Annotated in this window: 101 protein-coding genes, 1 tRNA gene and 2 pseudogenes (1 of these 104 only partly in view); 65 read left to right on the top strand and 39 right to left on the bottom strand. The window is 72.1% G+C overall.

Annotation, left to right across the window (positions count from 1 at the left end):
* Positions 1-17, top strand: partial view of an ATP-binding SpoIIE family protein phosphatase gene (locus tag ABTX18_RS03840; RefSeq protein WP_352121116.1) — the end only. 2,428 nt of this gene lie to the left of the window's left edge; only the last 17 of its 2,445 coding nucleotides appear in the window; its start codon lies off the left edge, out of view; the stop codon is at positions 15-17.
* 112 nt (positions 18-129) lie between these two features.
* A complete protein-coding gene (locus tag ABTX18_RS03835; protein ID WP_352121115.1) occupies positions 130-852 on the top strand; it encodes a methyltransferase domain-containing protein in 723 nt (240 codons plus the stop codon).
* A 66-nt stretch (positions 853-918) separates the two neighbouring features.
* Here ABTX18_RS03835 and ABTX18_RS03830 read toward each other — a convergent pair.
* Positions 919-1,462, bottom strand: a pseudogene (locus tag ABTX18_RS03830) (acyltransferase family protein); the annotation flags it as partial.
* Positions 1,463-1,607: 145 nt separating this feature from the next.
* The gene (locus ABTX18_RS03825; RefSeq protein ID WP_352121114.1) at positions 1,608-2,498 is read right to left on the bottom strand and encodes a LysR family transcriptional regulator; all 891 of its coding nucleotides are present in this window, start codon (positions 2,496-2,498) and stop codon (positions 1,608-1,610) included.
* A 130-nt stretch (positions 2,499-2,628) separates the two neighbouring features.
* Between ABTX18_RS03825 and ABTX18_RS03820 the strand changes: the two genes are divergently transcribed.
* Positions 2,629-3,630, top strand: a complete 1,002-nt coding sequence (locus ABTX18_RS03820; RefSeq protein ID WP_352121113.1) for an aldo/keto reductase — start codon at positions 2,629-2,631, stop codon at positions 3,628-3,630.
* A 45-nt stretch (positions 3,631-3,675) separates the two neighbouring features.
* On the opposite strand, the gene ABTX18_RS03815 is transcribed toward ABTX18_RS03820, so the two are convergent.
* The gene (locus ABTX18_RS03815) at positions 3,676-4,017 is read right to left on the bottom strand and encodes an ArsR/SmtB family transcription factor (protein ID WP_352121112.1); all 342 of its coding nucleotides are present in this window, start codon (positions 4,015-4,017) and stop codon (positions 3,676-3,678) included.
* Positions 4,018-4,137: 120 nt separating this feature from the next.
* Here ABTX18_RS03815 and ABTX18_RS03810 point away from each other — a divergent pair, with 120 nt between their 5' ends.
* The 9 genes from ABTX18_RS03810 to ABTX18_RS03770 all read left to right on the top strand — a co-directional run bounded on the left by ABTX18_RS03810 (position 4,138) and on the right by ABTX18_RS03770 (position 14,419).
* Positions 4,138-5,115 carry a quinone oxidoreductase family protein gene (locus tag ABTX18_RS03810; RefSeq protein ID WP_352121111.1) on the top strand — a complete coding sequence of 326 codons (978 nt, stop codon included), beginning with the start codon at positions 4,138-4,140 and terminating at the stop codon, positions 5,113-5,115.
* Positions 5,116-5,172: 57 nt separating this feature from the next.
* Positions 5,173-6,099, top strand: coding sequence for a ketopantoate reductase family protein (locus ABTX18_RS03805; RefSeq protein ID WP_352121110.1), 927 nt, complete (start codon positions 5,173-5,175; stop codon positions 6,097-6,099).
* A gap of 107 nt (positions 6,100-6,206) precedes the next feature.
* Positions 6,207-7,040: a M55 family metallopeptidase gene (locus tag ABTX18_RS03800; RefSeq protein ID WP_352121109.1), complete on the top strand. Its 834-nt coding sequence runs from the start codon at positions 6,207-6,209 to the stop codon at positions 7,038-7,040.
* Positions 7,033-8,376 (top strand): M20/M25/M40 family metallo-hydrolase, encoded by a 1,344-nt coding sequence (locus ABTX18_RS03795; protein WP_352121108.1) that lies wholly within the window; start codon positions 7,033-7,035, stop codon positions 8,374-8,376. The genes ABTX18_RS03800 and ABTX18_RS03795 overlap by 8 nt, the downstream gene beginning before the upstream one ends.
* A gap of 20 nt (positions 8,377-8,396) precedes the next feature.
* Entirely contained in the window at positions 8,397-10,385 is a 1,989-nt protein-coding gene (locus tag ABTX18_RS03790) for a prolyl oligopeptidase family serine peptidase (RefSeq protein ID WP_352121107.1), read from the top strand.
* A gap of 11 nt (positions 10,386-10,396) precedes the next feature.
* The gene (locus tag ABTX18_RS03785; protein ID WP_352121106.1) at positions 10,397-11,341 is read left to right on the top strand and encodes a S66 peptidase family protein; all 945 of its coding nucleotides are present in this window, start codon (positions 10,397-10,399) and stop codon (positions 11,339-11,341) included.
* A 311-nt stretch (positions 11,342-11,652) separates the two neighbouring features.
* Positions 11,653-13,428, top strand: coding sequence for a CocE/NonD family hydrolase (locus ABTX18_RS03780; protein ID WP_352121161.1), 1,776 nt, complete (start codon positions 11,653-11,655; stop codon positions 13,426-13,428).
* Between the two features lie 123 nt (positions 13,429-13,551).
* Positions 13,552-13,794, top strand: coding sequence for a LapA family protein (locus tag ABTX18_RS03775; protein WP_352121105.1), 243 nt, complete (start codon positions 13,552-13,554; stop codon positions 13,792-13,794).
* 67 nt (positions 13,795-13,861) lie between these two features.
* A complete protein-coding gene (locus tag ABTX18_RS03770) occupies positions 13,862-14,419 on the top strand; it encodes a GNAT family N-acetyltransferase (RefSeq protein WP_352121104.1) in 558 nt (185 codons plus the stop codon).
* 71 nt (positions 14,420-14,490) lie between these two features.
* Here ABTX18_RS03770 and ABTX18_RS03765 read toward each other — a convergent pair whose 3' ends face one another.
* Positions 14,491-15,441: a helix-turn-helix domain-containing protein gene (locus ABTX18_RS03765; RefSeq protein ID WP_352121103.1), complete on the bottom strand. Its 951-nt coding sequence runs from the start codon at positions 15,439-15,441 to the stop codon at positions 14,491-14,493.
* Between the two features lie 97 nt (positions 15,442-15,538).
* Between ABTX18_RS03765 and ABTX18_RS03760 the strand changes: the two genes are divergently transcribed.
* From ABTX18_RS03760 to ABTX18_RS03700, 13 genes are all read left to right on the top strand, one after another.
* A complete protein-coding gene (locus ABTX18_RS03760; RefSeq protein WP_352121102.1) occupies positions 15,539-17,065 on the top strand; it encodes an alpha/beta fold hydrolase in 1,527 nt (508 codons plus the stop codon).
* Positions 17,066-17,245: 180 nt separating this feature from the next.
* A complete protein-coding gene (locus tag ABTX18_RS03755; RefSeq protein WP_352121101.1) occupies positions 17,246-17,545 on the top strand; it encodes a gas vesicle protein GvpO in 300 nt (99 codons plus the stop codon).
* Between the two features lie 59 nt (positions 17,546-17,604).
* Complete coding sequence (locus ABTX18_RS03750; protein ID WP_352121100.1) at positions 17,605-18,039, top strand: gas vesicle structural protein GvpA; 435 nt, start codon at positions 17,605-17,607, stop codon at positions 18,037-18,039.
* A 2-nt stretch (positions 18,040-18,041) separates the two neighbouring features.
* A complete protein-coding gene (locus ABTX18_RS03745) occupies positions 18,042-18,752 on the top strand; it encodes a GvpL/GvpF family gas vesicle protein (RefSeq protein WP_352121099.1) in 711 nt (236 codons plus the stop codon).
* Between the two features lie 46 nt (positions 18,753-18,798).
* A complete protein-coding gene (locus ABTX18_RS03740; protein WP_352121098.1) occupies positions 18,799-19,056 on the top strand; it encodes a gas vesicle protein GvpG in 258 nt (85 codons plus the stop codon).
* 54 nt (positions 19,057-19,110) lie between these two features.
* Entirely contained in the window at positions 19,111-19,686 is a 576-nt protein-coding gene (locus ABTX18_RS03735) for a hypothetical protein (RefSeq protein WP_352121097.1), read from the top strand.
* The gene (locus tag ABTX18_RS03730) at positions 19,679-20,863 is read left to right on the top strand and encodes an SRPBCC family protein (RefSeq protein ID WP_352121096.1); all 1,185 of its coding nucleotides are present in this window, start codon (positions 19,679-19,681) and stop codon (positions 20,861-20,863) included. The genes ABTX18_RS03735 and ABTX18_RS03730 overlap by 8 nt, the downstream gene beginning before the upstream one ends.
* A 53-nt stretch (positions 20,864-20,916) precedes the next feature.
* Positions 20,917-21,405 (top strand): gas vesicle protein, encoded by a 489-nt coding sequence (locus tag ABTX18_RS03725; protein ID WP_352121095.1) that lies wholly within the window; start codon positions 20,917-20,919, stop codon positions 21,403-21,405.
* Positions 21,402-22,250 (top strand): GvpL/GvpF family gas vesicle protein, encoded by an 849-nt coding sequence (locus tag ABTX18_RS03720; protein WP_352121094.1) that lies wholly within the window; start codon positions 21,402-21,404, stop codon positions 22,248-22,250. Before ABTX18_RS03725 ends, ABTX18_RS03720 begins: the two co-directional genes overlap by 4 nt.
* A complete protein-coding gene (locus ABTX18_RS03715) occupies positions 22,247-22,459 on the top strand; it encodes a gas vesicle protein (protein ID WP_352121093.1) in 213 nt (70 codons plus the stop codon). The genes ABTX18_RS03720 and ABTX18_RS03715 overlap by 4 nt, the downstream gene beginning before the upstream one ends.
* A 73-nt stretch (positions 22,460-22,532) precedes the next feature.
* Positions 22,533-22,940 (top strand): gas vesicle protein K, encoded by a 408-nt coding sequence (locus ABTX18_RS03710; protein WP_352121092.1) that lies wholly within the window; start codon positions 22,533-22,535, stop codon positions 22,938-22,940.
* A 50-nt stretch (positions 22,941-22,990) separates the two neighbouring features.
* Positions 22,991-23,437, top strand: coding sequence for a hypothetical protein (locus ABTX18_RS03705; protein WP_352121091.1), 447 nt, complete (start codon positions 22,991-22,993; stop codon positions 23,435-23,437).
* A gap of 138 nt (positions 23,438-23,575) precedes the next feature.
* Entirely contained in the window at positions 23,576-24,280 is a 705-nt protein-coding gene (locus ABTX18_RS03700) for a 2-phosphosulfolactate phosphatase (RefSeq protein WP_352121090.1), read from the top strand.
* Between the two features lie 44 nt (positions 24,281-24,324).
* Here ABTX18_RS03700 and ABTX18_RS03695 read toward each other — a convergent pair whose 3' ends face one another.
* Complete coding sequence (locus ABTX18_RS03695; protein ID WP_352121089.1) at positions 24,325-25,683, bottom strand: type III PLP-dependent enzyme domain-containing protein; 1,359 nt, start codon at positions 25,681-25,683, stop codon at positions 24,325-24,327.
* 147 nt (positions 25,684-25,830) lie between these two features.
* A complete protein-coding gene (locus tag ABTX18_RS03690; RefSeq protein WP_352121088.1) occupies positions 25,831-27,477 on the bottom strand; it encodes a PucR family transcriptional regulator in 1,647 nt (548 codons plus the stop codon).
* Between the two features lie 158 nt (positions 27,478-27,635).
* Between ABTX18_RS03690 and ABTX18_RS03685 the strand changes: the two genes are divergently transcribed.
* On the top strand, positions 27,636-28,601 hold the full coding sequence (locus tag ABTX18_RS03685; protein ID WP_352121087.1) for an ROK family protein: 966 nt from the start codon (positions 27,636-27,638) through the stop codon (positions 28,599-28,601).
* A 27-nt stretch (positions 28,602-28,628) separates the two neighbouring features.
* Entirely contained in the window at positions 28,629-29,813 is a 1,185-nt protein-coding gene (manA, locus tag ABTX18_RS03680) for a mannose-6-phosphate isomerase, class I (protein WP_352121086.1), read from the top strand.
* A 513-nt stretch (positions 29,814-30,326) separates the two neighbouring features.
* Here the strand turns inward: manA and ABTX18_RS03675 are convergent.
* The 3 genes from ABTX18_RS03675 to ABTX18_RS03665 all read right to left on the bottom strand — a co-directional run bounded on the left by ABTX18_RS03675 (position 30,327) and on the right by ABTX18_RS03665 (position 33,638).
* Positions 30,327-31,259 carry a carbohydrate ABC transporter permease gene (locus ABTX18_RS03675; protein WP_352121085.1) on the bottom strand — a complete coding sequence of 311 codons (933 nt, stop codon included), beginning with the start codon at positions 31,257-31,259 and terminating at the stop codon, positions 30,327-30,329.
* On the bottom strand, positions 31,256-32,227 hold the full coding sequence (locus ABTX18_RS03670) for a carbohydrate ABC transporter permease (RefSeq protein ID WP_352121084.1): 972 nt from the start codon (positions 32,225-32,227) through the stop codon (positions 31,256-31,258). Before ABTX18_RS03670 ends, ABTX18_RS03675 begins: the two co-directional genes overlap by 4 nt.
* Positions 32,228-32,318: 91 nt before the next feature.
* Positions 32,319-33,638 carry an extracellular solute-binding protein gene (locus tag ABTX18_RS03665; RefSeq protein ID WP_352121083.1) on the bottom strand — a complete coding sequence of 440 codons (1,320 nt, stop codon included), beginning with the start codon at positions 33,636-33,638 and terminating at the stop codon, positions 32,319-32,321.
* Positions 33,639-33,905: 267 nt separating this feature from the next.
* Between ABTX18_RS03665 and ABTX18_RS03660 the strand changes: the two genes are divergently transcribed.
* From ABTX18_RS03660 to ABTX18_RS03645, 4 genes are all read left to right on the top strand, one after another.
* Entirely contained in the window at positions 33,906-36,305 is a 2,400-nt protein-coding gene (locus ABTX18_RS03660; protein ID WP_352121082.1) for a glycoside hydrolase family 2 protein, read from the top strand.
* A complete protein-coding gene (locus tag ABTX18_RS03655; RefSeq protein WP_352121081.1) occupies positions 36,302-37,330 on the top strand; it encodes a LacI family DNA-binding transcriptional regulator in 1,029 nt (342 codons plus the stop codon). The genes ABTX18_RS03660 and ABTX18_RS03655 overlap by 4 nt, the downstream gene beginning before the upstream one ends.
* A 224-nt stretch (positions 37,331-37,554) precedes the next feature.
* Complete coding sequence (locus tag ABTX18_RS03650) at positions 37,555-37,902, top strand: hypothetical protein (protein ID WP_352121080.1); 348 nt, start codon at positions 37,555-37,557, stop codon at positions 37,900-37,902.
* A gap of 112 nt (positions 37,903-38,014) precedes the next feature.
* Positions 38,015-38,689, top strand: a complete 675-nt coding sequence (locus ABTX18_RS03645) for a HalD/BesD family halogenase (protein WP_352121079.1) — start codon at positions 38,015-38,017, stop codon at positions 38,687-38,689.
* A gap of 22 nt (positions 38,690-38,711) precedes the next feature.
* Here the strand turns inward: ABTX18_RS03645 and ABTX18_RS03640 are convergent.
* Positions 38,712-38,798 (bottom strand): annotated as a pseudogene (locus ABTX18_RS03640) (ArsR family transcriptional regulator); the annotation flags it as partial.
* Between the two features lie 14 nt (positions 38,799-38,812).
* Positions 38,813-39,166 carry a DUF6204 family protein gene (locus ABTX18_RS03635; protein WP_352121078.1) on the bottom strand — a complete coding sequence of 118 codons (354 nt, stop codon included), beginning with the start codon at positions 39,164-39,166 and terminating at the stop codon, positions 38,813-38,815.
* Positions 39,167-39,238: 72 nt separating this feature from the next.
* On the opposite strand from ABTX18_RS03635, the gene ABTX18_RS03630 reads away from it, so the two are divergent.
* A complete protein-coding gene (locus tag ABTX18_RS03630; protein WP_352121077.1) occupies positions 39,239-40,135 on the top strand; it encodes an arginase family protein in 897 nt (298 codons plus the stop codon).
* A 95-nt stretch (positions 40,136-40,230) separates the two neighbouring features.
* Positions 40,231-42,210 (top strand): DUF5107 domain-containing protein, encoded by a 1,980-nt coding sequence (locus ABTX18_RS03625; protein ID WP_352121076.1) that lies wholly within the window; start codon positions 40,231-40,233, stop codon positions 42,208-42,210.
* A gap of 72 nt (positions 42,211-42,282) precedes the next feature.
* Here ABTX18_RS03625 and ABTX18_RS03620 read toward each other — a convergent pair whose 3' ends face one another.
* The 3 genes from ABTX18_RS03620 to ABTX18_RS03610 all read right to left on the bottom strand — a co-directional run bounded on the left by ABTX18_RS03620 (position 42,283) and on the right by ABTX18_RS03610 (position 45,249).
* Positions 42,283-42,636: a VOC family protein gene (locus ABTX18_RS03620; RefSeq protein ID WP_352121075.1), complete on the bottom strand. Its 354-nt coding sequence runs from the start codon at positions 42,634-42,636 to the stop codon at positions 42,283-42,285.
* Between the two features lie 100 nt (positions 42,637-42,736).
* Positions 42,737-43,546, bottom strand: a complete 810-nt coding sequence (locus ABTX18_RS03615; RefSeq protein ID WP_352121074.1) for a methyltransferase domain-containing protein — start codon at positions 43,544-43,546, stop codon at positions 42,737-42,739.
* Positions 43,547-43,743: 197 nt separating this feature from the next.
* Complete coding sequence (locus ABTX18_RS03610) at positions 43,744-45,249, bottom strand: bifunctional phosphatase PAP2/diacylglycerol kinase family protein (protein WP_352121073.1); 1,506 nt, start codon at positions 45,247-45,249, stop codon at positions 43,744-43,746.
* A 259-nt stretch (positions 45,250-45,508) separates the two neighbouring features.
* On the opposite strand from ABTX18_RS03610, the gene ABTX18_RS03605 reads away from it, so the two are divergent.
* Positions 45,509-46,282 carry an IclR family transcriptional regulator gene (locus ABTX18_RS03605; protein WP_352121072.1) on the top strand — a complete coding sequence of 258 codons (774 nt, stop codon included), beginning with the start codon at positions 45,509-45,511 and terminating at the stop codon, positions 46,280-46,282.
* A complete protein-coding gene (locus tag ABTX18_RS03600) occupies positions 46,279-47,130 on the top strand; it encodes an SMP-30/gluconolactonase/LRE family protein (RefSeq protein ID WP_352121071.1) in 852 nt (283 codons plus the stop codon). The genes ABTX18_RS03605 and ABTX18_RS03600 overlap by 4 nt, the downstream gene beginning before the upstream one ends.
* 43 nt (positions 47,131-47,173) lie before the next feature.
* Here the strand turns inward: ABTX18_RS03600 and ABTX18_RS03595 are convergent, their stop codons facing one another.
* From ABTX18_RS03595 to ABTX18_RS03585, 3 genes are all read right to left on the bottom strand, one after another.
* A complete protein-coding gene (locus ABTX18_RS03595; protein WP_352121070.1) occupies positions 47,174-48,157 on the bottom strand; it encodes a hypothetical protein in 984 nt (327 codons plus the stop codon).
* Between the two features lie 110 nt (positions 48,158-48,267).
* Positions 48,268-49,296 carry a zinc-dependent alcohol dehydrogenase gene (locus tag ABTX18_RS03590; RefSeq protein ID WP_352121069.1) on the bottom strand — a complete coding sequence of 343 codons (1,029 nt, stop codon included), beginning with the start codon at positions 49,294-49,296 and terminating at the stop codon, positions 48,268-48,270.
* Complete coding sequence (locus tag ABTX18_RS03585; protein ID WP_352121068.1) at positions 49,293-50,447, bottom strand: mandelate racemase/muconate lactonizing enzyme family protein; 1,155 nt, start codon at positions 50,445-50,447, stop codon at positions 49,293-49,295. Before ABTX18_RS03585 ends, ABTX18_RS03590 begins: the two co-directional genes overlap by 4 nt.
* A gap of 317 nt (positions 50,448-50,764) precedes the next feature.
* On the opposite strand from ABTX18_RS03585, the gene ABTX18_RS03580 reads away from it, so the two are divergent.
* Together ABTX18_RS03580 and ABTX18_RS03575 are read left to right on the top strand one after the other, a co-directional pair.
* Positions 50,765-52,015, top strand: coding sequence for an aminotransferase class I/II-fold pyridoxal phosphate-dependent enzyme (locus tag ABTX18_RS03580; protein ID WP_352121067.1), 1,251 nt, complete (start codon positions 50,765-50,767; stop codon positions 52,013-52,015).
* 38 nt (positions 52,016-52,053) lie between these two features.
* Positions 52,054-53,118, top strand: a complete 1,065-nt coding sequence (locus ABTX18_RS03575; RefSeq protein WP_352121066.1) for an MBL fold metallo-hydrolase — start codon at positions 52,054-52,056, stop codon at positions 53,116-53,118.
* Positions 53,119-53,133: 15 nt separating this feature from the next.
* Here the strand turns inward: ABTX18_RS03575 and ABTX18_RS03570 are convergent, their stop codons facing one another.
* Positions 53,134-53,760, bottom strand: a complete 627-nt coding sequence (locus ABTX18_RS03570; protein WP_352121160.1) for a DedA family protein — start codon at positions 53,758-53,760, stop codon at positions 53,134-53,136.
* Entirely contained in the window at positions 53,760-54,542 is a 783-nt protein-coding gene (locus ABTX18_RS03565; protein ID WP_352121065.1) for an MBL fold metallo-hydrolase, read from the bottom strand. The genes ABTX18_RS03570 and ABTX18_RS03565 overlap by 1 nt, the downstream gene beginning before the upstream one ends.
* Before the next feature lie 200 nt (positions 54,543-54,742).
* On the opposite strand from ABTX18_RS03565, the gene ABTX18_RS03560 reads away from it, so the two are divergent.
* From ABTX18_RS03560 to secD, 6 genes are all read left to right on the top strand, one after another.
* Complete coding sequence (locus tag ABTX18_RS03560; protein WP_352121064.1) at positions 54,743-55,150, top strand: recombinase family protein; 408 nt, start codon at positions 54,743-54,745, stop codon at positions 55,148-55,150.
* A 100-nt stretch (positions 55,151-55,250) separates the two neighbouring features.
* The gene (locus ABTX18_RS03555; protein WP_352121063.1) at positions 55,251-57,362 is read left to right on the top strand and encodes a phage holin family protein; all 2,112 of its coding nucleotides are present in this window, start codon (positions 55,251-55,253) and stop codon (positions 57,360-57,362) included.
* Positions 57,363-57,430: 68 nt separating this feature from the next.
* The gene (gene ligA, locus ABTX18_RS03550) at positions 57,431-59,524 is read left to right on the top strand and encodes an NAD-dependent DNA ligase LigA (protein WP_352121062.1); all 2,094 of its coding nucleotides are present in this window, start codon (positions 57,431-57,433) and stop codon (positions 59,522-59,524) included.
* Positions 59,525-59,702: 178 nt separating this feature from the next.
* Entirely contained in the window at positions 59,703-60,533 is an 831-nt protein-coding gene (locus ABTX18_RS03545) for a rod shape-determining protein (RefSeq protein ID WP_352121061.1), read from the top strand.
* A gap of 80 nt (positions 60,534-60,613) precedes the next feature.
* Entirely contained in the window at positions 60,614-61,234 is a 621-nt protein-coding gene (locus ABTX18_RS03540; RefSeq protein ID WP_352121060.1) for a hypothetical protein, read from the top strand.
* Between the two features lie 57 nt (positions 61,235-61,291).
* The gene (secD, locus tag ABTX18_RS03535) at positions 61,292-63,565 is read left to right on the top strand and encodes a protein translocase subunit SecD (protein ID WP_352121059.1); all 2,274 of its coding nucleotides are present in this window, start codon (positions 61,292-61,294) and stop codon (positions 63,563-63,565) included.
* Positions 63,566-63,857: 292 nt separating this feature from the next.
* On the opposite strand, the gene ABTX18_RS03530 is transcribed toward secD, so the two are convergent.
* The gene (locus tag ABTX18_RS03530; RefSeq protein WP_352121058.1) at positions 63,858-64,667 is read right to left on the bottom strand and encodes a helix-turn-helix domain-containing protein; all 810 of its coding nucleotides are present in this window, start codon (positions 64,665-64,667) and stop codon (positions 63,858-63,860) included.
* Positions 64,668-64,728: 61 nt separating this feature from the next.
* On the opposite strand from ABTX18_RS03530, the gene ABTX18_RS03525 reads away from it, so the two are divergent.
* Positions 64,729-65,034, top strand: coding sequence for a 4a-hydroxytetrahydrobiopterin dehydratase (locus tag ABTX18_RS03525; protein ID WP_352121057.1), 306 nt, complete (start codon positions 64,729-64,731; stop codon positions 65,032-65,034).
* A gap of 41 nt (positions 65,035-65,075) precedes the next feature.
* Here the strand turns inward: ABTX18_RS03525 and ABTX18_RS03520 are convergent, their stop codons facing one another.
* The gene (locus ABTX18_RS03520; protein WP_352121056.1) at positions 65,076-66,038 is read right to left on the bottom strand and encodes a LysR family transcriptional regulator; all 963 of its coding nucleotides are present in this window, start codon (positions 66,036-66,038) and stop codon (positions 65,076-65,078) included.
* A gap of 87 nt (positions 66,039-66,125) precedes the next feature.
* Between ABTX18_RS03520 and ABTX18_RS03515 the strand changes: the two genes are divergently transcribed.
* Positions 66,126-66,866 carry a class I SAM-dependent methyltransferase gene (locus ABTX18_RS03515; RefSeq protein ID WP_352121055.1) on the top strand — a complete coding sequence of 247 codons (741 nt, stop codon included), beginning with the start codon at positions 66,126-66,128 and terminating at the stop codon, positions 66,864-66,866.
* Positions 66,867-66,897: 31 nt separating this feature from the next.
* On the opposite strand, the gene ABTX18_RS03510 is transcribed toward ABTX18_RS03515, so the two are convergent.
* Positions 66,898-67,770 carry a Rossmann-fold NAD(P)-binding domain-containing protein gene (locus ABTX18_RS03510; protein ID WP_352121054.1) on the bottom strand — a complete coding sequence of 291 codons (873 nt, stop codon included), beginning with the start codon at positions 67,768-67,770 and terminating at the stop codon, positions 66,898-66,900.
* 81 nt (positions 67,771-67,851) lie between these two features.
* Here ABTX18_RS03510 and ABTX18_RS03505 point away from each other — a divergent pair, with 81 nt between their 5' ends.
* Positions 67,852-68,796 (top strand): AraC family transcriptional regulator, encoded by a 945-nt coding sequence (locus ABTX18_RS03505; RefSeq protein WP_352121053.1) that lies wholly within the window; start codon positions 67,852-67,854, stop codon positions 68,794-68,796.
* A gap of 42 nt (positions 68,797-68,838) precedes the next feature.
* On the opposite strand, the gene ABTX18_RS03500 is transcribed toward ABTX18_RS03505, so the two are convergent.
* The 4 genes from ABTX18_RS03500 to ABTX18_RS03485 all read right to left on the bottom strand — a co-directional run bounded on the left by ABTX18_RS03500 (position 68,839) and on the right by ABTX18_RS03485 (position 73,515).
* A complete protein-coding gene (locus tag ABTX18_RS03500; RefSeq protein WP_352121052.1) occupies positions 68,839-69,309 on the bottom strand; it encodes an RICIN domain-containing protein in 471 nt (156 codons plus the stop codon).
* A gap of 116 nt (positions 69,310-69,425) precedes the next feature.
* Entirely contained in the window at positions 69,426-70,262 is an 837-nt protein-coding gene (locus tag ABTX18_RS03495) for an aldo/keto reductase (RefSeq protein ID WP_352121051.1), read from the bottom strand.
* A 205-nt stretch (positions 70,263-70,467) separates the two neighbouring features.
* A complete protein-coding gene (locus tag ABTX18_RS03490) occupies positions 70,468-72,267 on the bottom strand; it encodes an AMP-dependent synthetase/ligase (RefSeq protein ID WP_352121050.1) in 1,800 nt (599 codons plus the stop codon).
* 345 nt (positions 72,268-72,612) lie between these two features.
* Positions 72,613-73,515, bottom strand: coding sequence for a LysR substrate-binding domain-containing protein (locus ABTX18_RS03485; protein ID WP_352121049.1), 903 nt, complete (start codon positions 73,513-73,515; stop codon positions 72,613-72,615).
* Positions 73,516-73,630: 115 nt separating this feature from the next.
* Here ABTX18_RS03485 and ABTX18_RS03480 point away from each other — a divergent pair, with 115 nt between their 5' ends.
* A complete protein-coding gene (locus ABTX18_RS03480) occupies positions 73,631-74,653 on the top strand; it encodes a bile acid:sodium symporter family protein (RefSeq protein WP_352121048.1) in 1,023 nt (340 codons plus the stop codon).
* A 24-nt stretch (positions 74,654-74,677) separates the two neighbouring features.
* Here ABTX18_RS03480 and fdhD read toward each other — a convergent pair whose 3' ends face one another.
* On the bottom strand, positions 74,678-75,526 hold the full coding sequence (gene fdhD, locus ABTX18_RS03475; protein WP_352121047.1) for a formate dehydrogenase accessory sulfurtransferase FdhD: 849 nt from the start codon (positions 75,524-75,526) through the stop codon (positions 74,678-74,680).
* A 254-nt stretch (positions 75,527-75,780) separates the two neighbouring features.
* Between fdhD and ABTX18_RS03470 the strand changes: the two genes are divergently transcribed.
* From ABTX18_RS03470 to ABTX18_RS03395, 16 genes are all read left to right on the top strand, one after another.
* On the top strand, positions 75,781-76,731 hold the full coding sequence (locus ABTX18_RS03470) for a beta-ketoacyl-ACP synthase III (protein WP_352121046.1): 951 nt from the start codon (positions 75,781-75,783) through the stop codon (positions 76,729-76,731).
* A gap of 149 nt (positions 76,732-76,880) precedes the next feature.
* Positions 76,881-78,062 (top strand): ROK family transcriptional regulator, encoded by a 1,182-nt coding sequence (locus ABTX18_RS03465; RefSeq protein WP_352121045.1) that lies wholly within the window; start codon positions 76,881-76,883, stop codon positions 78,060-78,062.
* Between the two features lie 228 nt (positions 78,063-78,290).
* Complete coding sequence (locus tag ABTX18_RS03460) at positions 78,291-79,817, top strand: sugar ABC transporter ATP-binding protein (protein ID WP_352121044.1); 1,527 nt, start codon at positions 78,291-78,293, stop codon at positions 79,815-79,817.
* Positions 79,814-80,863: an ABC transporter permease gene (locus tag ABTX18_RS03455; protein ID WP_352121043.1), complete on the top strand. Its 1,050-nt coding sequence runs from the start codon at positions 79,814-79,816 to the stop codon at positions 80,861-80,863. Before ABTX18_RS03460 ends, ABTX18_RS03455 begins: the two co-directional genes overlap by 4 nt.
* A 67-nt stretch (positions 80,864-80,930) precedes the next feature.
* Positions 80,931-81,971, top strand: coding sequence for a substrate-binding domain-containing protein (locus ABTX18_RS03450; protein WP_352121042.1), 1,041 nt, complete (start codon positions 80,931-80,933; stop codon positions 81,969-81,971).
* 68 nt (positions 81,972-82,039) lie between these two features.
* Entirely contained in the window at positions 82,040-83,278 is a 1,239-nt protein-coding gene (locus ABTX18_RS03445; protein WP_352121041.1) for a Gfo/Idh/MocA family protein, read from the top strand.
* Between the two features lie 12 nt (positions 83,279-83,290).
* Positions 83,291-84,295 (top strand): sugar phosphate isomerase/epimerase family protein, encoded by a 1,005-nt coding sequence (locus ABTX18_RS03440; protein ID WP_352121040.1) that lies wholly within the window; start codon positions 83,291-83,293, stop codon positions 84,293-84,295.
* A 444-nt stretch (positions 84,296-84,739) separates the two neighbouring features.
* Complete coding sequence (locus ABTX18_RS03435; protein ID WP_352121039.1) at positions 84,740-88,450, top strand: ThuA domain-containing protein; 3,711 nt, start codon at positions 84,740-84,742, stop codon at positions 88,448-88,450.
* Between the two features lie 115 nt (positions 88,451-88,565).
* Complete coding sequence (locus ABTX18_RS03430) at positions 88,566-89,684, top strand: inositol-3-phosphate synthase (protein WP_352121038.1); 1,119 nt, start codon at positions 88,566-88,568, stop codon at positions 89,682-89,684.
* A complete protein-coding gene (locus ABTX18_RS03425; protein ID WP_352121037.1) occupies positions 89,681-90,553 on the top strand; it encodes an SCO3242 family prenyltransferase in 873 nt (290 codons plus the stop codon). Before ABTX18_RS03430 ends, ABTX18_RS03425 begins: the two co-directional genes overlap by 4 nt.
* A 55-nt stretch (positions 90,554-90,608) precedes the next feature.
* On the top strand, positions 90,609-91,466 hold the full coding sequence (locus tag ABTX18_RS03420; RefSeq protein WP_352121036.1) for a sugar phosphate isomerase/epimerase family protein: 858 nt from the start codon (positions 90,609-90,611) through the stop codon (positions 91,464-91,466).
* A 21-nt stretch (positions 91,467-91,487) separates the two neighbouring features.
* Positions 91,488-92,225, top strand: a complete 738-nt coding sequence (locus ABTX18_RS03415; RefSeq protein ID WP_352121035.1) for an EboA domain-containing protein — start codon at positions 91,488-91,490, stop codon at positions 92,223-92,225.
* Positions 92,225-93,073, top strand: coding sequence for a TatD family hydrolase (locus ABTX18_RS03410; RefSeq protein ID WP_352121034.1), 849 nt, complete (start codon positions 92,225-92,227; stop codon positions 93,071-93,073). The genes ABTX18_RS03415 and ABTX18_RS03410 overlap by 1 nt, the downstream gene beginning before the upstream one ends.
* Positions 93,074-93,077: 4 nt before the next feature.
* Positions 93,078-94,253, top strand: coding sequence for a metabolite traffic protein EboE (gene eboE / locus ABTX18_RS03405; protein ID WP_352121033.1), 1,176 nt, complete (start codon positions 93,078-93,080; stop codon positions 94,251-94,253).
* On the top strand, positions 94,250-95,647 hold the full coding sequence (locus ABTX18_RS03400; protein ID WP_352121032.1) for an alkaline phosphatase family protein: 1,398 nt from the start codon (positions 94,250-94,252) through the stop codon (positions 95,645-95,647). The genes eboE and ABTX18_RS03400 overlap by 4 nt, the downstream gene beginning before the upstream one ends.
* Before the next feature lie 49 nt (positions 95,648-95,696).
* A complete protein-coding gene (locus tag ABTX18_RS03395; RefSeq protein ID WP_352121031.1) occupies positions 95,697-96,848 on the top strand; it encodes a sugar phosphate isomerase/epimerase family protein in 1,152 nt (383 codons plus the stop codon).
* 50 nt (positions 96,849-96,898) lie between these two features.
* Here the strand turns inward: ABTX18_RS03395 and ABTX18_RS03390 are convergent, their stop codons facing one another.
* Positions 96,899-98,203, bottom strand: a complete 1,305-nt coding sequence (locus ABTX18_RS03390; RefSeq protein WP_352121030.1) for a DUF2254 domain-containing protein — start codon at positions 98,201-98,203, stop codon at positions 96,899-96,901.
* A 236-nt stretch (positions 98,204-98,439) separates the two neighbouring features.
* On the opposite strand from ABTX18_RS03390, the gene ABTX18_RS03385 reads away from it, so the two are divergent.
* Positions 98,440-98,527, top strand: a tRNA-Leu gene (locus ABTX18_RS03385).
* Positions 98,528-98,733: 206 nt separating this feature from the next.
* On the opposite strand, the gene ABTX18_RS03380 is transcribed toward ABTX18_RS03385, so the two are convergent.
* The 8 genes from ABTX18_RS03380 to ABTX18_RS03345 all read right to left on the bottom strand — a co-directional run bounded on the left by ABTX18_RS03380 (position 98,734) and on the right by ABTX18_RS03345 (position 108,905).
* The gene (locus ABTX18_RS03380) at positions 98,734-100,155 is read right to left on the bottom strand and encodes a PIN domain-containing protein (protein WP_352121029.1); all 1,422 of its coding nucleotides are present in this window, start codon (positions 100,153-100,155) and stop codon (positions 98,734-98,736) included.
* A gap of 60 nt (positions 100,156-100,215) precedes the next feature.
* A complete protein-coding gene (locus ABTX18_RS03375; RefSeq protein WP_352121028.1) occupies positions 100,216-101,772 on the bottom strand; it encodes a hypothetical protein in 1,557 nt (518 codons plus the stop codon).
* A 202-nt stretch (positions 101,773-101,974) separates the two neighbouring features.
* A complete protein-coding gene (locus tag ABTX18_RS03370; protein WP_352121027.1) occupies positions 101,975-103,573 on the bottom strand; it encodes an FAD-dependent monooxygenase in 1,599 nt (532 codons plus the stop codon).
* A 118-nt stretch (positions 103,574-103,691) separates the two neighbouring features.
* Complete coding sequence (gene sph, locus ABTX18_RS03365; protein WP_352121026.1) at positions 103,692-104,675, bottom strand: sphingomyelin phosphodiesterase; 984 nt, start codon at positions 104,673-104,675, stop codon at positions 103,692-103,694.
* 144 nt (positions 104,676-104,819) lie between these two features.
* The gene (locus tag ABTX18_RS03360; RefSeq protein ID WP_352121025.1) at positions 104,820-105,467 is read right to left on the bottom strand and encodes a class F sortase; all 648 of its coding nucleotides are present in this window, start codon (positions 105,465-105,467) and stop codon (positions 104,820-104,822) included.
* Between the two features lie 105 nt (positions 105,468-105,572).
* Positions 105,573-105,986, bottom strand: a complete 414-nt coding sequence (locus ABTX18_RS03355; protein WP_352121024.1) for a sortase-dependent protein — start codon at positions 105,984-105,986, stop codon at positions 105,573-105,575.
* A gap of 125 nt (positions 105,987-106,111) precedes the next feature.
* On the bottom strand, positions 106,112-108,181 hold the full coding sequence (locus tag ABTX18_RS03350; protein ID WP_503061083.1) for a sensor histidine kinase: 2,070 nt from the start codon (positions 108,179-108,181) through the stop codon (positions 106,112-106,114).
* Positions 108,168-108,905 carry a response regulator transcription factor gene (locus ABTX18_RS03345; RefSeq protein WP_352121023.1) on the bottom strand — a complete coding sequence of 246 codons (738 nt, stop codon included), beginning with the start codon at positions 108,903-108,905 and terminating at the stop codon, positions 108,168-108,170. Before ABTX18_RS03345 ends, ABTX18_RS03350 begins: the two co-directional genes overlap by 14 nt.
* A 142-nt stretch (positions 108,906-109,047) precedes the next feature.
* On the opposite strand from ABTX18_RS03345, the gene ABTX18_RS03340 reads away from it, so the two are divergent.
* Positions 109,048-109,890, top strand: a complete 843-nt coding sequence (locus tag ABTX18_RS03340) for a maleylpyruvate isomerase family mycothiol-dependent enzyme (RefSeq protein ID WP_352121022.1) — start codon at positions 109,048-109,050, stop codon at positions 109,888-109,890.
* Positions 109,891-110,020: 130 nt separating this feature from the next.
* Here ABTX18_RS03340 and ABTX18_RS03335 read toward each other — a convergent pair whose 3' ends face one another.
* The 3 genes from ABTX18_RS03335 to ABTX18_RS03325 all read right to left on the bottom strand — a co-directional run bounded on the left by ABTX18_RS03335 (position 110,021) and on the right by ABTX18_RS03325 (position 114,802).
* Entirely contained in the window at positions 110,021-111,799 is a 1,779-nt protein-coding gene (locus ABTX18_RS03335; RefSeq protein ID WP_352121021.1) for an AAA family ATPase, read from the bottom strand.
* Positions 111,800-112,018: 219 nt separating this feature from the next.
* Positions 112,019-112,498: a GtrA domain-containing protein gene (locus ABTX18_RS03330; protein ID WP_352121020.1), complete on the bottom strand. Its 480-nt coding sequence runs from the start codon at positions 112,496-112,498 to the stop codon at positions 112,019-112,021.
* Between the two features lie 162 nt (positions 112,499-112,660).
* Complete coding sequence (locus tag ABTX18_RS03325) at positions 112,661-114,802, bottom strand: UvrD-helicase domain-containing protein (protein ID WP_352121019.1); 2,142 nt, start codon at positions 114,800-114,802, stop codon at positions 112,661-112,663.
* Positions 114,803-114,822 lie beyond the last annotated feature (20 nt).

Raw genomic sequence — 114,822 nt, 5'->3', positions numbered from 1 at the left:
GGCCGATCGCCTGGTGAAGAACGCGGTCGCCAGCGCGTCGATGCGGTGCGCACCCTTGCCCCGGACGGCGGGGGACGGTAGTCCGGTGCTGAGCGAAAAGCCTCGCGACGGCCGGACTTGGGAGTGCGCATGGATGTGTCACAGCGATACCGCGAGGCATGGGAGGGGTTCTGGTCGGCGACTTCGGACGCGCCCGGCGAGGCGATCTGGGACGCCGCCCCCGCGCTGAGCGCCGTACCGCACAGCGAGCTGCTCCTGCCGTACGCCGACGCCTCGCTGCCCGTCGTCGACCTCGGCTGCGGAAACGGCACCCAGACCCGCTACCTCGCCACCCGGTTCGCCCGCGCGATCGGCGTGGACCTCTCGCACGCGGCGATAGCCCACGCCCGCCGGGCGGACCCCGAAGGCGTCGCCGAGTTCGCCCAGCTGGACCTCGTCGACGGTGACGCGGTGCGCGCCCTGCACGAGCGGACCGGCGATGTGAACGTCTACATGCGGGCGGTCATCCACCAGAGCGAACCCGAGGCCAGGCCGGCGGTCGCCGCGGCCGTGGCGACCCTGCTGGGGAAGCGGGGCCGGGCCTTCGTCGCCGAGCTGACCCCGGCCTCCAAGGTTGTGCTGCAGCAGGCGTCAGAGGTGCCGGGCGGGCCGCCCGAGAAGCTGCGGCGCGTCTTCGAGCACGGGCTGAAACCGGCGAGCGCCACCGAGGAGGAGGTGCCGGATCTGCTGCGGGCGGCCGGACTGACCACCCTGGACAGCGGTGACACGGCGCTGCCGCAGACCGAGTACCTGCCGGACGGAACCCGGATCGACCTGCCGGCGCGGTGGTTCGTCCTGGCCGCCGCCCTCTGATCCGCGACGCGCACCGGAGTCCCTCCGGGGCCGGTGCGCGTCATTTCAGGGCAGCAGTCGCGGCTTCCGTCTCGCCGCCCCGTCGCGGTGGGCGAAACCCAGCAGCCGGCAGAACAGGAAGAGCGACACATCGCTGACCGCACTCCCCAGCCGCCCGTCCGGCTCCCGGCCCGAGGCGGTCAGCGCCAGGACGGGGACGAGGGAGAGGGCCAGCACCGGGACCGGCGCGAACCGGAAGGCGCGGAGCAGGACAGGGGGACAGGAGAACGAACCAGAGGTACGTCCGCAGGTACCACAGCACCGCCCACGCCTGCTCGGCCCACGCGTCGCCCGGCGGATCGCCGACCGGCACCACCCAGTACTGGACGTCGACGCCGGGCACCCAGCCGTGCAGCAGCATCGCCACACCGAGGAGCAGACCGAACACCCACAGCGGGATCAGCAGGCGGCGCAGCCGCCCCCGGATCACCTGGGGCGCGGGCCGCTCCAGCGAACGCGCCATGAGCGGTCCGGCGAGCGCGAACATCACGCCCATCGACGGGAACACGAACCCCAGCCAGGGCCAGCCGAAGGTGCGGTAAGCGACGACACGGAATTCGCCCGCCGTCAGGGCGTCGGCGCGCTCTCCCTGTGGGCGTCTTTTCGCGACCGGCCGTGCACCGACGGGGGCACCACGAAGGCCGGCGACACCTGCAGCGGCGTCGCGCAGGAGGACGGGGCGTTCGCCGAGGCGCTGAGCGGCTCACCGCCGTGGGTCAGTGCCCGGTCCCCTCCCGTACGAGCGCCATCAGCGCCCGTGCCCCCGGGCTCATCGCCTGCGCGGCCGGAAGCACCACGACACTCTCGTAACAGGGCTGGTCGACCCCGTCGAGCGCCACCGCCACCAGCCCCATAGCCTCCGGTTTGCGGGAGAAGTGGTGCGGCACCACCGCGATGCCGAGCCCCTCGCGCACCAGCTCCAGCAGGCTGTGTACGTCGTTGACCTCCAGTGCCACCGTGCGGCGCACCCGCGCGGCCGCGAACGCCTCGTCGGCGGCACGGCGCGGACCGAAGTCCGGATGGAAGTCGATGAACGCCTCACCGCTCAGCTCCTCCCACGCCACCCGGTCCGCCGCGGCCAGGCGGTGGCCGGGTGAGCACAGCAGAACCATGGGCTCACGGGCCAGCGGGACCAGCTCGCCACGCCACTCCACGGGGGAGACCGTGGCAGCGAAGGCGATGTCGAGCCGCCCGGCGGCCACTCCGTCCACCAGGTTCGTCGTCCCCTCCTGGCGGAGCCGGATCTCCATGTGCGGGTGTGCCCGGTGGAAGGCCGCGAGCAGCCGGGGGAGACTCACCCCGGCCACGCACTGCTCCACGCCCACCGACAGGGTGCCCCGCAGCAGTCCCCGCACGGCGTCGACGGCGTCCTTCGCCGCCCGCGCGCCCGCCAGGGTGCGTTCGGCCTCGACCAGCAGGGCGCGTCCGGCCTCGGTCAGCCGCACACTGCGGGTGGTCCGGCTGAACAGAGGGGTCCGCAGCTCCTGCTCCAGGGCCCGGACGGAGGCCGACAGGCCCGACTGCGACACGGCGACGCGCTCGGCGGCCCGGGTGAAATGCTGCTCCCGGGCGACGGCGACGAAATGTTCCAGCTGGCGCAACTCCATGATTGAGAAATATAGGCGCTGAATCCCAGCGGAATCTCCTGTTGGACTGCTGGATCGTTGTGAGCGAGCCTGGACCCTGCACGTCGTACCCGCAAGAGAACCTGAACGATCTCTCCCCCTGGAGTCCCGTATGTACATCCCGTCCGCCGACCGCTACCAGGACATGCCGTACCGGCGCACCGGGCGCAGCGGTCTCAAGCTGCCCGCCCTCTCGCTCGGTCTGTGGCACAACTTCGGCGGTGACCGGACGCCGGAGTCCCAGGGGCAGATCCTCCGCCGGGCGTTCGACCTCGGCATCACCCACTTCGATCTGGCGAACAACTACGGCCCGCCGCCCGGCTCCGCCGAGACGGCGATGGGCCGCGCGCTCGCGACGGACTTCGCCCGGCACCGGGACGAGATCATCGTGTCCACCAAGGCGGGCTACCTGATGTGGGACGGCCCGTACGGGGAGTGGGGCTCGCGCAAGAACCTTCTCTCCTCCCTGGACCAGAGCCTCACCCGTCTGGGCCTCGACTACGTCGACATCTTCTACTCCCACCGGCCCGACCCCGAGACGCCGCTCGAAGAGACGATGGGCGCCCTCCACTCGGCGGTGCAGCAGGGCAAGGCGCTCTACGTGGGTGTCTCCAACTACTCGGCCGAGCAGACGAGGGAGGCCGCCCGGATCCTGAAGGACCTCGGCACGCCGCTGCTCATCCACCAGCCGCGCTACTCGATGCTGGACCGCTGGGTCGAGGACGGTCTGCTCACGGCCCTCGACGAGCTGGGCGTCGGCTCCATCGCCTACTCGCCGCTGGAACAGGGCATCCTCTCGGACCGCTACCTCCGCGGCATTCCCGAGGGCTCGCGCGCCGCGGGCAGCAGCCCGTTCCTGTCAGCCGACGCGGTCACGCCCGAGTTGGTCGGCCGCCTCGGCGAACTGAACGAACTGGCCTCCGAGCGCGGTCAGTCGCTGGCGCAGATGGCACTGGCCTGGGTACTGCGCGGCGGCCGGGTCACCTCCGCGGTGGTCGGCGCGAGCAGCGTCGCCCAGCTGGAGAACAGCGTGGAGGCGATCCGCAACCTCGACTTCAGCGACAAGGAACTCGCCAGGATCGAAAAGCTCCTGAAGGGCGCGAAGCGCCGCTGAACGGCGACGACAAGGCCGGCGCTCCCCATGTCCGGGGCGCCGGCCTCATGCGTCGTCCGCCCGCAGCAGCAGGTGCAGCAGACCGGGGAAGCGGGCCTCGAACTCCTCGCGGCGCAGACGGTTGACCCGCTTGGGGCCCAGGTCGCGCTGCTCCACCAGGCCCGCCCCCCGCAGCACCGAGAAGTGATGGCTGAGGGCGGCCTTGCCGACCGGTACGTCGAAACTGCCGCAGCTGCGTGTCCAGTCCTGCGAGCCCGCCAGTTCGCGGACCAGCTGGAGACGGACCGGGTCAGCGAGTGCGGACAGGGCTCCGAGGACGGAGACCTCCGCGGGGTCGGTGTGCACCGGAGCGGCGCGATGTCCGCTGCCCGCAGGCTTGTTGGGCATGTCCGTTCCCCTTGTCCGTGGCCGTATTCGTGGCCGTGACCCTTGCCGAGTGTTCGATGAATATCTTACACTCTGAGTGTTCGCTTTTCGTTGAACACCTTTTCCAGGGGGCGGTCTGTCATGCGTGCGATCGAGTTCAAGGAGTACGGCGGCCCCGAGGTGCTGACCGTCGTCGAGACGGCCACTCCGGAGCCCGGCCCCGGGCAGGTCACCATCGACGTCGCCTATGCCGGTGTCAACTTCGCTGATCTGAAGGCCCGTTCCGACGGGTACCGGGTGCCGGAGCTGCCCTTCGTCCCGGGCCTGGAGGTCTCGGGCCGGGTGCGAGCCGTAGGCGAGGGGGTCACGGGACTGCACCCCGGCCAGGAGGTCGCCGCGTTCCTCGACGGCGGCGGATACGCGGACGTGGTGGCCGCGCCCGCCGCCACCGTCTTCCCGCTGCCCGACGGCGTCGACCTGCGCACCGGAGCCACCCTGCCCACCGTGCTGCCGACCGCCCACGCCCTGCTGCACGAGGTCGGGCGGCTGCGGGCCGGCGAGAGCGTGCTCGTGCAGGGCGCGGCCGGCGGAGTCGGCACGGTGGCCGGTCAGCTGGCCCGGGCCGCCGGCGCCGGAGCCGTGTACGGCGTGGTGTCCTCTGCCGCGAAGGCCGCGTACGCCCTCGACCACGGCTACGACGAGGTGTTCACCGGCGACACCTTCCCCAAGGAGGTCCACCGCGCCACCGGCGGCCGGGGCGTCGACCTGGTCCTCGACCCCGTGGGCGGAGACACCCTTCGCCGTGGCGTCGACGCGCTCTCCGTCTTCGGGCGCCTGGTCTCCTTCGGCAACGCGAGCGGCGCACAGCCCTGGAGCGTCGGGCAGCCCGACCTCTACCCGGGCAGCAGGTCCGTGGCCGGCTTCTCGATCCTGGAGCTGGCGGCGAGCGACCCCGCCACCCTGCGTACCGTCGCGGAACGGGCCTTCCGCGCCGTGACCGACGGGCACGTCGACCTCCCGGTGACGGCCGAGTTCGCGCTGGCGGACGCGGCCGACGCGCACCTGCTGATGGAGGGGCGCACGTCGACCGGCAAGCTGGTCCTGCGCATCGGCGGCTGAGCGGCCCCGTCCCTCGCCCCGAACCCTGATCACGGACCCCCGGGAAGGTGCACGTACATGAAGATTCTGGTCGTAGGAGCAGGAGCCACCGGTGGCTACTTCGGTGCCCGGCTCGCACAGGCGGGCAAGGACACCACCTTCCTGGTCCGCCCTCGCCGCGCCGCCGCCCTCCGGGAGCGCGGACTGCGCATCACCGGGCTGGGCCAGGAGGAGAGGATCACGCCCCGGCTCGTCACCGCGGACGAACTCCCGGGCCCCTACGACCTGGTGCTGCTCTCGGTGAAGGCCACGGCCCTGGACGGCGCCCTCGACGACATCGCGCCGGCCGTCGGACCGGGGACCGCGATCGTGCCCCTGCTCAACGGCATGGCCCACCTGGCGCGGCTCAACGACCGGTTCGGCGAGAAGGCGGTGCTGGGCGGCGTCGCCAGGATCATCACGACGCTGAACGACGAAGGCGACATCGTGCGCCTCGCCCCCATAGCGAGCCTGACGATCGGCGAGCAGCGGGGCGGCACGTCCGAGCGGGTCGAGGCGATCGGCGCCGTCCTCGACGACGCGGGCATCGACACCCACCGGTCCAAGGACGTCATCGGGGCGGTGTGGGGCAAGTGGGTGTTCATCAGCACCCTGGCGGGGCTGACCTGCCTGATGCGCGGCACGGTCGGCGACGTCCGGGCCGTCCCCGGCGGGCCCGCCTTCGTCACCGCCCTTCTGGCCGAGTGCGCCACCGTCGCGGCAGCCGCAGGGCACCCCGTACGGGAAAAGGAACTCGACGCCGTGGCCGCGATGCTCACCGCGGAAGGATCAACCCTCACCGCCTCGCTGTACCGCGACGTCGTCCAGGGCGCCCCGACCGAGGCCGAGCAGGTCTTCGGCGACCTCACGGACCGGGCCCGGAGCCTGTCCGTCGGCACGCCGCTGCTCGACCTCGTCACGCTGAACCTGCGCGTCCACGAGCACCGCACCGCCTCTGCCGGCTGAAAATTTCCGGGCCGGGGTCCCCTGGTCCGTGGCCTTCAGAGGAATGGACCTCTGCAGGTCCGGGCAGCCCTGGCCTGCGCGTTCGGTGGCGCGTACCGTGTGGCCGCATGAAGATCCTCGTCAGCGCCGATATGGAAGGCGCCACCGGCGTGACCTGGCCGGCCGATGTGCTGCCAGGCACCCCCCAGTGGGAGCGGTGCCGCTCTCTGTTCACCTCGGACGTCAATGCGGCCGCCCTCGGCTTCTACGACGGGGGCGCCGACGAGGTGCTCATCAACGAGGCCCACTGGACCATGCGCAACCTGCTGCTGGAGCGGCTCGACGACCGGGTCCAGATGCTCACCGGCAAGCACAAGTCCCTCAGCATGGTCGAGGGCATCCAGGACGGTGACGTCGACGCCGTCGCGTTCGTCGGCTACCACACGGGCGCCGGCACGGAGGGCGTGCTGGCCCACACCTACCTGGCCAACTCCATCACCGGGGTGTGGCTGAACGGGGTCCGGGCCAGTGAGGGGCTGCTCAACGCCCACGTGGCCGCCGAGTACGGCGTGCCCGTCGTCCTCGTCACCGGCGACGACCTGACCTGCGTGGACGCGAAGGGCTACGCCCCCGACGCGCGGACGGTCGCCGTCAAGGACTATGTGTCGCGCTATGCCGCGGTCTGCCGGACCCCCGCCCGTACCGCCGCCGACATCCGTGCGGCGGCCAAGGAGGCGGTCGTGCTCGCCGGGCGGTACACACCGGTGGACGGCGGCCCGTTCACCGTGGAGCTGGAGTTCGACGCCGAACACCTGGCCGCGGCCGCCACCGTCGTGCCGGGCGTGGCGCCCGCCGGCGAGAGGCGGGTCGCCTACACGAGCGCGACGATGTACGAAGGTATCCGCACGTTCAAGGCGGTGACGACCATCGTGTCGTCCGCCGTGGAGGAACAGTATGGCTGAGGCGAGCACCCCCCAGGACGGCGTCGACGCGCTCGCGCTCGACGAATCGGTGACGTTCACCTCCGAACTGATCCGCATCGACACCACCAACCGGGGCGGCGGCGACTGCCGCGAACGCCCGGCCGCCGAGTACGTCGCCGAGCGGCTGGCCGCCGCCGGACTCGAACCGGCGATGCTGGAGCGCACCCCCGGCCGCACCAACGTGGTCGCCCGCATCCCGGGTACCGACCCGTCCGCGGACGCGCTCCTGGTCCACGGCCACCTGGACGTCGTACCCGCCGAGGCCGACGACTGGACCGTGCACCCCTTCTCCGGCGAGGTACGCGACGGAGTCGTCTGGGGCCGCGGCGCCATCGACATGAAGAACATGGACGCGATGGTCCTGGCCGTCGTCCGGTTCTGGGCCAGGGCCGGCATCCGCCCCCGCCGCGACATCGTGATCGCGTACACCGCCGACGAGGAGGCCAGCGCCGACGACGGCTCCGGCTTCCTCGCCGACCGGCACGCCGCACTCTTCGAAGGGTGTACCGAAGGCATCAGCGAGTCGGGCGCCTTCACCTTCCACGCCGGGCCGAACATGCCGCTCTACCCCATCGCCGCCGGCGAACGCGGCACCGGATGGCTCAAGCTCACCGCCCACGGCAAGGCGGGGCACGGCTCCAAGGTCAACCACGCCAACGCGGTCAGCGCACTGGCCGCGGCCGTCGCCCGTATCGGAGAACACGAATGGCCCGTGCGTCTCACGCCCACGGTCCGCGCCGCCCTCACCGAGATCGCCGCGCTGCACGGCATCCACCCCGACCTCGATGCCCCCGGCTTCGACGTGGACGAACTCCTCGGCAAGATCGGACCGTCCGCCGACCTCGTCGCGCCGACCGTCCGCAACAGCTCCAACCCGACGATGCTGGACGCCGGCTACAAGGTCAACGTGATTCCGGGCCACGCCACCGCCTACATCGACGGCCGGACGGTCCCCGGCGGCGAGGACGAGTTCCACGCCACGCTGGACCGGCTGACGGGGCCCTCGGTCGACTGGGAGTACCACCACCGCGAGGTGCCGCTCCAGGCACCGGTCGACTCGCCCACGTACGCCAAACTCCGTGCGGCCGTCGAGCGGTTCGACCCGGACGGCCACGTCGTGCCGTACTGCATGTCCGGCGGCACCGACGCCAAGCAGTTCTCCCGGCTCGGCATCACCGGCTACGGCTTCTCGCCGCTGAAGCTGCCCGTCGGCTTCGACTACCAGGCCCTCTTCCACGGCGTGGACGAGCGCGTCCCCGTCGAGGCGCTGCACTTCGGCGTCCGGGTCCTGGACCACTACCTGCGCACCGCCTGAACCACTCGGGGGAACCGATCATGAAAACGACTGGGGCCTACGGAAGCTGGCCTTCACCGATCGACGCCGCGCTGGCCGCCTCCCGCGACGGCCGCCCCGAGTACGTGGGGGCGGTCGGCGACGAGCTGTGGTGGACCGAGCCGCGCCCGGCCCAGGCCGGCCGGCGCGCCCTGGTCCGCCGGTCGGCGGACGGCACCACCACGGAGCTGCCCGCGCCGTGGAACGTACGCAGCCGCGTCATCGAGTACGGCGGAAGGCCCTGGGCCGGTGCCGAGCGCGCCGAGGGCGGCCCGCTGATCGTCTTCGTCCACTTCGACGACCAGCGGCTGTACGCCTACGCCCCCGACGAGCCCCGGGAACCATGGCCCCTGACTCCCGTCTCCACGGTCGGCGGCGGACTGCGCTGGGCCGACCCGCGGCTGCACCCCGACCGGGGTGCGGCGGGCGAAGTCTGGTGCGTCCTGGAGGAGTTCACCGGCGAGGCCCCGACCGAACTGCGCCGGGTGATCGCCGCCGTCCCGCTGGACGGCTCGGCGGCCGGAGACCGGTCCGCGGTACGCGAACTCTCCGACGGCCGGCACCGGTTCGTCACCGGCCCCGAGGTGTCGCCCGACGGACGGCGCGCGGCGTGGATCGCCTGGGACCACCCGCGGATGCCGTGGGACGGCACCGAGGTGATGCTCGCCGACATCGGCGAGGACGGCACGTTCCGCGACGCCCGCGGCTTCCTGGGCGGCCCGGAGGAATCCGTGCCGCAGGTCCGGTGGGACGCCGACGGCCGGCTGCTGTTCGCCAGTGACCGCAGCGGGTGGTGGAACCTGTACCGCGCCGACCCGGACGGCGGCGCCGTCGATGAACTCTGTCCCCGCGAGGAGGAGTTCGCGGGTCCCTTGTGGAAGATCGGGCTCAACTGGTTCCGCTCGCTGGACAACGGGCTGATCGCCGCACTCCACGGCGTCGGATCCACCACCCTCGGCATCCTCGACCCGCAGACGGGCGACCTCGTCGACATCGTCGGGCCCTGGACCGAATGGGCCGAGACCCTGGCCGTGCAGGGCAGCCGCGTCATCGGCATCGCGGCGAGCCCGCGCAGCGCGTACGAGATCGTCGAACTGGACACCGCGACCGGGCACACCCGGATCATCGGCGCCCCGCACGAGGACGCGGTCGACCCGGCGTACTACCCCGAGCCCGCCGTCCGCACCTTCACCGGCCCCGGTGGCCGCGAGATCCACGCCCAGGTCTACCCGCCGCACAGCCCCGACCGGACCGGCCCCGACGACGAACTGCCGCCCTACGTGGTGTGGGCCCACGGCGGCCCGACCGGCCACGCCGCGCTCGTACTCGACCTGGAGATCGCCTACTTCACCTCGCGCGGCATCGGCGTCGCCGAGGTGAACTACGGCGGCTCCACCGGCTACGGCCGGGCCTACCGCAACCGGCTGCGCGAGCAGTGGGGCGTCGTCGACGTGGAGGACTGCGCCGCCGTCGCCGGGGCGCTCGCCGCCGAGGGCACCGCCGACCCCCGCCGGCTCGCCGTCCGCGGCGGAAGCGCCGGGGGATGGACCGCCGCCGCCTCGCTGACCGGGACCGACGTCTACGCGTGCGGCACGATCATCTACCCCATCCTGGACCTGACCGCCTGGGGCACCGACGAGACCCACGACTTCGAATCGCAGTACCTGGAGTCGCTGGTCGGCCCGCTCGCCGAGGTTCCCGACCGCTACCGCGACAGGTCACCGATCAGCCGCACCGCCGCGCTCACGACCCCCTTCCTGATCCTTCAGGGGGAGGACGACCCCATCTGCCCCCCCGTGCAGTGCGAACGGTTCCTGGACGCCGTCCAGGGCCGCGGCATTCCGCACGCCTATCTCACCTACCCGGGCGAGGGACACGGATTCCGGCGCGCCGAGACCATGATCAGCGCGCTGGAGGCGGAACTCTCGCTGTACGTGCAGACGTTCGGTCTCGACCGGAGTGACGTGCCGCGGCTGGAGCTGAGGAAGTGACCCTCGCTCCCTTGCCACTCGCCCCCCTGACCCGGCCCGCCCGGCTGAGCGCGGGCGCCAGGGTCGCCGTCGTCTCCCCGAGTGGACCGGTGCCCGCCGACAGGCTGGAGCCGGGTCTCGACCTCCTGCGCGGCTGGGGGCTCGACCCGGTCGTGATGCCGCATGTGCTGGACGTGCACCGGGAGTTGGAGTATCTGGGCGGCAGCGACGAGATGCGGGCCCGGGACCTCCAGGACGCCTGGTGCGATCCGTCCGTCGACGCGGTGATCTGCGCCCGCGGTGGATACGGGGCACATCGCATGGTCGATCTGGTGGACTGGGCGGCGATGCGGGCCGCCGGGCCCAAGGTGTTCGTCGGCTACAGCGACATCACCGTGCTCCACGAGGCGTTCGCCCTGCGGACGGGGCTCGCCACCCTGCACGGTCCGATGGTGGGGACCGAGGCCTTCCTGAAGGACCCGCCGACCCAGGATTCGCTGCGGGCCACCCTGTTCGAGCCCGAGACGGTGATGACGCTGGGGCTCGACGACGCGAGAGCGCTGGTGCCGGGGCGGGCCCGGGGCATCACGTACGGCGGCTGTGTGAGCCTGCTCGCGGCCGACCTCGCCACCCCGCACGCCCGCACCTCGGCCCGGGGCGGCCTGCTGGTCATCGAGGACACCGCCGAGGATCCGTACAGCATCGACCGCATCCTCACCCAACTGCTGCGGGCCGGGGCGCTCGACGGCGTAGCCGGAGTGGCCTGCGGTTCCTGGGCGGGCTGCGGACCGTACGAGCGCGTCCGGGCGGTGCTCGCCGACCGGCTCGGCCCGCTGGGCGTGCCCGTCGTCGAGGAGCTCGGCTTCGGGCACGGCCCCACCGGGCTGACGATTCCCCTGGGGGTGCCGGCCGTGCTCGACGCTCCGGCGGACGGCGGTCCGGCCACGCTCACGGTCGAGGTCCCGGCACTGGTCTGAGCGGACCCGGGCCCGTATATGAACCCGACCCGTCGAAGGCCCAGGCGTCACGCCTGGGCCTTCGCGGCGCTCCGGCGTGCGCCGGGCCGGCCCGGACGGGACGGGATGCGAAGAAGCTGAGCAACCTTCAGAAAACGCCGTCCCGGGCGTTGACACGGCTATGACCTGTGTCACAGCATGAGCGCGACCCAATACTTACCGGTCGGTAAGGTGTCCTCGGTGTGGAGGTCCTCGTGTCGCGTGCTGTCTCCGGTTCCCTGTTCCGGTCCCGCCGGTCGAAGTCGTCGAAGTCGTCGAAGTGGTCGAAGCCGCTGTCCCGCACACCACTCTCCTTCGTCGCCGGGGCCGCGCTCGCCGCACCCCTCGTGCTCGCCGGCACCGCACAGGCGGACACGGTCGCCCTGTCCCAATACACCGTCACCCCACTGAAGTTCACCGTGTCCGCCGGCGGCCGCTCCTGCACTGTGGACGCCGACCTCTACCGCCCCGCCGGAGCCGACGCCCTGCACAAGGTGCCCGCCGTGCTCGCCACCAACGGCTTCGGCGGCAGCAAGTCGGACGGCTCGACCGACGGCATCGGCAAGGCGTTCGCCTCCCGCGGCTACGCCGGACTCGTCTACTCCGGCCTGGGCTTCGGCAAGTCCGGCTGCCTCATCACCCTCGACGACCCGGAGACCGACGGCAGGGCGGCGGCCGCCCTCGTCGACTTCCTCGGCGGGACACGCGCCGCCGACGACGGCACCAAGGCCGACTTCGTCACCCAGGACGGCCCCGGAGATCCCACGGTCGGCATGATCGGCGGTTCGTACGGCGGAGCCGTCCAGATGGCCACCGCGGCCGTCGACCCCCGCGTCGACGCACTCGTTCCGCTCATCACCTGGAACGACCTCGGATACGCGCTCGCCCCGAACAACACCGGCGCGGCCCACGGCGTCTCCTCCGACACCGCCGGCGTCTTCAAGTGGCAGTGGACCAACGGCTTCTACCTGATGGGAGAGGGCCAGACGATCCTCAGCCCCAGCCTCGACCCGTCCCGTTTCGGCAGCCTGGACTGCCTCCACTTCGCCGCGCAGGCCTGCGACACCATCCGGCTGCTCAACTCCGGCCGCTTTCCCGCGGACAAGACCGCCGCCATGCTCGACTACGCGCGCAGCGTCTCGCCCGTCTCGTACCTGAAGCGCGTCAAGGCGCCGACCCTCCTGATTCAGGGCCAGGCCGACAGCCTGTTCAACCTGAACGAGGCCACGGCCACGTACCGGACGCTCAAGGCGCAGGGCACCACGGCCAAGATGATCTGGCAGGCCTGGGGCCACAGCGGCGGCCAGGTGCCGGGCGAACTCGACCTGACCCAGGGCAATCTCGAGAGCAGTTACGTCGGCGGGCGCGTCCTCGCCTGGTTCGACCGCTACCTCAACCACCAGTCCACGACGGACACCGGACCGGAGTTCGCCTACTACCGCGACTGGCAGAGCGGTTACGGCACCGCGGACGCCGTCCCCGGCCCGACCCGGACCCTGTACCTCTCCGGCGACGGCAAGCTCGTCGACGACCGCGCCGAGGTCGCGCGCGGCAGCCGCCAGTACACCAACTGGCTGATCCCCACCAGCCACTCGGAGAGCTCACTCGCCGGCCTCATCGGACTGCCCGACCCGAAGCCGTACGACACCAAGGGCACCTACCTCGGCTGGACCAGCGCCCCGCTCGCCTCGGCCCTCGATGTGGTCGGGGCCCCGAAGGCCACGCTGAAGGTCGTCTCGCCGAAGACGGAGCGCGTCCAGAACAGTGGTGACGCCGCCGACAAGCTCGTCCTGTTCGCCAAGGTGTACGACGTGGCACCGGACGGGACCAGGACCCTGGTGAACCGGCTCGTCTCGCCGGTCCGGGTGCCCGACGTGACCCGCCCCTTCACCGTCCAGCTGCCCGGCATCGTCCACCGGTACGAGGCGGGACACCGGCTGGAGTTCGCGATCGCGGCCAGCGACGACGCGTACTTCGGCAACCGCGGCATCAAACCCGTCACGGTCGTCAGCGCACCCGGGGACACCGGGGTGCTGGAGCTGCCGGTGGTGGGCGGCACGGGGAAGTGACGCGGTAGCAGCGGCGTACGGCCGTCACCCGAACGGCCGCGCCCACCGCCCCCGGGCATGCGGAAGGAGCCATCCTGGTGCCCGGGGGCTGTGGCACACCGTAACGAGGGAAGGGGCCGCTTCATGAGCCCGAAGGACGTGTCGAGCGACAGCAAGCGCAGCACGGATGCGTTCACGCCGGCCCGCATCCTGGTCCTCGTCATCGCGGTCCTGTCGATCGTGTTCATCGTGGAGAACACCAAAGAGGTCGAGGTCCGCCTCATCATTCCACTGGTGACCATGCCGATGTACGTGTGGCTGATCGTGATGTTCCTGGCCGGAATGGCCTGCGGGGCGTACTTCTTCCGCAGGCGCACCCCCAAGTAGCCGTCCCCGGCCCAGCCCGGCAGGGCAGGTCGACCACGCTCGTGATCAATGCATCTAGGCTGGCTCGATGTCCGACATCCCCTACCTGGCCGAGGGCCCGCGCACGGCGATCCGCCCGTTCACGTACGCCGACGCGGACGAGTTCACCGCCCGTGCCCGGGAGAGCCGTGCACTGCAACGCCCCTGGCTGTTCCCGCCCGCCGACCCCGACACGTACGCCGCCTACGCGAGCGTGCTCATCGAGGACCCGGCACGCGCGGGATTCCTGGTGTGCGAGCGCGGCGGCGCGGCAGGCAGTGCGGCCGACGGCGCGATCGCCGGGTTCATCAACATCAACAACATCGTCATGGGCGGATTCCGCTGTGGCGCGCTCGGCTACGGGGCCTTCGCCCACGCGGCCGGGCGCGGCCTGATGAGCGAGGCGCTCGGTCTCGTACTCGGTCACGCCTTCGGTCCGCTCGGCCTGCACCGGCTCGAAGCGAACATCCAGCCCGGCAACGCCGGCTCGATCGCGCTGGTGCGCAGGGCGGGATTCCGGCTGGAGGGGCTCTCGCCGGACTTCCTGTTCATCGACGGGGCCTGGCGTGACCACGAGCGGTGGGCCATCACGGCGGAGATGCGCTGAGGCGAAGGCGCCTCGGCCGGTGCTCCGGCTGCCGCGGTGATGCGCGGAGCCACGGTGCCGCCGGCCGGCCCTCAGCCCGCCGTCGCGGCGGTCTGCGCGTCCAGCGCGGCGAACAGCCAGTCGTGCGCGGACCCCGGGGTCGGCTCCGGCGGACCGCCCGGCGCGGTGATCATGTCGGCGGTCAGCTCCCAGTACCGGTCGATCCGCGGGTCGGCGGCGAGCTGACCGGCGAGCAGCCTGCGGAAGGCCGGGGTGTCCCGGCTGCCGTAGGCGCGCGCGTACGCGTCCACGAAACTGTCCAGCGCCTCGCCCGGACGGGGTGCGCCACCCCGGCGCAGGTGGGCGCCCGCCAGCTCGTACGCCTGCGCCAGACCCGCGTACAGAACGGCGGACGCGCGGCCTCCGGAGTCCTTGTGCGCCTCGGGCTGGGGCCGCTCCCCGCCGGTGCAGGGGCGGGTCACCAGCGCGTTCAGCCGGGCGAAGGCAAGCACCTGGGCCGGGTCCGGGTCGTCGGGAGGCTGAGCCACCGCCACCTCCAGGAACGCGGTCCGCGCCCGGGCCGGCATCCGCGGCGGCAGCCAGGCGCGCCAGAACCGGGCCATGGGGTCCGTGCTCGGCGGGGCGGCCACCGCCCCGATCAGGCGCAACCGGTCGGCCCGCTCCCCGGGCGGGCACTCCAGCACCAGCCGCATCCCCGCCTCCCGCCACCGCAGGGCCGTGAGCTGTGAGCCGAGTTCCCGCAACTGCCCCGCGACGGCGTCCTCCAGGGCTCCCCGCACCCCGTCCTCCTCCTCGTCGAGTACGCGCCGCACCTCGCGCACCGGCAGCCCGAGGCCGCGCAGGGAGCGGAGCAGGCGCAGCCGGCCGAGGGCGTCGGGGCCGTAACGGCGATGACCGCCCGCGCTGCGGGAGGCCTCCGGCAGCAGACCGTTGTCGGAGTAGAAGCGGACGGCCTTGACGGTGACGCCCGCGCGCTCGGCGAGCTCGCCGATGCTGCACAGACCGTCGGGCGGCGTGAGCACTTGAACCTCCCTCTGAGGGAGCTTCTACGGTACCGGCGACGGCGGCCGGGACGATCGGGGGCCGGTGCGCCGACGACGGATCGCAGAGGAGAGGACCATGAGCGAATTCATTCTGGTGTCAGGCATGTTCACCGGCGCCCACGTGTGGGAGGACGCCGCTGCCCGCCTGGCCTCCGCGGGTGCCGGTGTGCACACGGCGGCCCTCACCGGTCTGGGCGGGCCGCGGGGCGCCGCGACGGGCGGCATCGGCCTGGAGACGCACATCCAGGACGTGCTCGCGCTGATCGACTCGGTGCGCGCGGACGCCGGCCCGGACCAGGAGATCGTGCTGGTCGGGCACGACTACGGGGTCCACCCGGTGCTGGGCGCCGCCGACCGCCGCGCGGAGCACATCGGCCGGATCGTCTGCGTGGACACGGGGCCGGGCCAGGACGGCGCGCCGGCGCTGGCCGCCGTCCCGGACCCCTCCGTGCGCGAGGAGGTGGCCGGGCGCGCCGGTGCGGAGGGCGACGGCGGGGGTCTGGCCGCCCCGGCCCGCGAGGAGTGGCAGCGCTGGGGCAGCACCGCCGGCATCCCCGAAGCGGCACTCGACCGGCTCACCGCACTCGCCTCCCCGCAGCCACTGGGCACCCTGCTCCAGCCGCTGCGGCTGACCGGCAGGGCGGCGGCGCTGCCCGTGACGGGGGTGCTGTGCACGGCCAACGGTTCGACCATCGAGATGGTCCAGCGGCGGGTGGACCTCGGCGATCCCGTCTTTCAGCCGCTGGCCGATCCTCAGGTGTCGTTCTTCGAACTGCCCACCGGCCACTGGCCGATGCTGTCCCTGCCGGCCGAGCTGGCCGACGTCCTGCTGCGGGCGGCCGCGGGCGAAGGACACCGGCTGGTTTCGCCCGGCCTCCGCGAACCGCCCGCGCACCTGCGGCCGTTTCTGCTGGACGTGCCTCAACTGCCTCGCGAGCGGACCGGGAACGTCGACCTGTACCTGCCCGACGCCGAGGACCCCCGGCCCGCGGTGGTGTTCGTGCACGGCGGCCCGGTGCCCGCCGGGGCCCTGCCGACGCCGCGGGACTGGCCGGCCCTCCAGGGATACGCGCGGTACGCGGCCATGGAGGGCGCGGTCGGCGTGACGCTCGATCACCGGCTGCACGGCATGACCGACTACCCGCGCGCCGCCGCGGACGTGGCCGCCGCGGTCGAGCTGGTCAGGGCCGATCCGCGGGTGGACGCGGACCGGATCGCGCTGTGGTTCTTCTCGGGCGGCGGCCTCCTCGCGGCGGACTGGCTGAGGCGGCCGCCGGCCTGGCTGCGCGCTCTGGCCGCCTCCTACCCGGTGCTGGCCTCGCACGCGGGCTGGGGGCTGGTCGACAGCAGGTTCCACCCGGTGAGTGCGGTGGCGAGCGCGGGCACCCTGCCCATCCTGATCACTCGGGTGGGGCGCGAAACCCCCGAGATCGCCGTCACCGTCGAGGAGTTCCTGACCGCGGCCGGCAAGTGCGCGGCGGACGTCGAGGTGGTCGACGTACCGCACGGCCGCCACGCGTTCGAGACCCTCGACCCGACGGAGGAGTCGCGCGAGGCCGTGCACCGCGCGATGCACTGGGTGCTGGGGCGCCTGTCCGTCTGAGCAGCGCATGGGGCGCGTCGGCCCGGACATACGCATGGCGCGGCGGAGCCCCGCCCGGGGAGGGAGTCACAGTCCATCTCTTCCTTTCGCGCATACGTCCGGACGGCTCGGGCAGGCGACCGGAAGCCCCGAAAGTCGGAGGCCGGTCAGTGAGCGGGCTTCCCCGGCGACAGGTGAGGGATGAGTACGGAGAAGGACAGCGAAAAGGAGCACGACGAAAAGCGCATCGACGTTCCCACCGCCATGCGAAATGCCTCAGCGCAGCTCACGGAACTGCTGCGGTGCGAGCCGGGGTCGGTTTCCGCGGTGAAGGCGACCGACGACGGCTGGTCGGCGGATGTGGAAGTGGTCGAGGTGGAAAGAGTGCCGGACACCATGAGCGTGATGGCCTCCTACCGGGTGCAACTCGACCCCCAGGGAAGGCTCATGTCCTACGAAAGGCTGCGGCGCTATGCCAGAGGTCAGATAGACCGGCGCTGAATTCCGGCGTCAGACGGAACGAAGATCACCGAACGGAAGATCACCGAAAGGAGTTCCCCATGACACTCGTGCAGCAGAGCAATGCCACGTCCGGCGGGAGCGGCTCGGGAAATCTCTACGACGTACTCGAGCTCATACTCGACCGCGGTCTGGTCATCGACGCATTCGTCCGCGTATCCCTGGTGGGCATCGAAATCCTGAAAATCGATGTCCGGGTGGTGGTCGCCAGTGTCGACACCTACCTGCGGTTCGCCGAGGCGTGCAACCGGCTCGACCTCGAGTCCGGCCGCAAGGCGCCGAGCCAGCTCACCGACCTGGTCGGCGACATGACGGAGAACGGCGCCAAGGGCAAGTCCAAGGGTGCGCTGACCGGCGCCGTCGAGGCGTTCAGCGAATCGTTGCAGGGCAAGCGCGACGAGCCCGAGGAGGAGCCCCGCAAGCGGCCGGCCCGTAAGGCCGCGGCCGGCCGTCAGACCCAGCGACGCGAGGAGTAACGGTGTCCACCTACATCTACGCCATCACCGGCGCCGACCACCCGTTGCCACTGAACGGCCTGCACGGCGTGGGCGAACCGCCCTCGGCGCTGCGCACCGTGCGCACCGGCCGGCTGGCCGCCGTGGTCAGCGACGCGCCCCCCGGGCTCCGCGCCAAGCGACGCGACGTCATGGCCCACCAGGGCGTGCTGGAGACGCTGATGGCGGGCGGCGCGACCCTGCCCATGCGCTTCGGCCTGGTGGGACCCGACGACGAGGAGGTCACCGCGGTCCTGGACCGGGAGGCCGACACGTACGCGGAGCGGCTGGCGGAACTGGACGGCCGGGTGGAGTACAACCTCAAGGCCGGCCGGGACGAGGACGACCTCCTGCGGGAGATCATGGCCGAGTCCGACGGGATACGGCAGCTCAACGAGCGGGCCCGCGCCGAGGGCCGTCACGAGGACCGGGTCGCCCTGGGAGAGGCCGTGGCCAAGGAGGTGGCCGCCCGCCACCGGAAGGAGGCCGAGGAGGTGGCCGGGCGGCTGGCGCCTGTCGTCACCGGTTGCTCCCAGGCGGAGCCGGCTCCCCAGCAGTTCCTCAACCTCTCCTTCCTCGTGCCCCGTGCGGAGACCGACGCCTTCGTGGCCGCGGTCCGGCGCGAGGCCGACCAGCGGGGCGACGCGTACGAGTTCACGCTGACCGGTCCGCTGCCCCCGTACAGCTTCGTCTGACCGCGGCCCGTGCGGCTCCCCGAGCGGAGGGAGGTGATCAGCCCCCATGGGCCTCATCACCGGCATCCTGACCCTGCCGCTGGCTCCCGTCCGGGGGACGGCCTGGGTCCTCGACCAGGTCGTCCACGCCGCCGAGGAGGAGTTCTACGACCCCGAGCCGGTACGCGCCCAGCTCGCGCAACTGGAACGGGACCTGAACAACGGCCTCATCGACGACGAGGAGTTCGACCGGCGGGAGGACGAACTGCTCGACCGCCTCGATGAGATCGAGGAGTACCGACGCAGCACACGGCACACGCCGTGACTGACCCACACTCACAACTAGACGTGACCGGGGGAGATTCGAGGTGCATCGACGATGACACAGCATGCCAAGATCGGCGCCGCTCTGGTGGGGGGATACCTGCTGGGGCGTACCAAGAAGGCCAAACTCGCCCTGGGATTCGGGATGTTCCTCATGGGTAAGAAGATCGATCTCGACCCGCGGCAGATCGGCAGAGCGCTGGCCGACTCACCGGTTCTGGGCTCTCTCAACGGCCAGGTCCGCAAGGAGCTGGTGGACGCCACCAGAACAGCCGCCACCAAGGCCGTGACCCAGCGGGCCGGCAGCCTGGCCGACTCGCTGCAGCAGCGCACCCGGGCGCTGGGGGCCGGCCCCGACGACGAGTACGAGGACGAGGACGAGGACGAGGCGGGATACGAGGACGAGGCGGACCGGAGCCAGGACGAGGGCGAGGAGCGCGAGCCCGCCCCGCGCAAGGCCGCCGCGAAGTCCGGGTCCAAGGCCGCGGCCTCGAAGAGCCGGTCCTCGTCGGGCACCGGCAGGTCCGGGAGCACGGGCAAGTCCTCCGCCCCCGCGCGCAAGCGCACCGGAGCCGCCCGTAAGACCGCGGCCTCCGGCGCCCGCAAGGCCCGGGGAGGCGACAATGCCTGAGTCCGCACGGGGCGGCATCAAGGACGCCGTGCTCGCGAACCCGGCCACCGACCGCCTCAAGGACGAGGTGCAGAACTACCTGCGGGCGCGCGCCGAACACACGGTGACCCAACTGGGCCATCGCCTGGGCGAATCCGTGTCGCGGCTCGCGGAGCCGGGCAGTGGGGGCGGCGCCCTCAAGAGCCTCGCCAAGGGCGGCAAGGCCCTCGGCGAAGGCAAGTCGCCCGCTCAGGCCGCCCTGACCGCCGGCGCCTCCCACCTCAAGGACACCGTCAAGGACAAGGTGAAGGGATTGTTCGGCAAGGGACGCAAATCCGGCGGCGGCAAGTCCAAGAGCGTCACCGTCGTCGAGGACATCGACGTCGGCGTGCCGGTCCGCGAGGCGTACGACCAGTGGACCCAGTTCCAGGAGTTCAGCACGTTCGCCAAGGGCGTCGTGAGCGTGGAGAAGGCGGACGACACCACCAGCAACTGGAAGGTGAAGGTCGCCAAGTCCACCCGCAGTTGGAAGGCGAACGTCACCGAGCAGGTGCCCGACGAGCGCATCACCTGGACCACCGAAGGCGCCAAGGGCACGGTCAAGGGCGTGGTCACCTTCCACGCCATCACCGACGATCTCACGCGCGTCCTGCTGGTCCTCGAGTACTTCCCCAAGGGCCTGTTCGAGAAGACCGGCAACATATGGCGCGCCCAGGGCCGCCGCGCCCGGCTCGACCTCAAGCTCTACCGCAAGTTCCTCATGATGCGCGGCGAGGCGACCGACGGCTGGCGCGGAGAGATCCGTGACGGAGACGTCGTCGTCAGCCACGACGAGGCGGTCGAGGAGGAAGAGGCGCGGAACGACGAGGGCGCCGGGCCCGAGGACGAGCACCCTCGGGACGAGGCGGACGAGCCGGCCGAGGACGAGCGGCCGCACGACGACACCGACGCCGCGTACGACGACGAGGAGCCTCCGGCGGACGAGTGGGAGGAGCCTGAAGAGGCCGAGGAAGAGGACCCCGCGTACGAGGACGCCGCCGACGCGGAACAGGACGACGAGGCGGCGGACGAGGACGCCCCCGACGACGAGGCGGCGGACGAGGGTGCCCCCGACGACGAGGAACAGGACGACGAGCCGGAGGAGGAGACCCGGCCGGCTCGCCGCTCCCGACGCCGTGCGGCGCACGCCGACCGGTGACACGAGCACCGCGCACGGATCCGCACCCAGACCACGGAAAGGCGTGAGACGTCGTGACCGATTCACTCGCCGGCCGGCTGCCCGCCACGCCGCGGGCCGGCGCCCCGGCGTACGGGCAGCAGGGCGGGTCGGCCAACCTCGCCGACATCCTGGAACGGGTCCTGGACAAGGGCATCGTCATCGCCGGTGACATCCAGATCAACCTGCTCGACATCGAGCTGCTCACCATCAAACTCCGCCTGCTCGTCGCCTCCGTCGACAAGGCCAAGGAAATGGGCATCGACTGGTGGGAGCACGATCCCTCCCTCTCCTCACGGGCCCGCCCGGCCCGCGAGACGGAGGAGGCACCCGCACCGCGCGAGGCCGACGCCCTGACCGGCTCGTCGGGCGACACCCGGTCCGGCTCATCGAACGACGCCCTCGCCGAGGAGAACGAGCAGCTGCGCGCCGAGCTGGCCCGTCTGCGATCGGCCGCCGGGCTCCCGGGGCCCGCGGACGCCGAAAGGCAGGCCGCTCCGGCCCACCAGGAGGAGGAACGATGAGCTCCCGACCGAACCCGCCCGCCGGTTTCACGGACCCGGACGTCGAGGACGTGACGTACGTCTACGCCGTCGGCCGTGACACCCCCGCCCTCCACGGGCTGGCCGCCCGGCTGCCGGGCGTGGACGGGCGGCCCCTGCGCCCGGTCGGCGGGGGAGGGCTGTGCGCGCTGGTCTCGGGCGTCCCGTCGGACACCTTCAGCGAGCGGGGCCTCACCGCACAGATGGAGGACCTGGACAGGCTCGAAGCGGTCGCCCGCGTCCACCACGCCGTGGTGGACGCCGCGTTCGCCGAGACGTCGGTCCTTCCGATGCGGCTGGCCACGGTCTACCTGGACGACGCCCGGGTGGCCGACATGCTGGTCCGGCAACACGGCGAGTTCCAGGAGCTGTTGGGCCGACTGGAGGGTCAGGTCGAGCTGGGGGTGAAGGTGTACGCCGATCCCCGCACGGCCGCCGCGCCGGAGCCGTCCGCCGGAGCGTCCGCGGGCGCCGGGGCGGGCCGCGCCTATCTGCGGCAGCGCCGGGCGCAGCAGCACAGCAGCCAGGACGCCTACCGGGCGGCATCCGACCTGGCCGCCCGTGCCGCGCGGGTGGCGGAGAGCCTGGCCACGGAGCGGGCGGTCCACCGTCCGCAGCAGGGGCAGCTCGCCTCCCGTCCGGGGGTGAACGTGGCCAACGAGGCCTATCTCGTCCCCCGGGAGCACATGGAGCGGCTGCGCCAGGAGCTCTCCGCGCTTGCCGACGGCGCCCCCGGGGTATCGGTCGAGGTGACCGGGCCGTGGGCGCCCTACTCGTTCGCCACCGCCGTGGCGGCGCAGGACACGGACGGCGGCGGGGCGCGATGACCACGGACCTCGCGGGCGGCGTCCTCGGCGAGGCGGGCCCCCGAAGCGGCCCGCCCGTCGCGCTGATCGACCTGCTGGACCGCCTGCTGAACGGTGGGGCGGTACTCACCGGCGACCTGGTGCTGTCCATCGCCGATGTGGATCTCGTCCACGTCAGCCTTCGCGCGGTGATCAGGTCGGTCACGGGCGAGGAGCCGGCTCCGTGGTGAGCCCACGGCCCGCTCTCGTACGGGACCGCAGCAACCCGGCCACCGCCAGCGGCACCAGGGAGAGGAGGACGCGATGACCGGCCCCGATCACGCACGAGGTGCTACGGGCACCTCCGCCGCAGCGGAAGACGTGGCGCACGCGGCGGCCCGGGCGTTCGGGCTGAGCCCCGCACCATCGGACGAGCGCTGCCCCTCCGCGGCGGCCCAGCGGCTGCACACCGACCCGGACACGGTGGAGAGGGACCTCATGAAGCTGGTGCTCACCATCGTCGAACTGCTGCGCCAGCTCATGGAACGTACCGCGATCCACCGGGTCGACCAGGGCGACCTGAGCGAAGCGCAGGAGGAGCGGATCGGCATGACGCTGATGGTCCTGCATGAACGCATGACGGAGCTGTGCGACCGCTACGACCTGACGATGGACGACCTCAATCTCGACCTGGGGCCGCTCGGCTCGCTGCTTCCGCAGAACGGCGGCTGAGCGGTTCCGGCCAAGGTTTCATCGCATCACCCGAGGCAAGGAGGAAGGCCATGACTGCTGAAAGCAAGGACACCAAGAACTCCACTCCGAGCAAGGGCAGGACCACCACCGCCCGCAAGGCGGCGGCCTCGACCCGGAAGTCGGCCGGTGCAGGCACCGCGGCTGTCGGCGAGCAGGCCGACCAGGCGCAGTCGGCGGCCGGGGGCGCCAAGAACGCGGCCTCGGACGGCATGCGGGCGACCGGGGAGTCGACCCGGCGCATCGGGCGTGCCGCGGCCACCGGCCTCGAGCACGGCCGGCACGCGGTGACGGCCAACGCCGCCAAGGCGGCGGGCGCCGCCACCACGGCCTGGACCGTCATCAAGCACCGGAGGGCAGTGGCGGCCGGAGCCGCGGCAGGCGTCGCCGGTGTCGCCGGAGCGGCCTTCGCGATCGGGCGGTCGACCGCCAAGCCGCCGACGGGCCCTCTGACCCGGCTGGCGCGCGGCAGGATCTGATCGCGGGCAAGCGAACCGCTGCCGTGTGACGTGACCGCACCGCCCACGCCGCCGCCCGCGCCGGGAGAACCGGCGCGGGCGGCAGGTCAGGGGCGGACATCGGTGCACTGCGGCCGGGCATGCGTGATCATGACCGGAATGAACACTCGTTTCCTCGGAATACCTGATCTGGCCGAAGTCCCGTCGGTGGCGGTCGTGGTCGACGTCATGCGTGCGTACACCGTCGCCGCCTGGGCGTTTGCCCGGGGCGCCGAGAAGATCGTCCTCGCCGCGTCACTGGACGAAGCCCTGGCTCTCAAGGTGCTCCACCCGGACTGGGTGGCACTCAAGGACGGCCCGCCCGCGCCCGGGTTCGACGCCGTCAACTCGCCGGGCCTGCTGCGGTCCGCCGAGCTCGGCGGTCGGACCGTGGTCCAGAAGACCACGGCCGGGACGGTCGGCGCTCTCGCGGTCAAGGAGGCCCAACTGGTGCTGTGCGCCGGCTTCGTGGTCGCGGAGGCAACGGCCCGGCTCCTGCGGGACCGCGGGAGCGACCACGTCACGTTCCTCGTCACCGGCGAGGACGGAACGGCCGACGAGGACCTGGCGTGCGCCCAGTACATCGCCGGAAGGGCCACCGGGGCGGCGACGGACGCTGCCGAGTTCCTCCGCCGCGGGGCCGCCTCCCGCGCCGCGTCCGAGCTGGCGGAGGGTGTGCGGCAAGGAGTCCACCCCGACGACGTCGCGCTCTGCCTGGAGCTCGACCGGTTCCCCTTCGCCATGGTGGCGACCTCGGAAGGCCCCCTCATGGTCCTGCGACCGCACCCGATGCCTGCGCCGACCGGCGACGATCCGGTCGGGTAGCCGGTGGGGCCGGCGCTTCCCTGCCGCGCGGTCCGGCCGCGGCCTCAAGAACCTCGGGGCCCCTCCGCGCACAGCGCGACGAGCGCGTCCGCGTGGGAGAGGCCGCTCTCCTCGACGACTTCACGCACGGTCTGGGCCTCGCGGACCAGGGCGAGGCGGATCTGCCCGGAAGCATCTGTGCGATAGCCGTACACGGCAGGTCTGGGAAGGGAGTTGTACGAGAAGTGCGAGGAGAAGTAATACGCCCCGGTGTCGTACAGCGCCACCACATCCCCCGGACTGATCGCCGGGAGTTCGCGGGCCGTCGCCGTCAGGTCTCCCGCGAAGCAGCACGGCCCCGCGATGTCCACGACCTGGAGCGGCCCCTCCTTGGGACGGCCCGTGGGGTCGAACACGCCGACGCGCAGCGGCCAGGCGTCCGGCATGAACACGGTACGGGTGGCCACCTGGGCCCCGGCGTGCGTGACGGCGATCCGTCGGCCGCCGGCCGACTTGGTGTACTCGACGATCGAGCCGATGGTGCCGCTCTTCGCCAGCAGCGAGCGGCCGAACTCGGTGACCAGGGCGTAGCGGCCGTCGAAGAGCCCGGGGGCGGCGCCGCGCAGTTCGGCGACGTAGTCGGCGTACGTGGGGCGGTCGTCCTCGCTGTCGAAGTTGACGGGCAGTCCGCCGCCGATGTCCAGGCCGGTGATCCGGGCATGCCCCAGCCGGCGGTTGATCCGCTCCGCGAGCTCGTACGCGGCGCTGACCCCCTGGGCGATGAGGGGCAGCGGGCAGCCCTGGGAGCCGACGTGCGCGTGCAGGCGGGTGAGCCAGGGGCGCCGGGCGAAGGCGTCGATCACCGCGTCGACGGCTCCGGGATCGCGGAGGGCGACGCCGAATTTGGACGTCGCGGTCGCCGTGCTCATCGCCCCGATGGCACCGGCGCCGACCTGGGGGTTCACCCGGAGACCAACGGGTCCGAAAGGCTCTCGGCCGGCCAGCAGGCGGTCGACGCGCTCCAGTTCCTGGAAGTTGTCCACATTGATCGCGACGCCGTGGTCGAGTGCGAACGCCAGTTCCTCGACCGTCTTCGCGGGGCTGTCGAAGACCAGCCGGCCAGGGCTGAAGCCCGCCGCGAGTGCCTGTTCCAGCTCGCCCGGCGAGGCCACTTCGCAGCCCATCCCCGCCTCGGAGAGCAGCCGCAGCACGGGCACCAGCCCGCAGGCCTTGGCCGCGAACGTGTGGTGGACCGTGGCCGGCCCCTCGAACGCCTCGTTGAGCGCGTTCACCGCGGCCAGCACGCCGTCGACGTCGAGGAGGCCGACCAAGGGCGAACCGGGGCCGAGCAGCCCGTCGTCGACGGCATGGGCGAGGGCCGCCTCGCGGGCGCGCTCGCGCTGAAGGGCTGAACCGTACGTCACCTGGGACCACACTCCTCGTGGATCGGGCACCCGGGCTGCGGGCCGTTGTGCCCAGCTTCGGGGTACGGGGCCCGGCATGTCTTCATCGCCCACCACCAGCAACAGTCGGTCACTTTGTCCGGTTGCACAGATAAAGGATCAAGCGGATCAGGGCCGGGCGCGCCCCAGCCGCAGTCCGATGTCCGCGAGGAGCCGCACGGCGGGGTCGGCCAGGTCCACGCCGAACAGCTCCCGGGCCCGCCGCAGCCGGTACCGCAGGGTGTTGGGGTGCACATGGAGGCGCTCCGCTGCGGCGGCCGTGTCACCGAAGGCGTCGAGGTGCGCGGCGACCGACGCGCCGTACCGCGACCCGTGAGCCCGGTCGTGCTCCAGCATCGCGTGCACCGGCCCCGACAGCGTCCCCCACAAGGGCTCCACGCAGTCGAGCAGCCGCAGGACCGCAGCCTCGGACGCCACCTCCGCGTACGACGCCACCGCCGACCCGGTCCCCGAGGCGGGCAGGTGCGCGGCCCGGTCCCGCAGCACCCGTACCACCAGCTCCGCGGCGTCACGGGAGGCGGGCAGCTCCGCCAGGTCCGTCACCACGGGGCCGGCACCGGCGAAGACCACGCCTCGCGGCACCGAACGGGCCGCGGCCAGCAGCGTGCGCGCGGGGTCCGTCTCCTCGTCCGCGGCCGGCACCAGGGCGTACAGCCGCTGCCCCGACCGTGCCGTCACGCACCCCGGACGGTAGGCGGCGGCCTGCAGCGCGAGGACGTCGAGCACCCGGTCCCCGACCTCACCCGGTGCGGGCTCCCGGCCGTCGTACGCCTCCGCCACCATCACGGCGTACGGCCGGCCCCGTACGATTCCGACGTCGTGCGCGGCCTGGACGCTGCCCGCCAGGAGCGCGTGCACCGCCCCCTCACGGGCCAGGGCCGCGGCCCGGCCCCACGTCCGGTGATGCGACAGGTGCGGGACGGCCGCGCGGCCCGCCGTCCGCAGCGCCGCCACGGCGTCCTCGGCCAGCGGCCGCCCGTCGGCGGCGGCCCAGATCGAGCCGAGCACCTCCGACCCGTGGCGCACCGCGACCGCCAGCCGCTCCGCGTAGCGCTCGTCGGCGGGGAGCCGCACCACGTCGTCGGTGTTCCACAACGCCTGGAAGAAGCCGCTCTCCCGCAGTTCGACGACCCGCCAGCGGGGCACCTCCTGCCCGAGGATCGTGAGTCTGCGCATCGGATCGGGCTCGTGCTCCATGCGCGAGTAGGCCAGCACCCGCGACTGCGGATCCTCGATCGTGATGGCGCCGCCGACGAGGTCCGCCACGGTGTTGGCCAGGCCCGGCAGATCGCCCAGCGGCAGCCCGTCCACCCCGGCCGCGCCCCCGGATCCGCCCGGAACGCTGTGCGCCAGCGCCGTACGCAACCGGCCGAGCACCTCGGTCCAGCCCTGGGCGGGCGGCCGGGTCAGCAACGCCGTACGTCCCCGCTCCGCCGCCTCCAGAAGGGCCGCCCGCGGACCCCGGGCACCGCGCCGCATCACCACGGCCGCGGCCCCGGCGCGGTCCGCCGCGCACAGCACGTCGACCGCCTCGGGCGAGGAGACCTCCACGCCGACCGCGAGCAGGATCAGCCCGGTGGCCGCCCACGCCTCTTCGTCCCTCTCCTCGCCGGGGTCGTGCAGGACCACGTCGGACACGGGCATCCCGGTGCCGCACGGGGCGGCGACGACGTCGAGCGTCCCCGTGGCGATCAGCGCGAGGAGCTGCTCAAGCGTGGGGCCGGTCGGGGGCCGTTCCGATTCGGGGATGCGCATCCGCCCATCCTCGCCGCCCGGCCGGTACACAGAAAGCCAAGGGCCCTTTGCTAAACCATTACTGTGATAAACCGGACGAGCTAGACAACGTTGTCAGATCCGGGCAGAGTATCGGCTCGGGGCGATCGGGCGCCCCTTCAGGAAAGGGCAGAACCTTGATGGTGTACGGAGCACTCGACATAGGCGGGACCAAGATCGCGGGCGCGCTCGTCGACGAGCAGGGCCGCCTCGTCGCACGGGCCCAGTGCGCGACACCGGCCACCCGGCCCGCCGCCGAACTGGCGGCGGCCGTGATGGCGGTGCTGGACGAACTGGCGGCCCACCCCGCCTGGGAGGAACTGACCTGCCTGGGCGTCGCCAGCGCCGGCCCGGTCGACACCGTTGCCGGCACGGTCAGCCCGGTGAACATTCCCGGCTGGCGGAGCTTCCCGCTCGTCGAACTCGTACGGACGCATGCGAAACTGCCGCTCGGAATCCTTCCCGTGCTGGTCGGGGACGCTGTCGCCATGACGGCCGCCGAGCACTGGCTCGGCGCCGCACGCGGAATCGACAACGCGCTCTGCATGGTGGTCTCCACCGGGGTCGGGGGCGGGCTGATCCTCGACGGAAAAGTCCACGCGGGGCGCACGGGCAACGCCGGGCACATCGGCCACATCACCGTCGACCTCGCCGGCTCCCGCTGCGCCTGCGGCGCACCGGGCTGCGTCGAGAGCCTCGCCAGCGGCACGGCCATCGCCGCCCACGCCCGCGCGCTCGGATGGACGGCCCCTTCCGGCGTCGCGCCGAACGCGGCCGCGGTCGCCGAAGCGGCCCGGTCCGGCGACGACCGCGCGCTCGCGGCCTACGACAGGGCCGCCCGGGCCCTGGCCGCCGGCATCGCGGCGACCGCCGCCCTCGTCGAGCTGGAACGCGTCGTCATCGGGGGCGGTGTCGCTCAGGCCGGTGACGTCCTCTTCGTTCCCCTCCGGCGGTGCATGGACGACTACGCCGTACTCGACTTCACACGCGGCATCTCCATCGTGCCCACAGGCCTCGCCCAGGACGCGGGACTCATCGGAGCCGCGGCCACCGCCTCCGCGCGGCTCGGCGCCCGTACCCGGCCCGAACCGGCCCTGCACTCCTGACCCGTCGCCGGCCGGAAGGAACCACCCGTGGACCAGCTCGTCAACACCATCCGCCCCTACGCCTGGGGTTCCACCACCGCACTGCCCGCCCTGACGGGGACGGAGCCCGACGGCACGCCCCGGGCGGAGCTGTGGATGGGCGCGCACCCGTCGGCCCCGTCGCGGGTCCACCGCGGCTCCGGACCCGAACCGCTCGACGCGCTCATCGAGGCGGCACCGGCCGCCGAACTGGGGGAGGCGACGCTCCGCAGGTTCGGGCCCCGCCTCCCGTTCCTCCTCAAACTCCTCGCCGCCGACTCCCCACTCTCGCTCCAGGTCCACCCGGACCTGGCCCAGGCGGCCATCGGCTTCAAGATCGAGGAAGCCCAGGGCGTCCCGCTCGTCGCCCCGCACCGCAACTACCGGGACGACAACCACAAGCCCGAGATGATCGTGGCCCTCAGCCCCTTCGACGGGCTCTGCGGCTTCCGGCCGCCCGCGCAATGCGCCGACCTGCTCGACGCCCTCGGCCTGCCCGAACTCGCCCACCACGCCGCGGCCCTCCGCGCGGAGCCCGAGGAATCCGCCCTGCGTGCGGTGTTCTCCGCCTTCCTCGCCGCCTCCCCCGACCTGATCGACGCGGTGACCACGGCGGTGGCCCGCGCGGCGCGGAGTGCGGGGCCGCACCGGTCCGCCTTCGAGGCCTACGAGGCCGTGTCCCGGGCCCATCCGGGTGACGGCGGGCTCCTGGCCGCCCTGATGCTGCATCATGTGCGGCTCGCCCCGGGCGAAGGGCTGTTCCTCGGCGCCGGCGTCCCGCACGCCTACCTGCACGGACTGGGCGTCGAACTCATGGCGGCCTCGGACAACGTCCTCAGGTGCGGCCTCACCACGAAGCACGTGGACGCGGAGGAACTCCTGCGCGTGGTGAGGTTCACCGCTGCTCCCGTACGCATCCTGCGGCCTACCGCGCGCGGGGGTGAGGAGGTCTACCCCGCCCCGGTGGACGACTTCCGCCTCTCCCGCATCCGCCGCCCTGGTGCGGACCTGGACGCGAGCGCTCCGCAGATCCTCGTCTGCACGCGGGGACGGATCCGCCTGACCAGCCCGTCCGGGACGCTCACCCTGCAGCCGGGCGACTCGGCGTACGCCCCGGCCGGGGAACGGTTGACTGTCTCCGGGGACGGCGAGGTCTTCCGCGCGACGGTCGGGCCCGAAGGGGCCCGAACTTAACCGGTTCGCTCCGCTTGCCCCTTCCGGGGCGCGGGTCTTTGTCCTCAATCTCCCCCATAGCCTTAAGGGCATGGGGGCACCCCCATGACGGGCTTGGTTGGTGCGGGTGCCTCCGCAGGGTGCGGGCGCCTTTACCCCGTGGGTGGGGGTCCGGGGCCCCTCCGGGGCGTCTCCTCGGACGACGAACGCTCCGCGGGTACGCAGCGGACCCGGGTCGATGTTCGTCGTCCTGCGGGGACTCCCCTGCACGCCCCCGGCCCCGGCCGTCTGGCGTCTGCGGCAGTCGTATCGCCGGCGTTCACACGCAAGGACGGCTGGGTGGGGGCGTGCAGGGGAGTCCCCGCAGGACATGGCGTACGACCCGGGTCCCTCTCGGACCCGGGTGAACACGCCATTTCTGAGGAGACGCCCCGGAGGGACCCCACCCCCACCCACCGGCATGGCGCACCCGCACCCCGCGAGGGGACCCGCACACAAGCCTGTCCGGCGATTGAGGACGGAACCCCCCCGCCCCTACTTCGTCGCTCCCTGGGCGAACCCGTTATAGATGTACCGCTGCAGGAACAGGAAGATGACCAGCGTCGGGACGATGACCAGCACCGCCCCCGCCGAGATGTTTTCCCAGTGCGCTCCGAACGGTCCCTTGAACCGGAACAGGGCGGTGGAGACCGTGCCGAGTTCCTGGGAGGGCATGTAGAGGAAGGGGATGTAGAAGTCGTTGTAGACGGTGATCCCCTTGATGATCACTACGGTCGCGATCGCCGGCTTGAGCAGCGGGAAGATGATCTTGCGGTAGATCGTGAAGGAGTTCGCCCCGTCCAGCCGCGCGGCTTCGTCGAGGGACACGGGGATGCCGCGGATGAACTGCAGGAAGATGTAGATCGACACGATGTCCGTGCCCATGTAGAGCAGGATCGGGGCCCACCGGGTGTCGAACAGCCCGAAGCTGTTGACGACCTGGAAGGTGGCGACCTGTGTGGTGACGCCGGGCACGAGCGTGGCGATCAGGAAGAGGGCCATGATCAGCTTCTTGGCCCGGAAGTGGAAGCGGTCGATGGCGTACGCGGTCATCGAGCCGATGATCACGGTGCCGGTGATCGAGAACAGCAGGATGAACGCGGTGTTGCCGAAGGCCGTCAGCATGTGGCCGTCGGAGAACGCGGTGGCGTAGTTGCCGAAGTTCAGCCAGTTGCCCGGCAGGGACAGCGCACCGCCGTCCGTGGCCTCCTCGGACGTCTTGAGGGAGGTGAGAAAGACGACGGCGAGCGGGAGGAGCACCACCAGCGAGGCGATGACGAGCGAGACGTAGACGAAGGTCTGACCGACGCGGCCGCGGCCGCGGACCTGTCGGGGACCGGGCACGGAGCGGCCGGGCACGGAACGGCCGGGCACGGAACGGCCGGCCGCCGGACGGGCGGGCGCGGCGGGCTGCGGGGCCGTGGTCATACGAGGTCCACCTTTTCGTCGGGCACGAGCCGGCGCTGGATCCAGGTGATCAGCAGAATGATCAGCAGCAGCACCACGGCGGCCGCCGACGCCAGACCGGTCTTGTTGAACTGGAACGCGAGCTTCACCGTCTGGATGACGAACGTCGAGGTGCCGGTCGCACCGCTGGTCATGATCCAGGGGATCTCGAAGACGGCGAGCGATCCGGAGATCGCAAGGATGATGCTCAGGCTCAGTACGGGCCTGATGCTCGGGGCGATGATGTGCCGGAACTGCTGCCACCGTGTCGCCCCGTCCAGTTGGGCCGCCTCGTAGAGCTCGCCGGGGATCGACTGGATGGCGCCGAGGAACAGGACGAAGTTCAGGCCGGTGAAGCGCCAGACGGAGACGCCGGCGAGCGAGGTGTTGGCGGATGCCGGGTCGCCCAGCCAGGCGTGGTCGGTCCCCGACCCGAACCAGGACAGCACGGAGTCCAGCGTGCCGCCGTCCTGGAAGAAGTACAGGAAGACGAATCCGATGGCCACGCCGTTGATGAGGTAGGGGAAGAAGAGCAGGCCCTTGAACAGGTTGCGGAACCGCAGATCGAAACTGAGCACCGTGGCGAAGTACAGCGCGATGACGATCTGGACCCCGGAGGCGGCCAGGTAGTAGAAGCTCACGAAGAACACCCGGAAGAGCTCGGGCCGGGTGAAGATCTGGACGTAGTTGTCCACTCCGGTGAAGTTCCGGTCCGGGCTGATTCCGTCCCAGTCCGTGAAGCTGTAATAGATCATGTTCCCCACAGGTACGTAGGTGAACGTGATCAGCAGGACCAGCGGCGCCGCCAGGAAGAGCCAGGGGGTCGCGCGGCGGAGCAGTTGTCCCCACGTCCTGCGTCCTTGCGGGCCGGCACCGCTCTGTGTGGTCTTGCGACGTGAGGGCGCTGCACGGTGCGTCTTCACGCTCGCCACCTCGGTCGTCTGGGTCATATCGGGCCTTTCGTCGTCCGCGTCGTCATCCCGTGTGCGCGGGAGGGCGGGGCCCCGGCCGGTGTCGTGCGGCCGGGGCCCCCTCACCGGGTCAGGAGCCGGCGGTCTTCGCTGCCTCGTCCCACTTCTTGTCGAGCTCGGTGAAGTAGTCCTCGAGGCTGCCCTTCTGGGCTCCGCGGGCGATGTCGATCAGCTTCTGGCGGTAGTCGGGCTTGTTGAGCCCGATCTCTGCGGCGTTGTCGATGTCGTTGACCTCGCCGGTCTTGCTCTCCGAACGCTCCACGAACGTGACATCGTTGTCAACGAATTCCTTCAGGGTGGCCGGCATGGGGGCCGACTTCAGCGTGGGGACGGCTCCCTCCTTGGCGGAGTAGCCGGACTTCTCGGTGAACCAGTCGATCCAGGCCCGGGCCGCTTCCTTGTGGTCGGAGTGCGCGTTGATGGCCTGCTGGTAGTCCGAGACCAGGGTGGCGCACTGTCCGTTCTCCCGCTGTACGGGCACGGGCATGAAGGCGATGTCGTCGGGGTTCTTCCCCGCCTTCTCGGCGGCGTCCTTCATCTGGGTGATCGACCACGAGCCGAGCATCATGGTGCCGATCTCGCCCTTGGCGAGCTTGCTCTTCGAGGCTTCCCAGTTGGTGGTGCTGGGGTCCTTCTCGGAGAGACCGTCCTTGACGATGTCGTACAGCAGGGAGTCGATCACCTGGAGCTCGCTGCCGGACTTCCACGGCGAGACCGGGCCGGCGAGCTTGTTGGAGGCCTCTTCGCTGCAGGTGACCGAGCCGACGTTGCTCGTCCACTGGACCAGCGGCCAGCCGTCCTTGAAGTTGGTGTAGTAGGGGGTCGCGCCGGTCTTCGACTTGATCGCCTTGAGGTCCGCGAGGAACTCCTCCGGCGAGGCCGGCCAGTCGGTGATGCCGGCCTTCTTCCAGAGGGCCTTGTTGTAGACGAAGCCGTTGGCGGTGCCGAACTGGGCGATGCCGTACGCCTTGCTGCCGACGGTCGTCTTGTCGGTGAAGCGGTACTTGTCCGCCATCTCGATCGACGCGCCCAGCGGGGCGAAGAACTTGGGGTAGTCGTTCTTGGAGACCGCGGCCGGGATCATGAGGACGTCGCCGTAGTCCTCGGTGTTCATCCGGATCTTGACTTCGCCCTCGTAGTCGGTCAGGCCCTCGAACTTCACCTTGACCTTGGGGTAGATCTTGTTGAACTCCGCCGCATAGGCGGCCATGGCCCCGCTCTGGACCAGGTCCGTCCGCTGGGTCAGGACCGTGATGGTGCCGGTTGCCTTGCTCGGGTCGGTGGGGGCCGCGGCCGTTTCGGTCGACGGCGCCCCTCCGCCGCTGCAGCCGGTGACGGTCAGTGTCGCGAGGGCCAGAAATGCACCTGCGAGCGTCTTGGTCTTCCCCATGTGCCCAACTCCTTCAGATGGCGGCTCAGGTCTGCGGTGGGATGTTGGCACTATGACAGGACGTGTGTGAACCGGTAAAGCTCTGATTTCCATGACGATGCCTAATCGTTACCAGGTGACGCGTTGGTGCAGGTGGAGGCCCTGGAGCATGTTCGTAGCGTTACAAGCTCGTGACTAGACCGGTTTATAGACAGTGATCGATTGAGCGGCTAAGTTGTGCGGCGTCATACAACTGCCAGCGCGCGTACCGGGCGATTGGAGCCGCACATGAAGGACGTCACCCCTCTCACCGAAGGCTGGAGCCTGCGTCACGGACAGGACCGGCTGCCGGCCCAGGTGCCCGGCTGCGTCCATACCGATCTGCTCGCCGCCGGAGTCATCCCGGACCCGTTCCTCGAACTCAACGAGACCGAGGTCGCCTGGGTCGGCCGACGCGCGTGGACCTATCGCACCGACGTCTCCCACGACAGCGGGCACGAGCGCACCGACCTCGTCTTCGAGGGCCTGGACACCGCCGCCCGGATCACCTTCGCCGGCCGGGAGGTGGGGACGACCCGGAACATGCACCGCACCTACCGGTTCGACGTCACGGGGCTGACCGGCCCGCTGGAGGTGCATTTCTCCTCCGCCTACGACGAGGCCGAGGCGGTGCGCGCGGTCACCGGTGACCGGCCCAATGTGTATCCCGAGCCCTTCCAGTACATCCGCAAGATGGCCAGTAGCTTCGGCTGGGACTGGGGCCCGACCCTCGTCACCGCCGGAATCTGGCGGCCCGTACGGCTGGAACACTGGTCGAGGGCGCGCCTCGCGTCCGTCCGTCCGCTGGTCACCGTCGATGAAACCACGGGGAACGTCGAGGTCAGGGTGCAGGTGGAGCGCACCGCCCGGGGGGCGGGCGCCGTTCTGCTGGCGCGGGCCACGGTGGCCGGCCAAGTAGCGGAGACCCGATTCGAGGGCGACGAGGCCGTACTGCGCCTGACGGTCGACCGGCCCGAGCTCTGGTGGCCGCGCGGCTACGGTGACCAGCCCCTCTACGACCTCGACGTCACCCTCCTCGACGAGGAGGGAGAGCTGGACGCCTGGCACCGGCGCATCGGTTTCCGCACCGTCGAACTGGACCGCGGCGCCGACGCGCGGGGCTCCGGGTTCACGCTCGTCGTCAACGGTGAGCGCGTGTTCGCCCGCGGCGTCAACTGGATCCCGGACGACGTGTTCCCCTCGCGCGTCACCCCGGAGCGCTACCGCACCCGGCTCGGCCAGGCGGTCGACGCCAACGTCGATCTCGTACGCATCTGGGGCGGCGGCATCTACGAGGACGAGGCGTTCTACGACGCCTGCGACGAACTCGGGCTGATGGTCTGGCAGGACTTCCTCTTCGCCTGCTCGGCCTACCCGGAGGAGCAGCCCCTGCGGGGAGAGGTCGAGGCCGAGGCCCGGGACAACGTGGTGCGGCTCATGCCGCACGCCAGCCTGGTCCTGTGGAACGGCAACAACGAGAACCTCTGGGGATTCCGCGACTGGGACTGGGAGTCCGGACTCGCCGGCGGCTCCTGGGGCGAGGGCTACTACCTCGGCCTGCTGCCCCGCCTGGTCGCCGAACTCGACCCCACCCGGCACTACGCCGCGGGGAGCCCCTGGTCCGGATCATGGGACCACCACCCCAACGACCCCGACCACGGCACGTACCACTCCTGGGAGGTGTGGAACCGCCAGGACTACGCCGAGTACCGCGCGAACGTCCCCCGGTTCGTCGCCGAGTTCGGCTGGCAGGCCCCTCCCACGATGGCCACACTCCGACGCGCCCTCCCGGGCGAGGAGCTGGCCCCCGACTCCCCGGGCATGCTGCACCACCAGAAGGCCGAGGACGGCAACGGCAAGCTGAACCGCGGAGTCGCACGCCACTTCGCGCTGCCCGAAGGCGACTTCGACCGGTGGCACTACCTGACGCAGGTCGTCCAGGCCCGTGCCGTGGCCGCCGGCATCGAGCACTGGCGCTCCCACTGGCCGGTGTGTGCCGGCACCGTGGTCTGGCAGCTCAACGACTGCTGGCCGGTCACCTCCTGGGCCGCCGTGGACGGGGACGGCCGTCTCAAGCCGCTCCACCACGAGCTGCGCCGGGTCTACGCGGACCGGCTGCTGACCCTGCAGCCCGGCGACGGGGCCCCGGTCCTCGCCGTCATCAACCAGTCCGCGACGCCATGGCGTACCGAGGTCACGCTGCACCGCCTGGAGGCCGGCGGTGCGACCGTCGGCCGGAGCACGCACGAGGTGACCGTCGCGGCGCGTTCCGTCACGAGGCTCCCCGTTCCGTCCGAGCTGGTGCCGGCCGAACGCTCCACGAAGGAGTTCCTGGTCGCCGACGCCGACGGCCTGCGGGCCACGTATTTCCCTGTGCCGGACAAGGAGTTCGCCTATGAGCGCCCGGCCTTCGACGTAGCGGTGGAACCGGTTGCGGGTAACGGCGGTAAGGTCGACGTCGTGGTCAACGCGCACACCCTCGTCAGGGACCTTTTGCTCCAGGCCGACCGGCTCGGTCCCCATGCCGCGGCCGACCGCGGCCTCACCACGCTGCTGGCCGGCGAGCAGGTCAGGATCCGGGTCGACGGCTGCGGCCAGATCACCGCGGACGACGTAAGGGCCGCCTTGTTCTGCGCGGATACCGAGTGAACAGTCCGGCACGTATCACCATCAAGGACGTCGCGGCCCGGGCGGGCGTGTCCAAGGGAGCCGTCTCCCTCGCGTTCAATCACAAGCGGGGCGTCTCGGACACCACGCGCGAACGCATCTTCGAAGCCGCCCGGGACCTGGGCTGGGCACCGAACCAGACGGCTCGCAGCCTCTCCAGCCAGCGAGTCGACATCATCGGCCTCGCCCTGTGCCGCCCGGCCCGCCTGCTGGGTCTGGAACCGTTCTACATGGACTTCATCTCCGGCATCGAAAGCGTGCTGGCCGAGCGTTCGTGCTCGCTGCTCCTGCGGCTGGTGCGCGATGTCGACGAAGAGATCGATCTGTACAAGACGTGGTGGCGCAGCCAGACGATCGCCGGCGCGGTGCTGGTGGACTTCCAGGAGAACGACCCGCGGGTCCCGGCACTGCAGGCCGTCGGGCTGCCCGCGGTGGCCGTCGGGCACCCGTCGCTCACGGGGTCCTTCCCCGCGGTGTGGACGGACGACGCCACGGCGACGGCCGAGGCCGTCCGCTATCTGGCCGCCCTCGGGCACCGGCGGCTGGCGCGGGTCGGCGGCCCGGCCGGATTCGGTCACAGCGCGATCAGGACCGCGGCCTTCGCGGCGACCGTGCGTGAACTCGGGATGGAGGAGGGGCGCCAGATAGCGACCGGCTTCGACGAGAGGGAAGGCGCGCGGGCGACCCGCTCACTGCTTCTGTCGGCGGATCGTCCCACCGCGATCATCTACGACAACGACATCATGGCGGTCGCGGGTGCCGGCGTCGCGGCGGAGATGGGTTTCGTCGTCCCGGACGATCTCTCCCTGCTCGCCTGGGACGACTCCCAGCTGTGCCGGATCACCCATCCCACCCTGTCGGCCATGAGTCACGACGTCCACCACTTCGGTGCGGAGGTCGCCCGGGCCCTGTTCTCGCTGATCGAAGGCACGCACACCGGGGCACTCCAGGTCCCGACCCCTTCGCTCACCCCGAGAGGCTCCACCGCACCGGCGCCGCAGCAGTAGCCCGGCCCGTTCGCCGTCCGGCCGAGGCCGTGCCCCCTGTCCGAGGGCACGGCCTCGGCTGCTTGCCGGTGGGGGAGGGGGCGGCGCCGAGGCCGAGGAGGCACTCGGCCGGGTGAGGAGAAAACGATTCTGCGGCCTCGGTCGCGTGGCAATCACGCCGGCACAGCGGTCGGTCGGGGCAGCGTGGTACCGCACCCGTACTTGCCTCTGGAGGATTTGCACCCATGCGTCTTCGTCACAGCGTCTCCGCCGCCCTCGGCGCGCTCACGCTCGTCGTCACCCTGCCCGCATCGGCCCACGCCGCCGAGGGCCAGTTCCGCTACACGTACGCAACCGACGAAGGGTATGAGGCCGTGGGCTTCCTCAACGACCCGCCCAGTGAGCAGTGCATCAACCTGCCCGGCGTCGGCTCCGACGACCTGGCCCCCGGCTATTCGCCGAAGAATCGGACCGACGCCACGGCGACCGTGTTTCTCAACGCCGACTGCGAAGGTGACTCCTACTTCATTCTGCGCCCGTACACCGGCGGCGGGTCGGAGCGCCTGCAAGTGCGCTCCGTGATCTTCAGCTGACCCGGCCAACCCGAAAGCGGCGTCTCGGGCGTGGACCCGCCCGAGACCAAGGGGGGCGTTGGTCCGGCGGCGGATCGGCATGTTTCCGGCTGGTCCTGGTGGTGGAAGGGCTGTGCCTGTGCTGACACTTCCCGAGAAGACCGAGCCGCTTCGTCATCGTTTCGCCGCCGAAGGCTACGTGCCGCTGACCGGGCTGGTGAGCCCGGAGGGGCTGCACCGTCTGCGGGAGGAGACCGGCCGGCTCCGAGAGACCGGGTCCCGCCGGGACTTCCACATGGACTGCATGGCCGACAGCCCCCGCCACATGACCACCCTGGGCGGCAAAGAAATCGCCGAAGGCTCCGAGACGATCAGCGCCCTCTACCGGGACACCGGTTTGGTGGGCCTGCTCACCGCTCTCCACGGTTGTGACGTCATCCCCGTGGACGACCCGGTGGAACGGCATGTCCTGAACATCCTGCACCGTCCCGGCGACACCCACGGCGCACACACCGACGACCATCCGCTGGCCCTGGTGCTGTTCATCGACGCACCACCAAAGCCGGAGAGCGGCGGACTGCTCGAATACCGACCCGGAAGTGCAGACCTGAGCGCCTTGGACGCCCCCGGCACCCGGCAGGTCCACCACCGCACCGGAGACGCCTACCTGCTGCGCAGCGACCTCACCGCCCACCGCGTCACTCCTCTCAACGAGCAGGGAGTACACCGCATCGTTCTGAACTTCGCCTACACCACCCCAGGCCATGAGTGCCCGGCTACCGACTCTGCGGACCAGCTCTACGGGTGAACACGGCTCCGATCACCGGGAATCGCCGCTCGGAGTTCAGCAGGCCCGCCTCGCGCAGCTTCTTCGGGTGGTGGGACACCGCCGGCTGGGAGACGCCGACGTCGGAGGCCGTAGCCGTGATCCTCACGCCGCCCCCGGACCCCGCCGCCCCTTGTAGTTGATCTTCATGGTGTCCATGTCCGTCGCCGTGGACCGGAGGTCGCCGTGGCCGTAACCGGCCTTCCGCAGCGCCGTTTCCGCGCGCTCCTCGGCGAGCGCGGCCGCCATCTCCTCGCCGTCCGCGGCGTCCGACACGACGACGTACCGGAAGCTGAAGTGCTTCAGTACGCGGTCGTACGTCAGCGATCCCTCCTCGCTGAACTGCATCGCGGCCAGACCGTGCTGCTCCACCTCGGCGAGCAGCCGCTCGCGGGCCTCGTCCGTCAGCCCTTTCCACGTGCCGCGCACGATCACTCGGTACGTGTGCTGCGTACTCATCCCGACCCGCCGTTCCTGTCGCTTTCCGTAAACCGTTCGACCGGCCACCCTACGGCGCGCAGGATGGAACGCATGCGGAATATCGTGGTGCTCGACGCCCCCTCCAACCTCGGCCTCCGGCCGCCCGCGCCCGGCACCGTACCCGGCTGCTACAAGCTCGCCGGCGCCCTGCGGGAACAGCGGATCCTGCAGCGGCTCGGCGCGTTGGAAGGCGGTGTCGTCGTGCCGCCCCGCTACGACATCGGCGGCTGGCAGGAGGGCGACGGCGTCTTCAACGCCGCCGCGATCGCCCGGTACACCCGCACCCTCGCCGACCGCGTCGAGCGCCACGTACGCGCCGGTGACTTCCCGCTCGTCCTGGGCGGCGACTGTTCCATCCAGCTCGGTGCCTCGCTCGCCCTGCGCCGGATCGGGCGGTACGCACTGGTGTCGGTCGACGGGTCCGCGGACTTCCGCCATGAGGGCAACAGCGACCGGATCGGCGCCGCGGCCGGCGAGGAGCTGGCCATCGCCACCGGCCGGGGGCAGGACGACCTCGCAGACCTGGAGGGGCTGCGGCCCTACCTCAGGGACGAGGACGTGCGGGTCCTCGGCATCCGCGACTACGACGAGGACCGCGCCGAACTCGCCCGGTTGAAGATCCCGGTGGCGACCGTCGGGGAGATCCGCGAGTGGGGCGCCGCAGACGTGGCGGGCGGGGTCGTGCGGAGCCTGGAGGGCCCGGCGCTCGACGGCTACTGGGTCCACCTGGACGCCGATGTGCTCGACCCCTCGGTCATGCCCGCCGTCGACAGCCCCGACGACGGCGGACTGCTCCCCGGCGAACTCGGCCCCCTGCTGCGGACACTGGTCCGCTCGCCCCGCTGCGTCGGACTGAACGTCACGGTCTACGACCCGGATCTCGACCCGGACGGCACGGCGGGCGCGCTGCTCGCCGGCCTGGTCGTCGCGGCTTTTGCCGAAGTCTGACGGCCGGTGCCCTGGTCCGGGCGGCGTCCAGCGTGTTCCATGGTCATCGGGGGCGCCCGGACCTGCGGCAGCCCGCGCGAGGGATTGAGGTTGCCTTGGCCACCACCGTACGACGCACCGTCCTGACCCTGCCCGCGGCGGCGACGGGACCGGAGAATCCGCTGCCCGCTCTGCGGCCCCTCGACGAGATGCATGTCATCGACGACCGGGACCGGGCCGGACTGCCCCGCGACATGGCCCGTCAGATCGGCCACGCACCGCTCGCCACCGTCCTTCCCGTACGGATCCTCGACGGCTACGGACGCGAGCGCACCCCCACGGACCTCGACGCGATCGTCATCGAGAACGACCGGCTGCGGGCCACCGTGCTCCCCGGGCTCGGCGGGCGCGTCCACTCCCTGTTCCACAAGCCGACGGGCCGCGACCTCGTCTACACCAACCCCGTCCTGCAGCCCGCCGACTTCGCGCTCAACGGCGCCTGGTTCTCCGGCGGCATCGAGTGGAACATCGGCGCGACCGGGCACACCACGCTGTCCTGCGCCCCGGTGCACGCCGCCCGCGTCCCGGCGCCCGACGGCGGCGAGATGGTCCGGCTGTGGGAATGGGAGCGGCTGCGCGACCTGCCGTTCCAGGTCGATCTGTGGCTGCCCGAGAACTCCGACTTCCTCCATGTAGGCGTACGGATACGCAACCCGCACGACCACCCCGCACCCGTGTACTGGTGGTCCAACATCGCCGTCCCGGAGGGCGAACGCACCCGGGTGCTGGCGCCCGCCGACGAGGCCTGGCACTTCGGCTACGAACGGACACTGACCCGGGTCCCGGTCCCCCAGAGCGGTGGCGTCGACCGGACGTACCCGCTGCGCGGCGACTTCCCCGCCGACTACTTCTACGAGGTGCCCGACGGCGCCCGCCGCTGGATCGCCTCCCTCGACGAGGACGGCCGGGGACTCGTCCAGACCTCCACCGACCTGCTGCGCGGCCGCAAGCTCTTCCTCTGGGGCAGCGGGCCGGGCGGCCGCCGCTGGCAGGAATGGCTCACCGAACCCGGCACGGCCGGCTATGCCGAGATCCAGGCCGGGCTCGCCCGCACCCAGCTGGAGCACGTGCCGCTGGAGCCCGGCGGCGAGTTCAGCTGGCTGGAGTCGTACGGGCCGCTGGCCGCGGACCCCGCGACGGTGCACGGCGGCGACTGGGCCGCGGCTCGCGCCGAGACCGAGCAGCGGCTCGCCCGGGCGCTGCCGCGCGCCGATGTGGACGCCGCCTACGAGGCGTGGAGGCGCTGCGCCGACACCGAGCCGGGCGAGATCCTCGCCACCGGCTCGGGCTGGGGCGCCCTGGAGGTACGGCGCGCCGGGTACAAGCTGCCCGGCACCCCGTTCGCGGACTCCACGCTCGGTGAACAGCAGGCCCCCTGGCTCGCGCTGCTGGAGCAGGGCTCCTTCCCCGAACCGCGCCGCGCCGCCCCGCCCGGACCCAGCCTCGTCTCCCCGCACTGGCGCGACATGCTGGAGACGGCCTCCGCCGAACCGCTCACCGAGTACCACCTCGGCGTCGCCCAGTGGCATGCCGGCGACCGCGCCCAGGCGGTCCGCAGCTGGGAGCGCGGGCTGGTTCTCGCCCCGTCCCGCTGGCCGCTGCTGCGCTGCCTCGCCGTCGCCGCCCAGGACAGCGGCCAGCGGGACAGGGCGGCCGGCCATTACGCGGAGGCGTTCGACGACCTGTGCGCGGAGCGCCGCGACGACGGCGAGGCATGGACGGCGGCCACGGCGGCCCTCGGCCGGGAGGCGATCGAGGCCCTGCTCGCGGCCGGCCGCACCGACGCTGCCCGCACGGTGTGGACCGGCGTGCTTCCGGAAATCCGGCTCCGGGGCCGCTTCCGGCTCCTGGAGGCGCGCCTCCTGCTCGCGGAGGGCGACCGGGCGGCCGCCCGTGCCGTGTTCGACGAGGGCTTCGAGGTCGCCGATCTGCGCGAGGGTGCGGAGATCCTGGACGAGGTGTGGGCCGAACTCACGGGGCCGGGCGGCGAACCGCTGCCGGACGCGTACAACTACCGGATGCGGCCCCGGGGATAGGACGGGCGGGCGTCCCGGTTGCGCCGGGGGCGGCAGGATCAGAAGGCCCGGTTGCGGCCGGAGGAGGCGGGCTCAGACGGCCCGGTTGCGGTCGACGTACTCGAAGACCGAGCCGTCCGGGTGTACGGCGATCAGGTTACGGCCGACCGGGGTGGGCACCGGACCCGCGATGACGCGGGCGCCCACCCGGGTCAGGGAGGCGTGGGCCTCGTCGACGTCCTTCACCGCGATCGTCGCCGTCACCCGCCGCAGGATCTCCAGCTCGGACTCGGGGCCGCTCATCAGCAGAAAGCAGCTGATGGCGGCGACGGACACCCCGCCGCGTTCGAAACGCAGCGCCGGGGTCGCCGTGAGGTCCTCGTAGAAGGCCACCGCGGCCTCCAGGTCGTCGACGCAGATACGCAGCGTGGTTCCCAGGATTTCCATGCCGAACAGGGTAGTTGGCCGGTCAGCCGTGTGTGATCGATTCGGCGGAGGGGGCGGAGACCCGGGGGCCGGCGGATCCGGCAGGCCCCCGGGCGGTGGCTCATGCCCGGCAGAGGATCTCGCCGTGCGGGACCATGAACCAGCCGTCGCCCTGCTCGCCCCAGGTGTGCCAGGCATCGGAGATCGCGGTGAGCTCTTCGGGCGTCGCATGGCCGCCGTCGACCGCCAGCTTCGCGTAGACCGAGCCGACGGTGCGGTCCGCCCACAGGCTGCTCCACCACTCCCGGCTCTCCGGGGTGGCGAAGCACCAGGAGGCGGCCGTCGGCGTGATGTCGGTGAAGCCCGCCTCGCGCGCCCAGGAGAGCAGCCGGCGGCCCGCGTCAGGTTCGCCGCCGTTGGCCCGCGCCACCCGGTCGTACAGCTGCTGCCAGGCGTCCATGACCGGTGACTCGGGGAACCAGCTCATGGCCGCGTAGTCGCTGTCGCGGGCCGCGACGATGCCGCCGGGACGGCAGACCCGCCGCATCTCGCGCAGCGCCTGCACCGGGTCGCCGACGTGCTGGAGGACCTGGTGGGCGTGGACCACGTCGAACGAGTCGTCGGGGAATTCCAGGGCGTGTACGTCGGCGACGGCGAACTCGACGTTGTCCAGGCCGCGTTCCGACGCGGTGTCGGCGGCCTGGCCGAGGATCTCGCGAGTGGTGTCGACGGCCGTCACCCGGCCGGGGGCGACCAGCGCCGCCAGGTCGGCGGTGATGGTACCGGGCCCGCATCCGACGTCCAGCACGCTCAGTCCCGGGCGGAGTTCGCCGATGAGGTAGGCCGCCGAATTGGCGGCGGTGCGCCAGCGGTGCGAGCGCAGCACCGACTCGTGGTGGCCGTGGGTGTAGACGGCTGTCTCCTTCGGCATGACCGTTCGTCCTCTCTCGGGCGCGCCCCGCGAAACGCGGGCCGCCGGCGGTGATCCGTACCTCCACCGTAGGCCCTCGTGCCGAATAATGAGATAGCTATCTTGCGATGTGGACAACCGGCTTCTTGGTGCCGGCTCATGCGAAAGGGCGGCCGAACTCCGCGTCGGCCGCCCTTGGTTCGCTGGTTCCAGCAGTCTCAGACCGGCCTCGGGCAGTAGACCGTCAGCGCCTCCGGCAGCTTGTCGATCATCAAGTCGCCCTGGCTGTGCGCCACTTCACCGTCGTACGCGTACGGGGTGCCGGGTTTCAGTCCGGAGATGCGGATGCGCCGGCGCCGTTCCGCCGCGTGGATGGGGGAGCGGGTCAGGGGGCCGGCGATGGCGGCCGCCAGCAGCCTCAGGCCGGGGGTCCTGCCCCCGTGGATCACGCGGACGTCCAGCAGTCCGTCCGCGAGGTTGTGGCGTCGGCCGGGCGCCGGGCCGACCCGCTGGAAGAGTCCGTTGCCGACGAACAGCAGCCACAAGGGCCTTCTCCTGCCCTGCAGTTCGGCTTCCAGGGGGCGCCGTCCGCGCAGTGCCTCGCAGGCCGCGAGGACACCGGCCGGCCAGCCGCCGATCCGCGGGGCCCAGCGTTCACGGGTCCGTACCAGTTCCGGGTAGACGCCCAGGCTGAAGGCGTTGAGGAAGTAGCCGTGGGCGCCCCCGGGGCCTTCCGGCCCGGGCCGGAAACGGCCGAGGTCCGCCCGGACCGCGCTTCCCGAAGCGAGGGCGGCGCAGACGTCCGGCACGGACTCTATGCCCAGGTCGTACGCGAAGTGGTTCAGCGTCCCGCCGGGGAACACGGCGAGCGGCATACCGTGCACGGCGGCCACCGCCGCCGCCCGGTTGACGGTGCCGTCGCCTCCGCACACCCCCAGCGCCCGGCCGCGGCCCGCGGCCTTCTCCAGCTCCGCCGCGAGCTCGGCCGGCGGGCACTCCACCACCTCCGCGTTCAGCAGGGCGTCCCGGACCAGCGACGCCGTGGCCGTCGCCGTACCCGACTCCTGGTTGACGACGACGACCAGGCCCTGGCCGTCGGGCAGGGCGGGCGCGTCGGCCGGTGGCCTGCCCGGCGCGGGCAGCTGTCCCCGGGTCGGCACGACGCCGCGCAGGGCGAACGCCGCCCCTATGCCGAGGGCGGCGCCGGCCAGCACATCACTCGGGTAGTGCACGCCGGTGTAGACGCGTGAGGCGGCCACCGAGAGGGCGAGGGGTGCGACGACGGCTCCCCAGCCCTTCGATTCGAGCGCCACACCGGTGGCGAAGGCGGCGGCCGAAGCGGCGTGCCCCGAAGGGAAGGACGTGGTGACCGGCTGCCGCTTCAGCTGCCGTATCACCGGCACGGCGTCCAGGACCGGCCGCTCCCGCCGGACCGCGCCCTTGCCGACCGTGTTGATCGCCGCCGAGGCGACGGCCAGCGACGCGATGCCGCGCAGCGCGGCCCGCCGGGCCCGGGCGCTGCCGCCGAACGCGGCGATGCCCGCCGCGGCGCCGAACCACAGCAGCCCGTGATTCGCGCTGCGGCTGAGGCGGGGCAGCACGGGCCCGGCGGCAGGCCAGTGCCGCTCGGCCAGACTCTGGAACACGGCCAGGTCGCCGCGGTGCAGAAGGCTCCGCAGCCCGGTGGGTCTCGGCAGGTGTGAAGGGATGCTCGGTGAGGACATGGAACTGCGCATACCCGCCTCGAACCCGCCGAACCGGCCGACGTGCCCAGGCCGGGCGCGTGGGCGTGGGAGTGGAGGGCCCGGCGACCGCGACGCCTCTACCATTTCCCCATATACCAGAACAAATCCCCGCGGTCATCGCCGGGGAGGGTGCCGCACATCACCCCCGTCATTGCCCCACAAGTACGCCACGCTTAGCCTGTGTTCGTGATGCCGGTCACTGGCCGGAATGTCGAACACGAGAGGGTGGTGCACGACCATGGGGCGACTCGTCCCTGCGGTGACCCGGGCGCTGGACGTACTCGAACTCTTCCTCGACGGCGACGGTACGCTCTCCGCGCCCGAGGTGACCCGCAGGCTCCAGCTCCCGCGCACCACCGTCCACGAGCTGCTGACCACGCTCGCCGCCCGCTCGTACCTGGTCACCGTCCCCGGTCAGCCCGGCCGCTACCGCCTCGGCGTCCGCACCTATCAGCTCGGCAGCCGCTACGCCGAGCAGCTCGACCTCGCGGCCGAGGGCCAGCAGGTGGCCCGGCAGGTCGCGGAGACCTGCGGGGAGACCGTCCACGTGGCGATCCTGGAAGGGACCGACGTCATCTACATCGCCAAGGTGGATTCCACCCACGCGGTACGGATGGTGTCGGCGGCCGGCCGCAAGCTGCCCGCCCACTGCACGTCGGTGGGCAAGATGCTGCTCGCGGCCCTTCCCGAACGGGAACTCGACGCGCGCCTCGCCGGACTCGAACTGACCGGGATGACACCCAACAGCATCACCGACGAAGGGGAGTTGCGGGCGGCGCTCACCTCCGTACGCGAACGCGGCATCGCGCTGGAACACCGGGAGTCCAACCCGGACGTGAGCTGCGTCGCCGCGCCCGTCCGGGACCGGTCCGGCCAGGTCGTCGCCGCGCTCTCCGTCTCCGTCCCCATGATCCGCTGGAGTCAGGAGCGCGAGGCGGAACTGGCCACCCTCGCCGTCGAAGGCGCCGAGGCGCTCTCCGGCCGTCTCGGACACCACCGGAGGCAGCGGTGAGCCACCCCCGCCTCGATGTCGCCGTCCGGGAACACGCCGCACTGGGGGAGGGCCCGACCTGGGACGCGGCCGCCGAACGGCTGATCTGGGTCGACATCCTCTCCGCCCGGATCCACACGTACGACCCCGCCGACGGCCGGCGGACCGTCATGGCCACCGAACAGCACGTCGGCGCGGCCAAGCCACGGGCCGGCGGCGGCCTCGTCGTCAATCTCCGTGACGGCATCGGGCTCTACGACGCGGACGGCGCCTTCCGCTGGCTCGTCCACGACGCCGAGCCGGGACGGCGCGGGAACGACGCCGCGGTGGCACCGGACGGTGCGCTCTGGGCCGGCACCATGCGCTACGACGAGTCGGAGACCGGCGGCAGCCTCACCCGTATCGCCCCCGACGGCACGGCCACCCGGGTGCTGCCACTGGTGACCTGCAGCAACGGCACCGGATGGAGCCCGGACGGCCGGCTGATGTACTACATCGACACCCCGACCCGCCGGATCGACGTCTTCGACGTGGACGGCGAACACATCACCCGCCGCCGCCCGTTCGCGACCGTGGAGGAGGGCGCGGGCTACCCCGACGGGCTGACGGTCGACGCGGAGGGCGCCGTCTGGACCGCCCTGTGGGACGGATCCGCGCTGCGCCGCTACACGGCCGACGGCAGGCTGGACCGCGTCGTCGAGCTGCCGGTGCGACGGCCCACGGCCTGCGCCTTCGGCGGCCGGGACCTGCGTGACCTCTACATCTGCACCGCCCGCACCGGCCTTGACGCACCGCACCCGCTCTCGGGCTCGCTGCTGGTCCTGTCGGACGCCGGCCAGGGCTTGCCGGGAACGGCCTTCGCGGGCTGACGGGTCGAGGGGTGCCGGCAGGGGCGCGCCGCCCGCCGGCGCCTCACTCCGCCGGGAAGCGCCGCAGCGTGCCCGGCAGCCGGGAGCCGAGCGGCGACATGTTCCCGTCCGCCCCGTGCCGGGCCAGCAGATTCAGGACCAGCCGGCCGCGCCGGACCCGCTCGCGGGCCGTCTCCAGGGCGACCTCGCGCAGGTGGGCGCCGTACGGGTAGATGCCGGGCGCCTTGGACAGGCCGAATTTGAGGTACAGCGGCGCGCCGCGCCGGATCAGCTCGGCCGCCTCGTACATCCGCACATATCCGCCGAGGTCGTCCGGCGCCTCGATGTACAGGTCCATCGGAGCGGCCGACGCCCGCCGGATCTCAGTGAAGTGAGCGAGCGTCAGGTCGGAGGGGATGTTGACGGAGTCGGCCCCGAGCTGTTCGTACACGGCGAAGGAGGCGGGGTTCACCGGGCCGACGAGGGCTGACACCTTGAACGTCGTGTCGGCGGGCAGCACGCCCTGTACGCGGAGCCGGTGCAGGGTCCAGAGCACCCCTTCGTCCGCCACCAGCAGGCACTTCACGCCCAGCGCGGAGGCCCGCAGGGCGTCCTCGACGCAGCCGGCCAGGGCGTCGTGGCCACGGGCCCGCAGCCCGGCTCCGCCCGAATCGGTGCGGAAGGAGGCCCCGGTGTCCCAGCTGCCGCGCGGACCGGTGAACAGGCAGAGCTCGATGCCGCGTTCGGCGCAGCCCTCGGCCATGTCGGTGATCTCGGTGTCGCTGAGCATCCAGACCCCGCTGCCCTGGCTGATCCGGTGGACGGGGACATCGAGCCGCGCGCTCTCCTTCAGTACGACGGACAGCGCTTCGGGGCCCTCAACGGACGGGATCTCGGTCCGCCAGGTGCCGCCGTCGGGAAAGGTGTACGCGGACGCGTCGGCCGGCTCTGCGGCGGGAGCGCCCAGTCCGAGCACGGTGAGCGCGGGCTCGCCCGGACGCCGGACGCCGGTGCGCGGTCCGGACGAGGCGGGGGATGCGGAGGTCATGGGCGGCCTTTCGTGTTCGGTGGGTCGGACGGGGTTCGGGTGGATGGGGGACGCGCGGGGCGGGGCCACCTTCGGACGAAGGGCCAGGACGGAGGGCCCTCGCGAAGGCCCTAGGGGCGCATCAGGACCTTGCCCGTTCCCGCACCGCCGCCCCCGACAAGCGCCACCGCCTCCGCGAACCGCTCCAGCGGGAACTCGTGCGTGATCAGTGCCGCCGGGTCGAGCAGCCCCGCGGTGAACGCCCGTACCGCGTGCGACCAGGACGCGGAGGACGCCCCGAAGACGCTGCGCACGGTGAGTCGGCTCAGCGACAGGTGCAGGGGGTCGATGCCGACGGCCCCCGGCGCGAACATCCCCGTGAGCACGGCCCGGCCGCCGGGCCGCGCGAGCAGGCAGGCGTCGGCCGCGGTGGTCGGGGCCCCGGCCGTCTCCACCACCAGGTCGTACCGGCCGTGCGCCTCCGCCGCCTCCTCGGGTGTCAGTGCCTCGCTCGCCCCGAAGCGCAGGGCCTGGCGGGCCCGTTCGCCGCGCGGATCGATCACCGTCAGCTCCGCCGGGGACAGGGCGGCGAGCAGCTGGACCGCGAGCAGGCCGAGCGTTCCCGCGCCCACGACCGCGATCCGCTCGCCCGGCTCCGGCGACCCGGCCCGCACCGCCGATGCGGCCACGGCCGCGGGCTCCAGGAGCGCGGCGGCGCGCAGGTCCGCGTCGTCGGCCAGCGGGTGCAACAGCCGTGCGGGCACCACGACATGGTCGGCGAACGCCCCCGGCCGGGTGAAGCCCGTCTCGTCGTACCCCGCGGTGCACAGCGAGGTCTCACCACTGCGGCACCGCGCACAGGTTCCGCAGGAGCGGAACCCCTCGGCGACCGTGCACCGGCCGGCCAGGGCGGGGTCGACGCCCGCGCCCACCGCCTCGACGGTGCCCGACCACTCGTGACCGGGCACCACCGGGAAGCGCACGTACTGCGGGTCGCGGCGGCCGTCGTACAGCTCGCGGTCGCTCATGCAGATCCCGGCCGCGGCCACGCGCACCCGGACCTCGCCCGGGCCGGGCTCCACGACCGGCCCGGTGATCAGGCGGTGTTCGCCCGGCCGGTCGACCCTGATGGCCCGTGAGCGCGCGGCTGTCTCGCTCACTTGGGCTTCCTCTTCTCCCAGCCGTCGGCCCACAGGTCGAACCGGGCCTGCTGCTGCGGGAATTCGGCGGCGGCGTCCACATCGAGCTCCACGCCGAGGCCCGGGGCGTCCGAGAGCTCGAAGCAGCCGGTCGCGGGGTCGACCTGCGGGGCGCCCCGGACGACCTTCTTGATGTCGGCGTCCGCGAAGTCGTTGAAGTGCTCGAGGATCTTGAAGTTGGGCGTGCAGCCGGCGACCTGGAGGCTGGCCGCGGTCAGGACCGAGCCGCCGACATTGTGCGGGGCGATCAGCGTGTAGTGGGTCTCGGCCGTGGCGGCGAGCTTGCGCGTCTCCAGGATGCCGCCGATGTGGCCGACGTCCGGCTGGATGATGTCGGCGGCCTGCGACTCGAAGAGCTCGCGGAACTCGATCCGGTCGTGGATGCGCTCACCCGTCGCGATCGGCATGTCGACCTTGGCCGCCACCTTGGCGAGTGCCTTCAGGTTCTCCGGCGGCACCGGCTCCTCCAGCCAGGCCGGCCGGAACTGAGCCATCTCGTGCGCGATCCGCACCGCCGTCGAGGGGCTGAAGCGGCCGTGCATCTCCAGCATCAGTTCGGTGTCCGGGCCGATGGCGTCCCGGACGGCCTCGATGAGGGACACGGAGTACCGGGTCTCCTCCTGGCCCAGCTCGAAGTGGCCGGTCCCGAAGGGGTCGATCTTCAGCGCCCGGTAGCCGCGCGCGACGACCGCGGAGGCGGCCTTGTGGTAGGCGTCCGGGGTCCGCTCGGTGGTGTACCAGCCGTTGGCGTACGCCTTCACGCGGTCGGTGACCTTGCCGCCCAGCAGCTGCCAGACCGGGACGCCGAGCGCCTTGCCCTTGATGTCCCAGCAGGCCATCTCGACGACCGCGATGCCGGACATCACGATCTCGCCGGCCCGCCCGTAGTCTCCGTACTTCATCCGGCGTACCAGGTCCTCGACGGCGAACGGGTCGGAACCGGCGACGTGGTTGGCCTCCGCCTCGCGCAGATAGCCGACGAGCGCATCGGTGCGGCCGAGCATCCGGGTCTCGCCCACACCGGTGAGGCCCTCGTCGGTGTGGACCTGCACATAGGTGAGATTGCGCCAGGGTGTTCCCACCACGTGTGTGCTGATTCCGGTGATACGCACGGGAGTTGCCCCTCGCTGTGTTCGATATTTCGTCACTCGTTCGAAATCTTGACGTGACCGTAATGACGCGGCGGGGCGAGTGTCAATGGGGACGCCGCGCCGCGGTGCGCTCCCGTGCCCCGGGCGCCCCCGCCCGAGCGGTGCTGCCACCGCCGCCCGGACGGGTTCGCGGTAGCGCGGGCGCGCCGCCCCATTCCCTCGTATAAAGGGCCGGAGAGCCCATGAAGGGCCGACGGTCAGGGAACGGCCGAAGAGCCCATGAAGGGCCGAGGGCCGAGGAACGGCCGGAGGGCGAAGCGGCGGCGAAGGAGGCCCGGATGGGCCGGGAGCGGACCGGACGTCAGGGGCGCGGCACGCCCGGGATCCGGGAGGACCACGGGCCCGTACGGTACGGACCGCCCGCGCCGGGCCCCGCGCTGCCCGTCCTGCCCGAGCTGGCCGAGGTCCTGGCCGCCGCTGCACCCCGCGGCGAACCCGAACCGGCCGGCGGCTCGGCGGCCCTGCGCGAGGCGGCCCGCGCCTACTGGGACCGGCGGGGACTGCACGGCGGCGCCGAGCACATCGCCGCCGCGCCCGGCACCTCCCCGCTGATCCTCGCCCTGATCGCCGCGCACGGGGGCGACGTACTCATGCCGCGCCCCTGCCCCGCCGCCTGGATCCCCCAGGCCCGGCTGCTGGGCCGGCCCGCCTACCACGTGCCCACTCCGGCCGAGTGCGGCGGCGTGCCCGATCCGTACGCCCTGCTGGAGACCGTGCGCCGGGTACGTGCCGAGGGCGGCAGGCCGCGGCTGCTGCTGATGTCGGTGGCCGACGACCCCACGGCCACGGTCGCCCCGCCGGAACTGGTGCGTGAGGCGTGCGAGGCGGCCGTCGCCGAGGGGCTCCACATCGTCAGCGACGAGACGTGGCGCGACACCCTGCACCGGCCGCACGACACGGTGCTGCTCAGCCCGGCCGAGATGTGCCCGGACGACGTGACGGTCGTCTCCGACCTGGTGGGCGCGCTGACCCCGTCGGCCTGGCCGGTCGCCGTCGCCCGGTTCCCCGACACCGAGCGTTCGGCGGTGCGCCACGCCCGTACCCTCGACATCCTCACCGCACTCGGCGCCCTGGTCGCTGGACCGGTCGCGGCGGCCGCCGCCCACGCCCTGCGCGAACCGGACGCCGTGACGAGACGGGTCCGCCGGGCCGCGTTCCTCCAGGCCAGGGTCGCCGCGGAGGCCCACCGGGCGGTCCTCGCCGCCGGTGCCCTGGCCAGACCCCCGCAGGCGGGCCGGCACCTGTACGCGGACCTCGGCCCGCTGCGCTCCCCACTCGCCGCGCGCGGGGTCACGGACTCGCTGGAACTGGAGGAGTACCTGACGCAGCGGCTGGGCGCCCCCGCCCCGGGCGGCCACCGCTTCGGCGACGAACTGGGCGCGCTGCGGGTGCGGCTGGGCACCGGATCGCTGCTCGGGTCGACAGCGCGGCAGCAGGAGGAGTCGCTCACCGCTGCGGAGCCCCTCGAATTGCCGCATGTCGCGGCAGCGCTGAGCATGTTCCGAGCAGCCCTCGACGAACTCCGCTGACACGCTGCGCCGACGCTCTCCGAGACGGGAGGCCCTCGATGACGGACCGGACCGAGCACTCCGTGGCCCGCGACCCGAGCCGTGTGCCCCGCGGCGAGGTCGTCACCCCGCGCCCCCTGGGAGAGGTGCGGTCCTGGCCCGGCAGCTTCGCCGACCGGCTCACCGCGCCCCTGCCCGGAGTCATGGGCATGTCCCGACTGGCCCGCGAGCACGCCATCCGGCCCAACGCCGAGGGACTGCGCGGCGTCCACCGGCTGCCGTACGCCCCCGAGCCGCTTCCCGTCACCCCGGCCGGGACCAGCTGCGTCACCTGGGCCGGGCACGCCAGCTGGATCATCCGCACCGGCGGACTGACCGTGCTCGCCGACCCCGTCTGGTCCCGCCGCATCCTCGGCATCCCGCCCCGGATCACCCCCGTCGGCATCCGCTGGGAGGACCTGCCGACGGTCGACGCGGTCGTCATCAGCCACAACCACTACGACCACCTCGACGCACCCACCCTGCGCAGGCTGCCCCGGCACACCCCGCTGTTCGTCCCCGCCGGGCTGGGCCGCTGGTGCCGCCGCCGCGGCTTCGGCTGCGTCACCGAACTCGACTGGTGGGAATCGGCGGAACTGGACGGCGTGCGCTTCGACTTCGTGCCCTCGCACCACTGGTCCAAGCGCACCCTCACCGACACCTGCCGCTCGCTGTGGGGCGGCTGGGTCATCGAGGACACCACCGGGCCGGTCCGGGGACCGCGCATCTACTTCGCCGGGGACACCGGATACGGCCACTGGTTCACGGAGATCGGCCGCCGCCACCCCGGGATCGACCTGGCCCTGCTGCCGATCGGGGCGTACGAGCCGCGCTGGTGGCTCGCCGATGTGCACACCGACCCGGAGGAGGCCGTGCAGGCGTACGAGGATCTCGGCGCCCACGCCATGGCGCCCATGCACTGGGCGACGTTCCTGATGTCCGCGGAGCCCGTACTCGAACCCCTCACCCGGCTGCGCACCGCCTGGCGGCGGGCCGGCCACCCGCGCGAGCGGCTCTGGGACCTGCCGATCGGCGGCTCGCGCCTCCTCGGCACCCCGAGCCGGCCGCGTACGGTCAGCGGCTGAGCCGGACCAACCAGGTCAGCGGCCGGACCGGCCACGCAGCCGGTGCCACACCGCCGGCGCCCCGCTGATCAGCAGCGTCAGGCCCACCGCCGCCACGACGCCCTGCCACGGCTCCGGGAACAGCGAGCCGCCGAGGATCCCGATCAGCTGATATGTCGCCGCCCAGGCCAGACACGCCGGCACATCGCCCCGGGCGAACCGCCTCAGCGGCATCCGCCCCAGCAGACACGCCAGCATCACCGGAATCCGTCCCGCCGGCACCAGCCTCGACAGCACCAGCACCGTCGCCCCGTGCTCGTCCAGCTTCCGCTGCGCCTGCGCGAGCCGCTCCGGCGCGGCCCGGTCGCTGATCGCCCGCAGCCACTTGGAACCGTTCTTCGACCGCACCCCGCGCTGCCCCAGCCAGTACAGGCAGACGTCCCCGAGGAACGCGGCGGCAGACGCCACCGCGAACACGATCAGCAGCGAGAACGGCGACGACTGATGGAACGCCACCACGGCCGCCGAGCTCACCAGCGCACCCGTCGGCACCACCGGCACCAGGGCTCCCACGGCCACCAGCAGGAACAGCGAGGGGTAGCCGACCGCCTGCTGCGTCGACTCCGGGGGCAACTGCGTCGTCTGCCTGAGGAACTCGTGTATCACCCGGTGGCCCCCGGCCGCACGCGCGCGCCGTGCTCCAGCAGGTGCACCGCGACCTGGGGCGCCCGCAGCGCCGCCTGACGGACGAACTCGTCGCCCGGCGAGTGGAACTCGTGGGGCCGGATGCCGTCCATCCCGATCGGCCAGTACGTGCCGTAGTGCACCGGCACCGCCGCGCGCGGCGCGAGCCGGACCAGCGCCTCGGCCGCACGGGTCGCATCGAGATGACTGTGCCCCAGGTACGGCCCCCAGCCGCCGACCGGCAGCAGCGCCACGTCCACCGGACCGACCGCTTTCGCCATGTCGTCGAAGAGCCCGGTGTCCCCGGCGAAGTACGTGCGCGCCTCGCCCTCCACCACGTACCCGAGCGCGGGGGAGCGGTGCGGGCCGACCGGCAGGCGCCGCCCATCGTGCAGCGCCGGCACGGCCCTGACGCGCACCTCGCCCACACGCACCTCGTCGCCCGCCGCCACCTCGGTGATCCGCAGCCCGCGCATCCTGCGCAGCACCCGCAGCCCCGGCACCGCCCGCACCGCCCCCCACGGGACGATCAGCCGGGCGCCGGGGGCGATGCGGGCCAGGGACGGCAGATGCAGATGATCGGAGTGCAGATGCGAGATGAGCACGACGTCGGCGACCGTGGCCGCCGGACCGGGCAGCGCACCGCGGCGGCGCCGCAGATGCGCGAAGCGCCGTACGAGAAGGGGATCCGTCAGGACCCGCACCCCGGAGTCCTCGATCGTGCAGGTGGCATGACCCCACCAGGTGATCTCCACCGGCACGTGCCACCTCCTGTTCTGCGGACCTGTCGGCTCCGCCGCCCCCGGACCTGCCACCGAGCCTACGGGGCGGACGGCACGCCCAGGGGCTCCCCGGCGCGCCCGCCCGGCCTCGCGCGCCCCTTCCCGCCCTGACGTGCGCCTTCTTGTACGGGCATCCGGCCGATAGGGTCGCAGAACGCCTAGCACGGGGACGGACGGTCATGGTGGGGGATGTACGGGTGGCGGCCATCGCCAGCCTCACACCGCTGGAGGAGCTCGACAGCGATCCGTTCCTCGTGGACACGCGCAGCCAGCACGCCATGTGCGCCCGCTGGGCCGCCGGCCAGGGCTACGTCGTCACCCGGCAGCTGCGTCTCTACGGACTGCGCCCCGACCACCAGGCCCTCTGGGCCGACGTCGAGGAGGGCGAGGTGGAACTCTTCGTCGCCCCCACCGACCGGGTGCTCGCCCGGGCCGTCGCCTCGGTGCCGCAGTTCGCCGCGGAGTGCGAGCGCCGCGGCGTGCGCCTGGAGATCGCCGGTCTCGACGAACCGCGGTACAGCGCCCGTACGAAAGCCAGCGTGCACCGCAGACTCTCCATGCCTACGGCCGGCTACGACGGCTGCTGAACGCGCCCTCAGGGCTCAGGGCCCGGCGGCGCGCCGGGCCCGCTGTGAAAGGCTGGGGCGGGGTCCGGAACGGCGGGGCCCGGACGTGAGGTGGCACGGCGTGGGTGACGGGCGATGGCGGACAGCCGGAAGCGCCCTGATGCGGGTGATCGTGGTGTGGGCGGTCTCGACGCTCACCATGCTGGTGCTCGCCGGGATTCTGCCGGACTTCCAGCTCCAGTCGGACGACGGCGACAGCGTGACCAGGACCGCGTTCACGGCGGCGTGGGGCGCGGGCGCGTTCGGTCTGCTCTCGGCGCTGGTCTGGCCGGTGCTCGTACGGGCCCTGCTCATCGTGCCGGCCCTCGTCCTCGGCATGCTGGTCTTCTTCCTCAACGGCTCGCTGCTCCTGATCGCGCTGCGGCTCATCCCGGACGGGCGGGGCGCCGCCGCCCCGGAGACGGCCGTCGTCGTCGCGGCCGTCATGTCCGCCGTCGCCTCAGCGACCTCCACGGCACTCGCCGTCCGTGACGACAACGCCTACCGCCGCAGGCTCTCGCGCCTGGCCGAGCGGCGCCGCCGCCGCAGCGGCACGGCCGGCGCGGACGGCGAGCAGCCGCCCGGCACCGTCTTCATCCAGCTCGACGGCGTCGGCCACGACGTCCTCGCCGAGGCCGCCGCCGACGGAGTCATGCCGACCGTCGCCCACTGGCTGGCCGACGCCGAGGGCCACCGGCTCACCCCGTGGCGCACGGACTGGTCCAGCCAGACCGGCGCCAGCCAGCTCGGCATCCTGCACGGCAGCAACCACGATGTCCCCGCCTTCCGCTGGTACGAGAAGGAGTCCGGCGACATCATGGTCTCCAGCAGACCGGCGAGCGCCCTCGAGCTCCAGCGCCGTGCCATCGGGCGCACCCGCGACGGCGGACTCCTGACCGTCGACGGCGCCAGCCGCGGCAACCTCTTCAGCGGCGGCGCCGCCCAGCTCGCCCTCGTCCTGTCGATGGCCGCCCGGCGGGGCAAGGGCCGGCGGTCGAGGGCCGGATACTTCGCCTACTTCTCCGACCCCGCCAACGCCGTCCGCACCGCCCTCTCCTTCGTCGCCGAGACCGGGCGCGAGATAGGGCAGTCGACCCGGGCCCGGATCCGCAAGGAGTCGCCCCGGATCAAGCGCGGCGGGCTCTACCCCTTCATCCGGGCCTTCGCGACCGTCGTCGAACGGGACGTGGTGGTCGCCGCCGTCATAGGGGACATGTTCGCCGGACGGACCGTCGTCTACGCCGACCTCGTCGCCTACGACGAGGTGGCCCACCACTCGGGGCCGCGCAGCCGGGACGCCGAGAAGGTCCTCGCCCGGCTGGACCGCTCCCTCGCTTTGATCGTCAAGGTCGCCGAACACACCCCGCGCTCCTACCGCGTCGTCCTCCTGTCCGATCACGGGCAGAGCCCGGGGGAGACCTTCGCCGGGGCGTACGGGCTGACGCTCAAGGACCTCGTGCGGGCGGGATGCGGCCTGCCGGTGCCCCGCAGGGCGCAGCGGAGCAAGAGCGGCTCCGAGGCGCGCGACGCGGTCCGGACGGCGCTCCACCGGCCGGTCGCCGAGGGCGAGGAGAAGCAGGTCGCGATTGCCTCGGACCCGGTCGTCCTCGCCTCCGGCAACCTCGGCCTGATCTCCTTCCCCGAGATCGGGGGCCGCGCCTCGCAGGAGCAGCTCGACCGCCGCCATCCCGCCCTGCTCAGCACGCTCGCCAACCACCCCGGCATCGGCTTTCTGCTCGTGCGCAGCGAGAGGGACGGATCGGTGGTGCTGGGGCGCGACCAGACGCGCGTCCCGGTGGCGGAACTGAAGGACGGGCAGGGCCCGCTGGCCCCCTTCGGCCCTGGCGCGGCCGACGCGGTCCGGCGCACGGACACGTTCCCGCACGTCGCCGATGTGATGGTCAACTCGATGTACGACCCCGCGACCGGCCGGGTGCACGCCTTCGAGGAACAGATCGGCTCGCACGGCGGCCTGGGCGGCGAGCAGTCCCGGCCGTTCCTGCTGTCACCGCGCGGCATGACGGACCCGCTGGACGCGGCCGCCGCCGAAAGCGGGGAGGTGGCGCAAGGCGGCGAACGGCCGGCCGAACTGGTCGGCGCCGAGGCCGTGCACCGGGTCCTGAGGTACTGGCTGCGCGAGGTCTCGGGGCCGCAGGTGCCGGTGCGGACCGACGGTCGGAGCGGCGCTCCCTGACCGCACCCGAGCGGGGGTCCACGGCTGCCGACCAGGGCGTTGTCAGTGGTGGACGGCAGGATAGGGGCATGACGAACTCAGCTGTTGTGCTCGCCGATACCGCCGCCTACGCCGCCGCGGTCGAAGAAGCGTCGCAGGCCGCCGCCGCGTATTACGCCACGGGCGAGAGCGCGCTCGACGACGATGCGTACGACCGGCTGGCGCGCGGGATCGCCGCGTACGAGCAGGACCACCCGCAGGACGTGCTGGCCGAGTCGCCGACCGGCAAGGTGGCCGGTGGCGTGGCGGTCGGGGACGTACCGCACACGGTTCCGATGCTCTCCCTGGACAACGTCTTCTCGGCCGAGCAGTTCGCCACCTGGACCGCCTCCTTGGAGCGCCGGATAGGGCGGCCGGTCACCGCCTGGAGCGTCGAACCGAAGCTCGACGGCCTCGCCGTCGCGGCCCGCTACCGCGCCGGCCGGCTGGAGCAGCTGATCACCCGCGGCGACGGCATCGCGGGCGAGGACGTGTCACACGCGATCGGCACCGTCGTCGGACTGCCCCGGCAGCTCGCCGAGCCGGTCACGATCGAGATGCGCGGCGAGATCCTGATGACGGCAGAACAGTTCGAGCAGGCAAACACGCTGCGCACCGAACACGGCGGCGCGCCCTTCGCCAACGCGCGCAACGGCGCGGCGGGCACCCTGCGCGCCAAGGACCGTTCCTACACGGTGGAGATGACGTTCTTTGCATACGGCGCGCTGGCGCTGCCCGACTCGGGGGAGCTCACCGCCACGCTCGCCGAGCTGCCCCACAGCGAAACGCTTCGCTACGTGGCGGGCCTCGGCGTCCACACCGCGGCGGACACGGCGGTGGCGCCACGCACCGTCACCACCGTCGAGGACGTCCAGGCGAGGGTCGAGGAAGTCGCCTCGCTGCGCGCCTCGTTGCCCTTCGGGATCGACGGCATCGTCATCAAGGCGGACCTCGCCGCCGACCAGCGCGACGCGGGCAACGGCACCCGGGCGCCGCGCTGGGCCATCGCGTACAAGCTGCCGGCCGTCGAGAAGGTCACCCGCCTGCTCGGCGTCGAGTGGAACGTGGGCCGTACCGGCATCATCGCGCCGCGCGCCGTGCTGGAGCCGGTCGAGATCGACGGATCGACCGTCGGTTACGCCACCCTGCACAACCCGGCCGACATCACCCGCCGCGATCTGCGGATCGGCGACCATGTGATGGTCTACAAGGCGGGCGACATCATTCCCCGCATCGAGGCCCCCGTCGCCCATCTGCGCACCGGAGAGGAACAGCCGGTCGTCTTCCCCGAGGCGTGCCCGCAGTGCGGTTCCGAGATCGACACCAGCGAGCAGCGCTGGCGCTGTGTCCGTGGCCGCGACTGCCGCCTGGTGGCGTCCATCTCGTACGCGGCGGGGCGCGACCAGCTCGACATCGAGGGCCTCGGCGCGACCCGCGTGGTCCAGCTCGTCGACGCCGGCCTGGTCGCGGACTTCGCCGATCTGTTCACCCTGGAGCGCGAGCAGTTGCTCGCGCTGGACCGGATGGGCGAGACCAGCACGGACAATCTGCTGGCCGCGATCGACGCGGCACGCGCGCAGCCGCTCTCCCGGGTCTTCTGCGCGCTGGGGGTGCGCGGCACCGGGCGCTCCATGTCCCGGCGCATCGCACGCTACTTCGCGGACATGGACCGGATCAGAGCCGCCGACGTCGAGACCCTCCAGCGGGTCGACGGCATCGGCAAGGAGAAGGCCGCCGGCGTCGTCGCGGAGCTGGCCGAGCTGGCCCCGCTGATCGAGAAGCTGGTCGCGGCCGGAGTCACCATGACGGAACCGGGCGCCACCCCGCCCCCGGAACCGGGCGAGGAGGGCGACGCGACGACGGACGGCGAGAGCACGGACGGGCGGCCGCTGGACGGGATGACGGTGGTGGTCACCGGAGCGATGAGCGGGGCTCTGGAGAAGCTCTCGCGCAACCAGATGAACGAGCTGATCGAGCGCGCCGGCGGAAAGTCCTCCTCCAGCGTCTCCAAGCGCACCACACTCCTGGTGGCCGGCGAGAAGGCGGGCTCGAAGCGAACCAAGGCGGAGGACCTGGGCGTACGGATCGCCGCCCCGGAGGAATTCGCGGAGCTGATCGGGGAGTACCTGCCGTCCGGGGGGTGACGGCGATGCGGCCGCCGGGGGCGTGGGTGAGCCGGGTGCGGTGACCGGGGTTCCTTCGATCTGGGGTGGGAGTGGCTTTCTTTACCTCCCTATTGCATAGTGAGGGTTCGGCCATGCCTCGCGATCAGCGGGTCCATGGGTGGTGAACGGCCGTGTGTCGGGCCGGAGGTGAGGGGCGATGCCTTCTTTGCGCGACGGGCGGGAACAGGCCCGCTCCGTTCACCGTCGGCATCCCCAGGACCAGAGCCTCACCCGCGGGCTCGCGCTCGACCTCGGCAGTTCGCGCACGCGCGCCTGGGTTCCGGGGCAGGGTGTCGTCGCGGACACCGAAGCCGACCCGGTGGGTGACTACGGGCACGGCGGCCGGCCGGTCCGGCGCGGGCGCATCGTCGACGCGGAGTCCTGCGGCCGGATGCTCGGCCGGATCGCCGACAGGGCCCTGGGCGCCGACCGCAGCGACACGGTGATCGTCCTCAGCCACCCCGTCCTCGCCGGATCCGGACACCGCGCCGCCGCCCGGGACATACTCACCACGCTCGGCCCGTCGCGCGTCATCGTCCTGGACAGCGCCAGGGCGGCCGCCGCCGCTGCCGGACCGCAGGGCGGCGGCCCGCTCCTCGTCGTCGACATCGGGGCCGAACTGACCGAGGCGACCCTCCTCGTCGACGGAAGGGTCCGCGACGCGCGCCTCGCCGAGACGGGGACCAGCGACCTGGAACCCGGCGAGCCGCCCACCGCCGTCGTCCGCGCCGTCCTGGACATGGTCATGGAGATGTGGCGTCAGGACCGGCACGGCGCGCTGCTCGGAGCCCTGCGCAAGGGCCCGTTGCTCGCCGGAGGCGGTGCGCTGCGACCGGACATCACCCACCGGATCGCGCTCCGCCTCGGCGCGCCCGTCCGGCTCACGGACGATCCGGCGACCGCGGTCGTGCGGGGTGCCGGGCTGATCCTCAGCTCCGTGCTCCGCCACCCCTCGGCCGCACCCGCCCTGCCCGGCCGATCCGGGTGACCCCTCTCCCGGGGCCGCCCCGGGAAAACGCGCCTCCCGGGAACCGGCCGGACGCCCCGGCGCACCGCGGACGCGCGGCGGTGGCACGGCAGTTCCTCGCGGCCCTGCTCCTCGCCGTCCTCGCCGTCGCGGGCGGCGCACCCGCGGCCGCCGGGAGCGGGCTTCCCGCCCGCTCGGTGGCCGGCCCGGCGCCCACCGCGTCCACCGCGTCCGGCCCGGCCGGAACCAGGCCGTCCACCCCCTACACCGACCGCACCGACCGCTCCGTGCGCACCGACCGCTCCGTGCGCACCGACCGCTCCGTGCGCACCGACCGCTCCCTGCGCACGGACCGCACGGGCCGCACGGACTGCACGGACCGCACGGACCGCACGGAGCGCGCCGACCGCACCCGACCCGCTGCAGGCGTCCACCGTCGAGGACCGGCGACGGGGACGCAGCCGTGGGCCGTCGCGGAGCATCCCCGTACCCCGCAGCACCTTCCACCGCCCGGCCCCGGCTCCCTGCCACCGCTCACCTCCGGCGTCCCGCTCCCGCACCCCGTCCCCGGGGCCGCGCCCGCCGCGCCCTCCGTGGCCGCCTGCCGCTTCCGCGCCGCGCTCCCCGGCGTGCGCGGGCCTCCGAGGGGCGCCGTGCTCCGGCCCGGGGGCCTCTCACCGGTCCCGACCCCCAACACAGCCGTGCCGTTCGCGCCGTCCTAGCGCCCTCCGGGCCGACCCGGGAGCGGCGGGTCCGGCCGCTTTTCGGAGGAAACACGCATGACCCGCGCCACCACGGTGCGGGCGGTTCTGGCTGCGGCCGTACTGCTCGTCTCCGTACTCATCACGCTGACCATGTCCCCCAGACTCGGCCTCGATCTCCAGGGCGGCACCCGCATGGTGCTGCAGGCCAAGGACTCCGACACCGCGAAGGCCGACCGCGAGAGCACCGACCGCACCCTGGAGGTGCTGCGCAAGCGCATCGACTCGCTCGGCGTCACGGAGCCGACCCTGACCCGTTCCGGCGAGGACCGGATCATCGTCGAACTCCCTGACGTACAGGACCCGCGCAAGGCCGCCGACGTCATCGGCAGGACCGCCCAGCTGACCTTCCACGCCGTGCAGGGCCCCGGCTCCCCGGCCGGCGACGGGAAGGCCCTCCCCGACGAGGAGGGCCGCACCCTCGCACTCGGCCCCGCCGAGATCTCGGGCGCCGGAGTCAAGGAGGCGTCCGCCGCGTTCGACGCCCAGCAGGGCGCGGGATGGACCGTCACCCTCGACTTCCACAAGGACGCCGGCCGGGACTGGACCCGGCTGACCGGGGCAGCGGCCTGCCACCCCGTCCAGGACGAACGGCGCCGCGTCGCCATCGTCCTCGACCAGCAGGTGATCTCCTCGCCGCAGGTCTCCCCGACGGTCGCCTGCGACACCGGGCTGCCCTCCGGGTCCACCCAGATCACCGGCTCCTTCAGCGCCGACGAGGCCCGCGAACTCGCCCTGCTGATCCAGGGCGGAGCCCTGCCCGTGCCCGTCGAGATCGTCGAGCAGCGGACGGTCGGCCCGACGCTCGGCGCCGCGGCCATCGACGCCAGTGCCCGCGCCGCGCTCATCGGCGCCGCGGCCACGGCGCTGTTCATCACCGCCGTCTACCGGCTGTTCGGCGCCCTCGCCGCCGTGGCACTCGGCGCGTACGGGGTGATCTCGTACGCCGCACTGGTCGCCCTCGGCGTCACCCTCACCCTGCCAGGGCTTGCCGGCTTCGTCCTGGCCATCGGGATGGCGGTCGACGCGAACGTGCTGGTCTTCGAACGGGCGAGAGAGGAACACACGCTCCGGCCGAAGAAGGCGCTGCGCACCTCGCTCACCGCCGGATTCCGGCACGCCTGGAGCGCCGTCGCCGACTCCAACGTGACGACGCTCATCGCGGCCGGCCTGCTGTTCTTCCTCGGCTCGGGACCGGTCAAGGGCTTCGGTGTCACGCTCGGCATCGGCGTCCTCGCGTCGATGTTCTCCGCGCTCGTCATCGCCCGCGCACTCACCGAGACGGCGGCCCGTTCCCGGTTCGTCAGCGACTACCGGGGCGTCAACGGCATCGCGAGCCCCGGCCGCGTGCGGACCTGGATCAACCGCCGCGACCCGCAGCTGATGCGCTCCCCCCGGCGCTGGCTGCTGGTCTCGGCCGTCCTGGTCGCGGTCGCGGTGGCGGGCATCCTGGTGCGCGGCGTCAACCTCGGCGTCGAGTTCACCGGCGGCCGGCTCGTCGAGTACGCCACCAGCCGCCCCGTCGACGTGGAGCGCGCGCGTACCGCGCTGGCCGGTGCGGGCTTCGGGGACGCCGAGGTCACCACGGCCGGCGCCGGCGACATCTCGGTGCGCACCGGCGATCTCGACAACGACGGCGAACACGCCCTGCGCGCCGCCCTCGCCGCGGAGGGCGGCGAGACCACCAAGGTCCGCGACGAACTGATCGGTCCCAGCCTGGGCGACGAACTGCGGCGCAACGCCCTGATCGCCCTGGCCATCGCCGTGCTCGTCCAACTGGGCTACCTGGCGGTCCGCTTCCGCTGGACGTTCGCCGTGGCCTCCGTCGGAGCGCTCGTCCATGACGTGATCATCCTGGTCGGAGCCTTCGCCTGGCTGGGACGCACCGTCGACGGCATCTTCCTGGCGGCGCTCCTCACCGTCATCGGGTACTCCGTCAACGACTCGGTCGTGGTCTTCGACCGGGTCAGGGAGCTGTGGGCGAAGGCCCGCAGACAACCACTGGCGGAGGTGGCGAACCGGGCCGTCCTGCAGACCGTCCCCCGGACCGTCAACACCGGTATGGGCGCCCTGTTCATCCTCGTCGCGCTGGCGGTGCTGGGCGGCGACTCACTCGCGGACTTCGCGCTCGCCCTGCTGATCGGCATCGTCGTCGGGACGTACTCCTCGGTCATGACCGCCGTCCCGGCCGCGCTCCTCCTGGAGCGCACCAGCAACGCCCCGCCGCCCGTCCGGGCTCCGCGCAAGGGGGCCGGGCACCGGGAGCCGCTGGACAGCGGGGCGCGCGTGTAGTCCGCGTCCAAGTGGTCCACCGGCACCGCGAGGCGCCGGCCCGTTGCCCCTGCGCCGTTCGAGCGGCACAGGGGCGACGCGCCTCGGTCGTCGCATCGGGGCCCGGGCACGGCGGCACCATCCTGATCACCCGTCCCGTGATCGGAGCGTGCCCGTGCCCGTGCCCGTAGTGCTGCGCGTCCTGCACGGGCACCCGGTCCTGCCGCCCTGCCGGCCGTGGCGATCCTCGCCGCGGCGTGCCTGGCCGCACGGGTCCTGGCCCGGGACGACGCCCCTTGGGCGCGGCCCGTCGTCAGCCAATGAGCGACCGCAGATACGCGGCGGTCGCCGCGTCGGCCGGCAGCAGCGTCTCGATGGCCAGTTCCGCGACCGTCACGTCCATCGGAGTGTTGAACGTCGCGATGGACGCCACGAAGGACAGCAGCTGCCCGCCGTGCTCGATCACCAGGGGCAGGGCGAAGGGCACCGAGGACGAGGGAACGGCCCGGTCCGCGTCGCCCGCCGCCGCGGCCGGGACGGGATAGCCCGCGACCTCCTCGTACAGCGCACGCAGCTCCGCCGAACGGACCAGCGCGATCTGGCGCTCCATCTGGGCCAGCAGGTCGGCCCGCCACTCCCGCAGATTCCGGATGCGCGGGGCCAGACCCTCCGGGTGCAGGGTGAGCCGCATGGCGTTCAGCGGCGGGGTGAGCAGATGCTCCGCCACTCCGTCCAGCATCCGGGCCATCCCCTGATTGGCCGCCACCACCGTGTACAGACCGTCGACGACGAACGCCGGATACGGGTCGTACCCCTGGAGCAGCCGGTCCATGCCTTCTCGCAGCGCGCCCATGGCCGGATCGTCGAGCGCGGTCTCCGTGAAGCGCGGGGCGTAACCGGCGACCACCAGCAGGGCGTTGCGTTCCCGCACGGGCACGTCGAGATGGCCGGCCAGCCGCAGGACCATCTCCTCGCTGGGGCGGGAGCGACCCGTCTCGATGAACGAGATGTGCCGGGCCGATGAGTCGGCCCGCAGCGCCAGCTCCAGCTGGCTGATCCGGCGACGCTCCCGCCAGCTGCGCAGCAGCGGCCCTACCCCCGTGTCAAGCGCGACAGTTGTCATACGGAGACCGTAACGTCACCGGCATCAATGACCCGAAAAGCCCGAGTGAGGGAGCCACCGCATGCCCGCCGCACCGCTGCCCCAGGACGAGATCGAGGACCGGCTGCGCGAACTGCCCGGCTGGACGCTGGAAGGGGACCGGATCGCCCGCACCTACCGGCTCCCGTCGCACTTCGCCGCCACCGCCCTCACCGTGCACGTCGCCCGGATCCAGGACGAGCTGAACCACCACTCCGATCTGACGCTCGGCTACAACACCGTCGCCCTCTTTGTGAACTCCCACGACGCCGGCGGAAAGGTTACCGAGAAGGACCTCGCCCTGGCCGCCCGGGTGGAGGCCGTCGCCGCCGGACACGGCGCCGAGTAGGGCTGTCGTCACCCCGGGCGGTGCGGCCCGGAGCCCGACCCTCAGGGCGCGGCACCGAAGCGGGGATGCGCGGCGAGCCAGCGCGGGTAGCTGTCGCTGCGCTCCACCGCTTCGGCGTACGCGGCCCGGGTGTGCCCGCTCACCGCTCCGGCAGCCGCCGACGCGGCCGCCGAGCGCGGGTGCCAGCCCAGCAGATGGCGCCAGCTGAGCGGCGAACCGGTCACCGGACGGGTCACCACGCCCGGCGTCGGAGGGAACGTCGCCCGGCACAGCCCGACGGCCCGCCCCACCTGCACCAGATGGACGACGGACGCCGTGTCCGTCTCGTACACCGAAACCGGGCTGAAGCCGGCCCGGGCACACGCGGCCACGAAGCAGTCGGCGAAGCAGCCGTCCCCGGGCACATCCGCCCAGCACTCGTCCGCCAGCGCGGAGAGCTCCAGTTCGGCCTCGCCGGCCAGCGGGTGGCTCTCCGGAAGCATCACGAAGACCGGGTCGATCCCGATGACCTGCCATTCCAGCCGGTCGGCGACCGGCGGCGGGCTCTCGCCGCAGGCCCCGATGAGCACGAAGTCCAGCCTGCCGTCCACCAGTTGCCCCGCCAGCTCCGCCACCGACCACGAGGTGTACGTGGACACCGGCGCCGCCGGGTGCGCCGCGGCCAGCCGGTCGACGAGCCCGCCGAGCAGCGGACCATGGGTGCCGCCGAGCCGGAACCGCTCCAAGGCCCCCCACGCGTTGGCGAACCGCACCGCCTCCTCCTGGAGCTCGCTGACGGCCGGCAGCACCACCCGCGCCCGTTCCAGCACCAGTTCGCCCAGGAGCGTCGGCCGCGCGCCCGTGTGGTCCCGGTCGAACAGCGGGCCGCCCAGCGCCTTCTCGATCCGCCGCAGCTGCGCGCTCAGTGCGGGCTGGGCGAGCCCGAGAGAGGCGGCCGCCTTGGTGAGGCTTCCGGTGTCGGCGATGGCGCGTACGGTTCGCAGATGGCGCAACTCCAGCTCCATAACGGCACGTTATGACCCCGGTGGCCCACCGGCAATACGGGCGTCGCCTCTGCGCCGCCGGCCGGGCCGTGTCGTACAGTCGGCCGGATGCTGAACTACGACGACGAGGCAGCCGTCTACGACGCCACACGCGGCGGTGTGCCCCGCGCGGAGGCCGCCGCCGCTGCGGTGCTCGGCCTGGTCCCGCCCGCCGCCCGCACGCTGCTGGACATCGGCTGCGGTACGGGACTGGTCACCGAGCGGATCGCCGACGGCCGCCCCGGCCTTCGGGTGTTCGGCTCCGACGCCGCCCACGGCATGGTCCGCGTCGCCCGGCAGCGTGTCGGCGCCGTGGTGCTCGCCGACGCGCGCCGGCTGCCCCTGCCGGACGCGGCGGTCGACGCGGCGGTGGCCGTCTGGCTGCTGCACCTGCTGCGCGAGGAGGGCGCCGCGCGGGCGGTGGTGGCGCAGGCGGCGCGCGTGCTGCGGCCCGGCGGCGTCTTCGTGACCACCGTGGACAAGGACGCGGCGCACGATGTCGGCAGCGACATCGACGAGGCGTTCGCCCCGTACCTGTCGCCGAACCCCTCCGACGGCACCGAGCGGATCATCGCGTACGGCGCCGCGCACGGCCTCGACGTGGTGGGCAGCACCGTGTTCCGCGGCCACGGGCAGGGGCGGACACCGCTGAGCGCGGCCCACGGTGTGCGGCGCGGCTACTACGCCTCGCGCCTCGCCCTGCCCGGGGCGACCGCCGAACGGCTCGCACAGGCACTGACGGCGCTGCCCGAGCCCGACCGCCGGCGCGCCGATCCGGAGTACCGGCTCCTGGCGTTCCGCCGCCGATAGGGCCCCCGCGATCCCCACCGTCACGCGCCGGCTACGCGTGCCACGCGCCGTCGCGCGCCGCCTCGGCGGCGAACGCGGCGAACGGCTTCGGGTCGCGGCCCAGTGCCTGCTTCACGCCCTCCGTCACCGTCGCGTTGTGCCCGTCCAGCAGGAACGTGAACAGCCCCGCCAGAAAAGCAGCTTCGGCCTGCGGAACGCCGTACTCCTCCAGCACCGCCGCATACTGAGGGCCCGTCACGGCGACGTACCGCACCTCGCGCCCCGTCGCCCCGGCGAGCTCGGCAGCCGCCTCGGCGAAAGTCAGCGTCCGGGGACCGGTCAACTCATGGACCGCGCCCGCGCCGCCCTCACCGCACAGCGCGGCGACCACCACGTCGGCCAGGTCGTCGACGTCCACGAACGGCTCCGCGCTCCCGCCCGCCGGGAACACCACCTCACCGCCGAGCACCCCCTCGAGCAGCGCGCCCTCGCTGAAGTTCTGCGCGAAGAACGCCGAGCGCACCACCGTCAGTTCGGCATCCCCCGCAGCCGAGCGCAACGCGTCCTCCGCGACCACGGCCTGCGGCTCGCCCCGCCCCGAGAGCAGCACCAGCCGCCGAACTCCGCACCGCCGCGCGATCCGTCCGAAGGCGGTCATCGCCTCCGGCGCGCCGGGCGCCGCCAGATCGGGGTAGTACGCGACGTAGGCGGCCTCCGCCCCGCTCAAGGCGACTTCCCACCCCGACGGGTCCTCCCAGTCGAAGGGGACCTGGCCGCTGCGTGATCCGGCACGCACCGGCACCCCGCGTGCCGCCAGCCGTTCGGCCACCCGGCGGCCCGTCTTCCCGGTCGCGCTCGTCACCAGCACGGGGCGTGCTGTGGGGAGTTCCTGCTTGTCGTTGCAGTTCTGCGTGTTCTTCGTCATGGCTCAAGACTCCCCGCACCGCCCCGCGCGCTCCATCCCCCAGCCGCTCAGCTCCCTACGCGTGCGTCTACGCTGCCCCGCATGGACGCACTCGCCGGACTGCTGGACGGGCCACGGGCCCGGGGCGCCTTTCTGCTGCGGATGGTGATGGAACCGCCCTGGTCCGTACGGATCGAGGACCGGGCACCGCTCTGCCTCATGTCCGTGACCGCCGGCGAGGCGTGGATCGTTCCCGCCGGATCCACCGAGCCCGTGCTGCTGCGCCCGGGAGACCTGGCCGTCGCGCGCGGCCCCGAGCCGTACACGGTCGCGGACCAACCGGAAACCGAACCGCAGGCACGCATCGGCCCCGGTGGCACCTGCACCACCCTGCGCGGGGAACCGCTGGCGCAGTCCATGAACCTGGGCGTACGTACCTGGGGCAACGCGCCGGACGGATCCACGGCCGTCCTCGTCGGCACGTACCTGCTGGACGGCGAGATCAGCGGACGGCTCCTCGACGCGCTGCCCCCGCTGATCGTCCTGCCCTCCGGCGGCCGGGCCGGCGCGTTGCCGGCGCTGCTCGACGACGAGATCGCGCGGGACGAACCGGGCCAGAGCGTGGTGCTGGACCGGCTGCTGGACCTGCTCCTTATCGACGCGCTGCGCACCTGGTTCTCCCGGCCGGGCGCCGAGGCCCCCGCCTGGTACCGGGCGATGGGCGACCCCGTCGTCGGACAGGCGCTGAGACTGCTCCAGAACGAACCCGCCCATCCCTGGACGGTGGCCGCGCTGGCCGGCCGGACCGGGGTCTCCCGGGCGGGTCTCGCCCGGCGCTTCACCGAGCTGGTGGGGGAGCCCCCGATGGCGTATCTCACCGGCTGGCGCCTCGCCGTCGCGGCCGATCTGCTCCGCGAGACGGACGCGACCGTCGAGGCGGTGGCCCGCCAGGTCGGATACAGCCAGGCCTTCGCCTTCAGCACCGCCTTCAAGCGGGTCCGCGGAGTCAGCCCGCAGGAGTACCGCAAGGGTGGCAGCCTGCCGTAATGGCATCTCGCCCCCGCCGCCGCGCCCGAGATGGACGGCGTACTACCGTGTGCCGGACACCGGCTCCAGCCGCCACCACTGGCAGGGGGAGTCGGTGTCCTCCCACTGCTGGACGGACGCCCCCTTCGCCGTGCTGCCGTCGGCGACCTCCAGGACCAGTCCGCTGACGAAGCTCACCAGCGTCACCGTGCCGGGCGCCTCCAGGTGCCGTTCGATCAGCCACTCCTGCGCACCGAAGTTGTTCGCCCGCCACTGCTGGATCAGGGCCCCGTTCTCCGTCGAGGCGCCGCGCACGTCCAGCCGCTTGCCGCTGTGCGCGTTGACCACGTGGTGCAGGGCCGCGCCCTCGTGGACGGGGGTGAACTCCCAGTGCTGGGAGGCCGATCCGTCGACGTCGTTCTGCTGGACCGGTGCGCCGCCGCCCTTCGCGGCGTCCCGCACCTCCAGCACCAGCCCGCTGCCCACATTGCGCAGCCGGTAAAGACCGGCCATGGGCGCGGTGTCCCCGGTCATGTCCGGTGGTCCCTTCGTGCGTTTCGTACGGCTCGTACGGCTTGTACGGCGAAGACCGCCGCCCGGCTCCGGGCCGGGCGGCGGTCACAGGTGGGTCGGCGAGGGTACGTCGCGCCTCAGGCGCCGAGGTTGAACTCGCCCGGGTTCGGGCCGAGCCGCTTGCCCTCGTCCAGCGCCGCGAACGCGGCCAGGTCGTCGGCGTCCAGCTCGAAGTCGAACACGTCGATGTTCTCCGCGATCCGCGACGGCGTCACGGACTTGGGGATCACCACGTTGCCCGTCTGGAGGTGCCAGCGCAGCACCGCCTGGGCCGGTGTGCGGCCGTGCTTCTGCGCGACCGCGACGACCGTCGGGACCTCCAGGAGCCCCTTGCCCGAACCCAGCGGGGACCAGGCCTCGGTCGCGATGCCGTGCTGGGCGTGCAGCGCGCGCGACTCGGCCTGCTGGAGCTGCGGGTGCAGCTCGATCTGGTTGAGGGCCGGGACCACGGAGGTCTCGCCGAGCAGACGCTCCAGGTGCTCGGGGAGGAAGTTCGACACGCCGATGGCCTTCGCGCGGCCGTCGGCGTAGATCTTCTCGAAGGCCCGGTACGTGTCGACGTAGGCGTCCTTGGCCGGCACCGGCCAGTGGATCAGGTACAGGTCGACGTATTCGAGGCCCAGCTTGTCGAGGGAGGCGTCGAAGGCACGCAGCGCCGCGTCGTAACCCTGCTCCGTGTTCCACAGCTTCGTGGTGACGAAGAGCTCCTCGCGGGCGACACCGGAGGCCGCGATCGCCTTTCCGGTGCCCACCTCGTTCTGGTAGATCGCGGCGGTGTCGATGCTGCGGTACCCGGACTCGATGGCCGTGGCGACCGCCGTCTCGGCCTCGTCGTCCGGCACCTGCCAGACTCCGAAACCGAGCTGCGGCATCTCGACGCCGTTGTTGAGAGTGAGGGAGGGGACCTGGCTCACGAGCGGTCGATCCTAACGTTGTGGGGTTTGACTCCCAGGGTGAACGATCAAGACGGCCCGCACATTCCCGTTCGGCACCGTTTTCATCGGAACGGTACTCCCGGGACGTGCAGCCGGAGGGATACTCGCGCAGAGCCGCGCACACAGCCGGGGCGCAGAGCCTGGCCGGTACGCGCGAAGAGCCGCGCACACAGCCGGGTGCCCGTCAGCGGTAGAGCGCGTCGACCTCGGACGCGTACGCCGTCTCGATCGCCTTGCGTTTCAGCTTCAGCGAGGGCGTCAGCAGGCCGTGCTCCTCGGTGAACTGGTGGGCCAGGATCCGGAACGTACGGATCGACTCGGCCTGGGAGACCGCCGTGTTCGCGGCGACCACCGCGCGCCGGACCTCCATCTCCAGGTCCGGGTCCCGCACCAGCTCCCCCGGGGTCAGCGTCTGCCGTCCCTGCATCGCCAGCCAGTGCTCCACGGACTCCTGGTCGACGGTGACGAGCGCCGCGATGTACGGCCGGTCGTTGCCGACCACGATGCACTGCGCCACCAGTGGATGCGCCCGTACGCGCTCCTCGAGTCCGGCCGGCGAGACGCTCTTGCCACCGGACGTCACCAGGATCTCCTTCTTGCGCCCGGTGATCGTCAGATAGCCGTCCTCGTCCAGCGCGCCCAGGTCGCCGGTGGCCAGCCAGCCGTCGTTGAGCACGGCGGCGGTGGCCTTCGGGTCGCCCAGGTAGCCGCCGAACACGTTGGCGCCGTACACCCAGATCTCGCCGTCGTCGGCGATGTGCACGCTCGTGCCGGGGATCGGCTGCCCCACCGTGCCGTACCGGGTGCGCTCCGGGGGGTTGGCGGTGGCCGCGGCCGTCGTCTCGGTCAGCCCGTAGCCCTCGTACACGGTGACGCCCGCGCCCGCGAAGAACAGCCCGAGCTGCCGCTCCATCCCCGAGCCGCCGGACATGGCGTGCCGGATCCGGCCGCCCATCGCCTCGCGCACCTTCTTGTAGACGACCTTGTCGAAGAACTGGTGCTGCATCCGCAGCCCGGCGGACGGACCGGGGCCGGTGCCGAAGGCCCGCGCCTCCATCGCCTCCGCGTACTTGACAGCGATGTCAACGGCCTTGTCGAAGGGCCCGACCCTGCCTTCCGCCTCGGCCTTGCGGCGGGCGCCGTTGAAGACCTTCTCGAAGATGTACGGCACCGCCAGGATGAACGTGGGACGGAACGACACCAGGTCCGGCATCAGCGCCTTCGCGGAGAGCTCCGGCTGGTGGCCCAGCTTCACCCGGCCGCGGATCGCGGTGACCTCCACCATCCGCCCGAACACGTGCGCCAGCGGCAGGAAGAGCAGCGTCGCCGCCTCGTCGCCCGGCTTGGAGTGGAAGACCGACTCCCAGCGGGACGCCATCGTCTCCGTCTCGAACATGAAGTTGGCGTGTGTGATCACACAGCCCTTCGGGCGTCCCGTCGTGCCCGAGGTGTAGATGAGGGTGGCGACCGACTCGGGCGTCACCGCGCGCCGGTGCCGGTGCACGACCTCGTCCTCGATGGGAGCGCCGGCCTCCGTCAGCTCGGTCACCGCGCCGGCGTCCAGCTGCCACAGCCGCTTCAGGTGCGGCAGCCGGTCGATCACCGACGCGACCGTCATCGCGTGGTCCTCGTGCTCGACCATGATCGCCGAGACCTCGGCGTCGTGCAGCATCCACAGGACCTGCTCGGCCGACGAGGTCGGGTACACCGGCACGGACTGGGCGCCCACCGTCCACAGGGCGAAGTCGAAGAGGGTCCACTCGTAGCGGGTACGGGACATCAGAGCGACCCGGTCGCCGAACCGCACCCCGTGCGCGATCAGCCCCTTGGCCAGCGCCAGCACCTCGTCGCGGAACGTCGCCGAGGTGACATCCCGCCAGCGTCCGTCCGCGTCCTTCCGGCCGAGAGCGACCCGGTGGGGATCCTCCTCGGCGTAGTCGAACACGACATCGGCGAGCCCGCCTACGTGGGGCGCGGCCGCCATGGGTGGGACAGTGAACTCACGCAATGACCTGCTCCTTGTGGCGCTCCGCACAGCGCCGTGACGCTACCCCACCGGGCGTCGCCGCGGGAGTGCCGCGAACGGACGGCACCGGGTGCCGTCCGCACTGGTCAGGTGGTGAAATCCGGCCAGATGGGCAAGGCCCGGGCGCGCTTCCGACCGTGGAGTAAGTGGCTCGCGCGGGAATCTCCACGGAATCTGTACGTCACGGGCACGCGCTCGCGTACGGGCACGGGCGACCGGCCCGCGGCGGCCGTCCGCGCGCCCACGCCGGGCCGCTGCCGCAAGCCGCCACGGTCGCGTTCATTCTCCCCTCCCCGCCCTCCGTCATGCGCGCCCCTGATCACCGACCACGCCGATCCCGCCGCTCGGGCGGACCAGCCGCTCACCGCCCGTCAGGATCGCCGCGGCCAGCGCGTCCGCGGCCGGCTGGGCGTCGCCCCGGCGCCGGCCGTGCAGCAGGACGAAGTCCACGTCACCGAGGTCCGGCAGCCCCGCCCTGGCCTCCACCGTCACCAGCCCCGGCGGGACCAGACCGCGGCTGTGCGCCATCACGCCGAGCCCCGCGTGCGCGGCCGCGATCAGCCCGCTGAGGCTGCCGCTCGTGCACGCGACCCGCCATGAGCGGCCCTGTTCCTCCAGGACCTCCAGGGCGCGGGCCCGGGTGATGCCCGGCGGCGGGAAGAGGATCAGCGGCACCGGCCGGTCCGGGTCGACCCGGAGCCCCGGCGCACCGATCCAGATCAGCGCGTCGTGCCGGACCAGCTCCCCGTGGGTGTCGCCGGTCCGACGCTTGGCGAGCACCAGGTCGAGACGGCCCGCCGCCAGCCGCTGGTGCAGCGTCCCCGACAGCTCGACGGTCAGCTCCAGCTCGACCTCCGGATGGTCGCGGCGGAACGCCTGCAGGATCTCCGGCAACCGGGTCAGCACGAAGTCCTCCGAGGCCCCGAAGCGCAGCCGTCCACGCAGCCGGGTGCCGGCGAAGAACGCCGACGCCCGCTCGTGCGCCTCCAGGATCGTCCGTGCGAAGCCGAGCATCGCCTCGCCGTCCACCGTGAGGTCGACCCGGTGCGTGTCCCGGTTGAACAGCCGGCGTCCGGTCGCGTCCTCCAGCCGCCGCACGTGCTGGCTCACCGTGGACTGCCGCACGCCGAGCCGGCGGGCGGCAGCGGTGAAGCTGAGGGTCTGGGCGACGGCGAGGAAGGTGCGCAGCTGCGTCGGGTCGTACATGGCGGGAGGCTATCGCGATCCATGATCGCAGTCAGAGCGGTATACGGGATTCCCGATGTCAGGGGCCGGGAGCAGGATGGGGACGCACGACCGGAACGAGAGAAGACGTGGAGACATGAGCCGCCGCACCCTGCCGTTGCCGTCCTGGCTGCCGATCGACCCGTACATCATGGCGTTGGTCGGCACCGTCGTCCTCGCGGCCCTGCTGCCGGCCTCCGGCGCCGCCGCCGACGTGGCGAGCGGGGCCTCCACCGGGGCGGTCGCGTTCCTGTTCTTCCTCTACGGCGCCCGGCTGTCCACCGCCCAGGCCGTCGAAGGGCTCAAGCACTGGCGCCTCCACCTCACCGTCCTGGCCTGCACGTTCGTCGCGTTCCCGCTGCTGGGCCTGGCGAGCGGAGGGCTCGTGCCGTACGTGCTGACGCCTCAGCTGCAGAGCGGCTTCCTCTTCCTCTGCCTCGTCCCCTCGACCATCCAGTCGTCCATCGCCTTCACCTCGATCGCCCGCGGCAACGTGCCCGCCGCGATCTGCGCGGGCTCGTTCTCCTCGATCGCCGGCATCTTCGTCACCCCGCTGCTCGCGGCGGCGCTCCTCGGCAACAGCGGCGGCGGCTTCTCCGTGGACGCCCTGCTGAGGATCGGCGTCCAGCTGCTGCTGCCGTTCGTCGCCGGACAGCTGCTGCGCCGCTGGATCGGCGGCTTCCTGGCACGCCACAAGAAGGTTCTGGGGCTGGTCGACCGGGGTTCGATCCTGCTGGTCGTCTACACCGCGTTCAGCGAGGGCATGGTGGCCGGCATCTGGCACCAGGTCACCCCCGCGCGGCTCGGAGCGCTGCTCGCCGCCGAGGCGGTGCTGCTCGCGCTGATGCTGGCGGTGAGCTGGTACGGGGCGAAGCGGCTCGGCTTCGGGCGCGAGGACCGCGTCGCCATCCAGTTCGCCGGCTCCAAGAAGAGCCTCGCCTCGGGACTGCCGATGGCGAGCGTCCTGTTCGGCGCGCAGGCGAGCCTCGCCGTTCTGCCGCTGATGCTCTTCCACCAGATGCAGCTCATGGTGTGTGCGGTGATCGCGAAGCGGCGTGCCCGGGACCTCCTGGAGGCGCCGGACCGTGCGGTGGCGCGGGAGAGTGCCGCCGTGGGCTGAGAGGCGGGGCCCGGCCCGCGCCTCTCAGCCCTGGTCGGCCGTCGCCTCCAGGGCGATGCGGTGCTCTCCCGCGTACACGTTCATGGAAGGACCCCGCAGGAAGCCGACCAGGGTGAGGCCGGTCTCGGCCGCCAGGTCGACCGCGAGGGACGACGGCGCGGAGACGGCCGCCAGCATCGGGATGCCGGCCATCACCGCCTTCTGCGCGAGCTCGAACGAGGCCCGGCCCGAGACCAGCAGGACCGACCGGGACAGCGGCAGCCGGCCGTCGGTCAGGGCCCGGCCGACCAGCTTGTCGACCGCGTTGTGCCGGCCGACGTCCTCCCGTACGTCGATCAGCTCGCCCGTCTCGGAGAACAGCGCCGCCGCGTGCAGACCTCCGGTCCGGTCGAACACCCGCTGCGAGGCGCGCAACCGGTCGGGGAGGGCCGCCAGCAGCTCCGGGGCGACGCGGACGGGGGGAGTGTCGGCGACCGGGTGTCGGGTCGTGGTGCGTACCGCGTCCAGGCTGGCCTTGCCGCACAGACCGCAGGAGGACGTCGTGTAGACGTTGCGCTCCAGCGTGATGTCGGGGACCACGACGCCCGGCGCGAGCCGCACGTCCACCACGTTGTACGTGTTCACCCCCTCGGCGCTCGCCCCGGCGCAGTACACGATCGACTGCACCTCGGCGCCGTCACCGATCACGCCCTCGCTCACCAGGAAGCCGGCCGCGAGAGCGAAGTCGTCGCCCGGAGTGCGCATCGTGATGGCGAGCGGCTTGCCGTTCAGCCGGATCTCCAGGGGCTCCTCGGCGACGAGGGTGTCCGGGCGGGCGGAGACGACCCCGTCCCGGATGCGGATGGTGCGGCGGCGCTCGGTGACCCGTCCCATGACAGTCAGACCCGATTTCTGTACGTAGCGACCTCAACGCTGTCATTGTCCCGTACACCCGGCGCGGCGCTGCAGCCGATCCCGGGCGTCACCATCGGCGTAACCCCGATGACGTTGTGTGAGCCAGGAGGGCGAGGCTGTCGTCAAGCCTCCAACCTCCGGCCGCTATTCCTGTGGGATCACGTGCCCCTGTACCGGGCGGTAGCGACCAAGACTGGATGGTTCCTGCCATAAGTAGCGAGGGGAACCTGAATATGACCGGCTCACGTGTCGTGGCGCTCGGCCACTATCAGCCCGCCAAGGTGCTCACGAACCACGATCTGGCGGCGATGGTCGACACCAGCGACGAGTGGATCACCAGCCGCGTCGGCATCAAGACCCGGCACCTCGGCGGCCCCGACGAGCCGGTGGACGAGCTGGCGGCGCACGCGGCGGCCAAGGCGCTCGCCGCTGCCGGTCTGCAGGCGGGCGACATCGACCTGGTCCTGGTCGCTACCTCCACCGCGATCGACCGCTCGCCGAGCATGTCGGCCCGGGTCGCCGCGCGCCTGGGCATGTCCTCGCCCGCGGTCATGGACATCAACGTGGTCTGTTCCGGTTTCACCCACGCCCTCGCCACCGCCGACCACGCCATCCGGGCCGGCGCCGCCACCCGCGCGCTCGTGATCGGCGCCGACAAGATGGGTGACATCGTCGACTGGACCGACCGGTCCAGCTGCGTGCTGATGGGCGACGGCGCTGGCGCCGCGGTCGTGGTCGCCGACTCCGGGACGGACGGCGGGCCCGGCATCGGACCCGTGCTGTGGGGCTCGGTTCCGGAGATGGGCGATGCGGTACGGATCGAGGGCACGCCGCCGCGCTTCGCCCAGGAGGGGCAGTCCGTCTACCGCTGGGCCACCACCCAGCTGCCGCCCATCGCACGCAAGGTGTGCGAGAAGGCGGGAATCACCCCCGAGGACCTCGCGGCCGTCGTGCTGCACCAGGCCAATCTGAGGATCATCGAACCCGTCGCCCGCAAGATCGGCGCGGTCAACGCGGTGATCGCCCGGGACGTGGTGGACTCCGGCAACACCTCCGCGGCCTCGATCCCGATGGCGCTGTCCAAGCTGGTGGAGCGCGGCGAGGTCGCCTCCGGCGCTCCGGCGCTGCTGTTCGGCTTCGGCGGCAACCTCAGCTACGCGGGACAGGTGGTCCGCTGTCCCTGAGGGACAGCCGCGGTCGCCCTTTGTCCTCAGGATGGAGAAAGTTGCGACGGATTCCTGCGCAACTTCTTCCCACTCCCGGCAACCGCTGCTACGTTCCCCTCCAAAGCCCGACGGACTGGCCGTGTGGCGGGGAGGGGCGCGTGAGACGAATGACGGCACGACCCGCGAATGCGCATCAGGCGCGACTGCTCCGGCTGTTGCGCGACGGCGGGCCCAACTCACGGGCACAGCTGGGGGATCTCGTCGATCTCTCCCGCTCCAAGCTCGCCGTCGAGGTGGACAGACTGCTGGAGACCGGCCTTGTCGTGGCCGACGGACTCGCCGCGTCCCGCGGCGGGCGTCGCTCGCACAACATCCGGCTCGCCCCGGCCCTGCGCTTCCTCGGCGTCGACATCGGCGCCACATCCGTCGATGTGGCGGTCACCAACGCGGAGCTGGAGGTCCTGGGCCACCTCAACCACCCCATGGACGTACGCGAAGGACCCGTCGCCATCTTCGAGCAGGTGCTGTCCATGGCGGCCAAGCTCCGGGCCTCCGGGCTCGCCGAGGGGTTCGACGGCGCGGGCATCGGCGTACCGGGACCGGTCCGCTTCCCCGAGGGCATCCCGGTCGCACCGCCGATCATGCCCGGCTGGGACGGCTTCCCGGTCCGCGAGGCGCTCAGCCAGGAACTGGGCTGCCCCGTTATGGTCGACAACGACGTGAACCTGATGGCGATGGGGGAGCAGCACGCGGGCGTCGCCCGCTCCGTGGCCGACTTCCTCTGCGTCAAGATCGGTACCGGCATCGGCTGCGGCATCGTCGTCGGCGGCGAAGTACACCGCGGTACGACGGGCAGCGCCGGCGACATCGGCCACATCCAGGTCGAACCCGACGGCCGCCCCTGCGCCTGCGGCAACCGGGGCTGCCTGGAAGCACACTTCAGCGGCGCCGCACTGGCCCGCGACGCCGAGGACGCGGCACGCGCCGGCCTGTCCCCGGAGCTCGCGGCCCGGCTGGAGGCGTCCGGAAAACTCACCGCCGTCGACGTCGCCGCCGCAGCGGCCGCCGGCGACGCCACCTCGCTCGACCTGATCCGCGAAGGCGGCAACAAGGTCGGACAGGTCATCGCGGGACTCGTCAGCTTCTTCAACCCCGGTCTGGTGGTGATCGGCGGCGGGGTGACGGGACTCGGCCACACGCTGCTGGCCAGCGTCCGGACCCAGGTCTACCGGCAGTCACTGCCGCTGGCCACCGGAAACCTCCCGATCGTGCTGGGCGAGCTCGGACCCGCCGCCGGAATCATCGGCGCCGCCAGGCTCATCAGCGACCACCTCTTCTCACCCGCCTGATCCTTCTCCCGCCGTACCCCTTACCCGCACACTCCGCCACACCTCATACCCACCCTCCACCGGCCCGCTCGCCACGCAGCCCGCCGGCCATCAAGACACCGCCCCGCGCCCCGGGCCGTGCTCCTGGGAACACCCGGGACCGCACTGCGCCCTGCCCGCTCACCGGCCCTTCCCCCTGCTTCCGGACTCGCCCGCGCAGGGAAACCCCATCAGCCGAGGGGATTCGTCATGGCTCCAGAACCACCGCTGCTCACCATGTCCGGCATCACCAAGTCCTTCCCCGGCGTGCGCGCCCTCGACGGCGTGGACCTGGAGGTCCAGGCCGGCGAAGTCCACTGCCTCCTCGGCCAGAACGGCGCCGGAAAGTCCACCCTCATCAAGGTGCTCGCCGGGGCCCACCAGCCCGACGACGGCCAGATCACCTGGTGCGGCGCACCCGCCGTGCTCAAGTCGCCGATCACCGCGATGCGTCTGGGGATCGCCACCATCTACCAGGAACTCGACCTGGTCGAGGGCCTGTCGGTCGCCGAGAACGTCTTCCTGGGCCACGAGCCCACGAGCGCCGGCTTCGTCGTCCGCACCCGCGACGGCCGCACCGCCGCCGCCGCCCTGCTGAAGCGGCTCGGCCACCCGGAGATCGATCCGGCCCGCGAGGTCGGCACACTCTCCGCGGCCCAGCAGCAGATCGTCTCGATGGCCCGGGCCCTCTCCCACGACGTCCGCCTCATCGTGATGGACGAGCCCTCCGCCGCCCTCGACCCCGACGAGGTCGACAACCTGTTCAGGATCGTCGCCTCGCTGACCGCCGACGGGGTCGCCGTCGTCTACATCTCGCACCGGCTGGAGGAGATCCGCCGGATCGGAGACCGGGTGACCGTCCTCAAGGACGGCCGCGCCGTGGCCGTCGGACTCCCCGCCGAGTCCACCCCGACCCGGGACATCGTGGCCCTGATGACCGGCCGCAACGTCGAGTACGTCTTCCCTCCCCGCACCGCGGCAACCCCTGGGAACGCGCGCAGCGCCCCGGTCCTCACCGTCGAAGGACTCACCAGGAAGGGCGAGTTCGCCCCGGTCGACCTCGAACTGAGGCCGGGCGAGATCGTCGGCCTCGCCGGACTCGTCGGCTCGGGACGCTCCGAGATCCTGGAGACCATCTACGGCGCCCGCAAGGCCACCGCAGGACGGGTCACCGTCGCGGGAAAGCCCCTGCGGCCCGGCAGCGTACGCGCCGCCGTCGCCGCCGGCATCGGCCTCGCCCCCGAAGAACGCAAGGCGCAGGCGCTGCTGATGCTCGAGTCCGTCACCCGCAATGTCTCCGTCTCCTCCATGTCCCGTTTCTCCAAGGCGGGTTGGGTCGACCGGGGAGCCGAACGCTCGGCGGCCCGCGCCGCCACCCGTGAACTCTCCCTGCGCCCGGACAACCCGGACACCCCCGTCCGCACCCTCTCCGGCGGCAACCAGCAGAAGGCCGTCCTCGCCCGCTGGCTGCTGCGCGGCTGCCGGGTGCTGCTCCTCGACGAACCGACGCGCGGGGTGGACGTCGGCGCCCGCGCCGAGCTCTACGCCGTGATCCGCCGGCTGGCCGACGAAGGCCTCGCCGTCCTGCTCGTCTCCAGTGAAGTGCCCGAAGTCCTGGGCCTCGCCGACCGGGTGCTGGTCCTGCGTGAGGGCCGCGTCGTCCACACAGCGGACGCCGGGGAGCTCGACGAACATCGTGTACTCGACCTCGTGATGGAAGGGAGCCCGACGTCATGACGCAGCCCGTCTCATCGGCGCAGCAGAGCGGGCCGGACAAGGGCCCCGCGCCCGCGTCCGCCCCCGCGTCCCCGAAGAAGGACGGATCCCCGCGCACCTTCGGGCTGCGCGTGGACGTCCGCAGCCTCTCGCTGCTCGGCGTCCTCGCCGTACTGATAGCCGTCGGCGGGATCACCGAACCCGACGCGTTCCTGGACACCGGGAACCTCCAGCTCATCCTGACGCAGGCGTCCGTCATCGGCGTCGTCACCGTCGGCATGACCTTCGTCATCATCAGCGGCGGCATCGATCTGTCCGTGGGCGCCATGGTCGCCCTCGCCTCGGTCTGGGCGACGACGCTCGCCACCCAGGACTTCGGCTTCGGGGGCATCCTCCTCACCGCCGTCCTGGTCGGACTCGGCGCCGGCCTCGTCAACGGTGTGCTCATCGCGTACGGCCGGCTGGTGCCGTTCATCGCGACGCTGGCGATGCTCGCCTCCGCCCGCGGACTGGCCCTCTACATCACCGACGGCAAGACGCAGATCGTCACCGTCACGTCGGTCCTCGACCTGGGCCTGCCCGACGCGTACGTGCTCGGCATCCCGCCGCTGGTCCTGATGTTCGCCGCGGTCACCGTCGTCGGCTGGCTGGTGCTGAACCGCACGACCTTCGGCCGCCGCACGGTCGCCGTCGGCGGCAACGCGGAAGCGGCCAGGCTGGCGGGCATCGACGTACGCCGGCAGCGGCTCTACCTCTACCTGCTGTCCGGACTCTGCTGCGGCATCGCCGCGTTCATGCTGATCATCCTGGCCGGCTCCGGCCAGAACACCAACGGCAATCTGTACGAGCTCGACGCCATCGCCGCCGCGATCATCGGCGGCACCCTGCTCAGCGGCGGCCGCGGCACCATCGTCGGCTCCGTCCTGGGCGTCCTCGTCTTCACCACGATCACCAACATCTTCGCGCTCAACAACCTGCAGAGCGATGTCCAGCAGATCGCCAAGGGCGCGATCATCGTCGCCGCCGTCCTCGTCCAGAGCCGGACGTCGGCCCACCGCGAGACCTGATCCCCGGTCTCCTCCCGCTCGCCCCCTGTTCCATCCCACGCCGTAATGGACGAAGGGTTTGACAGCCATGCCAGAAACCAGCCGCAGAGGACTGCTCTTCGGTACCGCCGCAGTCTCCGCGGGCGCGCTCCTGACCGCCTGCACCAGCAACGAGCCCAAGGAGAAGAACACCGCCGCGCAGAGCAACGCGCCCGCCGCGGACGACAAGCCGGGCAAGCCCGTCACCATCGGCTTCGCGGGACCGCAGGCCGACCACGGCTGGCTCAACGCGATCAACGAGAACGCCAGGTCGCGGGCGAAGAAGTACTCCGAGGTGACCCTGGAGACCACCGAGGGCTCCAACGACACCGCCACGCAGATCGGCCAGGTCAAGACCCTCATCAACAAGAAGGTCGACGTCCTCGTCATCCTCCCGGCCGACGGCAAGGCCCTCACCCAGGTCGGCCTGGAGGCCATGCGGGCGGGCATCCCCGTCATCAACCTGGACCGCATCTTCGCCTCCCCGCAGGCCTACCGCTGCTGGGTCGGCGGCGACAACTACGGCATGGGACTCAACGCCGGCACGTACATCGGCGAACAGCTGAAGGACAAGCCGGACGCCAAGGTCGTCGAGCTCGCCGGCATCGACAGCCTGGAACTCACCAAGCAGCGCAGCCAGGGCTTCGCCGACGCGCTGAAGAACTACTCCAACATCAAGCTGGTGGCCCGTCAGGCGGCCGACTTCACCGTCGAGTCCGGCCAGGCGAAGATGTCGCAGCTCCTTCAGGCGCAGAAGCAGTTCGACGCCCTGTGGAACCACGACGACGACCAGGGCGTGGGCGCGCTCCGCGCCATCCAGCAGGCCGGCCGGGACGAGTTCCTGATGGTCGGCGGCGCAGGGGCCAAGACCGCCATGGACGCCATCAAGGCCGACAACAGCGTGCTCAAGGCCACCGTTCTCTACCCGCCGACGATGGCGGCATCGGCCATCGACCTGGCCCGGGCGCTCGGCCAGGCCAAGGGAGTGGCCGGCCTCGCCGAGCTGGAGATCCCGACCAATCTCACCCTGTACTCGGCCGTGGTCACCAAGGAGAACATCGACCAGTACCTGCCGACGGGCTTCAGCTGAGCCGACCCGCGGGAGGGCGACGGCCCTCCCGCCGCATCCACCGAAACACCGACGAAGGGGAAGCCCGGATGGCCCGCAGGGAAGAGACGGAGCAGGAGGCGGCCGCGCCGCCGACGCACCTGCCGATGGCGAGCGCACCGGCGCTCGGGGTCGGCATGGTCGGATACGCGTTCATGGGCGCCGCCCACTCGCAGGGGTGGCGCACCGCGGGCCATGTCTTCGAGCTGCCGATGAGGCCGGTGCTCGCCGCGATCTGCGGGCGCGACCGGACGGCGGTCGAGGCCGCCGCCGGCCGGCACGGCTGGGCGGTGGCGGAGACCGACTGGCGGGCCCTGATCGCCCGGGACGACGTCCAGCTCGTCGACATCTGCACCCCCGGCGACAGCCATGCGGAGATCGCCATCGCGGCCCTGGAGGCGGGCAAGCACGTGCTGTGCGAGAAGCCGCTCGCCAACACGGTCGCGGAGGCGGAGGCCATGACCGAGGCGGCCGCGCGGGCCGCCGCCCGCGGTCAGGTCGCGATGGTCGGCTTCAACTACCGCAAGGTGCCCGCCCTCACCTACGCCCGCACGCTCATCGCCGAGGGCCGGATCGGCACCCTGCGGCACGTGCGGGCCACCTACCTCCAGGACTGGCTGGTCGACCCCGCCTCCCCGCTCACCTGGCGGTTGAAGAAGGACCAGGCGGGCTCCGGCGCGCTCGGCGACCTCGGCGCGCACATCGTGGACCTCGCCCAGTACCTGGCGGGGGAGCTGCTGGTGGGGGTGTCCGCGGTGACGGAGACCTTCGTCCGCGAACGACCGCTGCCCGGCGGCCGCTCGGGGGGCCTGGGCGGTGTCGCGGCGGGCACGGAGTCCGGCGCGGTCACGGTGGACGACGCGGCGCTGTTCACCGGCCGGCTCGCCTCGGGCGCCCTGGCCTCGTTCGAGGCGACCAGGATGGCGGCGGGGCGCAAGAACGCGCTGCGCCTGGAGATCAACGGGGAGCTCGGCTCGCTCGCCTTCGATCTGGAGCGCCTCAACGAACTGTCCTTCCACGACCACACCGAACCCGCCACCACGGCCGGCTTCCGGCGCATCCTGGTCACCGAGCCCGAGCACCCGTACCTGGAGGCCTGGTGGCCGCCGGGGCACGCGCTCGGCTACGAGCACACGTTCATCCACCAGGCCCGTGACGCGGTGCGCACGATCGCCGAAGGGACGCCGCCCGTACCGTCGTTCGCCGACGGACTGCAGGTGCAGCGGGTGCTGGCGGCGGTGGAGGAGAGCGCCGCGAAGAACTCCGTCTTCACTCCCGTACAGATCTAGGAGGTCCTGCGCATGCCCCGTCCCTTCACCCTCTTCACCGGTCAGTGGGCCGATCTTCCCCTGGAGGACGTCTGCCGGTACGCCCGTGACTTCGGCTACGACGGTCTCGAACTGGCCTGCTGGGGGGACCACTTCGAGGTCGACAAGGCCCTGGCCGACCCCGGCTACCTGGACAGCCGGCACCAACTGCTCGACAAGTACGGACTGAAGTGCTGGGCGGTCTCCAACCACCTGGTCGGCCAGGCCGTGTGCGACAGCCCGATCGACGAGCGCCACCAGGGCATCCTGCCCGCCCGGATCTGGGGCGACGGGGAGCCCGAGGGGGTGCGCCGCCGGGCCGCCCAGGAGATCAAGGACACCGCGCGGGCGGCCGCGGCCTTCGGTGTGGACACGGTCATCGGCTTCACCGGCTCGTCGATCTGGCACCTGGTCGCGATGTTCCCGCCCGTCCCGCCGCACATGATCGAGCGGGGGTACGAGGACTTCGCTGAGCGCTGGAACCCGATCCTCGACGTCTTCGACGCGGAGGGCGTGCGGTTCGCCCACGAGGTCCATCCCAGCGAGATCGCGTACGACTACTGGACGACGCACCGCGCGCTGGAGGCGGTGGACCACCGGGCGGCGTTCGGGCTGAACTTCGACCCGAGCCACTTCGTCTGGCAGGACCTGGACCCGGTGGGCTTCCTGTACGACTTCCGGGACCGGATCTACCACGTGGACTGCAAGGAGGCCCGCAAGCGCCTGGACGGCCGCAACGGCCGGCTCGGCTCGCACCTGCCGTGGGGCGATCCGCGGCGCGGCTGGGACTTCGTCTCGGCGGGCCACGGGGACGTGCCCTGGGAGGACGTGTTCCGGATGCTGCGGTCCATCGGGTACGAGGGTCCGGTGTCCGTGGAGTGGGAGGACGCCGGCATGGACCGGCTGGCGGGGGCGCCGGAGGCGCTCGCGTCGCTGAAGCGGTTCGATTTCGACGCGCCGAGCGCGTCGTTCGACGCGGCGTTCGGCGGCAACGACTGAGGGGTCCGGGGGGGGGGGGGGCGGGGGGGCGGGGCCCCCGTCCCTCCGCCATCTGCCACCTCCCCCGCCCGCGCGGGCGCGCCCCCCGGGCCGCGGCCCCCCCCCCCCCCCGCGCGCCGGCCCCCCCCCCCCCCCCCCCCACCCCCGCTCCTCATGGCCGGAGAGGCTTGATCGTGCCCCGCGGCACCCGCACACGCCGCCGGGCCGCTCCGTCCTGCCCGCACACCGCTTTGTCCTGGTCAAGGAAAAAGTTCAACAACTCTGCCGCACAAGGGCTTTCCGTCCCGGACGAACAGGTCTACCGTCCTAGACATGTCCCTGACATAACTGACCGTCATATCTCCGTCACCGGCGTCGCACAGGCCCCGGCTGACCTGCGCGGCAGTCCCCGCGCGAACGGCACGGCATCACCGCCCGCACAACCGGCACTTCTCCGGAGGACACGTGCACAGAACCCGCAGCGGAAGCCGAACCAGGCTCCGCCTCCGTAAATCCCTCGCCCTGTTCACCGGCGGTCTCCTGGCCGCCGCCACCCTCAGCCTGAGCGCAGGCACGGCGGTCGCCCACGAGGAGCCCGCGCCGGCCGCGGCCGCCGAGGACTTCCAGCAGGTCACCCTCGCCAAGGGAGCCGCCGAGACCGGCGAGCCCATGTCGCTGGCCGTGCTCCCCGACCGCAGCGTGCTGCACACCTCGCGCAGCGGCGAGCTGCGCATCACCGACAGCGCGGGCAACACCAAGGTCTCCGGTGTCATCCCGGTCTACTCGCACGACGAGGAAGGCCTCCAGGGCATCGGCGTCGACCCGGACTTCAGCGAGAACCGGGCGATCTACCTCTACTACGCGCCCCCGCTGGACACCCCGTCGGGCGACGCCCCCGAGACCGGCACCGCCGCGGACTTCGCCCCGTTCGACGGGGTCAACCGCCTCTCCCGCTTCGTCCTGAACGAGGACGGCACGCTGGACCTCGGCAGCGAGAAGAAGGTCCTCGACGTCAAGACGTCCCGCGGCATGTGCTGCCACGTCGGCGGTGACATCGACTTCGACGCCGACGGCAACCTGTACCTGTCGACCGGTGACGACACCAACCCCTTCGCCTCCGACGGGTTCAGCCCCATCGACGAGCGCCCCGACCGCAACCCGGCGTTCGACGCCCGCCGCTCCGCCGGCAACAGCAACGACCTGCGCGGCAAGATCCTCCGTATCAAGGTCGCCGACGACGGTTCGTACACCGTCCCGGACGGCAACCTCTTCGCGCCGGGGACGGACAGGACCCGCCCCGAGATCTACGCGATGGGCTTCCGCAACCCGTTCCGCTTCTCCGTCGACAAGGCCACCGGCATCGTCTACGTGGGCGACTATGGGCCGGACGCCGGCGCGGCCGACCCCAAGCGCGGGCCGGCCGGACAGGTCGAGTTCGCCCGGGTCACGAAGGCCGGAAACTTCGGCTGGCCGTACTGCACCGGCGCCAACGACCCTTATATGGACTACGACTTCGCCACCAAGACCTCCGGCGCCGCCTTCGACTGCGCGGCCCCGAAGAACACCTCGCCGCACAACACCGGCCTCGTCGACCTGCCCCCGGCCCAGGCCGCCTGGATCCCGTACGACGGCGCGTCCGTCCCGGAGTTCGGCAACGGCTCGGAGTCCCCGATGGGCGGACCGGTCTACCACTACGACGCGGACCTCGACTCGCCCGTGAAGTTCCCCGAGGCCTACGACGGCGACTTCTTCGCCGGTGAGTTCGGCCGCCAGTGGATCAAGCGGATCGAGCAGGACGCCGACGGCAAGGTGCAGTCGATCAACGACATCCCGTGGTCGGGCACCCAGATCATGGACATGGCCTTCGGCCCGGACGGAGCTCTGTACGTCCTCGACTACGGGCTCTCCTGGTTCGGCGGCGACGAGCACTCCGCCCTCTACCGCATCGAGAACGCCACGGGGGGGCGCTCACCGATCGCCGAGGCCGCGGTCAACAAGACGTCGGGCATCGCGCCCCTGAGGGTGCAGTTCTCCTCCGCCGGCACCACCGACGGTGACGGCGACGCCCTCACGTACGCCTGGGACTTCGGCGACGGCGGGACGTCGACGGCCGCGAACCCCTCGTACACGTACAAGAAGAACGGCACCTACATCGCCACCGTCACCGCCAAGGACCCCTCCGGGCGTACCGGATCGGCCAGCGTGCACGTGACCGTCGGCAACACGGCCCCGACGGTGAAGCTGGAACTCCCCGGCGACGGGCAGCTGTTCACCTTCGGTGACGACATTCCGTTCAAGGTGACCGTCACCGATCCCGAGGACGGCACGATCGACTGCTCGAAGGTCGAGGTCCGCTTCGTCCTCGGACACGACAGCCACGGCCACCCCATCACCACGGCGAACGGCTGCACCGGCACCATCAAGACCGAGATGGACGGCGGGCACGACCCGAACGCCAACATCTTCGGGGTCATCGACGCCTCGTACACCGACGGCGGGGGCGGCGGCCAGGCCGCGCTGTCCGGCCATGACCAGTCGCAGCTCCAGCCGCGCCACCGCCAGGCCGAGCACTTCAACGACTCGTCCGGCATCGACACCTTCGACAAGGCGAACGCCGAGGGCGGCAAGACCGTCGGCAACATCGACAACGACGACTGGATCTCCTTCAAGCCGTACATCCTCGGCGACTCCACCAAGCTCACCGCCCGGATCTCCTCCGGCGGCGCGGGCGGCTTCCTCGAAGTGCGCACCGGCTCGCCGACCGGGAAGATCCTCGGCTCCGCACCGGTGCCGGTGACCGGCGGCTGGGAGACCTTCCAGGACATCGACGTCCCCCTGCGCGGCGCTCCGAAGAAGGCCACCGAACTGTTCCTGGTGTTCAAGGGCGGCGCGGGCGCGCTCTACGACATCGACGACTTCGAGCTCTCCAACACCCCGCCCGACAAGACGGCCAAGCGCGTCCTGGTCTTCTCCAAGACCGCCGGCTTCCGCCACGACGCGATCCCCGAGGGCATCGCCGCACTGAAGGAACTCGGCAAGGGCAGCAACATCACGGTCGACGCGACCGAGGAGGCGGGCCAGTTCACCACCTCCAACCTCGCCCGCTACGACGCCGTCGTCTTCATGTCGACGACCGGTGACGTCCTCAATGCCGACCAGCAGAAGGCCTTCGAGAACTACATCGCCACCGGCGGCGGCTACATGGGCGTCCACGCCGCGGCCGACACCGAGTACGACTGGGCGTTCTACGGCGGACTCGTCGGCGCCTACTTCTCCGGCCACCCCGCCATCCAGCCCGTCACCGTCCGCGTCGAGGACCACAAGCACCCGGCCACCGCCCACCTGGGCGACGAGTGGCAGCGGACCGACGAGCTGTACAACTACCGCACCAACCCGCGCGACAAGGTGAAGGTCCTCGCCACGCTCGACGAGACCACCTACACCGGCGGCACCATGAAGGGCGATCACCCGATCACCTGGTGCCAGGCCTACGAGGGCGGCCGCTCCTTCTACACCGGCCTCGGCCACACCAAGGAGTCGTACGCCGACGCGGACTTCCGGCAGCTCCTCCTCGGCGGCGTGCGGTACGCCGCCGGCCAGGTCAAGGGCGACTGCAAGCCCGCCACCGGCTACCGGTCGCTCTTCAACGGCAAGACGCTCGAAGGCTGGAAGCAGGCAGGGCCCGGCAAGTTCAACGTCGTCGACGGCGAACTGCGCTCCGAAGGCGGCATGGGCCTGCTCACCTACCAGGCCAAGGAGCTGAAGTCTTACTCCCTGAAGCTCGACTGGAAGATGGCGGGCGACGACAACTCCGGCGTCTTCGTCGGCTTCCCGGAGTCCGACGACCCCTGGTCCGCGGTGAACAACGGCTACGAGGTCCAGATCGACGCCTCCGACGCCACCGACCGCACCACCGGCTCCGTCTACACCTTCAAGGCGGCCGACATCAAGGCACGCGACCAGGTGCTCAGGCCGCCCGGCCAGTGGAACAGCTACGAGATCAAGGTCCAGGGTGAACGGCTCCAGATCTTCCTCAACGGAGTGAAGATCAACGACTTCACCAACACCGACCCGGTCCGCAGCCTCAAGGACGGCTACATCGGCCTCCAGAACCACGGGGCCGACGACCAGGTGTCCTTCCGCAACATCCAGCTGAAGGAACTGCCCTCCGCGTAGGGCGGTCAACCGGCCCGGCGGCGGGCGGGGCAGCACGCCCCGCCCGCCGCCCTCCCTCTCCCGTACAGCGCCATCGGATCAGCCCAGCCAGGACCCCCAGCCAGGGAGGCAGCTCGTGTCAGCACACGCCGTTCGTACCGGAGTCTGGTTCATCGGAGCACGCGGCTCCGTCGCCACCACCGCCACGGCGGGATGCGCAGCGGTCGCGGCAGGCCTCCACCCGGCGGCCGGCATGGTCACCGAGACCGCCCCGTTCGCCGACAGCGGCCTGCCCCCCGTCACCTCCCTCGTCTTCGGCGGCCACGACACCCTGGACTGCCCCCTCCCCAAACGGGCCGAGGCACTGGCCGCCGGAGGAGTGCTGCCCCACGGACTCCCCTCGGCCGTACGCTCCGAACTCGCCGCCGCAGACGCCGAGATACGCATCGGCGGGCCCCTTCACGGCGACACCCGCACCGACGAGGAACTCATCGCCGCCTTCACCGCGGACCTCACGGACTTCGGCCGCCGCAACGGCCTGGCCAGGACCGTCGTCGTCAACGTCTCCTCCACCGAACCGGCGCCCGCTCCCGACGCCGTACGGCTGCCCGCCAGTGCGCTCTACGCCGCCGCCGCGCTCCGGGCCGGCTGTTCGTACGTGAACTTCACCCCCTCCACCGGGCTGCGCGCCCCCGCCCTCCAGGACGCCCTCGCGGCCTCCGGGCTGCCGCACGCGGGCCGCGACGGCAAGACGGGGCAGACCCTGCTGCGCTCGGTGCTCGCCCCGATGTTCGTCCAGCGCGCCCTGCCCGTACGCGCCTGGTCCGGCACCAATCTGCTGGGCGGCGGGGACGGGGCCGCGCTCGCCGACCCGGCCGCCGCCGCGGCCAAGAACGCCGGCAAGGAACGCGTCCTCGCGGACACGCTCGGCGCCGCCCCCGAGGGCGAGGTCCACATCGACGACGTCCCGGCGCTCGGCGACTGGAAGACCGCCTGGGACCACATCGCGTTCGACGGGTTCCTCGGAGCCCGCATGGTCCTCCAGACCATTTGGCAGGGCTGCGACTCAGCCCTCGCCGCGCCCCTCGTGCTCGACCTGGCCCGGCTGCTGGCCCGCGCGCACGAGACGGGACTGAGCGGCCCGCGACCCGAACTCGGCTTCTACTTCAAGGACCCGGACGGCGGACCCGCCGCGCTTTCTGAGCAGTACCTCGCCCTGCTCGCCTTCGCCGAGCGACTGCGGGGGGACAAGTGACGGTACGCGCCTGGGCGGAACTGCTCAGGATCTCCGCACTGTTCACCGTCCCGGGCGACGCCCTCGCGGGCGCCGCTGCCGCCGGCCGCCGCCCCGGCCGCTCCACCGCCCTGGCCGTCGGCGCCTCCCTCTGCCTGTACGAGGCGGGCATGGCCCTCAACGACTGGGCCGACCGCGACGAGGACGCCGTCGACCGCCCGCACCGGCCCATCCCCTCGGGCCGGATCAGCCCCCGCGCCGCGCTCACCGCGGCCGGCGCCCTGACCGGGGCGGGCCTCGCGCTCGCCGCCGGTGCGGGCCGCCCGGCCCTCACTGTGGCCGCCGGCCTCGCGGCCACGGTCTGGGCGTACGACCTGCGCCTGAAGCACACCCCGGCCGGCCCGGCGGCGATGGCGGCGGCGCGGGGACTGGACCTGCTGCTGGGAGCGGCGGCGACCACGCCCGGGTCCGCCGCCGCATCGGCCCGGGCCGCGCTGCCCGCCGCCGCCCTGCTCGGCGCGCACACCTACGCGGTCACCACCGTCTCGCGCCACGAAGCACAGGGCGGCTCCACCACCGCACCGCTGGCAGCCCTCGCGGCGGTCGCCGGGATCGGGGGAGCGACGGTGCGCACCACAAGCGGCAGGGCCCGCACGACCTCCCTCCTCCTCACGGGCGCCTACCTCCGCACCGCCGCCCGCCCCCTCGTCCACGCCGCGCTCAACCCGTCGCCGCCCCTCACCCAGCGCGCCGTCGGCAGCGGCATCCGGGCGATGATCCCGCTCCAGGCCGCCCTCGCCGCCCGCGCCGGAGCGGCCGGTTCCGCGCTCGCCGTCATGGGCCTCGTCCCGCTCGCCCGCGCCCTCTCCCGGAAGGTGAGCCCCACATGACCCCGTCCTGGGCCTCGCCCCGCTCGCTCGCCCTCTCCCGGAAGGGGAGCCCGGCATGACCCTCCGCCTCGGTTACGGAACCAACGGGCTCACCGACCTCCGCCTGGACGACGCCCTCGGGCTCCTCGCCGACCTCGGCTACGACGGCGTCGGCCTGACCCTCGACCACATGCACCTCGACCCGATGGCCCCGGACCTCGCAGCCCGCACCCGCCGGGTCGCGGCCCGCCTCCAGCAGCTCGGGCTCGGCGTCACCGTGGAGACCGGGGCCCGCTACGTCCTGGACCCGCGCCGCAAGCACGGCCCCTCGCTCCTGGACCCGGACCCCGACGCCCGCGCGGCCAGGACCGCCCTGCTCGTCCGGGCCGTCGACGTGGCCGCGGACCTCGGCGCGCACGCCGTGCACTGCTTCAGCGGCGTCACCCCGCCGGACACCGCACCCGATACCGCATGGCAGCGGCTCACCGGCGCCCTCGCCCCGGTCCTCGACGCCGCGGAACGGGCCGGGGTGCCCCTCGCGATCGAGCCCGAGCCCGGACACCTCCTCGCCAACCTCGCCGACTTCCACCACCTCAGGGTGCTGAGCGGCGACCCGGCACCGCTCGGGCTCACCCTCGACATCGGCCACTGCCAGTGCCTGGAGCCCGCGCTGCCCGTCGACTGCGTACGCGACGCGGCCCCCTGGCTCCGCCACGTACAGATCGAGGACATGCGCCGCGGCGTCCACGAACACCTCCCCTTCGGCGACGGCGAGATCGACTTCCCGCCCGTCCTCGCCGCACTCGACGCGCTCGGCGACAACGGCTACGCCGGGCTCACCGTCGTCGAACTGCCCCGCCACTCCCACGCGGGCCCCGAACACGCCCAAAGCTCACTCGACTTCCTGAACAAGCACCGCCCGTCGACCCACTGAGCCCGCCGAAGGGAGCCCTTCATGCCGCCCACCCCACTCCTGTCCCGCAAGGAACTCGACACCCTGCTCGGCGGAGCCGCGCGCGCCTGGCTCGACGAAGCCCTCGCCGAGGCGGCCCACGCCGCCACCCACCAGGACGGCGAACCCTCCGGCAGCGCCTACGCCGTACCGCCGTGGGAGCTGCGCTACGCCGCCGCCGGCCGGCACTGCGGACTCGCCCACGCCGACTCCGTACGCGCCCTGCTGCTCATCGAGGCCGGCGCCGGACTGCCCGCCGTGACGCGACTCTACGAACAGGGCACCGCCGCCGAACGCCGCGCAGTCCTCCTCACCCTGCCCGTACTGGACCTCGGCCCGGCCGCCCTGCCGCTCGTCGAGGACGCCCTGCGCACCAACGACACCACGCTGATCGCCGCGGCCGTCGGCCCCTACGCCGGCGCCCACCTCGACCCGCACCACTGGCGCCACGCCGTCCTCAAGTGCCTGTTCACCGGCGTCCCCGTCGAGGCCGTCGGCGACCTGGCGCGAAGAGCGCGCGGGGACTCCGAACTCGCCAGGATGCTCGGCGACTTCGCTGCCGAACGCATCGCGGCCCGCCGCCCCGTCCCCGCCGGACTCCACCACGTACTCGCCCTCACGGCACCCGGCCCGGGGCCTGCATCGACGACGCCGCCGGGCCGCCCTTCGGGCGACGACGGGGAACTCGGTACAGGCCCCGCCGCACCCACGGTCCCCACGGCCCCGACGCAGGAGTCCTGATGCGCATCTTCGACCCCCACATCCACATGACCTCCCGCACCACGGACGACTACCAGGCGATGTACGACGCCGGGGTCCGCGCCCTCGTCGAACCCTCCTTCTGGCTGGGCCAGCCCCGCACCTCACCCGCCAGCTTCTTCGACTACTTCGACGCCCTGCTCGGCTGGGAACCCTTCCGCGCCGCGCAGTACGGCATCGCCCACCACTGCACACTCGCCCTCAACCCCAAAGAGGCGAACGACCCCCGCTGCACCCCCGTCCTCGACGCCCTGCCCCGCTACCTCGTCAAGGACTCCGTCGTCGCCGTCGGCGAGATCGGCTACGACTCGATGACCCCGGCCGAGGACCACGCGCTGGCCGCCCAGCTCCAACTCGCCGCCGACCACGGCCTGCCCGCCCTCGTGCACACCCCGCACCGCGACAAGCTCACCGGCCTGCGCCGCACGATCGACGTCGTACACGAGTCGGACCTCGCCCCCGAGGCGGTGCTGCTCGACCACCTCAACGAGACGACCGTGCAGGACGCCCTCGACAGCGGCTGCTGGGCCGGCTTCTCCATCTACCCCGACACCAAGATGGACGAGGACCGCATGGTCGCCCTCCTCCGAGTCCACGGCACCGAGCGGATCCTCGTCAACTCCGCAGCGGACTGGGGCAGAAGCGACCCCCTGAAGACCCGCAAGGTCGGCGACGCGATGCTCGCCGCCGGCTTCACCGACGACGACGTCGACCAGGTCCTCTGGCGCAACCCCGTCGCCTTCTACGGACGCAGCGGCCGCCTCCACCTCGACACCACCGGCCCCGAACCGCTCCACGAGGGCAACTCCATCCTGCGCGGCGGGGAGTGAGGCCATGCGCTTCCGCCACCCCGACAACACAGTCGTCCACCTCGCGTACTGCACCAACGTCCACCCCGCCGAAACACTCGAAGGCGTCCGCGCCCAACTGCGCGACCACTGCGAACCCGTACGCAAACGGCTCGGCCGCGACCGCCTCGGCATCGGCCTCTGGCTCGCCCGGGACGCCGCCCGCACCCTGACCGACGACCCCGCGCAACTGCGCTCCCTGCGCGCCGAACTGGACAGCCGCGGCCTCGAAGTCGTCACCCTCAACGGCTTCCCCTACGAGGGATTCGGCGCCGAGGAGGTCAAGTACCGGGTCTACAAGCCCGACTGGACGGACCCCGAACGGCTCGCCCACACCACCGACCTCGCCCGGCTGCTCGCCACGCTCCTGCCCGACGACGTCACCGAGGGCACCATCTCCACCCTCCCCCTCGCCTGGCGTACCCCGTACACGGGCGACCCCGAAGCGGCCCGCGCCGCGCTCGCCGCCCTCACCACCCTCGGCGAACGCCTCGACGTAACTGCCGAACTCACCGGCAAATCCATCCGGATCGGCCTCGAACCCGAACCCGGATGCACCGTCGAGACCACCGCCGACGCCATCGCCCCGCTCACCGCCGTCGGACACCCGCGTATCGGCGTCTGCCTCGACACCTGCCACCTCGCCACGTCCTTCGAGGACCCGGACACCGCCCTCGACGCACTCACCGCGGCCGGCATCCCCACCGTCAAGGCCCAGCTCTCCGCCGCCCTGCACGCCGAACAACCGCACCTGCCCGAGGTGCGCACCGCCCTCGCCGCCTTCGCCGAACCCCGCTTCCTCCACCAGACCCGCACCGCCACCGCCTCCGGACGACGTGGCACCGACGACCTCGACGAGGCCGTCACCGGCGACGCCCTTCCGGACAGCGCTCCCTGGCGCGCCCACTTCCACGTCCCCCTGCACGCACCGCCCGCACCCCCGCTCACCTCCACCCTCCCCGTACTCCGCGCCACACTCCGCCGGCTCGTCGGCGGTCCGCGGCCGCTCACCCGGCACCTGGAGGTCGAGACGTACACCTGGCAGGCGCTCCCCGCCGCGCTGCGCCCCCGCACCCGCGCCCAGCTCGCCGACGGCATCGCCGCCGAACTCACCCTCGCCCGCGACCTCCTGACCGACCTCGGCCTCAAGGAACTGCCATGACCACCGCCAAGGCCGCCGGCGCGCCCGCCCCCCTCCTCGTCCTCGACGTCGTCGGGCTCACCCCGCGCCTCCTCGACCACATGCCCCATCTCAAGGCGCTGGGACAGTCCGGCACCCATGCCTCCCTCGGCACCGTGCTCCCCGCCGTCACCTGCGCCGCCCAGTCCACCTTCCTCACCGGCACCACCCCCGCCGAGCACGGCATCGTCGCCAACGGCTGGTACTTCCGCGAACTGGGCGACGTCCTCCTGTGGCGCCAGCACAACGGACTCGTCGCCGGCGACAAGCTCTGGGACGCCGCCCGCCGGGCCCACCCCGGCTACACCGTCGCCAACATCTGCTGGTGGTACGCCATGGGCGCCGACACCGACTTCACCGTCACCCCGCGCCCCGTCTACTACGCCGACGGCCGCAAGGAGCCGGACTGCTACACCCGGCCGCCGGCCCTCCACGACGAACTCACCCAGAAGCTCGGCACCTTCCCCCTCTTCCACTTCTGGGGACCCGGCGCCGACCTCGTCTCCTCCCAGTGGATCATCGACGCGACCCGTCACATCCTCGACACCCGCCACCCCGACCTCGCGCTGTGCTACCTCCCGCACCTCGACTATGACCTCCAGCGCTACGGCCCCGACGACCCGCGCGCCTTCAAAGCCGCCGCCGACCTCGACCGGGCCGTCGCCCCGCTCCTGGACGACGCCCGCCGCGAGGGACGCACCGTCGTCGCCCTGTCCGAGTACGGCATCACCCGGGTCGACCGGCCCGTCGACATCAACCGGGCGCTGCGCCGCGCCGGACTCCTGGAGGTCCACACCCAGGACGGCATGGAGTACCTGGACCCGATGACGTCGAGGGCCTTCGCCGTCGCCGACCACCAGATCGCGCACATCTACGTACGCCGTCCCGAAGACCTCGAAGCGGCCCGCGAGGCCCTGGCCGGCCTCCCCGGCATCGAGCAACTCCTCGACGACGAGGGCAAGAAGGCCCACGGCCTGGACCACCCCCGCTCAGGCGAACTGGTCGCCGTCGCCGACCCGGACGCCTGGTTCACGTACTACTACTGGCTCGACGACGACCGCGCGCCCGACTTCGCGCAGCTCGTCGAGATCCACCGCAAACCCGGCTACGACCCCGTCGAGCTCTTCATGGACCCCGAGGACCCGTACGTACGGGTCAAGGCCGTCACGGCCGTCGCCCGCAAGAAGCTCGGCATGCGCTACCGCATGGCGGTCGTACCGCTCGATCCCTCACCCATACGGGGCAGCCACGGCCGCCTCCCCCCGAGCGACGAAGAAGGTCCGCTCATCCTCTGCTCCACCCCCCACGCGTTCACCGGACCCGTCCGGGCCACCGAAGTGAAGTCCCTGCTCCTCACACTGGCCGGCCTTGCATGAGACCCGTCCCCGCACCACGTGGCGAGCATCCTCGAGAAGGAGACACACCGTGACCGTGTACAACGACGCACCCGGAACGGACAGCGGCCTGCGCCGCAGCCTCGGCATCAACCGCCGGAGCTTCCTCAGCACCTGCACCGCCGCCGCGGCCACGGCGATCGCCGCGCCCGCCTTCGGCGCGTCACCGGCCTTCGCCCAGCCCGCCGCCCGCCCGGGCCACGGCCACGGCCAGGCGCTCGTCCCGGCGGACAAGCGGGGCATCATCCTGTACACCGTGCGCGACGCCACGGGCCGGGACCCGCTGAGCACCGACCTCCCCTCGGGGTTCCGCGAGGTCTTCAAGCAACTGGCCCGCTTCGGCTACAAGCAGGTCGAGTTCGCCGGATACGGCCAGCACGCCAACGCACCCGGCGGCAGCAACCTCCAGACGGTGGAAGGCGCCAAGCTGCTGCGCTCCTGGCTGGACGACTACGGTCTGCGCGCCCAGGGCAACCACGGCTTCATCCCGTCGTCCTGGCCGCTGAACCAGAGCGACCTCGACGAGTTCAAGCGGCACCTCGAAATCGCGAACATCCTCGGCATGGACCACATGGGCACCGGTGGCGACCCCACCGGCAGCGCCTACCGGGCCGACTGGGACGTGGCCGCCGACAAGTGGAACGCACTCGGGCAGATCGCCCGTCGCGCCGGCATCAAGCTGTACACGCACAACCACGACGCGGCATACGGCTTCCTGCTCGACGGCGGACCGCTGGACGACCAGGGACGGCCCACCCGCAGCTCCGGCATCCGCAAGCTCGAGTACTTCCTGGAGGTCACCGACCCGAAGGCCGTATGGCTGGAGATGGACATCTTCTGGGCGCACGTCGCCCAGTACAAGTTCCACACCTACACCGCCCTCGACGGCTCGCAGCGTGAGAACGTCTTCGACCCGGCGGCCCTGGTCCGCGGCAACAACAAGCGCTACCCGCTGTTCCACGCCAAGGACGGCGTCGCCAACGCCACCAGCGGCCAGGGCTACGACATGGTCCCCTTCGGCACCGGGGTCATCGACTACCGGACGTTCTTCAGCCGCGTCGGACAGGCGCAGTACCGCAACCCGATGGTCGAGCAGGACAACGCACCGAGCTCGGCCGACCCCGCGCAGTCCCTGAACCACGCGCGGATCGGCTACGAGGGCATGGCGGCGCTGCGCAAGTAGGTCCTCGCGCCGGCCTTCCCCGCGCGGGTACGGGGAAGGCCGGCGCCGTCTCATCCGATCCCCTGCCGGTCCGGCAGCAGCGCGAACTCGCGCTCGGCGGCATCCGGCACCGCGCGCTCCACCGCCTGCACCAACAGGGCGCGGTGCCGCACCAGCGGCCCCTGCCGCTCCGGCCCGGCCAGCCGCACCAGGTCGTCGATCCCGGCCAGCAGGCGCCGGGTGACCTGGGGGCTGTCCGTCGCGCACCGCCGGATCTCCTCGAATCCGAGGTCCACGAGATCCGCCCACTCCGGCACGTCCTGGACGAGGCGCACCACCCCCTTGCGGTCCCGGTGGTGGACGACGCCGAGGGGGAGCTTCGCCACGGCCGCGAGGAACTGCACGATCCGGTCCAGGCACTGGACGGCGGTGGTCGGGTCGTTGACCGCAGACGACAGAGCGCGCAGCGCGATGTCCGACAGCTGCCGCAGCCCGAACGCCAGGTCCTGGTGGAGCGTGCGCTCGACCCCCACGGACACCGTGTACCGCAGCGTGCGCGGGGGCGGTGCGACCCCGCCGTGCACGGCCAGCACCGGCGTACCCGGCACGACGAAGTCCCCGAGCCGGGGGATCAGCCGCAGCACCACCCCGTTCCGCCGGGCGGTCCGGACCAGCCGCGCCACATTCACGTCCCGCAGCACCCCGGCCCGCCCCTCGTACGGGACCTGCCCGGTCTCGGCGGGAAGCACGCCCTCCCGCGGCCCGCTGGCAGGCATCCGCCGCAGGACATGGAACGAGTCCCGGGTGATCCGGTCGACGACGGGGCCGACCTGCATCAGCCGCAGCGTGGAGCTCACGTACGCGATGAAGAGCAGCAGGCTGAGCCCCACGAGAACGGCGGTCAGCACGCTCTGCAGAAAGGGAACGGTCACCACTTTGCGCGGATCGACCGTGCTCTCGTACGAGGTCAGGACCAGCAGCGAGAACACGAACGTCGCCAGGAACACCGACAGGGTGAGCTTGCTGATCCGGCTCCGTACGAAGATCCGCACCACCCGGGGCGTGAGCTGCCCGCTCGCCATCTGCACGGCCACCAGCGAGATGCTGAACACCACACCGATGAAGGTCATCATCGCCGTGCTCACCGTGACGACGATCGTCTTCGTGTCCTCGGCGATCGAGACGAGGTCCCTGATCTCGTCGTACGCGTGCTGGTCCTGGAGATAGGCCACGATCTGCTCGTCGAGTGCCGAGGCGAGGAGCCAGAGCACGACGGCACAGACCAGCGTCAGGGTCGGGGCGAACCAGAAGGTCTCGCGCAGATGCTCACGCAGGGGCGTCAGCACGCGGGGTGGCCGGTAACCGCGATCACTCATGCCCGCGAACGTAACCCGGCCCGCCCGCGCACCGGCGGACCCCGTCACCGACCCTCCGGCCGCACGGTGTGTGCGCGCCCGTCCACGCAGGGTGGGCGAGCGGCGACGAGGGCCCTGTCCGCGCCCCGCTCACCGCACTGACCAGGGCGAAGACCGCCGGATATGCAGGTGAGGGGCACCCCAAACCCCTGGTATTGTTTTCTTTGTCGCCGCGGGAAACCGGGGCCGACCACCTGGTCCGGGTGGCGGAATGGCAGACGCGCTAGCTTGAGGTGCTAGTGCCCTTTATCGGGCGTGGGGGTTCAAGTCCCCCCTCGGACACCAGCGAGAACGTTCGCAAGATCATCCCGAGCGTCGACGAATGACCGGTGAGTCCTATGACTCACCGGTCATTCGTCGTTCCTGGGGCTCCAAGCCGTGTGATCGGCGCGGTGCCAGGGGCCTGCACCTGCAGGGCCCGCTCCGCGCAGGATCCGGACATCGCTGGCAGACCTGTAGACGCGATCCCAAGCGATCGTCGGCCTGTGGAGCTACTGCCCGTCGTCGTCCGCCAAGTCGTTGATCAATGGAACGAGGAGAGGGTGCACCATGAAGCCGGAGGCACGGCCCGGGCCATTCTCGTACTCCGCGGTGAGTACCGGCACCGCGGAGCCCGGGATGGCTCCCTGTTCCACCAGATTTCTGCTGATCCGCCTGATGGGTTTGGTGAAGCCCCTCAGGCTGCGGTCGTCGTCGTACTCACAGATCTCGTACACCGAGAGCGCCTCGATGCGGCCGTCCATCTCGGCCGCATAGCGGATGACGTCGACGCGATTGCCGTAACCCTCGTACGAGAGGCCATTGAAGAGCGCCTCGATCGCACCGGCGGTCCAACCGCCGAGGGAGGGCTCGGCCTCAATGCGTTCCACTCGCTCGATGTCTTCGACGGAGCCGGCCTGCACACTGACTTGCAGGATGGGGGCGGCTACCTCGAGGAACTGCTTCGGCGACAGCAGGAACAGGCGGCCCCCGCCTCGCCTTCGCAGTTCCGCGGTGAGCTCCGGGCGAGGACCTCGGTTGTGACCATGCTCCTTCCGCCACCAGTCTTCCTTGGCATCTGCGGTCACGAAAAGGACGTCACTCCCGCGTTCGGCTGCCGCGCGAAGGAGTTGTTCCCACAGGAAGAAGTCACCGACCGCTCCGTCGCCGTCCTTCTTGGCATCCATGTAGCCGGGCGGTATGCGCTTCGTGATGCGCTCCCTGCCCACTTCGGTGAGTTCGGTGCGCTCCTCGGGGCCGAAGGGTGGTCCGACCCGGCCGGCCAGCGCATGTTCCAGTCCGGCGATCACCGGATCGGCGCTCGTGTCGTGGGTGATGCTCTGCCATTCGCCGTCACCGACCTCCGTGATCTGCTTCTGCACCATGTCGAAGACAGTCGTCAGCCGATCGCGGAGATCTGCCAAGTCCTCGTCGCTCAGGGCCACTCGGTTGGCCCAGGTGCGAAGGGTCTGCACCGCCGTCCCGGAGTGGTCGCTCATTTCCTGGGCGGCGGTCCTGCTTGTCGATCGCGCATCACTGATGACGCCTTCCCTGTTCCGCCAGAACTCGTCGACGACCTGGTGCGGCACCCAGAGGCGGTCTCCGAGAGCGCCGAGTGCACCGAGAAGATCGGTTCGAGCCTGCTCCGTATACCGATAGAGGTTCAGCAACACGTTCGCATCCGGGGCGACCAAGCCGTCCGTCAGTACCGCGGTGAAGTCCGCCGTCGTCGCGGTCCGGTAGGCCCCGAAGTCGTCGAAGAGACCTCGACCGCTCCCGTCGGCTGTCGTGTCACCCATCACAACCACCCCGTCTTCGCCGCGCGCCGGGCCCGTCCCCTGCGCCGACGCATCTGGCGGTGACCCTACCGATTTCAACGGCGGGACGTCGGCGAACAACTGATAGTGACCGGCTCGGACGGTCTTGCGGGCCAAGACCTCCCCTGCGCCGGCAGGAGGCCGCTCAACCCTCTGCCGACACGCGCCGCCTCCCGGTCAGGCCGAGGACAGCTGCTCCGCGATCTCCTTGATCCAGGCGGCGCTCTTCGCCGGATCGTCGAGGGAGTCCGCCCACTCCTCCGCGGTCAGCCGCTGCTGGGCGGGGCCCGCCTTCAGCGCGACGAGAAGGGCTCGGGCCGAGTCCCGCATTTTGGGATCGGTGTCGACGCTGCCCTCGACGTTCGCGCCCGCCGCCAAGCCGTAGATCTTGCGCGCCATGGCCTGGCGTTCGCCGTTCTCCACCTTCTTCCAGAACTTCAGGGCCTCCTTCAGCGCCTCCTCGCGGGAGGCGGGCTCCTTCTGGGACTCACCGTCCCCCCAGCGTCCGGGGTGGCGGGCTCCCTCGTAGCGCTTCATGCCCGCGCGGCCGGCCCGGTAGGCGGTGACGCCGAGGATGAGGCCGGCCGCACCCGCGGCGAGGCCCCAGCCGACCGGGTTGCTCGCCAGCCCCGCACCGCCCGCGGTGGCGGCCACCGCCGTCACGATGCCGCCCGCGGCCTTGGTGGACTCGCCCACGGCGGTGAAGGCCTGCTTGCCCATCTTGTTGCGCTGCTTGCCGAGCGCGTACGTGTGCACGGTGTTCAGTGTGTTCCCGTCTTCGGCGCGACGCAGGTCCTCGGCCGCGTTACGGGCCCTGCCCATCGCTTTCCAGGCCGTGTCGATGCCCTCGGAGAGGCGCGCCAGCCGGTCCTCGCCCTCGTGGTCCCACCCTGCGTCCAGCGAGGCGTACGCCACGTCCACGGCCGCTTCGGTCTCCTGCCGCGCCTGGTTCAGCCGGGACAGCGCGTCCTCGTTGGTGCGCTCGGGCGTTTCGAGTGCCTTCAGGGCACGGTATTTCCGGGCAGTCAGCCCGACGCGGCCCGCCGCGCGGACCCCCTTCGCCGCACCGACGACACTGGAACCGATGCCGCTCGCCTCGGACATCGACGCGGCGTGGGCCGCCTTCTGGGCCTTTGTCAGCTCCTTGGCGATACCGAGCGCGTAGTTTCCCGCGCCGACGGCTCCGACGACCGCGTCGGCGGTTTTCGTATTGGCCTTCTTGTCCGCTCCATGGAAAGCGGCGCCCTTCTCGTGCTTGTTGGCGTCCTTCTTGGCCTTGGCGGCCTCCATGCCACTGAGCAGGGCACCGGCGGTCTCCGTGACGAGGTTCTCCGCGGCGGCGGAGGTCCCCGACGCCGCGGCGGAGTGTTTCAGGCCCTCGTTGGCTGTGGCGGATGCCTGCTGGGAGAAGCCCGCGTTGGCGGGCACGTGGACACCCTTGACGAAGGTGTCGATGAACTCGAGATTCTTCTTGAGCCGGTCGAGGACGGCGGCGATCCGGTCGCGGTAACTCTTGGCTGCGGGGGCCGCGGGGGCCGCAGGGGCCGCGTCGCCGCTCTCCGCCGCGTTGCTGTTCTCTGCGGCATTGCCGTGCTCCGGCCCGCTGCGGTTCTCCGGCGCGACGGCGTGCTCCGGTTCCTTCCCTTTCGCGGTGCCCCTGGCGCGCTGCACCGCCGCGGTCGCGGCCCGGTTGCCGGCGCTGGACTGCATCGCGAGGAGGGCGTGCTGCTCCACCGGGTTCCTGGACGGACTCCCCGCCCGGTCCCGGCCCCGTGAAGCCGGCGTCAGGGCAGCCGCGGACGGCCGGGGCGAGGAGCGGGGGGCCATGCTCATGGACGTACGTACCTCTCCTGTGCCGGACCGGGCGAGTGGAGAGTAGCCAGGCACGGCTAACAGAAGGGGTACGGCGGGCAGATCCCGCACGTACGCCGGCCGATCACCGCACGGGACCGGACAGGGCCGCGGAGTAGCCCGACACGGCCTCCGACGTGCCGGCCAGTGGGAATCGTGCGCCGAGATGGCCGTCCGGGCGCACGATGAAGCCGGTCGGGCCGTCGGGGCGGTAGAGCCGCGCGAACTCACCCGCGGCATCGCGGTACGCAGGAGTGTCCGGCGGCGCGTCCCGGCCGACGACAGTGATCGTGTGCAGGCCGCCCGCGTCGACCACGCCGGCGTCGGCGCTCTTCTCCCCGTACAGCAGCAACACATGCCCCGTGAGTCCCCGCAGGACGTCGAGCAGCCGCAGCGGATAGGTGGCCACCGGTGTGGTCAGGCCCGCGCAGTCCGGGGCGCGGTCGCCGGGCTGGGGCGCGTCGTGCGGCCCGTACGGGGCCGTGGCGAGCGGCCCGTCCCGGTATCCGACCAGCAACTGGGCCTCGCGGAGCATCAGCGTCTCCATGTCGTCGGCGTCGTTCTCGATACCCCGCGTGGCGTGCCGCACGGTCCGGCCGACGACCTCCTCACCGACCGGGCGGCGCTCGGCGTCATAGCTGCTGAGGAGCGCCGATCCGGCCTCCCCGTGCACGACCAGGGCGATCTTCCAGGCCAGATTGCAGGCGTCCTGGATACCGGTGTTCATGCCCTGAGCCCCGGTGGGCGGATGGATGTGGGCGGCATCGCCCGCGACGAAGACCCGGCCCTCGCCGTACCGGTCGACGATGCGGTGGCTGATGCGGAAGACGGAGGCCCAGCGCATGCCGGACAGCGTCGCTGACCTGGGGGCGAGGCGATCGACAACGGCCTGGATGTCGGCGAGTTCCGGAACGCGTCCCCCTTCCAGCCCGTGCGCCACCTCGGCTCCGCCGTCCGTCTTGGCGGAGAGTCCGGGTGGCACCAGCATCGACATCCGGTACCGCCCCGCCCCGGGAAGCGGGATGCAGACCAGTAGGTCGTCGGTGGAGCCGCCGTCGCCGATGTGGCTCGCGCGCACGCCGTAACCGTGGGGCAGGTCCCAGTCGGCCACGACATCGGCCAGCATGTACTCCTCGGCGAATGCCCCGCCCTCGAACGAGAGCCCCAGCCCCTTGCGTACGGTGCTGTGCGCCCCGTCGCAGCCGATCAGGAACCGGCAGCGGACCTCCTCGTCGTCACCGGCATCGCTGCTGAGCAGGGCCGTGACCCCGTCCGCATCCTGGGTGAACGACAGCAGCCGGGTCCCGCGCTCGACACGGGTGTCCAAGCCCGCCACGTACTCCTCGAGGATGCGCTCGGTCTCGTACTGCGGCAGCGCGGCGAAGCCGTACGGCACCTCCCGCGGCAGCGCGAGCTCGATCTGTGCCACCTCGCTCCCGTTGACATGGATCAGCTGGCCCCGCATCGGAACGGCGGCCTCCAGCACGGTCCGCACCAGACCCATCCGGTCCCAGATCTCCATGGTGCGCGGCTGGATGCCGACGGCCTTGGCATACGGAAGCCGGGCCGGCAGCCGGTCGACGATGCGGCACGACACCCCGCGACGGCGAAGCTCTGCTGCCGCGCTCAGCCCGACCGGGCCGGCACCTGCGATCAGTACGTCGGTGGAGTGGGCGTGCGTCACGGATGCCTCCCGGTGCCAGGCCCCCGACGGATTGCTCACCCCATGGTCGCCCGGCGTGCAGCGGGCGGCGAGCCGGGGGAGCGCGGGGCCCGGGTGCAGGGCCGGATCCGCTGTCCGGCTACCGCGCGGCCGCGACGACCGGGTAGTGGTCCGAGAGGTTCGTGTAGGTGTAGTCCGTACCCCAGCTGGAGACGGTCCAGGGTGCGCTTCCCTCCTTGACGACCTCGTTCGTCCAGCCCGCCGGCTTCGCGTGGCCAGTACGGTGCAGCACGTGGTCGAGGTCCTCGCGCGGGTCGTCGGGGTAGCGGTCGGCGGCGATCGAGTTGTCCTGCGTGTCGAAGGAGTACGGGTGACCGGTGCGGGTGTCCGCCCCGGTCAGCCCGGCGTTCGCGAGCAGGGAGGCATACTCGGGGGAGCGGGAGTCGACGTTGAGGTCACCGGCGACGATGACCTGCTCGGACGCCGGGATGTTCTTGGCGTCGAGGAACGCGTCGATCTGCCGGAACTGCCGGCCCCGGATCTCCGCGGCCTCACCCGCGCCGCATCCCGGATCCGTCGACTGGGTGTGGGTGCCGACGATGTGCACGCGCGCGCCGTTCACGTTCAGTTCGACATAGGCGAAGCCCTTGTTGGACCACCAGTCGCTGCCGCAGGCATCCTTGTAGATGTGCTGCTCCTGCCGGACGATCGGCCACTTGCTGAGGACGGTGACGCCGCCGTCCTCCGGCGTCGCGGCGGAGTAGGACCCGCTGGTTGCGTCCCAGCCGCTCCTGCTCCGGCCGACCACCGGGGTGTGGTACGGGTACGGAACCGAGGCGCCCGCCGTCAGCGCGTCCGACGAGGCGTTGTCGAAAGCCTCCTGGAGCACGACGACGTCGTTGCCGCGGAAGAACGCGGTCTTCGGTATCTCCGCCGCCCGGTGGGCCTGACCCCAGTTCGGGTAGAGGTTCGTGCTCATCAGGAACGTGTTGTACGTGAGCACCCGCAGGGACGGTGTGCCGGCGGCGGCCGAGGCGTGCGGGGCGCCGACGGTCAGGGTGACGGCGGCGAGCGCGGTGGACAGGGTCACGCCGGAGACGCGGCGAAGCGCGGAGTGGGGCACCTGGACTCCTGTTTCTGCTGTCGCAGTTGAGGGGTGGTGTGGTTCTGGCCCCATAAAAGCACGAGGAGTTACCCGCGGGTAGACGGCGGGTTCCGGGACCACCTCCCGCCGCCGTCCATCAGGTGCCGGACGTCCCGAGGCCCGTCACTTCCGCAACGCGTACACGATGAGGTTGTCGACCGGATGTCCCTGGGCGTCGAACGCGCCGTCACAGGTGATCAGTCGCAGGGCCCGGTCCTTGGTGGGGCCGTAGACGCGGGCGGTCGGGAACGCGTTCTTGCTCGCCGTCTCGCGGCCGGTGACCTCGAAGCGGACCGTGGTGCCCTTCTCGTCCCGGACGGTGATCTCCGCGCCCTTGGTGATCTTCTTGAGGTCGTGGAAGACGGCGCGGCCGAGACGGGTGTCGTTGTGGCCGATCAGTACGGCGGGCCCCTGCTCGCCGGGAACCGGGCCGCCGGTGTACCAGCCGACCGTCATGCCCTTCTCCGCGGGCGGCACTTCGACCGTGCCGTCGGTGTTGAGCCCGAGGCGCATGATGTCGCTGTCCACCCCTAGGGACGGGATGGAGACGTGCACCGGCGGCTGGGCGGGGTCCTTCGCCGGGCGGGTGTCCGTGGCCTCGGTGCCGGCGGTGCCGGCCGCGGCGGTGGGGGTCTGCGCCACGGCGGCCGGGGACTTCGACGGCGATGCGCCGGAGCAGCCCGTCAGCGCGGGGAACGCGGTCAGCGCGAGGCAGGCGTACACCGGCAGCGCGGTGCGGACGCGCCAGAGGGACGTGGTCGTACGGGACATGGGTACGGGCTCCTGAGAAACGATCGGGCGTTGGCGACGGCAGTGGCGCCGCCCCGGTGAAGGACGGCGCCACTGCGGGCAGTTCGGCTACCGGTGGGGCATGGGTCAGCCGTTGCGGCGGCGGCGCAGAACGACGGTTCCGGCACCGGCGACCAGCAGGGCGGCCACGGCGGAACCCATGACGGTGGCGGTGTTGTCGCCCGACGAACCGCCCGGCTCCTCGCCCGCCGCGACCCCGCCGCGCGGGGCTTTTGACGGTACGGCGGACGGGTCGCCGGCCGCCTCGGTCGGGACGGGCGTGGGACTGTCACCCGCGGCCACACCGCCGCGCGGCACCTCGGACGGGATGGCCGTGGCGGGGGCCCGGCTGGGCTCGGTTCCCGGCGAGGCGGGGGCGGCCGAGGGCACGGCCGTGGGGGTGGGCGAGGAGTCGGCGAACGCCGCGGTGGCGGGCACGCAGACCGCGCCGACCGCGACAGCGGTGAGGACGGCGGTACGCAGGGACGTACGCAGGGACATGAACATGGCTCCGTTCCAAGTCGGCCTCGACGGCGCCGCGGTGCGGGGGCGCACCGCGGCGCGAGGCATGCCGACAGGCTGGCGCGAAGTTATGAAGAAGCTGTCAGAACGCTGTGGTCATCGCATCAGGGCTGCCCGGGACCGGCTGAGGGGGCCACGGCCGCGCCCGCGCCGTCGGCCGGCAGGCGCAGGGTGAAGACCGAGCCCTCGTCCGGCACGCTCACCGCCGTCGCCGATCCGCCGTGCGCCTCCGCCAGTTTCCGTACGATCGCCAGACCGAGCCCGCTGCCCCCGGTGCGACGGCTGCGGGACTTCTCACCGCGCCAGAAGCGGTCGAAGACGTGGACGAGGTCCTCGGCCGGGATGCCGGTGCCCGTGTCCGCGACGTCCACCAGGACCGCGTCCCCCGACTCGGAGCCGTACGCGTGGAGGGTGACCGTCCCGCCGGACGGGGTGTGGCGGACCGCGTTCGACACGAGGTTGCCGACGGCCTGGCGGAGCCGGACCGGATCGGCCGTCAGCCCGGGAGCGGGACGTTCCGCCGAGGACACCCGCACCGTCAGCCCCACCCCGGCCGTCTCCGCGCGGGCCAGGTGCGCGGCCGCGACCTGACCCAGCAGCTCCTCGATCCGTACCGGCTCGAGGCGCAGCCGCAGGGCGCCCGCGTCGGCCTGGGCCAGGTCCTGGAGGTCGTCGATGATGTGCTGCAACTGCACGGCCTCCTCGTGCAGGGAGGCGATGAAGGACGGGTCCGGGTCGGCCACTCCGTCCTGCGCGGCCTCCAGCCAGCCGCGGATGTTGCTGAGCGGGGTGCGCAGCTCATGGGCGACATCGCTGACCATGGCCTTGCGCTGGGCCTCCAGCCGGGCGCGGTGGGCGGACATGTCGTTGAACGTGGTGGCGAGCCGCCCGATCTCGTTGTCCGCGGTGACCAGCACGGGGGCGGTGTCCTCCCCGTCCCGCATCCGCTGGGCGGCACCCGTCAGGGCGCGCAGGGGGCGGACGAGCCGGGCGCCGACGAGCACCGACGCACCGACGGTGAGGGCGAGGACGAGAGCGGCCGCGCCGGCGATCCTGGCGGTGTTCGCCGGGGAGAGGTCGAAACCGGGGACAGTGGTGCCGCCGGTGTCGCTGATGAACAGCAGGGCGGGCGAGGCGACGTACGAGCTGAGCTGCTCACGGCGTGCCGTGCCCACGCAGGAGGCGATGGCCCGGTCGTCCTCGCCGGTGCCGAACGCAGGCGAGGGGCTGCTGCCGGGCACGGTGGTCGGCACGGCGCTGGGCGGGGCGCTCGGCGCGGGCTCCGGTGCGATTCCGGGGGCCACGCGGCGCGCTTCGCTGGGTGCTTCCGTGGGCATCGCCGTGGGCACGGGTTCCCGAGTCTGCCCCCAGGACAGGTCCAGCTTCAGATGGACGCCGGCGCGGTCCTGGCGCTTGAGACAGGCGTCGGCCAGCTGGTTGAGCGCCTTCAGGGCCTTCTTCTCCGTGGCCGTCGGCTTGTCGAGGGCGTCGGTGGTGCAGCCGGTGCCCGCGAGCCGCTCGGGGTCGTTGCCCACCACCTGGATCACCGGGCGCCCGCTCTCGGTGCGGACGACGTCCGAGGCGATGCCGGACTCGTCGAGGCAGGCCACGCCACGGTCCGCGATCTGCCGCAACGCCGTACGTTCCGCGGCGGGCAGCCGGAACGGCCCGACCGCACGCGGGTCGACCCGGTCCGCCGGAGTGCCGGACGGGCCCGCGTTCTCGGCGGCCAGCGCGGTGTCCACCGACAGCGGGTCCACGACCGCCGAGGCCTGGTCCGGCAGCGCGGCGGCCTTCTCCGCGGCGGCCGAGTCGGCGAGCGGCGTGCGCTGCTCGGTGGTCAGCGTGATCCGCCGGCCCGACTGCCGGGCCAGATCGCGCACGGTCTCGTCGACCCCGTCCCAGGTGGGATGAGCCGCCGCGTAGCCGAGCAGGCCGTGATAGATCCGGGCATCGGCGGTGAGGTTCTGCCCCTGCTCCTGCAGGATCGCTCCGGACGTCGTCTGGACGGCGAGCCAGGCCGTCGCGGCGACGGAACACGCCGCCACCAGCGCCGATACGGCCAACAGCCGCGCGAACAGGCTCTTGCGCAACGGCAGCCGCCTGCGCGACGACGCGGACCCGGGCGCGGCAGCGCCCGTACGCCCCTGAGGCCCCTTGCTACGACGACGCACGTGCCGCAGCCTTCGCAGGATCGGTCAGTTTGTAGCCGACACCGAAGACGGTGAGCAGCCGGGCGGGCCGGCGCGGTGCGGGCTCGATCTTCTTGCGCAGGTTCATGATGTGCACATCGACCGTGCGGTCGCCGATGTACCGGTCGAAACCGTGCAGTTCCGCGAGGAGTTGCTGCCGGGAGAAGACCCGGTCGGGCTCGGCCGCCAGCGCGGCGAGAATCCTGAACTCACCGGGAGTGCACTCCACCGCCTCGCCGTCGGCCGACACCACGTGCCGGGTGGGATCGACCACCAGTGTTCCGACCGTCAGCACGCCCGCTTCGGCCGGTCCGGCAGTCTCGGGGCCGCTCGCCGCCCGCCGGCTGCGACGCAGGAGCGTGCGGACCCGCGCCATCAGTTCACGCGGGCTGTACGGCTTGGTGACGTAGTCGTCCGCACCGAGGTCGAGCCCGAGCAGCAGATCGTCCTCCGTGGTGCGGGCCGTCAGCATCAGCACCGGCAACTCCCGGCACTCGGCGCGCAGCACGCGTACGACGTCCAGTCCGTCGGCCCGGGGCATCATCACATCGAGGACCAGCAGGTCGGGCTCCCGGTGCCGGACCGCGTCGAGCGCGGCGAGGCCGTCGCCGACCACGGTCACGGCGTGCCCTTCCCGTTCGAGGTAGCGGCGGAGGAGCTCCGCCTGTTTCTCGTCGTCCTCGGCGATGATCACGTTTGCGCACACGCGCTCGATCGTAGAGGGGTTCGAATGGTGAGTGTCGGCCTCTTGCCCGGGGGCGCCCGAACTGCTGTGGTGTACCCGCAGGTAACAGGCGCGGGCGACAGGCTCGGGCGACAGGAACGGCGTTCACAGGAGCGGCAGCGCGATGGGCTCAGCGGCAGATCAGGAACACGAGGCCCCGGGCACGCTGCCCGAGCGCCTGCCCGAAGGACTGGCCGATGCGATACGTACGACGGCCGAGGAGATCGCGGAGCTGCTGTGCACCGCCCCCGACACCGGAGCTCCCGTCCCCGGACTCACGTGGACGGTGGGGGAGGTGGCCGCCCACCTGGCGCAGGTCAACGCCCTGATGGCCGACCTCGCGGCCGGGCTCCCGCGCCCGTACGGCGACGGCACGCCCCAACGCATCGCGCCCGCCAACGAGGAGGCGCTCGCGGCTTTCCCCGAACGCGCGGCCAAGCCCCTGGCCGCGATGATCGTGACCCAGGCGGCCGCCTGCCTGGACGCGGTGGCCGCCGGACACCCTGCGGACGAGATACTGACGACGCCGATGGGTCCGATGAACCGCGCCGTCCTCGGCTCCTACCTCTTGACGCACATGCTGGGCCACGGCTACGACCTGGCCCGCGCACTGAAGCGCCCGCACATGGTCGACCCCCCGCGGGCCCGTCTGACCCTCCCGTTCCTGGTCCAGGCCATGCCCCGGGTGACCGACGCCACCGCCACGGCCGGGCTGAACGCCCGCTACGCGGTACGGCTGTGGGGCGGCGGCCGCCTCGGCGTGACGTTCACCGACGGGACTCCGGCCGTGGGCCACGAAGTGCCGGACCGCCCGGACTGCACGATCTCCCTGGAGCCGGTCACGTTCCTCCTGATGTCCCTCGGCCGCACCTCACCGGTGGGCGCCATGGCGCGGGGCCGCGTCGTCGCCTGGGGCCGCAAGCCGTGGATCGGGCCGCGGTTCCCGACGTACTTCAGGGCGCCCTGAGGGGGCGCGCGCACCTCGTGCGTGCGCCCGGGCTCCGGTCCACGGGGCGGCGGCCTGCGAAACGGCCGTTTCGACGGGTGCGGACCCGCCGAACGGCCCTTCCGACGGGTGCGGACCCGCGGCAGGCGGTCTACGAGCCGCTGTTCTCGTGCGACTCCATGAGCTCCTGGTGCGCGGCCACCACGTCCTCGGCGAGCACGGTCACCATCTGCTCACGGCTCGGGGTGCTCTCGGCATGCGTGGCGTACAGCCGTAGGTCACGTTGCGCGGAAGCCTTCTGGCACAGCTCCCGCGCGAACCGGGCGTTGCCCACCGTGTCGGCCATTCCGCCGTCCACGATCGCCGTGCAGAAGGTCCGCAGGACCTCGACCGCCCCGTCGTCGGGTTCGTCGCCCTGGGCGGCCAGAACGGCGCGGGCGATGAGGACCAGCTCCTGCGCGGAGTAGGAGGGGAAGTCGACGCGCGTGGTGAAGCGGGACACGAGCCCGGGGTTGGCGGCGAGCAGACCGGCCATCTCCTCGCGGTATCCGGCCAGTACGACGACGAGCCGGTCCCGGTCGTCCTCGGCCCGCTTCAGGAGCACCTGCAACGCCTCGTCACCGAACGCGTCGCCGCCGCTGTACCCGCTGTTGGACAGGGCGTACGCCTCGTCGATGAACAGCACCCCGTTCAGCGCCGAGTCGATGACCTTGCTGGTCTTGATGGCCGTGGAACCGAGGTGCTGCCCGACCAGGTCGACCCGCTGGGCCTCGATGACATGGCCCGAACTCAGCAGCCCGAGCCCGGCGAAGACCTTGCCGATGATGCGGGCGACCGTCGTCTTGCCCGTGCCCGGAGGCCCCGCGAAGACGAAGTGCCGGGGCCGCGCCCCGCCGGGAAGCCCCTGCTCCTCGCGCAGCGCGGCCATGCGCAACTGAGCGATGAGAGTGAGCACTTGGCGCTTCACGGGTTCGAGGCCGATCATGCCGTCGAGCGACTTCTGCGCCTCGGCGAGCAACCGGGCCCGGGCGTCGGCGTCGGGCTGTGCGCTGTCCGCGCCCCCGTGAGCCGGCTGGGCCCCGGCCTGAGCAGGGACGGTGGGCGAGGGCGCGGCGGGCTGCTCCGGCCTCGGCGGCACCAGGTCCTGAGCCGTGGGAGCCGGGGCTGCGGGAGCGGGGGCCGGCCGGACCTGGGCGCGGACATCGACATCGAAGAGCCCCGGCGCACACCGGAAGGCGTATTGGTACCGCCTGAGCGCCTCCTCCTGCCGCCCCAGCTCCTCCAGCGAACGCCCCATGAAGTACTTGGTCTCGGCGTCGAACCGGCTGCCCGCCTCCAGCTTCCGGGGAAGTGGAGCCAGAACGTTCAGCGCCTCGTGATAAACGCCCTGGGCGAACAGTGCCGCACCGACGTACAACTGCGCCTCGTCATACAGGAACGCGTCACCGATTCCGGTCGCGAACCTCAGCACGAGGGCCCAGTCCTCCTTGACGAACGCGTAGCGCGTACAGACGAACCTGGTCTCGTCGCAGTCGAGTTGGGCCGTCTTGAGCCCGGCCCACGCCTCGTCGACCCGCTTCTTGTCCAGCAGCGACGACATGGCTGCCAGCCACAGGTCGCGCGCGTTCTCCAGACGGAAGGTGACGTAGTGGCCGATCTGGAACGTCGACCGCAGCGGCAGCCCGAACTTCGTCCGCAGCGCACCGAAGGACCCCGAACTGCGGAGCATGGCGTCCAGCGCCTCCTCCTGCCGCTGACCGGTCGCGTGCAGCCCCAGCCACGCGTCGGCGGCAGAGGGGTCGAGGGTCGCGGCGAGCGCGAACTGCGCACCGGCGCCCGCGGTGTCCCCGCGCTGCATCAGTGCCATCGCCTGGCTCCACGCCTGTTCGGCCTTCCGGACCGAGCCCCGGCTCGCGGCTGGACCCTGCACGTGACTCTCCCCTCGACGGGCGCGCGGCCCGCGCCGGCGGCCGACGGGGCCCACCCTGGTGACTTGGAACGCTGGTCAGGATAACAACGCGCGCGCGTCCCGCTCCTGCACGTGTCTGTCGCGCGCGAGGGCGGACACACGGCGGCCCGTTCCGAGTGTGCCGGGGGCGTACAAGCGTTTCCGCGCGCCGCCCGGTCGATCCGCAGGGCGGCGTCGTACTCAGGCGGCCATGGCCACGGACGCCTTGCCCAGCGACGCCGTACGAGCCCCGCCCGCCTTGCGCTCCCCGAAGACCACCACCCGCAGCAGCGCGAACCGCCCGGCGCCCGCGAGGGCCGACGCCGAGAGGTAGACGCTCTGCTGCACCAGCGTCGAAGGTTCGGACCGGATCGCGTACAGGCAGAGCAGCGCCCCGGTCGTGAAGGCGTAGCTCACGGCGACGGTCAGCCCGGACTGAAGGTGCACAGCCCACCCGCCGCGCCCGCTACGGAACGAGACCCGGCTGTGCAGTTCGGTCGCGATCACCGTCGACACGACGGTAACCAGAGCGTTGGCGAGGGCCAGCGGCATCCGGTCGTGGAGCAGGACCAGCACACCGCTGGACGCGACCCCGACCCCGCCACCGCAGATCACAAAGCGCACGAAGGCCGCGAGGGCCGGGTGAAGCGTGCGCGTCGGCTGGAGCGAAGGGGCGGTCACGAGGGGGCCTCCGAAGGCTGGGTGTGAAGCGGTGTGCCTATTCCACTCCAGAACCTACGGACCGGACGTCCTCCGCACGACCCGGTTTCTCCCCTACCTTCCTGGGGGTTATCCCCCAGAGGGATGGGGGGTTACTGCCCTGAGGGGACGGCCGCCCGCCCCTCAGATCGCCGCTCCCGCCTCCACCAGGAACGCACTCGGAGCTCCCGACCAGGACACGTACAGGCCGTCGCGCGCCCGGGTGCAGGCGACGAAGAGCAGGCAGCGCTCAGCCATCAGGTCCGCCTCGTGCTGCAGGCGGTCCGCGTCGGCCGGCGTGACGGCGCCCGGGTAGGGCAGCGCCCCGTCGTGCACCCCGATGACGGCCACGCAGCGGAACTCAAGTCCCTTGAAGGAGTGCATCGTTCCGACGCGGACGGCCGGTGGGCCCTCGGAGGCTTCGGACCGCAGTCGTGCCGAGGGGATTCCGGCCGCCGTCAGCCGTTCGACGGCCTTGGCGCAGTTCTTGTTGAAGCGTGCGCTGACGCCGATGTCGCCGGGGCTGACACCGGCCTCCGTCCACGCGTGGATCTGCGTGACCAGGGCGTCCAGCTCCGCCTCCTCCGAAGCGGCTCCGTGCACGACCGGGCCGCTCCCGTGCAGTGCGGAGCGGTAGCCCAGCAGCGTCTCGTTGCGGTCGTCGTCCTCGAGTTGCGCGAACGGACGGCCGACGAGCAGTGCGGTGGACCAGCTCAGGATCTCGTGCGTACTGCGGTAGTTCTTTCGCATCTTCGTCGAGCGGCCCGTGACCTTGATGCCGAGCGCCCTCAGTGACACCCGCGAGTCGTAGATCCGCTGGTGAGGGTCCCCGGCGATGAACAGATCGTCGGGGCGCGGCGGGGCGGCGGCGCGCAGCAGCCGCCACTGCGCTGGGTGGAGGTCCTGGGCCTCGTCCACGACGATGTGCCGGTAGAGGGCTTGCCGCCCTTCGAGGAGGTCCGCGGCCTCCGCACACGTACCCAGGTAGGTGCGCAGGCCGTCGGCGGCAAGGCCGTCGGTGAACGCCTGGATCGTGCGCCACACGACGAGCCGCTGGGCGACGGGGAGCCGGCTGCCCCGTCCGGGCCGGTCGGCGGCTTCGTACTCCTGCGGACTCCGCAGGTTCTGGGCGAGGACGACGTGCTTGTACTCCTGGGCCAGGAACTGGGGCGTGCCGGTGAAGCCGGTGGCGCGCGCGGCCTGTTCCCAGCGGGTCTGCTCCTCACCGGCCCGGAGCGGACGGCGGGACGTGGCGACGACCCGGCTGGCCAGCGCGTCGACCGTCGTGATGTCCACCCGGTCGCGCCGGTGCGCGTCCTCGACGAGGGCGGCGAGACCGCTGCGCAGGGCGTCGACGAGCGCGTTGGTGTACGTGGTGAGCAGGATGCGCTCGCCGTCGCGCAGGAACCCGAGGAGATGGCGAACCCGGTGCAGCGCGACGACTGTCTTACCGGTGCCGGGGCCGCCGGTGACCTGGGCAGGGCCTGAGTAGCTGGCCCGGTAGGCGACCTTGTGCTGGGAGGGGTGCAGGAAGACGCGCCAGGCGGCGAACGGCTTGTCGAGGATGTCGCGGAGCTCGTCGGACGCGGTGATGAGGGCGATGCGGGTGCCGGTGCGGTGGATGGCGGTCGCGAAGTCGGCGGTGTCCACGGGCGCGGTGTCGGCGGGGGCGGCGGAGAGACCGACCGACACCACGTCCCGCCACACCTCCTCCACGGTGAAGCCCGCGGCGAGATATTCGAGAACCTCGCGCTGGTCCTGGGGAAAGTACGGCGCGAAGACCTCCAGCTGCTCGAGGTTGGTGAGGGCGCGGGCCTGACGCAGCGTCGTCCCGTCGATCCCGAGCGCGGTCATGTCCCCGTCGGACACCTTCGCGAACAGCCGCTGGTCGGGAGCGGGTGCGATGCGTTCGTACGCGGGGGTGAGCTCGTCGAGCATCGCGATGTCGCGGATCTCGACGGCCCGGGTCACGGTGTTGATGCTGGCCTTCTGCTTGATGGCCCAGTCGATCGCCTTGTCGTGCGGCATCACGCGCAGCAGCACGAACGTGTCGCCGCTGTCGGGCGCGAGGACGACACCCCGCGTCCCCTGGTCGATCCGGATGGTCCGGATATGAGGGTCACGGGCGCGCTTCAGGCTCTCCAGCTTCAGCCCGGGGTCCTTGAACAGCTGGTCCAGGGTGAGGCGTTCGAACTTCTCCCACGCGCTGAACACACCCTCCTTCACACTCCCCTGGAGTTTGCCGAGCTGAGCGCAGAAACCGACGTCGAACGCGAGGTGGGGCATGGGCGGACTCTCCGGGAAGA

The organism is Streptomyces sp. NPDC096323, from assembly GCF_040302845.1.
GTDB lineage: Bacteria > Actinomycetota > Actinomycetes > Streptomycetales > Streptomycetaceae > Streptomyces.
The sequence above is the reverse complement of the archived record's forward strand: the minus strand, read 5'-3'. Positions and strand labels throughout refer to the sequence as shown.

What these genes read in the sequence shown, in the direction of transcription:
- ABTX18_RS03665 (WP_352121083.1), bottom strand. Translation starts at nt 33,638, where the DNA reads ATGGGGAAGACCAAGACGCTCGCAGGTGCATTTCTGGCCCTCGCGACA.
- ABTX18_RS03635 (WP_352121078.1), bottom strand. Translation starts at nt 39,166, where the DNA reads ATGAGTACGCAGCACACGTACCGAGTGATCGTGCGCGGCACGTGGAAA.
- fdhD (WP_352121047.1), bottom strand. Translation starts at nt 75,526, where the DNA reads ATGGGACGGGTCACCGAGCGCCGCCGCACCATCCGCATCCGGGACGGG.
- ABTX18_RS03755 (WP_352121101.1), top strand. Translation starts at nt 17,246, where the DNA reads ATGAGTACGGAGAAGGACAGCGAAAAGGAGCACGACGAAAAGCGCATC.
- ABTX18_RS03415 (WP_352121035.1), top strand. Translation starts at nt 91,488, where the DNA reads ATGCCGCCCACCCCACTCCTGTCCCGCAAGGAACTCGACACCCTGCTC.
- secD (WP_352121059.1), top strand. Translation starts at nt 61,292, where the DNA reads ATGACCCGCGCCACCACGGTGCGGGCGGTTCTGGCTGCGGCCGTACTG.
- ABTX18_RS03700 (WP_352121090.1), top strand. Translation starts at nt 23,576, where the DNA reads ATGAACACTCGTTTCCTCGGAATACCTGATCTGGCCGAAGTCCCGTCG.
- ABTX18_RS03615 (WP_352121074.1), bottom strand. Translation starts at nt 43,546, where the DNA reads ATGCCGAAGGAGACAGCCGTCTACACCCACGGCCACCACGAGTCGGTG.
- ABTX18_RS03560 (WP_352121064.1), top strand. Translation starts at nt 54,743, where the DNA reads ATGGTGGGGGATGTACGGGTGGCGGCCATCGCCAGCCTCACACCGCTG.
- ABTX18_RS03805 (WP_352121110.1), top strand. Translation starts at nt 5,173, where the DNA reads ATGAAGATTCTGGTCGTAGGAGCAGGAGCCACCGGTGGCTACTTCGGT.
- ABTX18_RS03445 (WP_352121041.1), top strand. Translation starts at nt 82,040, where the DNA reads ATGGCCCGCAGGGAAGAGACGGAGCAGGAGGCGGCCGCGCCGCCGACG.
- ABTX18_RS03790 (WP_352121107.1), top strand. Translation starts at nt 8,397, where the DNA reads ATGAAAACGACTGGGGCCTACGGAAGCTGGCCTTCACCGATCGACGCC.
- ABTX18_RS03620 (WP_352121075.1), bottom strand. Translation starts at nt 42,636, where the DNA reads ATGGAAATCCTGGGAACCACGCTGCGTATCTGCGTCGACGACCTGGAG.
- ABTX18_RS03710 (WP_352121092.1), top strand. Translation starts at nt 22,533, where the DNA reads ATGACCGGCCCCGATCACGCACGAGGTGCTACGGGCACCTCCGCCGCA.
- ABTX18_RS03810 (WP_352121111.1), top strand. Translation starts at nt 4,138, where the DNA reads ATGCGTGCGATCGAGTTCAAGGAGTACGGCGGCCCCGAGGTGCTGACC.
- ABTX18_RS03730 (WP_352121096.1), top strand. Translation starts at nt 19,679, where the DNA reads ATGCCTGAGTCCGCACGGGGCGGCATCAAGGACGCCGTGCTCGCGAAC.
- ABTX18_RS03520 (WP_352121056.1), bottom strand. Translation starts at nt 66,038, where the DNA reads ATGGAGCTGGAGTTGCGCCATCTGCGAACCGTACGCGCCATCGCCGAC.
- ABTX18_RS03455 (WP_352121043.1), top strand. Translation starts at nt 79,814, where the DNA reads ATGACGCAGCCCGTCTCATCGGCGCAGCAGAGCGGGCCGGACAAGGGC.
- ABTX18_RS03500 (WP_352121052.1), bottom strand. Translation starts at nt 69,309, where the DNA reads ATGACCGGGGACACCGCGCCCATGGCCGGTCTTTACCGGCTGCGCAAT.
- ABTX18_RS03735 (WP_352121097.1), top strand. Translation starts at nt 19,111, where the DNA reads ATGACACAGCATGCCAAGATCGGCGCCGCTCTGGTGGGGGGATACCTG.
- ABTX18_RS03685 (WP_352121087.1), top strand. Translation starts at nt 27,636, where the DNA reads ATGGTGTACGGAGCACTCGACATAGGCGGGACCAAGATCGCGGGCGCG.
- ABTX18_RS03795 (WP_352121108.1), top strand. Translation starts at nt 7,033, where the DNA reads ATGGCTGAGGCGAGCACCCCCCAGGACGGCGTCGACGCGCTCGCGCTC.
- ABTX18_RS03800 (WP_352121109.1), top strand. Translation starts at nt 6,207, where the DNA reads ATGAAGATCCTCGTCAGCGCCGATATGGAAGGCGCCACCGGCGTGACC.
- ABTX18_RS03760 (WP_352121102.1), top strand. Translation starts at nt 15,539, where the DNA reads ATGAGCGAATTCATTCTGGTGTCAGGCATGTTCACCGGCGCCCACGTG.
- ligA (WP_352121062.1), top strand. Translation starts at nt 57,431, where the DNA reads ATGACGAACTCAGCTGTTGTGCTCGCCGATACCGCCGCCTACGCCGCC.
- ABTX18_RS03530 (WP_352121058.1), bottom strand. Translation starts at nt 64,667, where the DNA reads ATGACAACTGTCGCGCTTGACACGGGGGTAGGGCCGCTGCTGCGCAGC.
- ABTX18_RS03835 (WP_352121115.1), top strand. Translation starts at nt 130, where the DNA reads ATGGATGTGTCACAGCGATACCGCGAGGCATGGGAGGGGTTCTGGTCG.
- ABTX18_RS03720 (WP_352121094.1), top strand. Translation starts at nt 21,402, where the DNA reads ATGAGCTCCCGACCGAACCCGCCCGCCGGTTTCACGGACCCGGACGTC.
- ABTX18_RS03510 (WP_352121054.1), bottom strand. Translation starts at nt 67,770, where the DNA reads ATGACGAAGAACACGCAGAACTGCAACGACAAGCAGGAACTCCCCACA.
- ABTX18_RS03485 (WP_352121049.1), bottom strand. Translation starts at nt 73,515, where the DNA reads ATGTACGACCCGACGCAGCTGCGCACCTTCCTCGCCGTCGCCCAGACC.
- ABTX18_RS03580 (WP_352121067.1), top strand. Translation starts at nt 50,765, where the DNA reads ATGGGCCGGGAGCGGACCGGACGTCAGGGGCGCGGCACGCCCGGGATC.
- ABTX18_RS03815 (WP_352121112.1), bottom strand. Translation starts at nt 4,017, where the DNA reads ATGCCCAACAAGCCTGCGGGCAGCGGACATCGCGCCGCTCCGGTGCAC.
- ABTX18_RS03825 (WP_352121114.1), bottom strand. Translation starts at nt 2,498, where the DNA reads ATGGAGTTGCGCCAGCTGGAACATTTCGTCGCCGTCGCCCGGGAGCAG.
- ABTX18_RS03440 (WP_352121040.1), top strand. Translation starts at nt 83,291, where the DNA reads ATGCCCCGTCCCTTCACCCTCTTCACCGGTCAGTGGGCCGATCTTCCC.
- ABTX18_RS03465 (WP_352121045.1), top strand. Translation starts at nt 76,881, where the DNA reads ATGACGGCACGACCCGCGAATGCGCATCAGGCGCGACTGCTCCGGCTG.
- ABTX18_RS03770 (WP_352121104.1), top strand. Translation starts at nt 13,862, where the DNA reads ATGTCCGACATCCCCTACCTGGCCGAGGGCCCGCGCACGGCGATCCGC.
- ABTX18_RS03340 (WP_352121022.1), top strand. Translation starts at nt 109,048, where the DNA reads ATGGGCTCAGCGGCAGATCAGGAACACGAGGCCCCGGGCACGCTGCCC.
- ABTX18_RS03675 (WP_352121085.1), bottom strand. Translation starts at nt 31,259, where the DNA reads ATGACCACGGCCCCGCAGCCCGCCGCGCCCGCCCGTCCGGCGGCCGGC.
- ABTX18_RS03420 (WP_352121036.1), top strand. Translation starts at nt 90,609, where the DNA reads ATGACCCTCCGCCTCGGTTACGGAACCAACGGGCTCACCGACCTCCGC.
- ABTX18_RS03630 (WP_352121077.1), top strand. Translation starts at nt 39,239, where the DNA reads ATGCGGAATATCGTGGTGCTCGACGCCCCCTCCAACCTCGGCCTCCGG.
- ABTX18_RS03390 (WP_352121030.1), bottom strand. Translation starts at nt 98,203, where the DNA reads ATGAGTGATCGCGGTTACCGGCCACCCCGCGTGCTGACGCCCCTGCGT.
- ABTX18_RS03470 (WP_352121046.1), top strand. Translation starts at nt 75,781, where the DNA reads ATGACCGGCTCACGTGTCGTGGCGCTCGGCCACTATCAGCCCGCCAAG.
- ABTX18_RS03450 (WP_352121042.1), top strand. Translation starts at nt 80,931, where the DNA reads ATGCCAGAAACCAGCCGCAGAGGACTGCTCTTCGGTACCGCCGCAGTC.
- ABTX18_RS03525 (WP_352121057.1), top strand. Translation starts at nt 64,729, where the DNA reads ATGCCCGCCGCACCGCTGCCCCAGGACGAGATCGAGGACCGGCTGCGC.
- ABTX18_RS03410 (WP_352121034.1), top strand. Translation starts at nt 92,225, where the DNA reads ATGCGCATCTTCGACCCCCACATCCACATGACCTCCCGCACCACGGAC.
- ABTX18_RS03750 (WP_352121100.1), top strand. Translation starts at nt 17,605, where the DNA reads ATGACACTCGTGCAGCAGAGCAATGCCACGTCCGGCGGGAGCGGCTCG.
- ABTX18_RS03400 (WP_352121032.1), top strand. Translation starts at nt 94,250, where the DNA reads ATGACCACCGCCAAGGCCGCCGGCGCGCCCGCCCCCCTCCTCGTCCTC.
- ABTX18_RS03355 (WP_352121024.1), bottom strand. Translation starts at nt 105,986, where the DNA reads ATGTCCCTGCGTACGTCCCTGCGTACCGCCGTCCTCACCGCTGTCGCG.
- ABTX18_RS03715 (WP_352121093.1), top strand. Translation starts at nt 22,247, where the DNA reads ATGACCACGGACCTCGCGGGCGGCGTCCTCGGCGAGGCGGGCCCCCGA.
- ABTX18_RS03605 (WP_352121072.1), top strand. Translation starts at nt 45,509, where the DNA reads ATGGGGCGACTCGTCCCTGCGGTGACCCGGGCGCTGGACGTACTCGAA.
- ABTX18_RS03545 (WP_352121061.1), top strand. Translation starts at nt 59,703, where the DNA reads ATGCCTTCTTTGCGCGACGGGCGGGAACAGGCCCGCTCCGTTCACCGT.
- ABTX18_RS03690 (WP_352121088.1), bottom strand. Translation starts at nt 27,477, where the DNA reads ATGCGCATCCCCGAATCGGAACGGCCCCCGACCGGCCCCACGCTTGAG.
- ABTX18_RS03325 (WP_352121019.1), bottom strand. Translation starts at nt 114,802, where the DNA reads ATGCCCCACCTCGCGTTCGACGTCGGTTTCTGCGCTCAGCTCGGCAAA.
- ABTX18_RS03610 (WP_352121073.1), bottom strand. Translation starts at nt 45,249, where the DNA reads ATGTCCTCACCGAGCATCCCTTCACACCTGCCGAGACCCACCGGGCTG.
- ABTX18_RS03775 (WP_352121105.1), top strand. Translation starts at nt 13,552, where the DNA reads ATGAGCCCGAAGGACGTGTCGAGCGACAGCAAGCGCAGCACGGATGCG.
- ABTX18_RS03660 (WP_352121082.1), top strand. Translation starts at nt 33,906, where the DNA reads ATGAAGGACGTCACCCCTCTCACCGAAGGCTGGAGCCTGCGTCACGGA.
- ABTX18_RS03595 (WP_352121070.1), bottom strand. Translation starts at nt 48,157, where the DNA reads ATGACCTCCGCATCCCCCGCCTCGTCCGGACCGCGCACCGGCGTCCGG.
- eboE (WP_352121033.1), top strand. Translation starts at nt 93,078, where the DNA reads ATGCGCTTCCGCCACCCCGACAACACAGTCGTCCACCTCGCGTACTGC.
- ABTX18_RS03740 (WP_352121098.1), top strand. Translation starts at nt 18,799, where the DNA reads ATGGGCCTCATCACCGGCATCCTGACCCTGCCGCTGGCTCCCGTCCGG.
- ABTX18_RS03650 (WP_352121080.1), top strand. Translation starts at nt 37,555, where the DNA reads ATGCGTCTTCGTCACAGCGTCTCCGCCGCCCTCGGCGCGCTCACGCTC.
- ABTX18_RS03490 (WP_352121050.1), bottom strand. Translation starts at nt 72,267, where the DNA reads ATGGCGGCCGCGCCCCACGTAGGCGGGCTCGCCGATGTCGTGTTCGAC.
- ABTX18_RS03820 (WP_352121113.1), top strand. Translation starts at nt 2,629, where the DNA reads ATGTACATCCCGTCCGCCGACCGCTACCAGGACATGCCGTACCGGCGC.
- ABTX18_RS03460 (WP_352121044.1), top strand. Translation starts at nt 78,291, where the DNA reads ATGGCTCCAGAACCACCGCTGCTCACCATGTCCGGCATCACCAAGTCC.
- ABTX18_RS03705 (WP_352121091.1), top strand. Translation starts at nt 22,991, where the DNA reads ATGACTGCTGAAAGCAAGGACACCAAGAACTCCACTCCGAGCAAGGGC.
- ABTX18_RS03505 (WP_352121053.1), top strand. Translation starts at nt 67,852, where the DNA reads ATGGACGCACTCGCCGGACTGCTGGACGGGCCACGGGCCCGGGGCGCC.
- ABTX18_RS03480 (WP_352121048.1), top strand. Translation starts at nt 73,631, where the DNA reads ATGAGCCGCCGCACCCTGCCGTTGCCGTCCTGGCTGCCGATCGACCCG.
- ABTX18_RS03670 (WP_352121084.1), bottom strand. Translation starts at nt 32,227, where the DNA reads ATGACCCAGACGACCGAGGTGGCGAGCGTGAAGACGCACCGTGCAGCG.
- ABTX18_RS03360 (WP_352121025.1), bottom strand. Translation starts at nt 105,467, where the DNA reads ATGTCCCGTACGACCACGTCCCTCTGGCGCGTCCGCACCGCGCTGCCG.
- ABTX18_RS03515 (WP_352121055.1), top strand. Translation starts at nt 66,126, where the DNA reads ATGCTGAACTACGACGACGAGGCAGCCGTCTACGACGCCACACGCGGC.
- ABTX18_RS03575 (WP_352121066.1), top strand. Translation starts at nt 52,054, where the DNA reads ATGACGGACCGGACCGAGCACTCCGTGGCCCGCGACCCGAGCCGTGTG.